This is a genomic window from Arsenophonus sp. aPb (genome assembly GCF_029873475.1).
Taxonomy (GTDB): Bacteria; Pseudomonadota; Gammaproteobacteria; order Enterobacterales; family Enterobacteriaceae; genus Arsenophonus.
Map to the genome: position 1 here is coordinate 1,095,757 of NZ_CP123499.1, position 115,343 is coordinate 1,211,099.

The 115,343-nt window shown below is 38.4% G+C and carries 96 protein-coding genes, 1 tRNA gene and 3 other RNA genes (1 of these 100 running past the window's edge); 64 read left to right on the top strand and 36 right to left on the bottom strand.

All coding sequences use genetic code 11. The annotated features are described in order from the left end of the window. Positions 1-190 precede the first annotated feature (190 nt). From cydA to aroG, 18 genes are all read left to right on the top strand, one after another. The gene (cydA, locus tag QE177_RS04840) at positions 191-1,756 is read left to right on the top strand and encodes a cytochrome ubiquinol oxidase subunit I (protein ID WP_280551607.1); all 1,566 of its coding nucleotides are present in this window, start codon (positions 191-193) and stop codon (positions 1,754-1,756) included. Between the two features lie 17 nt (positions 1,757-1,773). Further along, positions 1,774-2,913 (top strand): cytochrome d ubiquinol oxidase subunit II, encoded by a 1,140-nt coding sequence (cydB, locus tag QE177_RS04845; RefSeq protein WP_280551609.1) that lies wholly within the window; start codon positions 1,774-1,776, stop codon positions 2,911-2,913. 12 nt (positions 2,914-2,925) lie between these two features. Further along, complete coding sequence (gene cydX / locus QE177_RS04850) at positions 2,926-3,048, top strand: cytochrome bd-I oxidase subunit CydX (RefSeq protein WP_063657031.1); 123 nt, start codon at positions 2,926-2,928, stop codon at positions 3,046-3,048. 2 nt (positions 3,049-3,050) lie between these two features. Then, positions 3,051-3,350, top strand: coding sequence for a cyd operon protein YbgE (ybgE, locus tag QE177_RS04855; protein WP_280551612.1), 300 nt, complete (start codon positions 3,051-3,053; stop codon positions 3,348-3,350). Positions 3,351-3,462: 112 nt separating this feature from the next. Then, positions 3,463-3,867, top strand: coding sequence for a tol-pal system-associated acyl-CoA thioesterase (ybgC, locus tag QE177_RS04860; protein ID WP_280551614.1), 405 nt, complete (start codon positions 3,463-3,465; stop codon positions 3,865-3,867). Next, positions 3,855-4,538, top strand: a complete 684-nt coding sequence (tolQ, locus tag QE177_RS04865) for a Tol-Pal system protein TolQ (RefSeq protein WP_225505573.1) — start codon at positions 3,855-3,857, stop codon at positions 4,536-4,538. The genes ybgC and tolQ overlap by 13 nt, the downstream gene beginning before the upstream one ends. Before the next feature lie 17 nt (positions 4,539-4,555). Next, complete coding sequence (tolR, locus tag QE177_RS04870) at positions 4,556-4,978, top strand: colicin uptake protein TolR (RefSeq protein WP_280551615.1); 423 nt, start codon at positions 4,556-4,558, stop codon at positions 4,976-4,978. A 34-nt stretch (positions 4,979-5,012) separates the two neighbouring features. Then, positions 5,013-6,017, top strand: a complete 1,005-nt coding sequence (gene tolA / locus QE177_RS04875; RefSeq protein WP_280551616.1) for a cell envelope integrity protein TolA — start codon at positions 5,013-5,015, stop codon at positions 6,015-6,017. A gap of 133 nt (positions 6,018-6,150) precedes the next feature. Beyond that, complete coding sequence (gene tolB / locus QE177_RS04880) at positions 6,151-7,443, top strand: Tol-Pal system beta propeller repeat protein TolB (protein ID WP_280551617.1); 1,293 nt, start codon at positions 6,151-6,153, stop codon at positions 7,441-7,443. A 44-nt stretch (positions 7,444-7,487) separates the two neighbouring features. Then, a complete protein-coding gene (gene pal / locus QE177_RS04885) occupies positions 7,488-7,985 on the top strand; it encodes a peptidoglycan-associated lipoprotein Pal (protein WP_026822757.1) in 498 nt (165 codons plus the stop codon). 9 nt (positions 7,986-7,994) lie between these two features. Beyond that, entirely contained in the window at positions 7,995-8,756 is a 762-nt protein-coding gene (ybgF, locus tag QE177_RS04890; protein ID WP_280551618.1) for a tol-pal system protein YbgF, read from the top strand. Between the two features lie 145 nt (positions 8,757-8,901). Next, positions 8,902-8,977: transfer RNA gene (locus tag QE177_RS04895), tRNA-Lys, on the top strand. 41 nt (positions 8,978-9,018) lie between these two features. Continuing rightward, a non-coding RNA gene (locus tag QE177_RS04900) (RtT sRNA) lies at positions 9,019-9,146 on the top strand. 41 nt (positions 9,147-9,187) lie between these two features. Then, positions 9,188-9,314: non-coding RNA, RtT sRNA (locus QE177_RS04905), on the top strand. A gap of 41 nt (positions 9,315-9,355) precedes the next feature. Continuing rightward, positions 9,356-9,483, top strand: a non-coding RNA gene (locus QE177_RS04910) — RtT sRNA. Between the two features lie 254 nt (positions 9,484-9,737). Further along, positions 9,738-10,796, top strand: a complete 1,059-nt coding sequence (gene nadA / locus QE177_RS04915; RefSeq protein WP_280551633.1) for a quinolinate synthase NadA — start codon at positions 9,738-9,740, stop codon at positions 10,794-10,796. 13 nt (positions 10,797-10,809) lie between these two features. Beyond that, positions 10,810-11,529: a nicotinamide riboside transporter PnuC gene (gene pnuC, locus QE177_RS04920; protein WP_280551634.1), complete on the top strand. Its 720-nt coding sequence runs from the start codon at positions 10,810-10,812 to the stop codon at positions 11,527-11,529. A 205-nt stretch (positions 11,530-11,734) separates the two neighbouring features. Further along, complete coding sequence (gene aroG, locus QE177_RS04925; protein WP_280551635.1) at positions 11,735-12,796, top strand: 3-deoxy-7-phosphoheptulonate synthase AroG; 1,062 nt, start codon at positions 11,735-11,737, stop codon at positions 12,794-12,796. Positions 12,797-12,848: 52 nt separating this feature from the next. On the opposite strand, the gene gpmA is transcribed toward aroG, so the two are convergent. Further along, positions 12,849-13,601: a 2,3-diphosphoglycerate-dependent phosphoglycerate mutase gene (gene gpmA / locus QE177_RS04930; RefSeq protein ID WP_280551637.1), complete on the bottom strand. Its 753-nt coding sequence runs from the start codon at positions 13,599-13,601 to the stop codon at positions 12,849-12,851. 1,541 nt (positions 13,602-15,142) lie between these two features. On the opposite strand from gpmA, the gene QE177_RS04935 reads away from it, so the two are divergent. The 3 genes from QE177_RS04935 (at position 15,143) to QE177_RS04945 (ending at position 22,808) form a co-directional block, all read left to right on the top strand. Then, a complete protein-coding gene (locus QE177_RS04935) occupies positions 15,143-15,625 on the top strand; it encodes a hypothetical protein (RefSeq protein ID WP_280551639.1) in 483 nt (160 codons plus the stop codon). 79 nt (positions 15,626-15,704) lie between these two features. Beyond that, entirely contained in the window at positions 15,705-21,989 is a 6,285-nt protein-coding gene (locus QE177_RS04940; RefSeq protein WP_280551641.1) for an invasin domain 3-containing protein, read from the top strand. Positions 21,990-22,373: 384 nt separating this feature from the next. Continuing rightward, positions 22,374-22,808, top strand: coding sequence for a hypothetical protein (locus tag QE177_RS04945; RefSeq protein WP_280551643.1), 435 nt, complete (start codon positions 22,374-22,376; stop codon positions 22,806-22,808). 142 nt (positions 22,809-22,950) lie between these two features. Here QE177_RS04945 and QE177_RS04950 read toward each other — a convergent pair whose 3' ends face one another. Beyond that, positions 22,951-23,736: a TOBE domain-containing protein gene (locus QE177_RS04950; RefSeq protein ID WP_280551644.1), complete on the bottom strand. Its 786-nt coding sequence runs from the start codon at positions 23,734-23,736 to the stop codon at positions 22,951-22,953. A 309-nt stretch (positions 23,737-24,045) separates the two neighbouring features. On the opposite strand from QE177_RS04950, the gene QE177_RS04955 reads away from it, so the two are divergent. The 5 genes from QE177_RS04955 (at position 24,046) to QE177_RS04975 (ending at position 30,705) form a co-directional block, all read left to right on the top strand. Next, the gene (locus QE177_RS04955) at positions 24,046-24,186 is read left to right on the top strand and encodes an AcrZ family multidrug efflux pump-associated protein (protein ID WP_280551646.1); all 141 of its coding nucleotides are present in this window, start codon (positions 24,046-24,048) and stop codon (positions 24,184-24,186) included. A 403-nt stretch (positions 24,187-24,589) separates the two neighbouring features. Further along, a complete protein-coding gene (locus tag QE177_RS04960) occupies positions 24,590-25,726 on the top strand; it encodes an iron-containing alcohol dehydrogenase (RefSeq protein WP_280551648.1) in 1,137 nt (378 codons plus the stop codon). A gap of 108 nt (positions 25,727-25,834) precedes the next feature. Continuing rightward, positions 25,835-26,668, top strand: coding sequence for an SDR family oxidoreductase (locus QE177_RS04965; protein ID WP_280551650.1), 834 nt, complete (start codon positions 25,835-25,837; stop codon positions 26,666-26,668). 340 nt (positions 26,669-27,008) lie between these two features. Continuing rightward, on the top strand, positions 27,009-28,217 hold the full coding sequence (locus QE177_RS04970) for a serine hydrolase (RefSeq protein WP_280551652.1): 1,209 nt from the start codon (positions 27,009-27,011) through the stop codon (positions 28,215-28,217). Positions 28,218-28,578: 361 nt separating this feature from the next. Further along, the gene (locus QE177_RS04975) at positions 28,579-30,705 is read left to right on the top strand and encodes a hypothetical protein (RefSeq protein WP_280551653.1); all 2,127 of its coding nucleotides are present in this window, start codon (positions 28,579-28,581) and stop codon (positions 30,703-30,705) included. A 107-nt stretch (positions 30,706-30,812) separates the two neighbouring features. Here QE177_RS04975 and QE177_RS04980 read toward each other — a convergent pair whose 3' ends face one another. The 3 genes from QE177_RS04980 to ybjG all read right to left on the bottom strand — a co-directional run bounded on the left by QE177_RS04980 (position 30,813) and on the right by ybjG (position 35,188). Next, positions 30,813-32,180 carry an L-serine ammonia-lyase gene (locus QE177_RS04980; protein ID WP_280551655.1) on the bottom strand — a complete coding sequence of 456 codons (1,368 nt, stop codon included), beginning with the start codon at positions 32,178-32,180 and terminating at the stop codon, positions 30,813-30,815. 141 nt (positions 32,181-32,321) lie between these two features. Further along, on the bottom strand, positions 32,322-33,632 hold the full coding sequence (locus QE177_RS04985) for a serine/threonine transporter (RefSeq protein WP_280551657.1): 1,311 nt from the start codon (positions 33,630-33,632) through the stop codon (positions 32,322-32,324). 947 nt (positions 33,633-34,579) lie between these two features. Continuing rightward, positions 34,580-35,188 carry an undecaprenyl-diphosphate phosphatase gene (ybjG, locus tag QE177_RS04990; RefSeq protein ID WP_280551659.1) on the bottom strand — a complete coding sequence of 203 codons (609 nt, stop codon included), beginning with the start codon at positions 35,186-35,188 and terminating at the stop codon, positions 34,580-34,582. Between the two features lie 161 nt (positions 35,189-35,349). On the opposite strand from ybjG, the gene QE177_RS04995 reads away from it, so the two are divergent. Beyond that, positions 35,350-35,478: a hypothetical protein gene (locus tag QE177_RS04995; protein WP_280551661.1), complete on the top strand. Its 129-nt coding sequence runs from the start codon at positions 35,350-35,352 to the stop codon at positions 35,476-35,478. A 53-nt stretch (positions 35,479-35,531) separates the two neighbouring features. Here QE177_RS04995 and tnpA read toward each other — a convergent pair whose 3' ends face one another. Further along, a complete protein-coding gene (gene tnpA, locus QE177_RS05000; RefSeq protein ID WP_280551415.1) occupies positions 35,532-35,948 on the bottom strand; it encodes an IS200/IS605 family transposase in 417 nt (138 codons plus the stop codon). Between the two features lie 22 nt (positions 35,949-35,970). Here tnpA and QE177_RS05005 point away from each other — a divergent pair, with 22 nt between their 5' ends. Beyond that, a complete protein-coding gene (locus QE177_RS05005; protein ID WP_280551272.1) occupies positions 35,971-37,179 on the top strand; it encodes a transposase in 1,209 nt (402 codons plus the stop codon). 295 nt (positions 37,180-37,474) lie between these two features. On the opposite strand, the gene QE177_RS05010 is transcribed toward QE177_RS05005, so the two are convergent. Then, positions 37,475-37,732: a GrxA family glutaredoxin gene (locus QE177_RS05010; RefSeq protein ID WP_280551662.1), complete on the bottom strand. Its 258-nt coding sequence runs from the start codon at positions 37,730-37,732 to the stop codon at positions 37,475-37,477. Between the two features lie 162 nt (positions 37,733-37,894). Between QE177_RS05010 and QE177_RS05015 the strand changes: the two genes are divergently transcribed. From QE177_RS05015 to QE177_RS05025, 3 genes are all read left to right on the top strand, one after another. After that, positions 37,895-38,224, top strand: a complete 330-nt coding sequence (locus tag QE177_RS05015; RefSeq protein ID WP_280551664.1) for a DUF1418 family protein — start codon at positions 37,895-37,897, stop codon at positions 38,222-38,224. A gap of 130 nt (positions 38,225-38,354) precedes the next feature. Further along, on the top strand, positions 38,355-38,849 hold the full coding sequence (locus QE177_RS05020) for a YbjN domain-containing protein (protein ID WP_280551666.1): 495 nt from the start codon (positions 38,355-38,357) through the stop codon (positions 38,847-38,849). Positions 38,850-39,077: 228 nt separating this feature from the next. Further along, a complete protein-coding gene (locus tag QE177_RS05025; RefSeq protein ID WP_280551668.1) occupies positions 39,078-39,716 on the top strand; it encodes a hypothetical protein in 639 nt (212 codons plus the stop codon). Between the two features lie 315 nt (positions 39,717-40,031). On the opposite strand, the gene artM is transcribed toward QE177_RS05025, so the two are convergent. The 6 genes from artM to QE177_RS05055 form a co-directional block, all read right to left on the bottom strand. Continuing rightward, on the bottom strand, positions 40,032-40,697 hold the full coding sequence (artM, locus tag QE177_RS05030) for an arginine ABC transporter permease ArtM (RefSeq protein ID WP_280551670.1): 666 nt from the start codon (positions 40,695-40,697) through the stop codon (positions 40,032-40,034). Further along, complete coding sequence (artQ, locus tag QE177_RS05035; RefSeq protein WP_280551671.1) at positions 40,694-41,434, bottom strand: arginine ABC transporter permease ArtQ; 741 nt, start codon at positions 41,432-41,434, stop codon at positions 40,694-40,696. Before artQ ends, artM begins: the two co-directional genes overlap by 4 nt. Before the next feature lie 12 nt (positions 41,435-41,446). Next, positions 41,447-42,190 (bottom strand): arginine ABC transporter substrate-binding protein, encoded by a 744-nt coding sequence (gene artJ, locus QE177_RS05040; protein WP_280551674.1) that lies wholly within the window; start codon positions 42,188-42,190, stop codon positions 41,447-41,449. 10 nt (positions 42,191-42,200) lie between these two features. After that, positions 42,201-42,938, bottom strand: a complete 738-nt coding sequence (gene artP, locus QE177_RS05045) for an arginine ABC transporter ATP-binding protein ArtP (protein WP_280551676.1) — start codon at positions 42,936-42,938, stop codon at positions 42,201-42,203. A gap of 127 nt (positions 42,939-43,065) precedes the next feature. Further along, positions 43,066-44,502, bottom strand: coding sequence for a DUF2867 domain-containing protein (locus QE177_RS05050; protein WP_280551678.1), 1,437 nt, complete (start codon positions 44,500-44,502; stop codon positions 43,066-43,068). A 52-nt stretch (positions 44,503-44,554) separates the two neighbouring features. Continuing rightward, positions 44,555-45,454, bottom strand: coding sequence for a lysine exporter LysO family protein (locus QE177_RS05055; RefSeq protein ID WP_280551680.1), 900 nt, complete (start codon positions 45,452-45,454; stop codon positions 44,555-44,557). A 195-nt stretch (positions 45,455-45,649) separates the two neighbouring features. Between QE177_RS05055 and QE177_RS05060 the strand changes: the two genes are divergently transcribed. From QE177_RS05060 to macB, 3 genes are all read left to right on the top strand, one after another. Further along, positions 45,650-47,311 (top strand): ATP-dependent endonuclease, encoded by a 1,662-nt coding sequence (locus QE177_RS05060; protein WP_280551681.1) that lies wholly within the window; start codon positions 45,650-45,652, stop codon positions 47,309-47,311. Positions 47,312-47,425: 114 nt separating this feature from the next. Next, positions 47,426-48,544, top strand: coding sequence for a macrolide transporter subunit MacA (gene macA, locus QE177_RS05065; RefSeq protein WP_280551682.1), 1,119 nt, complete (start codon positions 47,426-47,428; stop codon positions 48,542-48,544). Between the two features lie 4 nt (positions 48,545-48,548). Further along, entirely contained in the window at positions 48,549-50,495 is a 1,947-nt protein-coding gene (gene macB, locus QE177_RS05070) for a macrolide ABC transporter ATP-binding protein/permease MacB (RefSeq protein WP_280551684.1), read from the top strand. An 81-nt stretch (positions 50,496-50,576) separates the two neighbouring features. Here the strand turns inward: macB and cspD are convergent, their stop codons facing one another. Continuing rightward, a complete protein-coding gene (gene cspD, locus QE177_RS05075) occupies positions 50,577-50,789 on the bottom strand; it encodes a cold shock domain-containing protein CspD (protein WP_280551686.1) in 213 nt (70 codons plus the stop codon). Between the two features lie 303 nt (positions 50,790-51,092). On the opposite strand from cspD, the gene clpS reads away from it, so the two are divergent. Continuing rightward, positions 51,093-51,413, top strand: a complete 321-nt coding sequence (clpS, locus tag QE177_RS05080; RefSeq protein ID WP_026822399.1) for an ATP-dependent Clp protease adapter ClpS — start codon at positions 51,093-51,095, stop codon at positions 51,411-51,413. A gap of 26 nt (positions 51,414-51,439) precedes the next feature. Next, entirely contained in the window at positions 51,440-53,725 is a 2,286-nt protein-coding gene (gene clpA, locus QE177_RS05085) for an ATP-dependent Clp protease ATP-binding subunit ClpA (RefSeq protein ID WP_280551689.1), read from the top strand. A gap of 68 nt (positions 53,726-53,793) precedes the next feature. Here clpA and infA read toward each other — a convergent pair whose 3' ends face one another. From infA to trxB, 5 genes are all read right to left on the bottom strand, one after another. Then, positions 53,794-54,012, bottom strand: coding sequence for a translation initiation factor IF-1 (infA, locus tag QE177_RS05090; RefSeq protein WP_280551691.1), 219 nt, complete (start codon positions 54,010-54,012; stop codon positions 53,794-53,796). A 331-nt stretch (positions 54,013-54,343) separates the two neighbouring features. Then, positions 54,344-55,060, bottom strand: coding sequence for a leucyl/phenylalanyl-tRNA--protein transferase (gene aat / locus QE177_RS05095; RefSeq protein WP_280551693.1), 717 nt, complete (start codon positions 55,058-55,060; stop codon positions 54,344-54,346). Between the two features lie 28 nt (positions 55,061-55,088). After that, the gene (gene cydC, locus QE177_RS05100; protein ID WP_280551695.1) at positions 55,089-56,822 is read right to left on the bottom strand and encodes a cysteine/glutathione ABC transporter ATP-binding protein/permease CydC; all 1,734 of its coding nucleotides are present in this window, start codon (positions 56,820-56,822) and stop codon (positions 55,089-55,091) included. 1 nt (position 56,823) lies between these two features. After that, the gene (gene cydD / locus QE177_RS05105; RefSeq protein ID WP_280551697.1) at positions 56,824-58,596 is read right to left on the bottom strand and encodes a cysteine/glutathione ABC transporter permease/ATP-binding protein CydD; all 1,773 of its coding nucleotides are present in this window, start codon (positions 58,594-58,596) and stop codon (positions 56,824-56,826) included. A gap of 157 nt (positions 58,597-58,753) precedes the next feature. Beyond that, the gene (gene trxB / locus QE177_RS05110; RefSeq protein ID WP_280551699.1) at positions 58,754-59,719 is read right to left on the bottom strand and encodes a thioredoxin-disulfide reductase; all 966 of its coding nucleotides are present in this window, start codon (positions 59,717-59,719) and stop codon (positions 58,754-58,756) included. 545 nt (positions 59,720-60,264) lie between these two features. Between trxB and lrp the strand changes: the two genes are divergently transcribed. The 5 genes from lrp to serS all read left to right on the top strand — a co-directional run bounded on the left by lrp (position 60,265) and on the right by serS (position 67,392). After that, entirely contained in the window at positions 60,265-60,759 is a 495-nt protein-coding gene (gene lrp, locus QE177_RS05115) for a leucine-responsive transcriptional regulator Lrp (protein ID WP_026822393.1), read from the top strand. Between the two features lie 234 nt (positions 60,760-60,993). Next, positions 60,994-63,972: a DNA translocase FtsK 4TM domain-containing protein gene (locus QE177_RS05120; RefSeq protein ID WP_280552216.1), complete on the top strand. Its 2,979-nt coding sequence runs from the start codon at positions 60,994-60,996 to the stop codon at positions 63,970-63,972. A gap of 55 nt (positions 63,973-64,027) precedes the next feature. Continuing rightward, entirely contained in the window at positions 64,028-64,645 is a 618-nt protein-coding gene (gene lolA / locus QE177_RS05125) for an outer membrane lipoprotein chaperone LolA (protein ID WP_280551700.1), read from the top strand. Between the two features lies 1 nt (position 64,646). Continuing rightward, positions 64,647-65,990, top strand: coding sequence for a replication-associated recombination protein A (locus QE177_RS05130; protein WP_280552217.1), 1,344 nt, complete (start codon positions 64,647-64,649; stop codon positions 65,988-65,990). A 109-nt stretch (positions 65,991-66,099) separates the two neighbouring features. Further along, positions 66,100-67,392: a serine--tRNA ligase gene (serS, locus tag QE177_RS05135; protein WP_280551702.1), complete on the top strand. Its 1,293-nt coding sequence runs from the start codon at positions 66,100-66,102 to the stop codon at positions 67,390-67,392. Between the two features lie 198 nt (positions 67,393-67,590). Here the strand turns inward: serS and QE177_RS05140 are convergent, their stop codons facing one another. The 4 genes from QE177_RS05140 to QE177_RS05155 form a co-directional block, all read right to left on the bottom strand. Further along, a complete protein-coding gene (locus tag QE177_RS05140; RefSeq protein WP_280551704.1) occupies positions 67,591-67,848 on the bottom strand; it encodes a Txe/YoeB family addiction module toxin in 258 nt (85 codons plus the stop codon). Then, positions 67,845-68,096 (bottom strand): YoeB-YefM toxin-antitoxin system antitoxin YefM, encoded by a 252-nt coding sequence (gene yefM, locus QE177_RS05145; RefSeq protein WP_280551706.1) that lies wholly within the window; start codon positions 68,094-68,096, stop codon positions 67,845-67,847. The genes QE177_RS05140 and yefM overlap by 4 nt, the downstream gene beginning before the upstream one ends. Before the next feature lie 555 nt (positions 68,097-68,651). Next, a complete protein-coding gene (locus QE177_RS05150) occupies positions 68,652-68,909 on the bottom strand; it encodes a bacteriocin immunity protein (protein ID WP_280551709.1) in 258 nt (85 codons plus the stop codon). 1 nt (position 68,910) lies between these two features. Then, entirely contained in the window at positions 68,911-69,459 is a 549-nt protein-coding gene (locus QE177_RS05155) for an HNH endonuclease signature motif containing protein (RefSeq protein ID WP_280551711.1), read from the bottom strand. Between QE177_RS05155 and QE177_RS05160 the strand changes: the two genes are divergently transcribed. Then, positions 69,443-69,655 (top strand): helix-turn-helix domain-containing protein, encoded by a 213-nt coding sequence (locus QE177_RS05160; protein ID WP_280551713.1) that lies wholly within the window; start codon positions 69,443-69,445, stop codon positions 69,653-69,655. The genes QE177_RS05155 and QE177_RS05160 overlap by 17 nt on opposite strands. Before the next feature lie 178 nt (positions 69,656-69,833). On the opposite strand, the gene QE177_RS05165 is transcribed toward QE177_RS05160, so the two are convergent. The 4 genes from QE177_RS05165 to QE177_RS05180 all read right to left on the bottom strand — a co-directional run bounded on the left by QE177_RS05165 (position 69,834) and on the right by QE177_RS05180 (position 73,381). Next, positions 69,834-70,094, bottom strand: a complete 261-nt coding sequence (locus QE177_RS05165) for a bacteriocin immunity protein (RefSeq protein ID WP_280551715.1) — start codon at positions 70,092-70,094, stop codon at positions 69,834-69,836. Between the two features lies 1 nt (position 70,095). Beyond that, positions 70,096-70,491: an HNH endonuclease signature motif containing protein gene (locus QE177_RS05170; RefSeq protein WP_280551716.1), complete on the bottom strand. Its 396-nt coding sequence runs from the start codon at positions 70,489-70,491 to the stop codon at positions 70,096-70,098. 68 nt (positions 70,492-70,559) lie between these two features. Next, the gene (locus tag QE177_RS05175) at positions 70,560-70,832 is read right to left on the bottom strand and encodes a colicin immunity domain-containing protein (protein WP_180560955.1); all 273 of its coding nucleotides are present in this window, start codon (positions 70,830-70,832) and stop codon (positions 70,560-70,562) included. After that, on the bottom strand, positions 70,829-73,381 hold the full coding sequence (locus QE177_RS05180; protein WP_280551718.1) for a colicin D domain-containing protein: 2,553 nt from the start codon (positions 73,379-73,381) through the stop codon (positions 70,829-70,831). Before QE177_RS05180 ends, QE177_RS05175 begins: the two co-directional genes overlap by 4 nt. 732 nt (positions 73,382-74,113) lie before the next feature. Between QE177_RS05180 and QE177_RS05185 the strand changes: the two genes are divergently transcribed. Both QE177_RS05185 and QE177_RS05190 read left to right on the top strand, forming a co-directional pair. Further along, positions 74,114-76,471, top strand: coding sequence for an RHS repeat protein (locus tag QE177_RS05185; protein WP_280551719.1), 2,358 nt, complete (start codon positions 74,114-74,116; stop codon positions 76,469-76,471). Next, on the top strand, positions 76,420-76,953 hold the full coding sequence (locus tag QE177_RS05190) for a hypothetical protein (protein WP_280551720.1): 534 nt from the start codon (positions 76,420-76,422) through the stop codon (positions 76,951-76,953). The genes QE177_RS05185 and QE177_RS05190 overlap by 52 nt, the downstream gene beginning before the upstream one ends. A 109-nt stretch (positions 76,954-77,062) precedes the next feature. Here the strand turns inward: QE177_RS05190 and pflA are convergent, their stop codons facing one another. The 4 genes from pflA to ycaO form a co-directional block, all read right to left on the bottom strand. Beyond that, positions 77,063-77,803 carry a pyruvate formate lyase 1-activating protein gene (pflA, locus tag QE177_RS05195; RefSeq protein WP_280551722.1) on the bottom strand — a complete coding sequence of 247 codons (741 nt, stop codon included), beginning with the start codon at positions 77,801-77,803 and terminating at the stop codon, positions 77,063-77,065. A gap of 85 nt (positions 77,804-77,888) precedes the next feature. Then, positions 77,889-80,171 (bottom strand): formate C-acetyltransferase, encoded by a 2,283-nt coding sequence (gene pflB, locus QE177_RS05200; RefSeq protein ID WP_280552218.1) that lies wholly within the window; start codon positions 80,169-80,171, stop codon positions 77,889-77,891. A gap of 57 nt (positions 80,172-80,228) precedes the next feature. After that, the gene (gene focA, locus QE177_RS05205; protein WP_280551723.1) at positions 80,229-81,086 is read right to left on the bottom strand and encodes a formate transporter FocA; all 858 of its coding nucleotides are present in this window, start codon (positions 81,084-81,086) and stop codon (positions 80,229-80,231) included. A gap of 283 nt (positions 81,087-81,369) precedes the next feature. Then, the gene (ycaO, locus tag QE177_RS05210; RefSeq protein WP_280551725.1) at positions 81,370-83,127 is read right to left on the bottom strand and encodes a 30S ribosomal protein S12 methylthiotransferase accessory factor YcaO; all 1,758 of its coding nucleotides are present in this window, start codon (positions 83,125-83,127) and stop codon (positions 81,370-81,372) included. 187 nt (positions 83,128-83,314) lie between these two features. Here ycaO and ansB point away from each other — a divergent pair, with 187 nt between their 5' ends. The 12 genes from ansB to kdsB all read left to right on the top strand — a co-directional run bounded on the left by ansB (position 83,315) and on the right by kdsB (position 97,133). Beyond that, positions 83,315-84,358, top strand: a complete 1,044-nt coding sequence (ansB, locus tag QE177_RS05215; protein WP_280551727.1) for an L-asparaginase 2 — start codon at positions 83,315-83,317, stop codon at positions 84,356-84,358. Between the two features lie 147 nt (positions 84,359-84,505). Further along, the gene (gene serC / locus QE177_RS05220) at positions 84,506-85,594 is read left to right on the top strand and encodes a 3-phosphoserine/phosphohydroxythreonine transaminase (protein WP_280551728.1); all 1,089 of its coding nucleotides are present in this window, start codon (positions 84,506-84,508) and stop codon (positions 85,592-85,594) included. Between the two features lie 113 nt (positions 85,595-85,707). Further along, complete coding sequence (gene aroA, locus QE177_RS05225; protein ID WP_280551729.1) at positions 85,708-86,991, top strand: 3-phosphoshikimate 1-carboxyvinyltransferase; 1,284 nt, start codon at positions 85,708-85,710, stop codon at positions 86,989-86,991. A 176-nt stretch (positions 86,992-87,167) separates the two neighbouring features. Next, the gene (gene cmk, locus QE177_RS05230) at positions 87,168-87,854 is read left to right on the top strand and encodes a (d)CMP kinase (RefSeq protein WP_280551730.1); all 687 of its coding nucleotides are present in this window, start codon (positions 87,168-87,170) and stop codon (positions 87,852-87,854) included. 168 nt (positions 87,855-88,022) lie between these two features. Continuing rightward, positions 88,023-89,696, top strand: coding sequence for a 30S ribosomal protein S1 (gene rpsA / locus QE177_RS05235; protein ID WP_280552219.1), 1,674 nt, complete (start codon positions 88,023-88,025; stop codon positions 89,694-89,696). 62 nt (positions 89,697-89,758) lie between these two features. Then, entirely contained in the window at positions 89,759-90,043 is a 285-nt protein-coding gene (ihfB, locus tag QE177_RS05240; protein WP_280551731.1) for an integration host factor subunit beta, read from the top strand. Between the two features lie 350 nt (positions 90,044-90,393). Further along, positions 90,394-92,694 (top strand): DNA internalization-related competence protein ComEC/Rec2, encoded by a 2,301-nt coding sequence (locus QE177_RS05245; RefSeq protein WP_280551733.1) that lies wholly within the window; start codon positions 90,394-90,396, stop codon positions 92,692-92,694. 55 nt (positions 92,695-92,749) lie between these two features. Then, positions 92,750-94,495, top strand: a complete 1,746-nt coding sequence (msbA, locus tag QE177_RS05250) for a lipid A ABC transporter ATP-binding protein/permease MsbA (protein ID WP_280552220.1) — start codon at positions 92,750-92,752, stop codon at positions 94,493-94,495. After that, positions 94,495-95,487 (top strand): tetraacyldisaccharide 4'-kinase, encoded by a 993-nt coding sequence (lpxK, locus tag QE177_RS05255; protein WP_280551734.1) that lies wholly within the window; start codon positions 94,495-94,497, stop codon positions 95,485-95,487. The genes msbA and lpxK overlap by 1 nt, the downstream gene beginning before the upstream one ends. 366 nt (positions 95,488-95,853) lie before the next feature. Further along, the gene (locus QE177_RS05260) at positions 95,854-96,075 is read left to right on the top strand and encodes a cold shock domain-containing protein (protein ID WP_280551736.1); all 222 of its coding nucleotides are present in this window, start codon (positions 95,854-95,856) and stop codon (positions 96,073-96,075) included. 127 nt (positions 96,076-96,202) lie between these two features. After that, positions 96,203-96,382, top strand: a complete 180-nt coding sequence (locus QE177_RS05265; protein ID WP_280551737.1) for a Trm112 family protein — start codon at positions 96,203-96,205, stop codon at positions 96,380-96,382. 1 nt (position 96,383) lies between these two features. After that, complete coding sequence (kdsB, locus tag QE177_RS05270; RefSeq protein ID WP_280551739.1) at positions 96,384-97,133, top strand: 3-deoxy-manno-octulosonate cytidylyltransferase; 750 nt, start codon at positions 96,384-96,386, stop codon at positions 97,131-97,133. Positions 97,134-97,165: 32 nt separating this feature from the next. On the opposite strand, the gene elyC is transcribed toward kdsB, so the two are convergent. Continuing rightward, positions 97,166-97,972, bottom strand: coding sequence for an envelope biogenesis factor ElyC (elyC, locus tag QE177_RS05275; protein WP_280551740.1), 807 nt, complete (start codon positions 97,970-97,972; stop codon positions 97,166-97,168). Positions 97,973-98,171: 199 nt separating this feature from the next. Between elyC and cmoM the strand changes: the two genes are divergently transcribed. The 7 genes from cmoM (at position 98,172) to QE177_RS05310 (ending at position 109,130) form a co-directional block, all read left to right on the top strand. Continuing rightward, entirely contained in the window at positions 98,172-98,948 is a 777-nt protein-coding gene (gene cmoM / locus QE177_RS05280) for a tRNA uridine 5-oxyacetic acid(34) methyltransferase CmoM (protein WP_280551742.1), read from the top strand. Positions 98,949-98,959: 11 nt separating this feature from the next. Next, on the top strand, positions 98,960-100,282 hold the full coding sequence (gene mukF, locus QE177_RS05285; RefSeq protein ID WP_280551743.1) for a chromosome partition protein MukF: 1,323 nt from the start codon (positions 98,960-98,962) through the stop codon (positions 100,280-100,282). Continuing rightward, complete coding sequence (mukE, locus tag QE177_RS05290) at positions 100,263-100,970, top strand: chromosome partition protein MukE (RefSeq protein WP_280551745.1); 708 nt, start codon at positions 100,263-100,265, stop codon at positions 100,968-100,970. The genes mukF and mukE overlap by 20 nt, the downstream gene beginning before the upstream one ends. A gap of 2 nt (positions 100,971-100,972) precedes the next feature. Then, positions 100,973-105,421: a chromosome partition protein MukB gene (gene mukB, locus QE177_RS05295; protein ID WP_280551747.1), complete on the top strand. Its 4,449-nt coding sequence runs from the start codon at positions 100,973-100,975 to the stop codon at positions 105,419-105,421. Positions 105,422-105,805: 384 nt separating this feature from the next. After that, the gene (ldtD, locus tag QE177_RS05300) at positions 105,806-107,500 is read left to right on the top strand and encodes a L,D-transpeptidase (RefSeq protein ID WP_280551749.1); all 1,695 of its coding nucleotides are present in this window, start codon (positions 105,806-105,808) and stop codon (positions 107,498-107,500) included. A gap of 398 nt (positions 107,501-107,898) precedes the next feature. Further along, a complete protein-coding gene (locus tag QE177_RS05305) occupies positions 107,899-108,447 on the top strand; it encodes a YcbK family protein (protein ID WP_280551750.1) in 549 nt (182 codons plus the stop codon). Positions 108,448-108,497: 50 nt separating this feature from the next. Next, a complete protein-coding gene (locus tag QE177_RS05310) occupies positions 108,498-109,130 on the top strand; it encodes an MBL fold metallo-hydrolase (RefSeq protein WP_280551752.1) in 633 nt (210 codons plus the stop codon). 99 nt (positions 109,131-109,229) lie between these two features. On the opposite strand, the gene QE177_RS05315 is transcribed toward QE177_RS05310, so the two are convergent. The 4 genes from QE177_RS05315 to pncB form a co-directional block, all read right to left on the bottom strand. After that, positions 109,230-110,420 carry an amino acid aminotransferase gene (locus QE177_RS05315; protein WP_280551754.1) on the bottom strand — a complete coding sequence of 397 codons (1,191 nt, stop codon included), beginning with the start codon at positions 110,418-110,420 and terminating at the stop codon, positions 109,230-109,232. 247 nt (positions 110,421-110,667) lie between these two features. Further along, a complete protein-coding gene (locus tag QE177_RS05320; RefSeq protein ID WP_280551756.1) occupies positions 110,668-111,798 on the bottom strand; it encodes a porin in 1,131 nt (376 codons plus the stop codon). A 306-nt stretch (positions 111,799-112,104) separates the two neighbouring features. After that, positions 112,105-113,505: an asparagine--tRNA ligase gene (gene asnS, locus QE177_RS05325; RefSeq protein ID WP_280551757.1), complete on the bottom strand. Its 1,401-nt coding sequence runs from the start codon at positions 113,503-113,505 to the stop codon at positions 112,105-112,107. Between the two features lie 196 nt (positions 113,506-113,701). Continuing rightward, a complete protein-coding gene (gene pncB, locus QE177_RS05330) occupies positions 113,702-114,931 on the bottom strand; it encodes a nicotinate phosphoribosyltransferase (protein ID WP_280551759.1) in 1,230 nt (409 codons plus the stop codon). A 337-nt stretch (positions 114,932-115,268) separates the two neighbouring features. On the opposite strand from pncB, the gene pepN reads away from it, so the two are divergent. After that, positions 115,269-115,343 carry the 5' portion of an aminopeptidase N gene (gene pepN / locus QE177_RS05335; protein WP_280551761.1) on the top strand. The gene runs 2,547 nt beyond the window's last position, so only the first 75 of its 2,622 coding nucleotides appear in the window; the start codon lies at positions 115,269-115,271; its stop codon lies off the right edge, out of view.

Consider the following 115,343-nt stretch of genomic DNA (forward strand, 5'->3'; position numbering starts at 1 on the left):
ATCGTATTAAATCTATTTATTATAAGTGTATATAAGTGTACTATTATTAAGATGTTTGTTGTATTTTGATAAATTTTTTATCGTTATTTTAAGATGTATAAAGCTGGTAGTTATGAGGCTTTCATCTTTAGCATTATGAAAGTCAGGTCGCCGCAAGTCGGTGTCTTCCTGCTAGGAGCAAGGAGTCAAGATGTTTGATATTGTCGAACTGTCCCGGTTACAGTTTGCCTTAACTGCAATGTATCATTTCCTGTTTGTGCCATTAACACTTGGTATGTCGTTTTTACTAGCCATAATGGAAACGGTATATGTTATTTCAGGTAAACAGATATATAAAGATATGACCAAATTCTGGGGTAAGTTATTTGCTATTAACTTTGCCTTAGGTGTTGCAACCGGTTTGACCATGGAATTCCAATTCGGGACTAACTGGTCATACTATTCCCATTATGTTGGTGATATTTTTGGTGCGCCACTGGCAATTGAAGGATTAATGGCGTTCTTCCTGGAGTCAACATTTGTTGGTTTATTTCTTTTTGGCTGGGATCGTTTAAGTAAAACCCAACATTTAGCTAGCACATGGCTGGTTGCGCTGGGTTCTAATTTTTCTGCGCTGTGGATCTTAGTTGCTAATGGTTGGATGCAAAACCCGATTGCTTCTGATTTTAACTTTGAAACCATGCGAATGGAAATGCTCAGTTTTTCAGAATTAGTTTTAAATCCAGTGGCACAAGTTAAATTTGTTCATACCGTTGCCGCAGGTTATTGTACGGGTGCCATGTTCGTCTTAGGCATCAGTGCTTATTACTTACTCAAAGGCCGTGATCGTCCCTTTGCTAAACGTTCTTTCGCGATAGCGGCAAGTTTTGGTATCGCCTCAGTACTATCTGTCATTGTCTTGGGTGATGAATCGGGTTATGAAATGGGTGATGTGCAGAAGACCAAGTTAGCCGCTATTGAAGCTGAATGGGAAACCCAACCACCGCCGGCCTCATTTAATCTTATTGCTATACCCAATAGCGAAAAAATGAAAAATGAATTCGCAGTGGAAATTCCATGGTTAATGGGAATTATTACCACTCGTTCTATCGATACACCGGTTTTGGGTTTAAAAGATTTAATGGCGCAACATGAAGTTCGTATCCGTAATGGTATAAAAGCCTATGACCTGTTAAAACGATTACAGGCTGGTGATAACGATCCTGCTACACGAAAAGCATTTGATATAAATAAAAAAGATCTTGGTTATGGATTATTGTTAAAACGCTATACGCCTAATGTTGTTGATGCCAGTGAAGAACATATTAAAGCGGCAGCCAAAGACAGTATTCCTAAAGTTGGACCTCTATTCTGGGCGTTTCGCATTATGGTCGCTTGTGGCTTCCTAATGTTACTTATTTTTGGTTTATCATTTTGGTCTGTTATTCGTAACCGTATTGGTGATAAAAAATGGCTTTTGCGTTTAGCTATGTTTGGTATTCCGTTACCATGGATTGCGGTTGAATCTGGTTGGTTTGTTGCTGAATATGGCCGCCAACCATGGGCAATTGGTGAAATTTTACCGACAGCAGTTGCGCATTCATCATTAAGCAGTGCAGATCTAATTTTCTCGATGGCGCTAATATGTGGTCTGTATACTTTGTTCTTGGTTATTGAATTGTTCTTAATGTTCAAATTTGCACGTAAAGGGCCGAGTAGCCTTAAAACAGGTCGTTATCATTATGAGCAACAAAATATTTCAGCCCAAGACGCTTAGTAAACAGGAGTCCATTCATGTTTGATTATGAAGTTCTAAGATTTATATGGTGGCTACTGATTGGTGTGTTGCTGATCGGTTTTGCCGTGACTGATGGTTTTGATATGGGTGTTGGTATCTTATTACCATTTATGGGAAAAACAGATACTGAGCGTCGCATCATGATCAATTCAATCGCACCGCATTGGGATGGCAATCAGGTTTGGCTAGTGACTGCGGGTGGTGCACTATTTGCGGCTTGGCCGATGGTTTATGCAGCGGCATTCTCAGGTTTTTATGTTGCCATGATATTAGTCTTGGCGTCACTATTTTTCAGACCAGTAGGGTTTGACTATCGTTCAAAGCTTGAGAATTCCAAATGGCGCAATATGTGGGATCGCGGCATATTTATTGGTAGCTTTGTACCTCCGCTGATCATTGGTGTTGCTTTTGGCAATTTGTTACAGGGCGTTCCTTTTGCAGTCAATGACCAATTGTATTTGAATTACACCGGCTCTTTCTTAGGGTTACTCAATCCTTATGGTTTATTAGCGGGCATTATTTCTGTAATGATGATAATTACCCAAGGTGCGACTTATCTTCAAATGCGTACGGTAGGTGAATTACATTTACGTTCACGTAATATCACTTATCTCACCGCCTTTTTCACCTTAATTACTTTTGCTGGCGCTGGCTTTTGGTTGGTATATGGGATTGATGGTTATGCAATTAAAAGTAGCATTGATACCTATGCTGTTTCTAATCCGCTACATAAAGAAGTAGCTAAAGAAGCAGGGGCATGGTTGGTTAATTTTAATAATAATCCAGGGCTATGGGCATTACCTGTGCTGGGCTTAATTTTTCCAATACTAACTATCTTAGGCACTAAGCTTGATAAAGCCGGGTGGGCATTTTTATTTTCATCACTGACAATTGCTTGTATTATTTTAACTTTCGGCATTAGTATGTTCCCATTCATTATGCCTTCAAGTATACAGCCTAATGCCAGTTTGACGATTTGGGATGCCACTTCAAGCTTATTTACATTACAAGTGATGACGGTTGTTGCCATCATTTTTGTGCCAATTATATTGGCGTATACAATTTGGTGTTATTACAAAATGTTTGGTCGGATTGACAAAACGCATATTGAAAATAACAAGCATTCATTATATTAAGGACCGAATAGCATGTGGTATTTTGCTTGGATTTTAGGAACGCTACTTGCTTGTAGTTTCGCTGTAATTGCAGCTCTGGCTATAGAGCAAGTAGAAGCTAATGCGGCTAACAAAGCTAAACATACTGGTGAATGATAATGGTAGATAAAATCTACACATTAATGAATAAGGGTCCGTTTCGGATCCTTATTCTCTTTATGGCATTTGCCATGGCTTTTTGTGTTCTCTGGGATCCAACATTATTTGCCGCAAATACCAGTTCTCTTGCTACATGGCAGGGGTTATTGCTAATTTGGGCAACTTGTAGTGGGATAATCATTGGTATTGGGTTTTTACCTAACAAAGCGTTTTGGCGTTATTTTTTTCATCCATTACCTGCTGTTTTGATCCTAGTTTGCGGACTATTTTATTTCTTGCGTATGAGTTTCATTTCTTAAAATAAGTTTATATTTCACTATTTTTTTGTAACTTTATTTATAAATCATTCCAATAGATGATTCACTTAAGTATAGTGACGGGTAATTAATTGATAGCGAGGGGAGTAAAAATATGCTGTTTTGCTGGCCTATCCGTGTTTATTACGAGGATACTGATGCGGGAGGTATAGTCTATTATGCACGTTATGCCCATTTTTTCGAGCGTGCTAGAACGGAAATGTTACGAGAAAAAGGATTTGAACAGCAGAAATTACGAGAAGAAAATTTAGCCTTTGTCGTACGTAAAATGACAATTGACTATTTATACCCTGCTAAATTGGATGATTTATTAACCGTTGAAACAAAAATTAACCATGTTCAACGTACCTCATTGACTTTTCTGCAACGATTAATTAATCAGCAAGGAAAAGAAATTTGCACAGCAGAAATAATTATTGTTTCTATTGATACCTCTAAAATGAAGCCAATCGGGCTTCCTGAGTCTATTGTCGCGGAGTTTAAGCAGTGGCTGACATGAATATCTTAGATTTATTCCTCAAAGCGAGTTTTTTGGTTCAACTTATCATGTTGATCCTCATAGGATTCTCTATTGCTTCTTGGGCTATTATTATTCAACGAAGCAAAATTTTAAATGCAGCAACTCGAGAAACGGAAGCTTTTGAGGATCGTTTTTGGTCCGGTATTGAGCTATCACGTCTCTATAAAGAATGTCAGGCTCGGCGTGATACATTAACCGGATCAGAACAGATTTTTTATTCTGGCTTTAAAGAATTTGCTCGTTTACGCCAAGCTAATCTTCATACCCCAGAAGCAGTAATGAATGGCGCATCTAGAGCTATGCGAATATCAATGAATCGTGAGTTAGAATCATTGGAGGCGCATATTCCCTTTTTAGGTACAGTAGGATCAATAAGTCCTTATATTGGATTATTTGGTACCGTATGGGGAATTATGCATGCTTTCATCGCTTTAGGTTCGGTTAAACAGGCAACATTACAAATGGTCGCTCCGGGTATTGCTGAAGCCTTAATTGCAACGGCAATCGGCTTGTTTGCCGCCATTCCAGCTGTAATGGCTTATAACCGACTGAATCAGCGAGTCAATAAATTGGAACAAAGTTATGACAATTTTATGGAAGAATTCTTAGCCATTTTGCATCGTCAAGCTTTTGCTTCTGAAAAGCAATAAATGCGGAGAACAGAGAGATGGCACGGACTCGACATAAACGTGAACTGAAATCTGAAATTAACATCGTTCCTTTATTGGATGTACTGTTAGTATTGTTATTGATCTTTATGGCAACGGCTCCGATTATTTCGCAAAGTGTGAAAGTAGAATTACCCGATGCGGCACAAGCAGAAATTGTGTCAGGCAGTGATAATCCACCCATTATTCTTGAAGTCTCTGGCGTAGGGCAATACAGTGTCATTATTGATGGTCATCGTGAAGAGCTTTTACCGCCAGAACAGATTGCGGCAATAACAAAAGCCGCATTGGTAAAAAATCCGCAGGCCATTTTTTTAATTGGCGGCGCTAAAGATGTACCTTATGAAGAAGTTATTAAAGCGCTAAATATACTTCATCAAGCTGGCATTAAATCGGTTGGCTTTATGACTCAGCCTATTTGATGTAATTGCATAATTACTTGTTTGGAATTCTGTTGTGGGAAAGACAAAAGAGCAAAAAAATAAACTGAGTCGCTCTGTCGTACTCTCTATAATACTTCACGTTTTACTATTTAGTTTTATTATTTTGGGTTCATTGAATGAAATTATTAAACTTGGTGGTGGCGGTCAAGGCGGTGAAGTAGTTGATGCTATTATGGTCGATCCAGGCGCTGTAATAGAACAGTATAATCAACTGCAACGGCAGCAAACTAGTGCCAAACAAGCCGATGCTGAGCGAAAGAAACGTCTGCAACAACAGGAAGAAGAGCTACAAAAACAGCAGGAAGAACAACAAAAACGCTTAAAAATGGTTGAAGAGGAGCGTATTAAAATAGAACGAGAAACCGAGCAACAACGCACGCAAGCAGAAGAAGCGGCCAAGAAAGCCAAAGAACAACAGAAAATCGCTGAAGAGGCTGCTGCTAAAGCTAAAGCAGAACAAGAGCGGCTAATAAAAGAGCAGGCAGAGGCAAAAGCGAAAGCAGAAGCGCAAGCTAAAAAAGAAGCTGAAATAGCCAAGGCTAAAGCACAAGCCGAGGCCAAAGAAAAAGCTGAAAAAGCCGCTAAGGCACTGGCAGCTAGGAAAAAAGCCGATGCAGCAAAACAGGCTGCTGCGGTTGAAGATCTGCTCGGCGGATTAACTGCTCAACAGCCAACTCAGCAAACAGGAGGTGCAGCAGCGGCGGGTCAAGGAGGAAATAGAAGAAGCGGGGCATCTAGTTCAGATGTGGCTAATTATGCGGGTAAGATCAAAGCCGCGATTCAGAGCAAATTTTATGATGCTGATATTTATAGCGGCAAAACATGCGAATTAAGTATAAAACTTGCTCCTGACGGCATGTTAATTAGTATTGCAGCTAAAAGTAGTGCAGCAAATGATCAATCACTCTGCGACGCAGCGATACGTGCAGCCAAGACAGCGATAATGCCTAAACCGCCTAGTCGTAGTATTTATGATGCATTTAATGAACAGGGAAGTACTTTAGTCTTCAAACCTTAGTAAATGAGAGTTATGAATAGCATAAGGCTAGGAAAATTAACAAAAGTTTTTCAGTTATCTGGTTTTGTGTATTCACCTTTGTTAATATTCAAGCTAATTATTACGGACGTGAATACGTGATAAGGGAGAAAAAATGAAGCAGGCATTTAAATTATTATTAGGTTTTCTAATACTATGGGCGGCATATGCTCAGGCAGAAATTCGTATTGAAATTACTCAAGGTATCAATACAGCACAGCCTATTGCTATTGTGCCTTTTAAATGGACGGGAACAGGCACTTTACCCGACAATGTAGGACAAATTGTTGCGGCTGATTTACGAAATAGCGGTAAATTTAATCCGATTGATCCCAGTCATATGCCTCAACAACCAACCACCGCATCGGAAGTCACCCCCACTGTTTGGACGGCATTAGGTATCAACGCGGTTGTTGTTGGCCAGGTACAACCTGCTGCTGATGGTCAATATATTATTAGCTATCAATTGGTTGATGTGGTGAACTCTCCTGGCACTGTATTAACGCAAAATCAATTGAAAGTGGCGGCAAAATGGTTACGCTATGCAGCACATACTATTAGTGACGAAGTGTTTGCCAAATTAACCGGTATTCGAGGTGCATTTCGCACTCGTATCGCTTATATAGTGAAAACCAATGGTGGAAAGTTTCCTTATGAATTAAGGGTTTCAGATTATGATGGTTATAATCAATTTACTGTCCACCGTTCGCCCGAACCCCTTATGTCTCCAGCCTGGTCAGCTGATGGTGAAAAATTAGCTTATGTAACCTTTGAAAGCGGCAGTTCTGCGTTGGTTATACAAACATTAGCAACGGGGGAAGTCCGCCAAATTGCCGCTTTCCCACGGCATAATGGTGCACCTACCTTCTCCCCTGATGGAACCAAGCTGGCTTTTGCTCTGTCAAAGAGCGGCAGTTTAAATCTGTATGTAATGGATTTGGCTAGTGGTCAAACTCGCCAAATAACCGATGGTCGCAGTAACAATACTGAACCAAATTGGATGCCAGATAGTCAGACACTTATTTATACTTCTGATCAAGCTGGGCGTCCACAGATATACAAACTGAATATTAATGGTGGTGTGCCAGAGCGTATTACTTGGGAAGGCAAGCAAAACCAGGATCCAAGCGTCAGCCCTGACGGTAAGTTTATGGTAATGGTCAACTCGAGTGATGGTAAACAGCACATTGCTAAACAGGATCTGGCAACGGGTAACGTTGAATATTTGACGGATACGTTTCTGGATGAAACGCCGAGTATTGCACCTAATGGTACTATGGTAATTTATAGCTCCTCACAAGGGTTAGGTACTGTATTACAATTGGTATCAACGGATGGGCGTTTCAAAGCGCGTCTGCCGGCGACAGATGGACAGGTTAAATTTCCTGCCTGGTCGCCGTATTTGTGATGCATAATAATAAGTATGTAATAACTATTAAAGGATCGAACAAGATGCAATTGAATAAAGTGCTTAAAGGGCTAATGTTAGCGTTACCTATGCTAGCCGTTGCAGCATGTAGCTCAAAAAAAGGCAATGACAAGACAGGTACTGAAAACAATGTAGCAGATAGTAATGCTAGCTTGTCTGCAGAGCAATTGGCTCATCAGCAGATGCAAGAATTGCAAAGCAACAACATTGTTTACTTTGGTTTCGATAAGTACGATGTCACCCCAGAATATGCACAACTGTTAGATCAACATGCAACTTTCCTGCGTGGTAACCCTTCAGTTAAAATTACTGTTGAAGGACATGCCGATGAAAAGGGCACACCAGAGTATAATATTGCACTTGGTGAGCGTCGTGCTAATGCGGTAAAAATGTATTTGCAGAGCAAAGGCGTAAACGGTGAGCAAATTGCTATCGTATCTTATGGTAAGGAAAAACCGGCTGTACTAGGTCACGACGAATCAGCATATGCTAAAAATCGTCGTGCGGTACTGGCATATTAAGAGTATTACATGAACAGTAACTTCAGACATCTTTATTTGACTCTGTCGTTATTGGTTGGCGTAGCGGCTCCAGCAGTCGCTACTGCCCAAGCGCCAATCATTAATGTCGGCTCAGGCTCTACCAATGATCGTCTTCTGCAAATTGAGACAGCGGTTAATTCTCAAGGGCAATTATTATATCAAATTCAGCAGCAGTTATCGGATGCTCAGCGCGACATTGATACCTTGCGTGGCCAAATTCAAGAAAACCAATATCAATTAAGTCAAGTTATTGAGCGACAAAAAGATCTTTATATGCAGTTGGATTCATTGTCCACTGGTACAAACAAAGTCAAGGCAAATACTGATAGTAATAATAGCAGCAATGTTGTTGCCACGGCTAAACCAGCGAATGAAAAGGCTGACTATGATTCGGCGGTTGCACTTGCTATCAAGAGCAAATCTAAACAGCAGATTGCGCAGGCAATTAGTTCTTTTCAGCATTTTATCAAGACTTATCCTAAATCTAATCTTCAGCCCAATGCTAATTATTGGCTTGGACAGTTGAATTATAATCAGGGAAATAAAGATGATGCGGCTTTTTATTTTGCTACCGTCGTTAAAAACTACCCTAATTCACCCAAAGGGGCAGAATCCCTTTATAAAGTAGGGTTATTGATGCAAGAAAAAGGGCAAAATGATAAAGCACGTGTTGTTTATCAACAAGTGATTAAAGCGTATCCTGGCAGTCCGAGTGCGCAATTGGCAGAGAAAAAATTAGCATCACTCTAATGAATAGCCCCGAAGTATATACTGCTGTTTATTTCGGGGATAATTGTGTGATTAATAAGCATTTAAATTCATTCGGTAAAAAAACAATTGCACCCTTAGTAAAAATAAGTAATATACTCGGCCATCACCTCAGGTAACTTCAGATGGGTCGTTAGCTCAGTCGGTAGAGCAGTTGACTTTTAATCAATTGGTCACAGGTTCGAATCCTGTACGACCCACCATCTAAAGATCTGTTATAACTTTCCAAAGAAACTAAAATAATATATTGCAATGCGAGTACAGGATGAGAAGCTGTGTAGGTTAGAGCCGAGCGTAGCGAGACAGCGTTGTGCTTTGCACAACGACCCGCAGGGCGAGGCCGTAGGCCGAGTGATCCTGTACGACCCACTATCTAAAGATATCTTCATGCTTTCCAACAAACCAAAAATAATATATCGCAATGCGAGTACAGGATGAGAAGCTGTGTAGGTTCGAGCCGAGCGCAGCGAGACAGCGTTGTGCTTTGCACAACGACCCGCAGGCGAGGCCATAGGCCGAGTGATCCTGTACGACCCACCATCTAAAGATATCTTCATGCTTTCCAACAAACCAAAAATAATATATCGCAATGCGAGTACAGAATGAGAAGCTGTGTAGGTTCAAGCCGAGCGCAGCGAGACAGCGTTGTGCTTTGCACAACGACCCACAGGGCGAGGCCATAGGCCGAGTGATCCTGTACGACCCACCATCTAAAGATATTGCTACTATTTCAGCCAAAAGCTAATTTCATATTATCTGAATACTGAATGCGGGTGAAAAAGAGTATTGATTTTTACCGATGGATAAATCGGTTATCTAGTGCAATTTTATAGTAAAAATTAAGCGACAAAATTTTAAATATTGATTATCTTGTTTAGTATATGAAACAAAATAAGCGAATAAATAGTTTTTTTTGCTAAAAAGGATTGCTTTGAATATAAATACTAAACAAGTGAGTGAAAAATGTCTAATTTTATTGATTTCAATTTAGCCAGTTATCCATTTCCTGTTAAGTCAGCACCGTTGACGGATAGTGAAAAAAAACATTGTAAACAATCTATTAAGCTATTGTTGGAAAAGAGAAATGCGGTTATAGTCGCGCATTATTATACCGATCCTGACGTTCAAGCTCTAGCCGAAGAAACCGGTGGTTGTGTAGCTGATTCACTGGAAATGGCACGTTTTGGCTCACTACATCCCGCATCGACTTTGGTTGTTGCTGGAGTTAGATTTATGGGAGAAACGGCCAAGATCTTAAATCCTGAAAAAACAATATTAATGCCAACATTGAAAGCGGAGTGCTCGTTAGACTTAGGATGTCCCGCTAAGCCGTTTGCGGAATTTTGTGAACAACACTCAGAGCGAACAGTGGTTGTTTATGCTAATACTTCTGCCGCGGTTAAGGCTAGAGCTGACTGGGTTGTAACTTCCAGAATTGCAGTTGAATTAATTGACTATTTAGATAGTCAAGGACAAAAAATTATCTGGGCGCCGGATCGTCATTTAGGTAATTATGTACAAAGAAAAACCGGGGCAGATATTCTTTGCTGGCAAGGTAGTTGTATTGTACATGATGAATTCAAAATTCAAGCCTTGAAGAAAATGAAAATGTTGTATCCTAATGCGGCAATATTAGCGCATCCAGAATCCCCAGCAGCTGTTGTCGATTTTGCGGATGCAGTTGGCTCAACCAGTCAATTGATTCAAGCTGCGCAAAATTTGTCTAATCAGCAAATAATTGTGGCAACGGAGAAAGGTATTTTTTATAAAATGCAGCAAGCATGTCCAGACAAATCATTTTATATTGCGCCAACGGCAGGTGAGAGTGCGTTCTGTCGTACTTGTGCACATTGTCCTTGGATGGCAATGAATAGCTTAAAAACTATTGAACAAGGATTAAAAAAAGAAGGTGAATTACATGAAATATTTATTAACGATGAATTAAGGGAGAGAGCATTTAAGCCTTTGGAGCGGATGTTGTCGTTTGCTGCTAACATTAAGTCGCTGAATTATAAGTGTTAATAGGATAATAGGAATGGAGTTTTTCAATACTAGTAATACTATGGTACATATTGCTCTTGGCAGCAATGGTTATAACTTATCTTATATTGAAGCTGTGGCAACGATAGCAGGATTTTTATGTATTTGGCTTGCAAGCCAAGAAAAAATTATCAATTATCTTTTTGGTCTAATAAACGTTACATTATTTGCTGTTATTTTTTTTCAAATTCAATTGTATGCTAGCCTGTTGTTACAAATTTTCTTTTTCGCAGCAAATACATATGGTTGGTACGCTTGGAGTCGAGTAGATGCTTATCATGAAGCAAGGCTTAAGATCCGCTGGATGAGTTTTTCGAAAGTCGTGATAACTTTATTTATCGCTATTATTTCAACGCTTCTATTAAGTTTTAACATTGATAAAGTGTTTATTTTTCTTACTCACATTACTTGGGATATCGCTCATTTATTAGGCTTTCATATTGAACCTGTACAAATAGAGCCCGATGCATTCCCTTTTTGGGATTCAACAATGATGGTGCTATCGATTATTGCTATGGTATTAATGACACGAAAATATGCTGAAAACTGGTTACTGTGGATTATTATTAATATTATTAGTGTTGTTATCTTTTACTTGCAAGGTGTTTTAGCGATGTCATTCGAATATTTGATGTTACTCGGTATTTCAATCAATGGTTTTCGACTTTGGCGTCGATCAGCTAAAGAAAATGGTTCGATATTTTTAGCCGGCTAATTGTTACTTATCTTAGTATAACCTTATAATATTTTTAAAATTTACGCTTAAAAATTTTATATCGTATTATATATTGTTATTAAATATTTATATTATAAATATGAGAACATATTTACTCTTTTATCCCTAAAGGTTAAATTGAGTTCATCTTTTATTTATTTTTAGAGAATATATTGGCTAACAAGCGATACATTGAGCAGAAAAGATGACTTATAAGAATGATGACATTAGAATTAAACAGATAAAAGAGTTATTACCTCCAGTTGCATTACTAGAAAAATTTCCGGCAACCGATAAAGCCGCTTTGACAGTTCAAACAGCGCGTGAATCAATACATCAAATTCTAACTGGTAAAGATGACAGGCTTTTGGTCGTTATTGGTCCATGTTCAATTCATGATCCAAAAGCCGCGATTGAATATGCACAACGACTAAAAAGAATTCACGATGAGTTGAAAGATGACCTAGAAATTGTTATGCGTGTTTATTTTGAAAAACCACGTACGACTGTTGGCTGGAAAGGTTTAATTAATGATCCTTTTATGGATAACAGTTTTGATATTAATGAAGGATTGCGTATAGCACGTAATTTATTGGTAACCATTAATGATTTAGGCTTACCGACAGCGGGTGAATTTCTTGATATGATTACGCCTCAATATGTGGCTGATCTTACCAGTTGGGGAGCAATTGGTGCACGGACTACGGAATCTCAAGTTCATCGTGAATTAGCATCCGGTCTCTCTTGTCCGGTAGGCTTTAAAAATGGTACCGATGGAACAATAAAAGTAGCTATCGATGCAATTAATGCTGCTAAAGCGTCTCACTGTTTTTTATCGGTTACTAAATGGGGCCACTCAGCAATTGTAAATACTAGCGGTAATCTCGATTGTCATATTATTTTGCGCGGTGGGAAAAAGCCTAACTATAGTGAATCAGATATACAGGCCGTTAAAGAGAGTTTGCAAAAATCAGGTTTATCAGCCCAAATTATGATTGATTTTAGTCATGCAAATAGCTGTAAACAATATAAAAAACAGCTTGCAGTGGCTGAAGATATTGCTAATCAAATACGTCATGGTGAAAAAGCAATCATTGGTGTAATGGTCGAAAGTCATCTTGTTGAAGGGAATCAAGATATAAGTATAAATAAACCGCTAGAGTATGGTAAAAGTGTGACAGACGCCTGTATTGGTTGGCAAGATAGTGAAAAATTATTAAATCGTTTAGCTGAAGCTATACGAATACGTCGTAAAAAGCGCATCTAATTCATGATTAATAAGGCCACAAAGTGGCCTTATACTTATAAATTCAATTTAATTATTTTGCTTTACCTTGATTAGCAACAGCGGCTGCTTTAGCAGCTATCTCAGCTTGATCACCAAGATAGTAGTGCCTAATAGGTTGCATATTTTCATCAAATTCATACACCAGTGGAACAGCGGTTGGAATATTAAGTTCAAGGATCTCATCTTCACTCATCTTATCCAGATGTTTGACTAATGCCCGCAATGAATTACCATGAGCAGCAATAATGACTTTTTCACCTTTTTTAACTCTAGGTTCAATCACCTCTTGCCAATAAGGTACAACACGTTCAATGGTGGTAGCGAGACTTTCAGTGACAGGGAGCTCTGAGGGTTGTAAATTTGCATAACGTGGATCATTGCCAGGGTAACGAGAGTCATCTTTGGTTAATTCTGGTGGTGTAATTTCAAAGCCACGACGCCATAGTTTAACTTGATCGTCACCATATTTTGCCGCTGTTTCTGCTTTATCTAAGCCTTGTAGCGCCCCATAATGACGTTCATTAAGCCGCCAATTTTTTTCAACTGGAAGCCACTGTTGATCTATTTGATCTAAAATGTTCCACAATGTATGAATGGCACGTTTTAAAACGGATGTATAAGCATAGTCAAAAACAAAACCTTCTTTTTTTAATAGCTGGCCTGCCTCTGTTGCTTCTTCGCGGCCCTTATCGGAAAGTTCAACATCAGTCCAACCCGTGAATCGGTTTTCTTTATTCCATTCGCTTTCGCCGTGTCTTACAAGAACCAGCTTAGTTACTGCCATAGTTTAAACTCCTATTGATACATTCATTAAAATCGATCTGAATTATTATATTATCCATGAAACTGAATACCAAATATAACTGTTGTCGTTTTGAAATAGTTGACTAAGATCTACCCTAATCTAACCAGCCTAGCATTAAAGTGGCTGCTTAAAAGCGCAAAATAGCCTATTTTTTTGTTTATATAAATAAGTATTATTTAAGTATAGTGATATTAAAATTGAGCTAGCCAGATAAATTTGTTACTTAAAAATAAAGTAGAACAGATGTGACAAATAATAGAAATGTTTTGATATTGAGTTTGCCTATTATTGAAATTGGTTTTATCTATGACAACAAAATATCAAGCGCTAAAGATAATGAATTATTTGCTAAAATAAACTTTTCAGTAAAATAAGTGAAATTTATGTTAATTATTTATGTGATAAATTAATAAAAATGAGATTGGAGAAATTAAATATTTAATCTGACAGGTAATAGATAAAATAGAGATGTAAATAAATTATTAATAATAGATTTTAGCGATATTATATAACTATTTTAAAATTATGTGTGTATATTTATATTTGTAACAACAGATTAAAAAAATGGAGCCTTATGGCTCCAATTTTCCTTTTATAAGAGAAACTTTTCCGTTAGTTTCAGGCACAAAATAGAATAAGACAATTAGTATAATAAAAAATACCAATCAGTATGTTATATTTCCATATATTAAGTATGTTTCCAAATCGATTAAATAAAATATTCGTTTAGTGATTATTAATGTATAGCGTGTAAATTACCATATTCAATACCTGGTAGTTATTGAGAATATTCAAAGTCAATTTGTTATTAAGTTGTTTTTATTTAGTTGTATTCATAATGATTTATTTTGCAATATCATTTAATTTTATTTTCTATATTAGTTTTAAAGCGAATAATATGTAATTTTGTAATCTCTGTATAGTTAAACTATAATTAAATATGTATCTAAATGTTTTCATTTTTTATATCTTATTGATTTTTATTAATTTAATCCATTGGGGAAAACGATCGTAAGTTAAAAATTGATAGTTGTTATCTATTAATATTTGACTTATGATCGATTAAAACGATTTGCCGTTTTAATATTTATATATATCATTTTACTCACCACAAGCTTAACTTATAGAATTTATTCTTGTTTTTTTGTTTTGGTTCATACTTTAATCTAATCATCTATTTGATGAGAATACGTGTTGTTGAAAATTTTAAATAATTTATATTTGAATATAATTTAACCACTACCAAATTATTTATAAATATAGTTTATCTATGACTAATATTTATTCGATATTTTACTTTATTAAAAGTGAGCATTTTTACTTAACTTTATTATTAATAAAATTTTAAGGATTCACTTTTATATGTCGAAACGATTATCTTTTTTTATTAAAAAACTAGTACTACTTTTTTCTATCATTTTTATGATGTTGTGTAGTACTGAATTATTAGTTTGGATCACTCGAAATGGCTCCTTAATGGAGCTTGTTAATTAGCTACGTAATTGAATAAAGGCTTTGTTATGAATGTTAATTTCCAAAAGTGCGCTTTAGTATTTGGTGCTATGTTTTTATTAAATGCTTGTTCTGTACCTGTGTCAAAAAAGATGAATAATAAAGTAAATGATAAAACAGCGAGTCAAACTAATAAAAATGGCGCGACTATTGTCAACAACCAAAGTAGTATCCCTGCGCGAAATTATATAGAAAAAAAAGGCATGTTATTTGACGGCATTACTATTGCTTCGTCAAATAATGAATGTGTTGACCGTTTTAATTTTTTAAAAGAAGCTAATGGTGGTAAATACCAACAATATTCTAATGATTATAATAAAATCAGCAGAGATTATACGTTTTTAAATGTTAATAAGAATATTATGGATAAAGATTCAAAAGAATTATTATCTATGACCTTGAGCACTAAATTAGACACGCTATGTTCAAAAGTTCAATTCTCTGGTTTTCAAAGCGTAAAAGAAAAAGTTAAAGCGTTATCAAGTATTTAAATATTATTGTTGTTCTACCACCTTTAATTAATTGAAGGTGGTTTCTTACTATAAATATACATATTAGAGTAAATTATTTATGCCACAGTTTTCATGGAAGGGAAAAAAAATAATAGCGTGGTGGTTACTTTTAATACAATTGTTTTCTCCTCTCTTTTTTTTTTCTACCTCAATAGCTAATGCAGTCGAAAATGCTGAGATGGCTGATACTATCTCAGGGATTCAATCCCTAATGACTGATGCTAAAGAGCGTGATAATATCATTGCTAAAGATAGCGCTGCATCTTCATCTCAGGGTGAAACCTCTCTATTTCCCTCTGAACGCTTAAGTTCAGGGCATTATCCGTTAGAAATGCCACCAAGTCTTGAAATTAAGGCTAATAGCGCCGAGACAATTAATCCTATTTTACCTAATTTAGGTGGAACTGAAGCACCCCCTGAAGACAATACAGATCAAGCTTTAGCTTCAATAGCCAGCCAGGTTGGTAATATTTTAGCCAATAGAAATGCAGTTGATGCTTCTATCGGTTATGCAAAAAATATTGCTGAAGGGTTAGTTAACCAGCGACTTAATGATTGGTTAAGTCAGTATGGTACAGCTCGTGTTTCTATCAGCAGTGATAGAACATTTACTGGTGATTTTTTATTACCTGTTATAGATAGTATAAATAGTCTGCTTTTTACCCAATTAGGTTTAAGAACAAATAAAGATAGAAATACTTTAAATTTGGGTTTAGGTTATCGCCATTATTGGGGCGATTGGATGTATGGCATTAATACCTTCTATGACTATGATTACACTGGAGGTAATGCCCGCTTAGGTCTGGGCGGTGAAGCTTGGACGGATTATCTAAAATTGGCGGCTAATGGCTATTTTGGCTTAACTGATTGGCACCAATCAAAGATATTTATAATGGATGATTATGATGAGCGTCCAGCAACCGGTTTTGATGTTCGCGCAGAAGCCTATTTACCGACTTACCCTAAACTGGGAGGTAGTATCAAATATGAAAAATATTTTGGCAAAGGTGTTCATCTTGGTACTGGTGTCGATCCCGATAAATTAAAAGACGATCCTTATGCATTGACATTAGGGATAAATTACACGCCCATACCATTAATAACCTTGAAAGGGGAGCATGCAGCCGGTGATCGTAATGACACTATGGTTGGCATGGATATTATTTATCGCTTTGGTGTGCCCTTAGCACAGCAATTAGATCCTGATGCGGTTGATGTCATGCGTAGTTTGGTTGGTAATAAGTATGATTTTGTCGATCGAAATTATGATATTGTTATGCAATATCGCAAACAGGAATTAATTAATATTTCGTTGCCCGCTGAAATGCGAGCGGAAGCAAAAGAAACGTTGATTATTCCTGCTACCATCAATAAAACCAAATATGGTTTGAAAAAAATCAACTGGACAGTCTCGCCTAATTTTATTGCCAATGGTGGTAGTTATCAGATTATTTCACCAACCCAATTGGAAATTATTTTGCCAGCTTATGTTTATAAGACACAAAGTAATGCTGCGCAAGAATATCAAATCAGTGCGGTGGGGATAGATAATAATGACAATGAATCGAACAGATCCACAACCATAATACGAGTAAAACCTTCCAAGAATGTGGTTAATGATTTGATTGTCGATCCTAATGCAACTTTACCTGCTAATAATCAGGATCGTTTTACCACTACCGCAGTCATCACTAATGAACATGGACAACCATTACCTCAACAAGTTATTACTTTCCACGTCGATGGTCTAAAACAACCCAATGGTCAATCGGGTGCAACATTGTTTAGTGGTACTCAAAGTGCTACCAATGGAAAGGGGATAACAGCAACTACCGATAACCAAGGAAAAGCGGTTATTTATATCACTAGCAAAGTTGCGGGGGAAGGCAAGATCACCGCAACGATGGAAAATGGTAATTATAAACATAGCGCGCTTAAATTTAGTGCTGATCGAAATTCAGCTGAGGTTGCCAAATTAACTGTTACCAGGGATAAAGCATTAGCCGATGGTAAAGAAAAAAATACGCTGTATGCATTAGTAACTGATAAACATGGTAATCCAGTCGAGAATATGCCAGTTGTTCTGACCGCAACCGATGGCGCAATAATTGACAATGGTGGAAGCGCGAATACTAATCAACGTGGAGAACTGATCATTGGCGTTACCAGTACTAAAGCGGGTAAAAGTGAAATTACCGCTGAAGTTAATGGTAGAGGAAAAACACAGTCAGTTGCCTTTGTCACTGGCCGTCCAAGTGCAGAAAAATCATTATTAACTGCTCAACCCGCAACAATTGTTGCTAATGGTAAAGCGATAGCTAACTTAACACTTGAACTGAAGGATGCGCAGGGCAATCCTATTAGTGGTGATAAAGTGACCTTTAGTACTAGTTTGGCTAATAGTCACATTAATAACATAAAGGAGACTGCTAAAGGTGTTTATAGCGCCGAATTAACCGGCACCACTGCTGGAGAAAGCACGATTGGCGTTAAAATTAATGGTTCAGTGTTGAAAAATAAGACCGCAAAAGTAGTTTTAATCGCAGATAGTGAAAACCCAAGCCCAGTTAAATCTAAACTGGAAGCCAAACCTGACAGAATTGTTGCTAATGGTAAGTCAGTTTCAACATTGAAACTGACGCTGCAAGATGTTAATGGTAATTTGATTGCTGGCCAAACAGTGAAATTTAATACCTCGTTAGCTAACAGTAGTGTAGGTCAGGTAACGGAAAGTAGTAGTGGTATATATACTGCACCACTAACCGGGACTAAAGCCGGCAAGACTGAAATCAATGTTGAAGTTGCAGGTAAGCGGTTAACTGTTAGTCCTGTAATAGTCGTTTTAGCCGCTGATAGTGGTAATGTAAGTGGTGAGAAATCCAAATTAACTGCTGTCCCTAGTACTATTGTTGCTAATGGCGTGGCTACTTCCACTGTTACTTTAGTACTAAAAGATACTAATGATAACTTAATTGGTGGTCAGCAAATTGATTTTACTAGTAGTTTAGCAAATAGTCAGATAACTACAGCAAAAGAAACCAGTGAAGGCGTTTATAGCGCAACACTTACAGGTACTCAGGCTGGCGAAACAACGATTGGTGTTAAAGTTAATGGTAGCGCACTAAATATGAAAGAGGCGACAAAAGTCACTTTAATTGCTGATAGTACAAAACCTGGCGCCGATAAATCGAAACTAGCAGCTAATCCTAACCACATTGTGGCTAATGGAACGGATTTTTCAACCGTAAAACTAACCTTAAAGGATGTTAATGGTAATCCGATTACTGGCCATAAAGCTAAAGTGCAATTTACTACCAGTTTGGCAAATAGCAAATTTGATGAAATCGTAGAGGAAAATAGTGGTGTTTATAGCGCGAAACTAACAGGAACAATGGCAGGAGAAACTACTATTGGTGTTACAGTCAATGATGTTGTGTTAAATGTAACTCCAGTTATTATTACATTGACTGCGGATAGCAGTAAACCTGGCGCTGATAAATCGAAACTAGAAGCTAATCCTACTCGCATTGTGGCTAATGGAAAGGCAGTTTCAACGGTAAAATTAACCTTAAAGGATATTAACGGTAATGCCATTCCTGGTCTGAAAGATAAAGTGAAATTTAACACCAGTTTAGTAAATAGCAAAATAGTAGGAGTAACAGAAGAGAGTAACGGCGTTTATACCGCAAAATTGACCGGAACGACAGCGGGAGAAACTACTGTTGGTGTTGAAGTCAATGGTAAATCATTAAATGTAAGTCAAGTGATAAAAGTCACGTTGATTGCCGATAGTACTCAACCGAGTGCTGAAAAATCAAATTTAGTTGCCAATCCTACGAGTATTGTTGCTGATGGTAAAATATCTTCAACAATAACGTTGGAATTGAAAGACGTTAACGGTAATCCAATTGCGGGGCAAGGTGTAACGTTTGAGCATAACTTGGCAGGTAGCCAGATTGGGAAGGTGACCGATAAAGGTAATGGAATTTATGAAGCACTTTTAGTTGGTATAAAAGCCGGCCACGCCACGGTTAGTGTTGGTGTTAATGGTGAACCACTGGTTGGTAAGACAGCTACTGTAACCTTAACCGCCGATAGTAGCCACCCTGGAGGCGACCATTCTAAGTTAGAAGTCGATCCTGCGACGATTGTTGCCAATGATGTAGACGCATCAACCTTGAAATTAACTCTGAAAGATGTAAATGGTAATCCGATCGCTGGTCAGAAAGTTGAGTTCAACAGTAACTTAAAGAATAGTCATGTGAAAGAAATCAAGGACGAAGGGAAGGGGATCTATACCGCTAAATTAACCGGTACTACCGCTGGTGAAGCCTCTATTGACGTTATAGTTAATGATGCAGTATTGCAGATTAAGAATACCGCTAAAGTAACATTAACCGCCGATAACAGCAAACCGGGTGGGAATAACTCTAAATTAGAAGCTGAGCCGACAACGATTGTTGCTGACGGTGAAACCTATTCGACATTAAGATTGACATTGTTAGATGTGAACGATAATCCGCTAGCAGGTCAAAAAGTCGAGTTCAACAGTAACCTGAACAATAGTCATGTAAAAGAAATCAAGGATGAAGGAAAGGGGATCTATACTGCTAAATTAATCGGTACAACTGCTGGTGAAGCCTCTATTGAAGTTAAAGTTAATGATGCAGTATTGCAGATTAAGAATAGCGCTAAAGTCACTTTAACCGCAGATAACAGTAAGCCAAGTTTAGAGAAATCTAAGCTAACTGCGACACCGCTTACGATTGTTGCTAATGGGAAAGATAGTGCGATCTTAAGGCTAAGCTTAGTCGATATTAACGCTAATCCAATCACCGGTTATAAGGAAAACGTGAAGTTTAATACCAGCCTAGAACACAGCAAAGTAAGCGAAATCGTCGAGGAAAGTAATGGTGTTTATACAGCAAAACTAACTGGAATCCAGGCGGGCAATAGTAACATTACGGTTAAATTCAATGAATTGGAGTTAAACTTTCCGGCAGCAGTAACAGTGACTTTAACGCCAGATAGCGATAATCCAAGCGTAGAGAAATCTAAGCTTGTCGCCGATCCTACCACTATTGTTGCTGATGGCGAAAAGACCTCGAACTTAACCCTGACATTGATGGATGCCAATAATAATCCGATTACTGGCCAAAAAGTTGAATTTACAACTAACCTGGCGAACAGTGAATTCGATAAAGTGAAAGAAAATGATAAAGGGATTTACACGGCTAAATTGAAAGGAAAAACTGCTGGTGTGACTACCATTAACGTGAAGGTTAATGACAAAGAGTTCGCTATCGAGACTAAAGTCACTTTGACAGCTGATAGTAAAACAGCGGTATTAAAACAGGTGACATTGGATGGCGATAATACCAGTAAAGTGGCTAATGGCAGTGATAACTTTACCTTTACGGCGTTGGTCAAGGATGCCAACGATAATCCAGTACCAAATATTACCCTAAAATGGTTACAGAATAAGGGTAATAACGTTACCTTATCGAATAATGGTGAGAGTGAAACTAATGCTGAGGGTAAAGCTAGCATCACCTTGACCAGTACTACTGTTACGGTAGCTGGCGTACAGGTTTCAGCCAAAAAAGGCGATGATGAAGCGATTGTCGCAGATAAAAAAGTCAATTTTTATCGCAAGTTTAATTTAAATGGAACAGTCGTTAATGCGGTAAATGGTAAAGGGATCGCTAATGCAGAAATTAAACTTTACACCTCAGATAGCAATTCTAAAGCTAAATACGAGGCACGAAGCAATAGCAAAGGAGAATTCACTATCCTAGATCTGATTGAGCAACCTTATACTCTTAAAACCAAAGCGCAAGGTTTTGTTGATTATGAGCTTGGAATTAATGATCCAGAAAAACAGTTGCAGAAAATTATTTTGTCACCGGAGCTAGGGGATGATTATGCCCGTATTATTTTATCATGGGGTCCTACTCCTAAAGATTTAGATTCCCATCTATGGGGTGATACGAATACTGGCAATCGATTCCATGTGAGTTTTGGTAATAAAAAGGCGCCAGATGGCAGTGCAATTCTTGACATAGATGCGAGAGAGGGTTTTGGGCCTGAAACGATCACCATTAAAAAGTTAAACCCAGGGCGTTATCGTTACGCAGTTCATAATTTTAGCAAAGACCCCGCAATTACTACTTCGCATGCCAAGGTGGTGGTTGCCCAAAAAGACAAAAATGGCGGTACCCAAGTCAGCCAATATGATATACCAACATCAGGTGAAGGCTTATGGTGGGAGGTATTTGAACTAGATGGTAATACTGGAGAGATCCGTATTATTGATCAGATAACTAATACTGAGCCAAAGTAACGATCATTAAGTAAATCAATTAGTAAAAACTGAATGCATAGGGATATGCATTCAGGATTGATAAATAATAGAATGGAGAAAATATTTAATTGTTAATAAGTAGCTTTAATTATTTTTAACTTGGTTTATCGATTGCTAAAAATGAAATTATTACTCTAATTAGCAAACAAAATTAAACCCATTTTGACTGAAATAAAAGATATTAGGAAGTAGTTAACCTGCCAGGGATGGCAACTTATATTTTAAATCCATGGTTATTGATCTGAGAGGTAGATCGCTTTATTAATTGTTAGATAAGAAAGTTGTTTACTTCTTTTATCAGTTAATTTACCATTCTTCATTTCGTGTAGATCAAAGAAAATAATATTTTTAGGATTCAATGACATGACGTACAATAAAAAAAATCTGTTTAGTGTATTATTAGCTATTATGTTGTTGACCGGATGCGCAGGTTTCGCTAAAAAAAATAGTAATATCGATAACCAAACAGCGGCAGTTGAATCGCCAGTCAACAAATCTGGAATATTATTTAATGGAATTATTATTTCCTCAACAAACAACGAATGTATTGATCACTTAAATCTACTTAAAAAAACAGAACCAGTTAAATATCAAAAATATATTAAAGATTACGTTATGATTATGGATGATATTAAATATTGGAATGTTAACAAAAATATTATGGATAGTGATTCAAAAAATCTGTTAGCGATGGCACTTAATACCAAACTTGATTTACTCTGTGCCAAGGTAAAGTATAATAATTTTGTTAGCACGAAAAAGAAAATACAGAAGTTAGTTGACTCCTATCAAAAATAGTTAATTTGCTGTTATAGGTGTATAATATTAATCTCAATGTTTTATATTTTTATTATAAAAGCTTAATTATTGACTGATTTTATTAAGCCTTTTATATCTTAAAATAAATTTTATAAAATTAATCTGATGTTAAGATGGGCAATTATTGTAATGTTGCGACGATAATCTGGTTAGCAGCAAAAACCGCCGTTACCATACTGCCAATTTTTATCTTTTGTTCTGCTATTGCTTGATTTGACATAATAGAACAAAGTAATAATCCATCCTTTAGTTTCACTTTCAACTCACTATCTCTATCATCTTTTTCAATATCAACTACCGCTCCTGTTACGCTATTATCGGCTGCTGCTGTTACTGTTTGTGGTGGCAGTAATTTTATTGCGGGTGCTTTAATTAGGATTAAAACTTCTTTGCCGGCTGTTAATTGTAATCGTTTGATACTTTGCTTAGTTAATGATGCATTTATAATGGTGTTACTATTGGTTAACTGAATTTTGACAGTTTGCTGAATTGAGTGGCTATCATATTCGATCAAAGTACCAAAGAATTGATTACGGGCACTAGTTTGCAATGAAAAACGTGAAATTGCCGCCAGCAAACTATCGAGCGGTAAATCTTCCTCATTTAATACATGAAAGGCTTTTTGCTGGATCTGTTTTAATAATCCATACAGTTGTAGTAAACGTTCGCCGTAGGGAGTTAAAGCGGTACCACCGCCACCTTTACCGCCGGTAGCACTAGCCAGTAGGGTTTTATCAGTTATTTGATTCATTTCGTTTATTGCATGCCAGGCGCTTTTATAACTCATACCCGCCAATTGTGCTGCTTGTTTGATCGAACCGGAAGATTTTATATAGTTGAGTAATTTTATCCGCCGTGCATCAGCAAATAGTCGATCATGAAGTTTTAAGGTTAAGAAAATATCCATTAAAAATAGCCTTATTAGCCTAAATACACTTATCAGGTGTATTGTTTTATTGTCCTTTGTTATAGCAAATAGTATGAATAGAATGAAGACTTATCTATTGTTTCGAATAAATATCAGCTACTAGAGATTAATATTTTAAAATTTAGTAATTTCTGTCACTAAACCTACCATCGGTGTAAAAAAATGAAAACTTTTAGTGTTAGTCTTCAAAATAGAAAATAAATAGAATAATCTTACTTATAAGGTTACTATTTAATTAGGTTTATATCTTACTAATTGAATGAATCATTATTTTGCTGAGGCTATCTAATGCTGGATATTTTAAAAAGTATGCTTTTTGCACTCTGTATGGTGCCGATTGTAATGGGTGGAATTATGTTATTAATTTATGGCATTGGCGAGCTTTTTAACATATTGTCGAAGGCACAATTCCATCACTCAAAGAAATAACATTAATTCATTTATCTTCTCTTGATAGTTAGCCAAAATTTTTTGGCATTGCCTGAAAAAGCGTTTTATGCTTTTTCAGGCGTTTTATTACTTATTTTTAATTTGAGTGACATATTTATTTATATATAAAAGAAGCCTCAATTACCTCGCAATTCTCTATTTTTAGTCCTTTATTATTTGTTTTGCAAAAGCTTGATACCCTATTTGATGGCTTACTAATGTCAAAATATTAAATAAAATCAGTCTGTTTAGTTTAAAAGTATAAATAAACTATAAAACTGTAAATTGACTTAGTGATTGATAAAGCGATTTTTATTTCTAACTGTGAAAAAATAGCTTGGTTGTTATTTGATAGCACGATAAGTTCATTTGTTTTATTTTATTTCGTTTAAGGATAATTATTATGCCGCCATCAACTTTTTGCATTCCTACTATCAATAAAATTGGCCGGGGATGTTTAGTCGATGTGGTAAATTTAATGAAGGATTATGGTTATCAGCATGTGCTTATAGTGACTGATCCTTTTTTAATGAACAGTGGTCTGGTTGAAAAAGTAACCAGAATTTTTTTACATAATAAGATTAAAAGTCATCTTTTTACTGATGCAAAATTGGTGTCATCATTAGAAATCGTAAAACAGTCGCTTGGTTGTTATGAACAGCAGCAAATTGATTGTATCGTTTCAATTGGAGAGGGAGCTGCCTATGATTATGCAAAAGCAATGATTTATTTACAATCTGATCAATCGATTTTTATTAGTGATAATAGTAAAAAACCATGGCCTTTAATTACCATTAATACAACTTCCGCCTCAAATATTGATAATTTTAATCCTCTGCTTGATCAAACTAAGAATGAATTAATCAATTTGGCTATAGCCGGATCACGCATTACCCCCTTACTGTCAGTAACTGAGCCGGAATTAATGCTGGGTTTATCAAGTGAATTTATTGCTGCATTAGGTATGAACTCTTTAACTTATGCCATTGAGGCTTATGTTTCTACAGCCGCTAATCCTGTTACCGATGCATGTGCTTTGAGTGCTGTCAAAATATTGAGTAATGCTCTACGCCGAGCGGTTAATTATTCATTAGATTTACAGGCCCATGAAAATATTGCTTATGCCCAGTTTCTTGCGGGTATGGCTTTCAACAATGCTTCGCAGGGATATGTACAGACCTTAGCCTGGCAAGTGAGCCATTTTTATAATCAACCACTCACAATTTGCAATGCCGTTTTGTTGCCCCAAGTACAAGCTTTTAATCTGAAGCTAGTGGCAAAAAAGTTAAAAAATATTGCTGGTGCAATGGGGATTCGAGTTGCTCATATGACCGATCAACGTGGTGCAGAAGCTTGTATTGCTGAAATAAGGCGGCTAAATTGTGATCTTGGACTACCTTCAGGACTAAGACGATTGAATGTTCAGGATAGTGATTTAGCTAAATTAGCTAAAGCAGCGTTAAAAAGTGCTTCCGGTATCACTAATCCTGTTCAGGCGAATTTAACTGATTTGATCGCTATTTACCAATCAGCAATGTAGTTTTAATGTTATAACTAATTATTGTTAGAGAATTGTGATCTTTGAATTATATTAATAAGTAGGGTAAGTATAATGTAACTACTGAGTTGATCGGAGGTGGTGGGATTTATGAAGAAGGTCGCTATCATTGGATTAGGCTGGTTAGGATTGCCCTTGGCGCTTGAGTTAATGCGCTCAGGAATCGAAGTGGTTGGTAGTAAAACTACGCCAGATGGTGTAAATGCAGCAAGAATGTCAGGTATTGATTGTTACCAGCTACTACTTACGCCAGATATTGAGTGTGAAGCCGAAGATCTGGTGCAGTTAATGAATGCTACGGATGTGCTGGTTATTATGTTACCGGCAAATAAAACGGCAGAAGGTGGTATCGGCTATTTGAAGGCGGTACAACTTTTAGTTGATACTGCGCTTTCCTACGCTATACCGCGTATTATTTTTACCAGTTCAACCTCAGTATATGGTGCGCAAAGTGGAACTTTGAATGAAGATGCGGAGCTATATCCTAATACCGAGGTAGGTAAAACGCTGGTCGAGGTAGAAAATTGGTTACACCAATTACCAAATATATCGGTAGATATTCTAAGGCTAGCGGGTTTAGTGGGAGAAGCTCGACATGCAGGACGGTTTTTAGCGGGCCAAACAGCATTAACTGGAGGAAATGAGCCGGTTAATCTTATTCACCAAGATGATATTATTACTGCAATAAAGTTATTAATATTGCGGCCAGAAGGTGGCAATATTTATAATTTATGCGCACCTGAACATCCTATTAGATCATCTTATTATACAACGGCATCGCAACAGGTAGCCTTGCAACCGCCGGAATTTATTTCTGAATCAACGCCTATTGCTGGAAAAATTATAGATGGCAGCCGTATTTGTAGGGAGCTTGGATTCGAATATAACTACCCTGATCCTGGTAATATGCCAATGAGTCTATAATTAGAGAATTGACTGTAAGATCTATTTTGCATCTTAACTGTCAATAAAAGTGCTGCTTAACACCCAAAATTAGTTAATAAAAAGTTTTGGGCTTATTTATTTATGCCATCTGCGAGCAGTTATTGTCCGAGATTGTAGGCTGTTCGGCTTATGACGGATATTTGATATTGCCTTAATTCTATCTATTGAAACAGTTAACAACCTATTTTTTCTACCTCAGTTTGTGTGGCAGATCAAATGTAGCAATATTGTTTATGCATTTCAGCTAACTTTAATCGTTATAAGCGCTTTATAGTAGCATACTTAATATATTTTAATCAGAAAGCGCGGGAGATCGATAATGAAACAGAGCTTGATGACAAAAATTAACCGTTTGACGAATGGATTAAGTCTATTATTTATTTTTGTTTTCCCGATGAATGTTTATGCCGATGGACCGCAGATTACACCACAACTTGATGTAAAAGCTTATGTGCTGATGGATTATCATAGTGGTAAAGTTTTAACAGCCAACAATCCAGATGAACGTTTAGATCCAGCTAGTTTAACAAAAATTATGACTAGTTATGTGGTGGGTCAAGCGATTAAAGCAGGTAAAATTAGCGTTAATGATCTTATCACTGTGGGAGAAGATGCTTGGGCAACTGGTAATCCTGTTTTACGCGGCTCTTCTTTAATGTTTTTAAAACCGAGCGATAGGGTTTCGGTGCTGGATTTAAATCGTGGTATTGTCATTCAATCTGGGAATGATGCTTGTATTGCATTGGCAGATTACGTCGCCGGTAGTCAAACTGTTTTTGTCGATCTCATGAACCAGTATGTTACCTCATTAGGATTAAAAAATACGCATTTTAAGACCGTACACGGCTTGGATTCAGAAGGCCAATTCAGTACTGCCCATGATATGGCGATATTAACTCAGGCTCTAATTAGAGATGTACCCGATGAGTATTTATTACACGGCGAAAAAGTGTTTACTTACAATAAAATTAAGCAATTTAATCGCAATCGTTTATTGTGGAGCAAAAACTTACAGGTGGATGGCGTTAAGACCGGTCATACTAGTGGAGCAGGGTATAATCTTATCACATCGGCAACGAATGGCCCGATGCGATTGATTGCTGTGGTGTTGGGCGCAGGGAGTGATCGCATTCGTTTTACTGAAAGTGAAAAGCTGCTAAATTGGGGATTTCGTTTTTTTACAACGGTTATTCCCATAACGGCAGATAAGCCCTTTACGACTGAAAAGGTATGGTATGGTAACCGGTCTACGGTTCTATTGGGAACTGAAAAAGATGCAGCGATAACCATCCCGAAAGGAAGAGAACAAGACTTAAAAGCGACCTATAGTCTTAACTCTGATTATCTCAAAGCTCCGTTAAGTAAAAATCAGGTGGTAGGGACAATTAATTTCTTTATAAACGATCAATTGATTGATAAACGTCCATTGGTAGTGAAACAAGCGATAGATCAAGGTGGATTTTTGAGTCGAGTATGGGACTATATTGTCGTAACAATTTCCAGCTGGTGGCAGGCATTATTTGGTTAGTTTAATTGTTAGTTTAATTTTTAAAAGATAAAAAAAGACCCAGGGGTCTTTTTTTATAATTATTTTTAATAAAAGTAAAGTAAATATAAATTAATTAAATTAGCTTTATATTTAATTAATTTTATAAATTATAAAAATATAATATTGTTTTTTTATATGAATTTACTTTTTTATTTACAGACAAACTTCATTGTGACATTAAATTAATTAACTCATAATTGCTTTAGACATAATTAAATAATAAATAATTATGCATTAATTAGCTTATTTTAATTTTGTCCACTAATTATTTCGGATTAATAGAAAGTTATTCCGCGTTCCCTATTTTTATTAAATAAAATCTTATGGTGGAGTTTGTATAATGGATACAAATAGATTCAAAGTCAGAAATTATAAATTAAAAGGAGAGATTAAAAATAAAAAAAAGCAAAAAATAAAATTCGACCCCTCTGTAACGCTAAATGATAATGTAAGTGCGGTAACAGTTATAGGTATTAACAATATCAATATAGTAGTAACGGATAGTGGTAAGTCACAGATAGGCAATGTCACTGCCGGTAAAGAGAATGATATTACGGTAACAGCAAAACTGTATGCTGATGCACAGATAGGCAATGTCGCAGCCGGTGAAAACAACACGATTAAACAGAATGCTATTGAGGTTGGTACTTCATCAATCGGCGATATTAAAGCAAATAAAGAAAACAATATTATAGCAACAGCAAAACAGCATGCTGATGCACAGATAGGCAATATTATCGGCTATGAGAACAACACGATTAAACAGACTGCGAAAGAGAGCGGTCGTTCAACCATTAAGGGTATTACAGCAGGTAAAGAGAATAATATTACCGTAACAGCAAAACAGCATGGTAATGCAGAGATAGACGACATTACTGCCTGTGAAAACAACACCATTAAACAGACTGCGAAAGAGAGCGGTCGTTCAACCATCAAGGATATTACAGCGGGCAAAGAAAACAAAATTACCGTAACAGCCGAACAGTATGGTAATGCAGAGATAGATGATGTCACAGCTAGTGAAAACAACACCATTAAACAAACTGCGAAAGAGGGCGGTCGTTCAACCATCAAGGATATTACAGCGGGCAAAGAAAACAAAATTACCGTAACAGCCGAACAGTATGGTAATGCAGAGATAGATGATGTCACAGCCGGCGAAAACAACACCATTAAACAAACCGCGAAAGAGGGCGGTCGTTCAACCATCAAGGATATTACAGCGGGCAAAGAAAACAAAATTACCGTAACAGCCGAACAGTATGGTAATGCAGAGATAGATGATGTCACAGCCGGTGAAAACAACACCATTAAACAAACCGCGAAAGAGGGCGGTCGTTCAACCATCAAGGATATTACAGCGGGCAAAGAAAACAAAATTACCGTAACAGCCGAACAGTATGCTAATACAGAGATAGATGATGTCACAGCTACTGAAAAGAACACGATTAAACAGACTGCGAAAGAGAGTGGTTATTCGACCATTAAGAATGTTACAGCGGGCAAAGAGAACGATATTAGGATAACAGCAGTACAGCATGGTAGTGCGGGGATCGGCGATGTCACCGCAGGTCACAATATTAATGTATTGGGAACGTTATTATGTGAAACACAGATAGAGAAAAATTGGACAGCAGAAATTCCAATGACACAGGAACCGTTTGTATCCTCAGAGAAAACTTTGACAGAGGAAAGTTGGACAGCGGAAATTCCAACGACAGAGGAGCCGTTTTTATCTCCAGGGGAAATTTTTACAGAAGAAACTCCAACGACAGAGGATCCGTGTGTGTGTTCAGAGGAAAGTTCAACAGATGAAGTCTCGATAGAGAAAAGCCCAACAGTAGAAATTCCAACGGTAGAGCAAGCTTGTGTATCTCCAGAGAAAACCTCGATAGAGGAGAGTCCAACAGATGAAGCCCTGATAGAGAAAAATCGGACAGCAGAAATTCCAACGACACAGGAACCGTTTGTATCTTCAGAGAAAACCTTGACAGAGGAAAGTCTGACAGCGCGAATTCCAACGACAGACGAACCGTTTTTATCTCCAGGGGAAATTTTTACAGAAGAAACTCCAACGACAGAGGAACCGTGTGTATGTTCAGAGGAAAGTCCAACAGATGAAGCCCCGAGAGAGAAAAGGCCGACAGAGGAAAGTCTGACAACGGAAACGACAACAACGCAATTATCGAAATGTCGAGCCCCAATTCTGGAAATACAAACTCTTACACCTGCTGTTGACAACAATCCAACAATTATAAATTATAATCAAATAAATATAATTAATTTAAACGGTTATAGTAGATTATCTATTCAAGGAAATACAATTAATATTGATAATATGCAAGCGGAAGGATTGGGACAAATGATGTCAGGATTTAAAAATAAAAAATCAACCGCTTATGATATCTGTGATCTAAAGCCTGAATTCAATCCAAGCCCACGCATATATATGCCGCAAATTGTTTAATTTGTATACTGAGGTAATGGATAATAAAATAATTTATTAATATATTTAAGTAAGCCAGTTGTTAAAACTGGCTTACTAGTTAATTGCTGTAATAGTTTTTTAATCATTCAATCGCAATAAGTAATTTTAATAGCTAATCCACCTTGTGAAGTTTCACGATATTTGGCATTCATGTCTTTGCCGGTTTCATACATGGTTTCAATCACTTTATCCAAGCAAACGCGCGGATCACTGACCCGACGTAAAGCCATTCGGGCCGCATTAACTGCCTGAACTGCTGCAATCGCATTACGCTCGATGCAGGGAACCTGGACTTGACCACCAACCGGATCACAAGTAAGGCCAAGATGATGCTCCATGCCAATTTCAGCTGCGATACAGACTTGAGCGGGACTACCTCCCATTAATTCAGTTAATGCGGCAGCTGCCATAGAACAAGCAACACCAACTTCACCTTGACAGCCGACCTCAGCACCAGAAATTGAAGCATTCATTTTATAAAGGCTGCCGATAACGCCGGCAACTAAAAAGAAGCGGGTATATGAATTTTCGTTAATAGGACGAATGAATTTATCATAATAAGAAAGTACGGCTGGAATGATGCCACAAGCGCCATTGGTCGGTGCGGTAACAACTCGTCCACCTGCTGCATTTTCTTCATTAACAGCTAAGGCAAACATATTAATCCAATCGACAACCGCCATGGGATCAGTTGTTGTATTATCTGAGGTGACTAACATTCTTCTCAATGCTGCTGCACGACGTGGTACCCGAAGTGGGCCTGGTAATAAACCTTCGGTATTGACACCACGTTCAATAGCTTGCTGCATAACCTGCCAGACGGCATCGAAATGAGTTTGGATTTCTTCTTTGCTACGCAATGCTAATTCATTTTGCATAACCAAGGCCGAAAGTGAAAGGCCGGTATCTTTGCAGTGCCGTTGTAGATCAGCGGCTGATTTGTATGGATAAGGTAGTTTAACAGGCGACCCACTTTCTTGACCAAAATGCTCTTCATCAACGATAAAACCACCGCCAATCGAGTAATAGGTTTTACTGTACAGTTTATCTTCATCTGCGAAAGCAGTAATTACCATACCATTTTCATGGAGTGGCAGATTAGTGGTATGAAAGTTCATCCCCCCTTGGGTAGGAAAATTCACCTCATGTTGTCCATTGGCAAGAGATAAGCGCTGAGTTTGTTCAACATTTTCAACGAAAGTAGAGATGGAATCGATAGCTACAGTATCAGGTAAATTACCAGCTAATCCCATGATAATGGCAATATCAGTGGCATGCCCTTTACCGGTTAATGATAATGAGCCATAAACATCAACGCTAATACGCTTTACCGTGGTTAGCATCTCTTTTTCGATTAGATCATCAACAAATTGTTTCCCGGCTTTCATTGGCCCGACAGTATGAGAACTGGATGGGCCAATGCCAATTTTAAAAATATCAAAAACACTACTCATATTTTATTCGCCTCCTTGTTAAAGGCGCTAATTTTTTAGTAATAGGCTGGCTGACGCGTTGAAGTTAATATTTCGGCCTTACGTTATTTGGGAAAGCTAATTCATTCCAGACAATGAAAGCCATCCCAAAATCGTTAAACGTTAAAGAAATAATTTATATACTGCAGCTGAAATAGCGATAATACCGACAATAACCACAAAAATATTACTAATGTGACCAGAATACTTCCGCATAGCGGGTATTTTGCTAATGGCATACATTGGCATCATGAACAATAGAATTGCAATAACCGGTCCACCTAAACTTTCAATAATGCTCAAAATGCTTGGATTTAAAGTAGCAACTAACCAGGTAGTGACTAACATAAAAATCGCAGTCGCTTTATTTAGCTTTTGAATATTGATTGTTTTACCTTTAGCTCGATAAGCACGTTCAACCAAACCATTAAAACCTTCACGAGCACCGAGATAATGCCCTAGGAACGATTTTATAATCGCAACAAAAGCAATCAGTGAAGCGGCATATTTAATAAAAGGTTTATCGAAATAACCAGATAAATAGTCGAGGATACTGATGTTTGCCGCTTTTGCTTTTACCAGATCAGCTGGAGATAAGGTAAATACACAGCTAAAAACGAAAAACATTACTGTTAATACCATTAAAATATGTGCTGAAGCTAAAATTCGCGAAGATTTTTGATCAGCATGCGAGCCATATTCTTTACGATTGGCAACAGCGAAAGCAGAAATAATGGGTGAATGGTTAAAGGCAAAAACCATAACAGGAATGGTTAACCAAATTGTAACCAACATACTTTGGTTATTTTCAGCACTATCCATATTAACATTTGACAATGAAAGCGTTTCTAATGCAGCACCATGCCAGTGCGGGATCATATAGAGAGAAAATATCACCAGCACCGCAATAAACGGAAATACTAGCATGCTCATTATTTTCACTATGTATTTTTCACCTAGGCTAACAATAGCCATAATACTACCGACAAGAATAAGTGCTAATAGCCAGCGTGGTGGAGCATTGAAACCGAGGAGTTCAACGATGAAATTCTCGACATTGTTGGTAATCGATACGCCATATACTAATAAGATAGGATAAATAGCAAAAAAATAGAGCAGCGTAATCCAATTACCCGCTGAACGGCCAAAATGTTCTTCTACAACCTCAGTAATATCGCCATTAGGTTTTGAACCGGATAATACAAAACGGGTTAAACCGCGATGGGAAAAAAAGGCCATTGGAAAAGCGAGCAACGTCATTAGAATGACGGGCAATAGGCCACTCATACCTGCATTAATAGGCAAAAAGAGAACTCCAGCACCGATTGCGGTACCGTATAAGCCTAACATCCAAACTGTATCACTTTTACGCCAAACTTTTACGTCCTGGTGTGCATATGAGGAAGTGATGGAATCAACTCGAGTTGTATCCATGGTAATCTCCAAAATATAAAACGAGAAACAAAAAATAGTAAATTTTTAATGTATGAAAACCGGTCAATATAATTATGATTGCAGGTATATTTATTCAACATGCTTTATCTACAGAAACAAAATATATAGTTAGAATTTATGTAAATAAAGTAACTGATTATTCTAGTAAAGGCTAATTGTGATACTATACCACATTATGGTTTAGTGTCATTATTACAATACTGTTTAGAATCAATTTTATTTGTTTTTTTATATATCGAAATTATATTTTAGTTTTTCAGACGCAAATCTTATTATTTGTTGGCATAAAATTCCGTGATCAGAGTCCCAAAAGTATAATCATCTATAGTTTCTTGTTAAATGATATAATTTTTTTTGTTTATATTTTGTTAAATTCAGGCGGTTCTTAGTTAATAGTGCTTTAAGTTGTTTTAATAAATATGATTAATCATTCAGTTAATAAGCTCAATTTTTGATAAAAAGATTCTTATTAATTTTTGTAATGTATATAAATAAAAGGACAATTTACTAATAATATTTAGCGATTTTACTTATTTATAATCATTAATTGATTTATTGCTTGCCATTTTTTGATTTCATTTTAAACATAATATTATTATTTTTTTACTTTTGTACGAAAAATAGTTTATTTCTATTAATTTGTTATTTTGATTTCATAAAGAAATAATTTCCTTTTAAGATATAACTATCATAAATTAGTGGCGTAAATTTAAATGATAAATGGTACAAATATTGAATCTAGTAATCTTTAATTCTATTTTAGTAAAATCTGATTATGTTATTTTATTTAGGTGATACTTATCATAAATAATTATCTGTTGATTTAGGCTATTTAAAATGTTGAGTCATAAAATAGCCTCTTTAAAATTGGCAAATTTTTAAATTAACAGAGGCTATTTATGGGTTTATTTAAATTATTTTTGTATTCAACCTCTGATCCAACCTTTTTTAATTAAAGGAGCAAATAGGATTTGATAAGCTTTTATAATATATGGTAGTAATTTATGACCACCTATTTCCCAAATTGTTTGACTAATTCCACAAGCCATAATAGCAACTAAAAATGCCCCTACCATATCTAAAGGCCAATGTACACCGAGAAAAATTCTAGCCCACGCAATGGTGAAAGCCGGTATAAATAACAACAGCCCAATCCAATTTCTTAACCAGAATAAAAAGCCAAAGGCGAAGATAAAAGCAATAGTAGCATGATTACTGGGAAAAGAGGGTGTAGGGGCATGTGCAAGAAAATGTTGACCTATCCCCAACATAAAAGGTCGCTCTTGTGGAAAAATTACGCCAATAAAACCGGAAATAGCTAAACCTACAATAAGTGCAAGAGCGGTTTTACAGACAAAAACTCTTTGGCAAACTAAATTTCTCGATCTACCCCAAAACCAGCAGGCAATAGTAATTAAAGGAAATATAAGAATGAGTCGTTTAGCCAAAAAAATTGCCAGCGTTAGTGTACTAATGGATGTAATTGGGGTGGCATTGATAAAACTAAACAAACTTAAGTTGATATCGTTTAGCAAGGTAGAGCCCTCATTGAATATGTATCATGATCATTTATATTAGATAGCCAAGGGTAAAATGTCTTTTGTATAGGGTAAAGTAAGTTTGGTGATATTTTTACAGGATTTATTCGTTTATTAAATAAAAGTAATGACATTGACTATTTTGCTAGGGAGATAGTATGTGGTATCAGAAGCAAATTAAATTGTGTTCTCGCCCTCGAGGATTTCATTTGATCACAGCCGAAATTATGCGACAACTACCTGACATTAGTCGAATAGAAGTGGGTATTGCCCATCTTTTTATCTGATACGCCGTAAAACCCCGTCCTTCAGGGCGGGGATATAAGGCGCGGTTTTCAAACTAACCAGGTGTTTGCTGTTGCTCAATGTACTGTCGGATAATAGATATCGGTGCGCCCCCACAACTCCCTGCAAAATAACTTGGTGCCCATAGAACTCCTTTGTAGTAATAACGTTGTGCTATATCAGAGCGATCCCGTCGAAGTAATCGACTCGACACCCCTTTGAGACTGTTAACCAGATTAGATATCGCCAATTTTGGGGGGTAATTAATCAGTAAGTGAACGTGATCATTCTCGCCATCCATCTCAACCAGTTCAACATCAAAATCGACGCATACACTGGCGAAATATCCTCTCAGTTTTTCTATAGCATCCTGATCAAATATTTTTCGCCTGTATTTTGTGACAAAGACCAAATGGACGTGCATCAGGAATACACAATGTCTGCCACGGCGAATATCGGTTTCTTTTTTCATAGACCAAAGTATAATAGATAAAATGAAACGCCTACAAGCCTTTAAATTCCAGTTAAGACCAAATGGTCAGCAGGAGCGTGAGATGAGACGCTTCGCTGGGGCTTATCGTTTTGTTTTCAATCGGGCGTTAAAGCTTCAAAACGAGAATCACGAAGCAGGAAACAAATACATTCCTTACACAAAGATGGCTTCCTGGCTCATTGAGTGGAAATCTGACATAGAGACACAATGGCTGAAAGAAGCGCCATCACAGCCGTTACAACAATCACTTAAAGATTTGGAACGGGCTTACAAGAATTTCTTCCAGAAGCGAGCCGCTTTTCCCCGTTTCAAAAAACGCGGTCAAAATGACGCTTTTCGCTACCCGCAGGGTGTGAAGCTCGAACAGAAGAACAGCCGTGTTTTTCTCCCTAAACTCGGTTGGATATGCTATCGCCATAGTCGTGAGGTTGTAGGAACGGTGAAGAATGTCACTATCAGCCAGTCATGTGGTAAATGGTACGCCAGTATCCAGACGGAATACGAAGTGGCTGCTCCTGTTCACAATGCAGAGTCGATGGTAGGACTGGATGCCGGAGTAACGAAACTCGCCACACTTTCAGATGGCACGGTATATCAGCCCGTCAATAGTTTTAAAGCAAGCCAGCGCAAGCTAGCAATGCTCCAACGACAATTAAGCCGCAAAGAAAAGTTCAGTGCAAACTGGCAGAAACAGAAACGAAAAATCCAGCGTCTTCACTCGCACATTGCTAATATCCGGCGCGATTACCTTCACAAAGTCACCAGTGAAATCAGCAAAAACCACGCGATGATCGTCATTGAGGAATTGAAGGTCTGTAATATGTCAAAATCGGCAAAAGGTACCGCAGAGCAGCAAGGGCGAAACGTCAAAGCTAAATCTGGCTTGAACCGTTCGATACTGGATCAGGGCTGGTACGAAATGCGCCGTCAGCTTGAATACAAGCAGCTTTGGCGCGGCGGTCAGGTGCTGGCAATACCGCCTACCTATACCAGTCAGCGGTGTGCGTGCTGTGGTCATACAGCAAAAGAAAATCGCCAGTCACAAAGTAAATTTGAATGCCTCGAATGCGGATATACCGAAAACGCAGATATCAATGGGGCGCGTAACATTTTAGCGGCAGGACATGCCGTGCTTGCCTGTGGAGGGAGGGTGCAGTCAAACCGCCCGTTGAAGCAGGAACCCACCGAGGCGAATCAGACTTCAGGCTGAACGCGGTAGGAATCCACGTCCTTTAGGGCGTCGAGGATGTCAATGTAACACTGCAAGGTCAATTAGATAGAGACAAATAAAAAACCGATAGTTTAAATAGGACATAATTTAAACTATCGGATTCCTCAATAATTTGGGGACATTCAAATAAAAGCAGTGGCATAAGTTATGACTATTTATTATTCATAAAGTTCTTATAAAAGAAAAAAAAGCATTTTTTGCCAAAAAATGCTTTTGTGATTTGTGCCTAAAACTTAATATATATGATAATAAATAATTTATTAAAATCAGTAGATTAAGAAAGTAAATGTTTTTCCGCGTAGTCTTCAAAGTCAGTACAACCACCAATATGTTGTTCATCAATAAAAATTTGAGGAACTGTATTGACAGGTTTACCTACTTTTTTCGCTAAATCAGCTTTAGTAATCCCCTCCGCTTCTATATCAACATAATTATAATCAAAATCATCACGTTCATGTTTTAATTTTTCTGCTAATGCTTGTGCCCGGACACAGTAGGGGCAACTAGAGCGACCGAAAATGACAGTAAACATCATATCTCCTTCAATTAAATTTTTATCTATTGTCTACAATATCAATTAATATGCCTATAGTTAGCATGAAAAAAAGCACAATTTATTCTTATTGTTATTTGAGATGTTAATAATGACCTAATATAACAGGATAGCGTTTTTTAAAAGGAAACATAGATTGTTATGAGCAAGAAAAAATTATCGGCTATGCGTTCTTTTGGTGATATGCCAAAAATTGTGATAATACTCGAAGTTATTGGCATACTATTATTGTTATTAGTCTATTTAGTGATAAATAACTATATTGAAATAGCTGCTTTATTTATGAAAAAAGGTGTTTTGCTTGCTATGATTATGCTAGCAATAGGTTGCATGATACCGGCTATTATTAATATTGCTTGGCGAGCACTGCCTAAGCTCAGTTTTTTTGGCATTGATCAATATAAAAATAGTTCGCACCATAACCAACCTAAGCTAAAAGCTAAGCAGTGTAATCATCGTAAGGTGAATTAAATTATGAGTTAGAATGGCTCGTTAAATATGTTTTAACATGATAAAATATGGTCTGTTTTTGGTTTGAGACAATAGATAGCGAATTTTTATAGGTGAAATTGTTGCTATTTTATGTAAATAAGGTTAATTAATGGATTCGATTTGTTTCCCTGACATAGCTAAATTGCGAGAGTGGCTTGTTCAACTCAAAACATCGTATTTTGAATGCGATAATTGTCAGGCATTGCATTTGCCTCATATGCAAAATATTGATGGTATTTTCGATGCTAAAGTTGATATTGTTGAAAACATATTAGTTTTCTCTGTTTTGGCTGAACTCAAACCGACATCGATTATTACCCTATTGGCAAATTTAAGCCAAATTAATGCTAGTTCATTAACAGCGAAAGCATTTATGGAAATTAATGATGAAAATTTGCCTAAATTAGTCGTTAGTCAATCTTTTCCGTTGTTGGCGGGAATGACATGTAACCAATTCTCCAGTTTCCTTCAGCAAGCAGAAGAACAGATGGCGGCTATTATTTTTGAAGTTTATAACAATGATCTGCTTTATAGTGGTCAAGAAGATGTTGACGACGAAGAGCTAGCTGAGCAAACTTTGCCTGCCCGCTTTCTACTACATTAAATTATAAAAATAGATCCAATAAGCATCTGCCATTCATGTGAATGGTGAATGAGTTATCTGCTTTATATATACAAATATTATAGGAATAAAAATAAATTTCAGCCTTTTTATTACTTTAAAAAGTATAATTATTTTGCTAGATTCTTTTTATTCTTACTACCGCTTCATTTGCACCTTATCTAGCCAATAATCTTCGACTAATAACTGCTTGCTAAAAGGGATTTGAATATGCTTAGTTCATTGGAATCTGCTAGTGTCAAAAATATTGAATCTTCCGTTGCATCCAATCATCACCTTGATCCGGTAAAAGTAGAAATTGATAAAAAAATTGAAAATAAATTTGTATTGGTTTTTAGTGGATTTTCTGCAATGGGATATGAGGATATAGAAAAATTACAAGAATATATAACAAAAGAGATAAAACAACATATTGATGAACAAGGGATCCATAATTTACTTATTGTTGCCGGTGCGACTCCTGATGGTATTGGCTGTGTCTATGATATTGCTAAAAATTTAGGCGTATGTAGCCTGGGGATTGTTTCACAGCAAGCGCCAACAAATAGCCTAGCAAAAAATTGTCAGAGTGTTATCCAAATAAAGGATCTGGATAACAGTTGGAAAGTTCTGGATGATTCAGGTAATTCTTATATGGTATATGCGGCAAGCAAGAATGGATGTTTTTTAGCTTTTGGTGGCGGTAGCGTTACCCTAAGTGAATTAGAAGAAGCAGAAAAGAAAGGAATTGAAACAAAAGTTTTTCCTAATTTTTTACCCGATCCAAATAAATTAAACGGTAAATTAGCCCAAGGAAAAACAAAGGCTGAAATATGTCCAATACAAACGAAATATACAAAAGAGGTATAGTAAAAATAATCTCTTCACCTGACTTAAAAGACGAACAAAGCGATAAATTTTGCCATAATTTTTTCTTTACAGCTCAGGCATGCTGCTCTCTTGCAGATGGAATCATCTTGATTGTCAAAACTCACCGTCATTCAATGGTTAACCGCATTAAATAGAACAATGTTTATCAAGTGGCATTTAATGTTATTGATATCTATAAATCATAAATTTTAGACGTCAAAGATTAGTGCCCTTTGAATGCAATAAAGCATTAGCTTTATTAGTTAACGTCATAATAAATCTCATTTTCTTTAGTAGAAAGCGAGATTTATTTGGTTAGACTTTTTCAAAAGATAACGCGTATTTTTCTAGGTAACGCATCAATAAGGTTAAGATGCCATTTACGCTTAGATATATAATTCCCGCCGCAATAAAAACATCAACATCATAAGTTTGGCCAAAAATTTGTTGGCTATATCCCATAATTTCTAATAGCGTTATGGTACTAGCTAGTGATGTGCTTTTAAATATAAGAATTACCTCATTGGAATAGGAGGAAAGCGCACGTTTAAGCGCATAAGGTAAAATAATTCTCAGAGTTTGATAATTTGACATACCTAGCGCCTGACATGCTTGCCAGCTAGTTTTAGGAATTGCTTTTACTGCACCATGAAATAATAGAGTGGAATAGGCGGCACTATTTAGTGCTAATGCCAGCAAGGCACAAATCCATGGAGTAGAAATCAATGCCCATAAAGCAGGGTAATCTCTTAGAGCAGGAAATTGACCAGGTCCATAGTAAATCAGAAAAAATTGAACCAGCAAAGGGGTACCAGTAAATAGCGTAATGTAGCCTTTAATTATGGATGAAAAAATCGCTGTTTTTAACGATAAAATGATAGTCAAAAATAGCGCTAACAAAAAGGCAATAAGTAATGCACATACTGTTAGTGATAAACTGGTTGGCAGGCCTGGCAGTAATGAAATGATTAAATCGATCATTTTGCTACTCCCCGTTCAAACTGGGTTGTGCGTAATTCAATCCGCCGTAAAATAAATTGACTTACCAGGGTGATAGCTAGGTAGATCAATGCCACAGTTAAGTACCAAGTGAAAGGTTCCTGAGTACGATTAACAATACTTTTGGTTTGCAACATCAAATCGTTTACGCTGATCAGGGAAACCAAGGCAGTATCTTTTAGCAATACCAACCATTGATTACCTAAGCCAGGTAAAGCGTGACGCCACATTTGAGGCATGATCAGCCGCAAAAAAATAACATTCCGATTGAGACCCAAGGCTTGGCCTGATTGCCATTGGCCGGATGGTATCGCTTTTAGGGCGCCTCTTAAGGTTTGGGATGCATAGGCGGCATAGAGTAGAGCAAGGGCAAAGACACCACAAAAAAAAGGAATAATATCGAATTCGCTATTTTGCGGGAAGAACCACTCAGGATCAATTTGCCAAGTTGTTTGCCAGAAAATGATATTAATATCAATGCCATCACCTAACAACATAATTAATTGTAATGTGCCATAGTAAACGAACAGGACAACTAACAATTCAGGTAATCCGCGAATTAAAGTCACCCAGCAAGAACCAAGTAAGGCCACGGGCCGCCAGCGAATAGATTCCCAAGCAGTAAATAACATGGCTAATAGCAGCCCTAGAATCAAAGCGGCACCGGCGAGAGTAAGTGTCAAGCCGGCAGCATTTATTAGAAATAACAGATTATTCATCGCGATAATCGACTATTTTTGTAACCATTTTTGGTAAATAACATCATAACTGCCATCTTGTTTTACTTGTGCCAACGCTTTATTTAATTTATCTAGCAGCGCTTTGTTTCCTTTACGTACTGCAATACCGAGACCTACACCAAAATAATTAGCATCTGTTACTTTTTCACCTACAGCAGCAAGGTTTTCATTACCTTTGGTTTTTAGCCATTCCGTTGTGACAGCAGTATCACCAAACACCGCATCTATCCGGCCATTTTGTAAATCTAGAATAGCCGTTTGGTAATTATCATACGGGACAGCTTGCATCTCTTTATGCTGTTGAATGATATATTTTTGATGGGTGGTGCCATTTTGCACGCCAATTTTTTTACCTTTTAAAAATGTTATTTTATTAATCTTATTTTTTACTGCGATAAATGTTGCTGAGTTGTTGTAATAAGTATCAGTAAAATCAACCTGTTTTTGCCGCTCTGGCGTAATATCAATTCCAGCTATCAACGCATCAAAGCGACGCATTTTTAAACTGGGGATTAAGCTATCAAAAGATTGGTGAGTAAATGTACAGTTAGCATTAAGTTTTTTACATATTGCATTCGCCAGGTCAATATCAAACCCGACAATGTTATTATTAGCATCGATGGATTCAAATGGGGCATAAGTTGCTTCAGTTGCAAAGCGTATCGTCTCTTTTGCAGCGGCTAGTATTGGTAAAGATAGGCTGCATAAGATAATAGCTAATAGTGATTTTTTCATTCAGGTATTCTCAATTAGATGAATGGGATAGATAATTTGCCAAGCCTTGAGTTTGTGGTTTAGTTAAACGATCAATATCGCCTTGTTCCACAATTGCCCCTTTTTCCATATACACGATTTTGCTTGCTGTTTTACGGGCAAAATCAATTTCATGAGTCACAATCAGTTGGGTGATGCCTGTTTTTGATAATTCTTGTATAATATTAATCACTTGCGTTGTAATTTCAGGATCGAGAGCCGCAGTTGGCTCATCAAATAATAATATTTCAGGCTCCATCATTAATGCTCGAGCAATAGCCACTCGTTGTTGTTGACCACCAGAAAGGTGCAACGGGAAGCGATTAGCAAATTCAGTTAGCCGCAAGCGATCCAATAAGTTTTCCGCTTTTTGTTTAGCTATTGCTTTAGTTAAACCTAAAACTAAGCAAGGAGCCTCAATCAGGTTTTCCATTACGGTTAAATGAGGCCACAAGTTATATTGTTGAAATACCATACCGACTTTTTGTCTTAGGGCTCGGATTTCATGGCTTTTAGGTTGGCGTAAGAAATCAAAATGATAGCCTGCAATGTCCAGTTGGCCAGAGCGGGGCATCTGCAGTAAATTGAACACCCGTAATAATGAACTTTTGCCAGCACCACTTGGACCAAGTAGTACCATCGTTTCACCCGTTTCACATGTCAAATTGATATCGTGTAGTGCTTGCTCTTCACCATAAAAGCAATTAATTTGATTTAATTGAATAGTCATGCTAAAAATCTGAATAAATAAACAAGTGAGTCAATAATAATCTTCCTGGAATAATTATGCAATATATTGTTTTTAAAAAGTCTAATATTGCTATTTTCTAGAGTCATTTTTCCTTTATAAAATAACTTTAATCATTTTTATTCATTTTTAATGCAAGTTTATTAATTTTTTGCGCCATTCCTTTGAAAATAAAACGGTGAATTGGGGTCATAATTAGCCAATAGATTAGACCGAAAAAACCAGCTGGGTGCCACCATGCTCTGACATCTAGCATTCGATGTTTGCCAAAATCCTGAATAGTAAAGGTTAAACGGCCTAGTCCCGGCGCTTTCATACCAAATAAGAGTGTTAATTGATACTTGGGTTTAATACTAATAACTTTCCAGCTATCTATCATGTCGCCTAAATATAATATTTCACGTTTAGGACGGCCATATTTTACTTTGTTGAGCATTAAATCATCAATGAAGGCGCGTAATTGCCATAAAATATTGGCGTAAAAATATCCTCTTTTGCCACCAATTTGTTGCACGATTTGCCAAATAGTATGGCTAGTGGCAGTGGTTGTTAACGTAAAACCGGCATCTTTCGGATAATAGCTATATTTGGCACACCAATGTGTTTTTAGCGTTGGATCTGGCCCCCAATCTGCTTTATTAATGGCATTATGCGAGCGAATAAACGCTTGTTTGACTGCCTTATCAACACTAAGTAATTTTTGTGGAATAAGTTGTTTTAACGCTTGATCATTAGCGGGCAGATTGTACTGTAGCCCCTGAATTAAACTTTTGCTAATCAAGGGAGATACTGAAGTTATTAAGCTAATAAAATGAATAGAAATTAATCGAATTGGAATAGGTAGGGGGATAATTCGTCGATATTTACCGCTGATGCGCATAAAGCGCTTGAATAATGTTTGATAATCAATATATTCAGGCCCCCCCGCATCAAGGATACGGTGCTGATTCGTTGGGTGGGCTATCAACTGTGTCAGATAGTACAGCATATTTTCTAAAGCAATAGGACAAGATTTTGACCTTACCCAACGTGGCGGAGTAAGAATTAATAAGTTGTAAGTCATATCCCGAATTATTTCATAAGGCACTGAGCCCGCTCCAATAATAATGGGCGCTCGAATTTCTGTCACCGGAATTTTACTTTCACGTAAGATTTCTCCTGTCAGCTTACGGGCAATCAGATGTTGTGAATGACAGGAAGAGTGCTGTAGGGCACTTAAATAGATAACTTGTTTTACTTCAGATTGCTCAAGTACATGTTTAACATTCTGAGCAGCGAGGCATTCTTGTTCAATAAGATTATTATTAGCCGCCATACTGTGAACCAGAAAGTAAACGATATCAATATCAGTCATAATATTTTTTAAAGTTTTCGGTGCGAGTAGATCAACATAACAACACTGAGTATTTGGCCAATTTTGTGCTTCAACCCAATCAAGTCGACGCGTTGCTGCGGTGATTATATGCCCTTGTTTGATTAACTCTGGGATCAGATTTTGACCAATATAACCGTTAGCACCGAGTACTAAAATCCGTATTTTACCCATATATGGTTACCTATTTGAGCCAGAGTGTTTGGCCAGAAAATTGAACTATCTATTAGGTGAAGAAGGCTATCAGTAATGGCGTCAATAGACTTAGTACAAAACCGTGGACAATGGCAGCAGGTACGATAGATACCCCTCCGCAACGTTGTAATATGGGTAGCGTAAAGTCCATTGATGTTGAGCCACAAATCCCCAGTGCCGTAGAACGAAATTGATTGATAATAATGGGAATAAGCATAATTGCTGCTAATTCACGCATTAGGTCGTTAAAGAAAGCGGTACTACCAATGACCGGTCCGTAAGCATCGGTAAGTAGTATACCGGTTAGAGAATACCAACCGTAACCGGCTGCAATCGCTAATCCCACTTTAGTCGGTAGACCTAATAAAAATGCAGCCAAAATACCACCAAGCAGCGCGCTGATAGCAACAATCACCGCAATCGCCGCTCCTCTGAAATTAATTAAAATTTGTCGCAGATACATCCCACTATTACGCAGATGGCAACCCACCAATAATAATAAACAGATAAGTGTAACTTCAGTACCATATTTGGCATAGGATAAAAATGGCCACTTTGTTAATCCTAGTAAGAAACCGAGTATTAATACGCCACACAGTGGTAATGAGCTTAAAATCATTTTTAATCGAGAGAGAGGCTTATTGGTTTCACGTTTAGCGATTTTCCACGGCAAGAATTTATCCAATAGTAGTAAAGCAATCAGGTTAGAGGCAAAGGTGCAACAAAAGAAAACCATTGTATAGATAAAAATTGACGTAAGATGAGTACTAATATTATCTAACAACGACAGTGTGATGCCCATTAAAAATAGGATAATGTAAACCATAGCGCCTAACAGGCGATGTGTAAGCGCTAAAATTTTCTTATTTTTAAAGCGAAATAGATAGCCTATTGTTAATGGTAAAAGAATGATAAGCAGTCCTGAATACATAGTCCATCCTTATTACAATTAACGCTTTTATGGGGATGATTTTATGGAAATAATGTGAAAAAGATAGGCATAATAATGATAAATATTTTATAACAGACTCAAAAGAGGTGCAATATTACAGAATAATATTTAAACGTAATTCATTGCTCACAGCATAATCCAGGGGCTATTGCTAATATATAAAAGAGGATAATCATGTATTTGCAACAAGTGGAAATTTCTGGTTTTCGTGGGATAAATCGGCTTTCATTAACACTGGATCATAATACCGTGCTAATTGGTGAAAATACTTGGGGTAAGTCAAGTTTGTTAGATGCGTTGACTATTCTTTTATCACCGAGGCAGCCCTTATATCAATTTAATCAGCATGATTTTCATCACTTGGTTGCTACAGATGAACAAATCAATAATCTACAAATAATTTTAGTTTTTTGTGAAAACCAGCTAAATAGTCATAAAGCAAGTCGTTTTAAGCTTTTATCACCGTTATGGATTAAAGGAGATGATGAATACAAACGTATTTATTATCGGGTGAGTGCAGAACAACAGAATAATATTGTGGCGACCGAACGATGTTTTTTAGATAAGCAGGGTAATAAGTTGGTTTTAAATGATAATAATAAATATATCCAGCAGATTATTCGATTATATCCAGTACTGCGTCTAAGAGATGCCCGCTTTTTACATCCTACAGCCACTAAATTTTATGCTACTGGCTATAAAAAACTATCGGTTAAATTTGCCAACCAGTTACAGCAATTGGCTCAAGCGTTAATGCAAGCATCACGAAAATTGTCTCATGAAGAGGCAGAGGAAGGTTTTGTGGTACTGCATCAGTTGCTGGGTTATTACTTTGCCGAACAAAGTACCCACTTATCTCATCGACAAGATCAGTCAAATATTGCCTATAGCTTACCTAATAGAAGAGGCTGGCGAGTGCTAGAGGATATCAATCGTATCGTGGCTAAACCTGAACAGCAGCATATTAAATTAATCATTTGGCAAATTTTTTCCTCTTTTTTGCAATTACAAGGTGATCTGCAACTAGCTCGCTATGCCAGACCTATCCTGATTATTGAAGATCCAGAAACGCGTTTACATCCTATTATGCTTTCGATTGCTTGGCATCTGTTAAATCTTTTTCCATTACAGCGTATTAGTACAACTAATTCAGGCGAATTACTTTCACAAGTTCCATTGGAAAATGTATGCCGCTTAGTGCGTAACTCAAATCGAGTGGCTGCTTATCGATTAAAAACCAGTAAGTTATCACTTGAAGATATGAGACGTCTCTCATTTCATATCCGCTTTAATCGCCCTTCAGCGCTATTTGCACGCTGTTGGTTATTAGTTGAAGGTGAGACCGAAATTTGGTTGATGAATGAATTGGCACGCCAGTGTAATTATCATTTTGAGTCAGAAGGTGTTAAAGTGATTGAGTTTGCCCAATGCGGTATTAAGCCATTATTGAAGTTTGCTAATAGTATGGGGATCGAGTGGCATACGTTAGTTGATGGTGATAATGCTGGCAGACAATATGCAGGTTCAGCAATCGCTTATGCTGAGAAGAACAAGGATACGGCACGAGATAGGCTAACCATGTTACCTGCGTTGGATATGGAGCATTTTCTTTATCATGAAGGTTTCAGGGATATCTATCATCAAATTGCAGGTATCCCAGATGATGGCAAGGTATTACCGCGTCGTGTCATTGTTAAAGCAATTCATCGAATTTCTAAACCTGACTTAGCAATTGAAGTCGCCAATAGAGCGGCAGAAAAGGGCATTAATTCAATACCTTCGTTACTACGCAATATGTTTTCACGTGTTGCTTGGTTAGCACGAGGGAAATCTTAGTAAACAGGTAAGCAATAAATATATTGTGGCGTTTATCTGCTGGTTTTGTAAAGGCAGATAATAGATTGCTATACAGTTTTTAACCTATTCCATATTAAAAAAGGTATTTTTAGTATGAAATTTCTTCGCACTCAAAAAAAGCGTTTATTAATTTCTCTCGTGTTGTTATTAATCATTATCATTACTGTTGTGATGTTTTATGTAATTAATTTACCTAAAAAGATAACTTATCAAACTGTACCCGTAACGAGAGGAAATATCGAAAAATATGTACTGGCAACTGGCAAGTTGGACGCGGTTAGTAAGGTAGATGTTGGTGCTCAGGTTAGTGGCCAGTTACAGACCCTTTATGTAAAAGAGGGGGATATGGTAAAAAAAGGGGATTTATTAGCGGTAATCGATCCCCAAAACGCGCAAAATGTGGTGAAAGAATCAGAGGAAACTCTGCGTGAACGTCAAGCTAATTTAGCCTTAGCGCGTGCTGAATTGAAGTTAGCAGAAATGACTTATCAACGCCATGTTGATTTGGCAAAGCATCAGGCTATTTCACGGCAGGAGTTTGATCGAGTTAAAACCGATGTTGCTGTTAAAAAAGCGCGGGTAAAAATTTATATTGCCCAAATTAATCGTAATCAGGCCTCATTAAATACCGCTAAAACCAATTTGAAGTATACCCATCTTACTGCGCCATTAAGTGGGATTGTTACTAACATTAAAACATTGCAGGGACAAACCGTCATTGCTGCCCAAGAAGCGCCAACCATTATGACATTAGCAGACTTGGATACCATGTTAGTAAAAGCGCAAGTTTCCGAAGCTGATATTATTAATCTTAAACCGGGGCAAAAAGCTTCTTTTACTATTCTCGGTGCACCGGATACAACTTTTGAGGGAATTTTGAAAGATATTTTACCTACGCCGGAAGAAGTGAATGATGCAATTTTTTATTATGCGCGCTTTGAAGTTCCCAATCCGCAGCATATTTTAAAACTACAAATGACTGCGCAAATTAAAATCCAACTTGAATTACATAAAAATGTATTGCTTTTGCCATTATCTGCTTTGAAAGAAAACATTGCTGGTAATCAATATACTGTTGCGGTACTACAAAATGGCCAACAGGTGGAAAAAAAAGTCGAAGTAGCCACACGAAATTATATCGATGCTGAAATTGTTTCCGGCCTTGCTGAAGGTGACTTGGTCATTACCAACCCTGAGACATCAAAAGGATAAAGGAATGAGTGCATTACTTGAATTGTATGATATAGGTCGTAATTATCGATCAGGCGAACAGCAAGTAGCGGTACTAAAAAATATTTCTTTGACCATAAATGCTGGGGAAATGGTTGCAATTGTTGGCGCTTCAGGCTCTGGGAAATCAACTTTAATGAATATTCTCGGTTGTTTAGATAAACCAAGTTACGGCCAATATTTTCTGGCTGGACAAAATATTGCTGAACTGGATAGCGAGCAACTTTCAGTTTTACGCCGCGAGTATTTTGGTTTTATTTTTCAACGTTATCATTTGTTACCCTATTTAACTGCCGAACAGAATGTTGAAATTCCAGCTATTTATGCCGGCGCATGCCAACAAGAACGTCGTAAACGGGCAATTGCATTATTAACGCGTCTTGGTTTGAATGACCGTATTAAATATTATCCGACGCAATTGTCTGGCGGCCAACAGCAGAGAGTAAGTATTGCTCGCGCATTGATCAATGGTGGGAAAATTATTTTAGCTGATGAGCCAACGGGCGCCTTGGATAGCTATTCAGGTGCTGAAGTTATTACTATTCTTAAGCAGCTTTGCCAACAGGGATATACTGTTATTCTGGTTACCCATAATATGCAAATAGCAAAACAGGCAGAGCGAGTAATTGAAATTAAAAATGGCGAAATTATCCGTAATTCTGTGCAACGCGAGTCTACAAAAATATTACCGCCAATTTTTTCTACCAAAAAATCGCAAATTTCAATGACCCAATGGCTTAATCTGTTTAGAGAAGCGCTACTGATGGCATGGCGAGCGATATTAATTAATAAAATGCGTACATTACTCACTATGCTTGGCATTATTATTGGTATTGCCTCGGTCGTTAGTATACTTGTTATTGGCAATGCGGCTAAAGGACTGGTATTGGCCGATATTCAGTCAATTGCAACCAATACTATCACTGTTTTTCCTGGTAGAGGTTTCGGTGACATGAGTCCACAAGATAGACGAGCACTGCAAGTAAGCGATGTGGAGGCGATACAGAAGCAGCCATCTGTTTTAGCTATATCGGGTAAAATGAGTACTGATGTTCGATTACGTTATGGCAATCAAAATTCCGCTGTAAGAGCGTCTGGCATTGGAGAGTCATATTTCGATGTTTATGCTATGCCAATGAGCGAAGGGATAATACTGACAAGCGATATGGTTAAGCATCATGCCCAGGTTATTGTTATTGATCAAAATACCAAGAATATATTTTTTCCTCAGCAAAAACAGGTGGTTGGTGAAATAATGTTAGTTGGGAATATACCTGTTACTATTGTTGGTGTGGCAGCTGAGCAAAAGTCAATTTATGGTAATAGCAATATGCTACAGATTTGGATGCCTTATACCACTATGAGTAGCCGCCTGATGAATCGCTCTTATTTTGATAATCTCGATATTAGGATCAAACAGGGTTATAGCTCGTTAGAAGCAGAACAACAATTGACGCGTTTGTTGACGGTATTGCATGGGAAAAAGGATATTTTTACCTACAATTTCGATACATTGATTAAAACGATAGAAAAAACGACTAATACGCTACAGTTATTTTTAACATTAGTTGCTGTTATTTCCCTGCTAGTCGGTGGTATAGGTGTTATGAATATCATGTTGGTTTCAGTAACCGAACGCACGAAAGAAATTGGTATTCGCATTGCAATCGGCGCTCGAAATAGCGATATTATGCAACAATTTTTGATAGAGGCGATTTTTATTTGTTTGTTTGGTGGGTTTCTAGGGATCTTACTCTCTTATTTGGTCGCACTTATTGCTCGTTTAGTATTACCAGATTGGCAATTTACTTTTAGTTTGATGCCACTACTTGGTGCTTTGCTTTGTTCAACTATTATTGGCCTTGTTTTTGGTTTTTTACCTGCCCGCAATGCGGCAAAATTAAATCCAGTTGATGCCTTGGCAAGAGAATAAAAATAAGGATTTATATGCTCCCAAAAGAAGATTGGGAGCAATGATTAAAATAGCAAATGATTAAAGGCAATGAAAACCTACCTATCCATTTTCTACAGGAATAATAAGGCAGGCATGGTTACCTTTAGGCCCCTTAGTTGAATTAAAATTAACCTTCTGTCCAGCTTTTAATGTACGGTACCCTTCCATCTGGATACTGGAATAGTGTGCGAAGATATCTTCGCCACCATTTTCGGGGCAGATGAAGCCAAAACCTTTAGCATTATTAAACCACTTAACTGTACCTGTCTCCATACATCATCCTTTATAATAGGGTTTTATCAAACAAGTGCCTGTGAACAGCTCATTTTATATTGCAGCGAACTAAAAATTGCTTGTTCATAAAATATACTGTATTAAAAAGATATATGGCGTCAAGTGTACTATATTCCTAGAAAGTGGTTCAGTTGCTAAAATTTGATTTAGATAACGCTATAGGTCACTGTTTTTTATTATTTACTTTTTTAAGGATGATTGGTCACAAAGGGCATCAAAGTGATAAACTAAGAATAATTAAGAAAAATGTATAATTAAAATATTTAACTGGATTTTTACATAATGAGTGAGTGCCAATCAGATTATCAGACGGATGTCAGGCTCAAGGAACAAGTGGAACATGCTTTACAACCACCTTCTATGTATAAGGTGATTTTAAATAATGATGATTTCACACCAATGGATTTTGTAGTACAAGTGTTAAAGAAATACTTTTCTTTTGATGAAGAGCAAGCCACACAAATTATGTTGGATGTTCATTTTCACGGGAAAGGGATCTGTGGGGTTTATACTGCTGAAGTTGCAGAAACAAAGGCCGCGCAAGTTAATATTTATGCAAGAGAACATGAATATCCATTACTTTGCACGATAGAAGAAGTCTGATTAGACTAATTTATAGGGAGGTGATTATGCTTAACCAAGAACTTGAACTTAGTCTTAATGTAGCTTTTGCCAAGGCAAGAGATAGCAGGCATGAATTTATGACGGTTGAGCATCTATTGCTGGCGTTGCTCAGTAATACATCCGCCCGGGAAGCTTTAGAAGCTTGCAAAGTTGACCTTGTGATATTGCGACAGGAATTGGAGCATTTTATTTCACAAACAACGCCATTATTGCCTGAGGATGATAGTCGGGACACTCAACCCACGTTAAGTTTTCAGCGAGTATTACAGCGTGCTGTGTTTCATGTTCAGTCATCAGGGCGTAATGAAGTTACTGGTGCCAATGTGTTGGTTGCTATATTTAGTGAACAAGAGTCTCAAGCTGCCTACTTATTGCGTAAACATGATGTTAGTCGGCTTGATGTTGTTAATTTTATTTCTCATGGCATGGTCAAAGGTAGTGAGGCAGACAATCGTCAGTCAGATTCCATTAATGCCGCTTATCAGAATGAAGATACAGTTGGCGTTGAAGAACGGATGGATAGCTTTACCACTAACCTTAACCAATTATCAAAAGCCGGTAAAGTTGATCCTTTAGTTGGGCGTCAGTTGGAGCTGGAGAGAACAATCCAGGTTCTTTGTCGTCGACGAAAGAATAATCCGCTATTAGTGGGTGAATCTGGAGTGGGTAAAACAGCAATTGCCGAAGGGTTAGCATGGCGTATCATACAAAATGATATCCCGGAAGTGATGAAAGATTGTACTATTTATGCTCTGGATATCGGTTCATTACTGGCCGGTACTAAGTATCGTGGTGATTTCGAAAAGCGCTTTAAAGCATTATTAAATGTGTTAGAAAAAGATGAAAAAAGTATTCTATTTATTGATGAAATCCATACGATTATTGGTGCTGGTGCGGCATCTGGTGGACAAGTTGATGCGGCTAATTTGATTAAGCCATTACTATCGAGCGGTCGGATCCGGGTGATGGGGTCAACTACCTACCAAGAATTTAGTCATATTTTTGAGAAAGATCGTGCGCTGGCAAGACGATTCCAAAAAATTGATATCGTCGAACCTTCTGCTGACGAAACGGTACAAATTATTAACGGATTACGGGCTAAGTATGAAGCTCATCATAATGTTCGTTATAGTCCAAAAGCAATTAAAGCTGCGGTTGATTTATCAGTAAAATATATTACAGATCGCCATTTACCGGATAAAGCGATTGATGTTATTGATGAGGCGGGTGCAAGAACGCGTTTGATGCCACAAAACCGACGTAAGAAAACAATTGGGGTACAGGAGATAGAATCGGTTGTTTCCTTAATTGCCCGCATTCCTGAAAAAACAATTTCTTCTAGCGATAAAGAGCGATTGAAAAATTTAGATAATAGATTGAAATTGCTAGTATTTGGTCAAGAGCAAGCTATTGAAACCCTTAGTGAAGCGATAAAAATGAATCGGGCGGGATTAGGTAGTAGTCATAGACCTATAGGTGCATTTTTATTTGCTGGACCAACAGGTGTCGGTAAGACAGAAGTCACTTTGCAACTAGCAAAAGCATTAGATATCAAATTATTGCGTTTTGATATGTCTGAATATATGGAACGCCATACAGTTAGCCGGCTAATTGGTGCCCCACCAGGATATGTCGGCTTTGATCAAGGTGGTTTATTGACAGATGCGGTTATAAAACATCCTTATTCAGTCGTTTTATTAGATGAAATAGAAAAGGCACATTCTGATGTATTCAATCTTTTATTACAAGTGATGGATAATGGGACATTAACCGATAATAATGGCCGTAAGGCTGATTTTCGTAATGTTGTCTTGGTGATGACTACCAATGCGGGTGTGCAAGAAACACAACGTAAATCAATTGGTTTTACTGAGCAGGATAATAGTACTGATGCATTATCAGAAATAAAACGAATTTTCGCGCCTGAATTTCGTAATCGGTTGGATAGTATTATTTGGTTTAATGCTTTAACCACTGAAGTCATTGCCCAAGTTGTTGATAAGTTTATTGTTGAGTTACAAGCTCAACTTGATGAAAAAGGAGTGTCAATTGAAATCAGCAATGCGGCACGTCAATGGCTTTGCACTAAAGGTTATGATAAGGCGATGGGAGCTAGGCCGATGGCAAGGGTTATCCAGGATAATCTGAAAAAACCTTTAGCTAATGAACTTTTATTTGGCCAGTTGAGTCGCGGTGGTGCTGTTAAGATCGATCTAAATAAGAAGACGCAAAAATTAACCTATCATTTCGAAGGTATGCACAAAACTAAACCAGAGGATGCAGTAATTTAATTACAGATAGTTTATAACCATAGACGATATTCCAATCGTCTATGGCAAGAGCTTGAGATAAGAAGCGATCAACGGCTACGAAAGATGATGCGGCCTTTACTCAGATCATAAGGTGTTAACTCGACAGTCACTTTGTCGCCCGTCAGAATCCGGATATAATGTTTACGCATTTTGCCAGAAATATGCGCAGTAACTACGTGTCCATTTTCTAGTTCAACATGGAACATGGTATTGGGCAGAGTATCTAGTACTGTACCTTGCATTTCAATATTGTCTTCTTTGGCCATCTAATCCTCTAAGTTAATCACCAAGTTTTTTACTACGGGCAAGATAATGCCGAAAAACCCTCCTTATGTAAAGGAGTGTAGAGTTTAAAGTCACTTTTACTTTTTATCAAGAGATGAAAATTACGCCATTAAAGCTTAATAGTACAAAAATATACAACAAGTATACGATTTGAACAACGCGAACGATAAAAAAATAAAATGCAACAATGTAATAGCAAACTATCTAACTTAGTTTGCAATAGCATGAATTATTCTGCTACCTATATCTTCAAATTAGTATTTAATCAGCTATCTGTTATCTCTCTTTAGGCAAAAAGTACTTTTCAGTTAATCATCCGAAATGATTAGTTTCTTCTGTATTAGGTAAAGTTATTGTTTGCTTTAGCCAACATGCTTTATCAAGAGGTTGGTCGCGATATTGATAGAGATAATTTAAAAATTGTACCCGAGGGATCTCTCTCACACCTAAAGAGGCGGTATATGCATTAATTATTTGGCAATCAAACAGTTTACCACCGAAACGCAGGAAATGGTGATAAAAAGCAATAAGTGCATATTTAGAACCATCACTAACACGGCTAAACATCGATTCACCACAAAAAATTTTACCAACATTAACACCATATAGTCCACCAATTAATTTTGTGTTGTGCCAAACTTCGACGGAATGCGCAACACCTAGTTGATGCAAAGCAGTATATGCTTCTATTATTTGATGGGTGATCCAGGTTCCTTCTTGCCGTTGTGCGCAGCCGGCGATAACTTGTTCAAAGTCATGATTTAGCGTAATGACATACGGCGTTTTTCGCATTCTTTTTTTGGTTGTTCGGCTAATGTGTATTTCTGCTGGCAAGAGCACTGCACGTGGATCTGGCGACCACCACAATGGAATTTCCGTTGGATTAAACCAAGGGAAAATCCCTTCATAATAGGCAGCTTGTAATCTACCGACCGCCAGATCACCGCCAATGGCGAGTAAACCATTGGGGTCAGATAGAGCATATTCTGGCGCTGGAAAGAGATAAGATCCCTTATCAAGCTGAAACATATAACCATCCTATTAACGAATTTTGTGATTATGTTAGTACTATTCTGGCTTGGTAATATTGAAAATAGCGCCCTTGCAATTGTAATAATTCTTCATGGGTAGCTTGCTCAATAATTTTCCCATCATCCATCACATATATTTGATCCATTTTTTCCAGTCCTTGTAAGCGATGGGTAATAACTAATAAAGTTTTGTCGCAACAGTGCTGCTGCAACTGAATTAGGATCTGTTTTTCAGTTTTTGCATCTAATCCTTCGGTCGGCTCATCTAATAAAATGACTGGCGCATCATAAAGTAGGGCTCTTGCGATACCTAATCGCCGTTGTTCACCGCCTGAAAGCTGTCGACCACCTTCACCGATCCAACTATCCAGCCCTTGATTTTTAATTAGGCTATCTAAACCGACTTGTTCTAATACTTTTGTCAGTAAAGTATCACTTGCATCATCTTTCGCTATTAACAGATTATTACGTAAGGTATCACTAAAAATATGGGTTCGCTGTGGTACTACCGCCATTAATTTACGTAATGTTTTCTCATTATAGTGATTAATTGGCTGGCCATTTATCAAGATCTGGCCTGAACTAACATCCCATGCACGCGTTAATAATTGTAACAGCGTGGATTTACCACAACCGGTTTTACCTAGTAGCGCAATATGTTCACCTGCATTGAGTGTCAAACAGATATTTTGTAGTGTCGGTTGCGGTTGTTGAGGATAACTGAAATGCACATTTTGCAATTTGATCTCAACTTTATTACTCGCCGTTATGCCTGAAGTCGGAAATGTCACTGCCGGTTGTTGATTAATTAACTCCATTAAGCGATTTGCAGAAGTGACGACTTGTCCTAAATATTGAAATGCAACAGCTACTGGTCCAAGAACTTCAAATGCTGCTAAGGTACAAAAAACGAACAGGGCAATAAGTGCACCAGGTTTATGCTGCTCACCCACACCGGTTGCTGCCAGCCACATTAGTAGGGTTGCAGTAAGGCCGGAGATTAAAATCACAATAGATTGTGATAGCGCGGTTAAGTTAGATTGTTGCTGCTGGCGTTTTAGCCAGCTGAATTCTAGATTTGTTAATACTTGCCGAAAGCGAGGTAATGCGCCAAAAACAGTTAGCTCTGCTTGTGCCTGGATAATATTAATTAAATGAGCACGATATTGACTGCGAAATATAGTGAGATCGTGTCCAATAGATTTTCCCGCCTGATAAAAGAAAAAGGGTAAAGTAATCAGCAAACAGAGCATAATAGTGCCCAAAGTAAGGGCAAGAAGTAAGTCTAATGTACTTAATGACAAGGTGAGCAAAATAGTAATAACTAAAGCAGCAAATATTGGAGAAAGCACTCGTAGATACAAATGATCAAGGCTTTCGACATCAGCGACCAGACAATTAAGAATATCTCCTTGGCGATAGTGCGCGATAGCGCCGGGAGATAGTGGAAATAGTTTTTGAAATGTAAATACTCTTAAATGGGCTAAGACACGAAAAGTCGCATCATGGTTAACTAATCGTTCAGCGTAACGGCTGGCCGTGCGAATAATGGCTGAACCACGAACCCCTGCTGCTGGTAGCATATAATTAAAAGTATAAAGCCCGGCAGTGCCAGCGAGTGCCGTTCCGGCTAAAAACCAACCTGATAAAGTCAGTAGGCTAATACTCGCCAGTACCGCGATAATGGTTAATAAAATACCAAGATTAAGCAGCAACCAATGACGTCGATATAGCGCAAGAAAAGGGAGTAGTACACGCATATTATATCTCCTCTGCGCGATAAGTTAGCAGGCGGCTAAAAGCCCCTTTAGTTTGTCTTAGCTCATTATAAGTGCCTTGTTCAATAATTAAACCATTTGCCATGACCCATATTTGGTCGTAAGTAGCAGCTTCTTCTAGCAAATGGGTAACCAGCAAAGTGGTTTGTTTAGTAGAAGCTGTATTGAGCGCTGTCATCACACGTTGCTCACTTTGCATATCAAGGCTTGCTGCAGGCTCATCCAGTAAAAGTAAATGACAAGGGTTTAATAACGCGCGCGCGACAGCAATTCGTTGCGCTTGTCCAACGGACAAGCGAGTGGCATTTTCGCCAATTTGGGTATTAACACCTGCGGGTAAATAGTTGGTAAACTCAGTTACATAAGCATTTTCCATCGCAGTATTAATGGCTGCTGCGGAAGCTTTAGTTGAATAGAGGCATATATTGTCAATAATAGTTTGTGCAGGTAAATGGGGGTTTTGACCAACCCAGCTAAGTTGTTTGCGCCAATCAGTCATATCGAGATCCCTAAGTTCAATTCCATTAACCATTAGCGAGCCACGATAAGGTAAAAAACCGAGTAGCACATTTAACAATGAACTTTTACCAGCCCCGCTTTGGCCGACTACAGCGATCCGCTGGTTTGGCGATAGGGTGAAATTTAACGGGCCAGCTAAGCGTACATTGTCATGAGAAAAAATTTCTAGCTGTTGTGCAGTAATAGTGAATGGTTGACCCGGCGCAATTAGCTGATTATTTTGTGGTTGTATTGATGGTTGTTCTATGCTGGCTAATAATGTAAATAAAGATTCTGCTGCACCTACTGCTTGTGCTTTAGCATGATAATAAGTGCCTAAATCACGTAGTGGCTGAAAAAATTCCGGCGCGAGTATCAAGGCCAAAAAGCCGGCAAAAAGGGTAACTGGTATGCCATAATTACCAAAATGTAATTCCCCTAAATAAGAAAAACCAAAATAAACTGCGACAATGGCAATGGAAATTGATGCGAAGAATTCTAACACTGCCGAAGAGAGAAAGGCCATACGTAAGACTTCCATCGTTCTTTGGCGAAATTCTTCAGTCGCTTGTTCAATATCTTTTACTTCTTTGCTGGCACGGAAAAAAAGTCGTAAGGTATCAAGTCCACGTAAACGATCGAGGAATCTGCCGCTTAATCTGGCTAACGCCACAAAATTTCGCCGATTAACATCAGCGGCACCCATTCCCACCAATATCATAAATAAAGGGATTAAAGGTGCGGTGATAAATAAAATTATGCCAGCAGCCCAGTTAATCGGGAAAATCGCAATCAGAATGATAATCGGGATCATAGCGGCTAAATAGATTTGCGGTAAATAGCGAGCATAATAATCCTGTATGTCCTCAATTTGTTCTAAAATGATCGTTGCCCAACTTCCAGCGGGTTTATTTTTAACCCAAACCGGCCCTAATTGGTCAAGTTTATTTAGTACTCTGCTACGGATCTGCTGGCGAACAATTTTGCCACAAACAAATCCAACACTTTCCCGTATAAAATTAATTATCGCTCTTAAAGTAAATACACAAACGAGTAATACAAATTGAACTAGCAACTGTTCTCGAGGAAGATTATCGATAATCAATGCTTGTAAAATGGTAGCTAAAAGCCAGGCTTGCGTAACGATAAGTAGGCCACTAATAACTCCCAGTAACATGGATAAGCGTAGCCAGTGTTTTGCTGGTGCTGATTGTTGCTTCAACCATTTAACCAACTCAGTTTGTTTTTGTTTATCCATAATGATAATTTTATATACCGGTGATAAGTTAATTAGGACAACGGATTGATTTTAATTTTATCTAATATCAACTTTTATAGGTATATTACAGATAAAAAGGCGCTATTTCGACAGCGCCTGTTATAGAAATTCATAAGATTATTATAATTTGTAACATTTATTTACGGTATAGCGCATCTAAATAACGTTCGGCGTCAAGGGCTGCCATACAACCTGTACCTGCGGAGGTAATGGCTTGACGGTAGACATAATCCATGACATCACCAGCAGCGAAAACCCCTTCAACTGAGGTTTGAGTTGCATTGCCTTTAGTGCCAGATTGCACTTGAATGTAGCCATTTTCTAACGCTAATTGATCGGTAAAGATACTTGTATTCGGCGTATGGCCAATAGCGATAAACACGCCAGTCACGGCAAGCATCTCGACATTGTCATTTTGGGTTGAACGTAAATTGATGCCAGTAACACCACTATTGTCACCTAAGACTTCATCAAGGGTAAAATTGGTATGTAACACAATATGGCCAGTTTTTACTTTTTCCATCATCCGTTGGATGAGAATTTTTTCGGCACGAAACGTGTCACGTCGATGAATTACATGCACTTCTGCGGCGATATTGGATAGGTAAAGTGCTTCTTCAATAGCAGTATTTCCACCACCTACTACTGCCACTTTTTGCTTGCGATAGAAAAAACCATCGCAGGTGGCGCAGGCTGAAACGCCACGACCTTTAAAGGCTTCTTCAGAAGGTAAACCCAGATAGCGAGCTGAGGCGCCGGTAGCGATAATAAGCGCATCACAGCTATAGATTCCGTCATCACCCGTGAGTTGGAACGGCCGTTGCTGCAGATCAACCGCATAAATGTGATCATTAATAATATTTTCTTCTGCAGTAAATTTTTTAGTATGTTGCAGCATCCGTTCCATCAATACCGGCCCCATTAACTCGGTATGATCGCCTGGCCAATTTTCAACTACGGTGGTGGTGGTTAACTGCCCTCCTGGTTGCATGCCGGTAATTAAAACCGGATTTAAGTTTGCTCGGGCGGCATAAATAGCTGCCGTATAGCCAGCTGGGCCAGATCCCAGAATAATAACCTTACTATGCTTGTTGGTGTTCATGGCGGCTCCATTTGTAAGAATATCTATTTAATGTGGCGATTGTAGGAGATTAGGAAAATTAAAAAAAGTAAATTGAATGAAAAGATGATAAGGAATAATCATTCTTTGTTGACTTGTTTTAACATTTTATTTATTAAGGCGAGTTATGAAAAAAGATTATTTTTGGTGAAATAACGTTTTAAAGTGAGAATTTTTCTGATGTCTTATTGACAATTAGTTAATAATAAATTCATTTCCTTATGATGTTCTGATTTTTATTCATAATCTTTGACAATCGGTTGTGTATTTGAGAAAACATCTTATAGGATTAATTACCTCATTTGATTAATTGAAATTGAACATCATTTAAACAAATAGATAAATATCCTACTTTTCATTATCAAATTGAAAACTAACCAGATGATTTATCTACAAGATGAATTATACTACAAATACTAATGGTCAGGCGGAGTTTAACCTTATTGCATCTTTTCCAATTCAATAATAAGAAAAGAAAATAGGGAATGTAATGGGTATAAAAAAATAGATAAAAGAGAGATAACGAAATGATTGATAACAAAAAGCGTCCAGGAAAAGATCTTGATCGTATCGACAGGAACATACTTAATGAATTGCAAAAGGATGGTCGTATTTCTAATGTAGAGCTTTCTAAGAGAGTAGGGTTATCGCCGACCCCTTGTTTGGAACGTGTGCGTCGTTTGGAACGTCAAGGTTTTATTTCTGGTTATACTGCTTTATTAAATCCACACTATCTCGATGCATCTTTATTGGTTTTTGTTGAGATCACCTTGAACCGTGGTGCTGCAGATGTTTTTGAACAGTTTAATGCCGTTGTGCAAAAACTGGAGGGAATTCAGGAATGTCATTTAGTCTCTGGAGATTTTGATTATTTACTTAAAACACGGGTTCCTGATATGTCTGCCTATCGCAAATTGTTAGGCGAAACTTTGCTTCGCCTTCCTGGTGTCAATGACACGCGGACTTATGTAGTAATGGAAGAGGTGAAACAGAGTAATCGTTTGGTCATTAAGACACGTTAATCAAATAGATGCAAAACCGGAAAAAGTTAGGTACACTCCTGTTTATGCATACAGTTTCAACGCTGAGCATTACTCAGCGTTGTTCCTTTCAATCAACAGGAAAAACCTGGAGTGTTAGTTTTGGGCCAGGAATATACAGAAGACAAAAACATTAAGTTAAAAAAGATCAGTAATGGCAAGATACTGACAGAGGTTATTTTACTGATAATTACTATCTGGGCGATTTTTTTGCTGGTGGCTCTGATAAGTTTTCATCCTTCCGATCCTAGCTGGTCACAGACAACTTGGAATGAACCGATTAAAAATTTAGCTGGCGGCATTGGTGCATGGTCAGCAGATATTCTTTTCTCTGTTTTCGGCATCTTAGCCTACGCTATACCATTAGTCATGTTGTTAGGATGTTGGAATGTATTTAAAGATATCGATAACCAGGATTGTCTGGATTTTTTTGTTCTTTCTTTACGCCTGATCGGTGGGTTAGCGTTAATAATTACCTCGTGTGCCCTGGCAGCACTTAATATTGATGATTTACCTAATTTTTCCTCCGGTGGCATTATTGGTAGTGTTTTTAGTAATGCCATTCTACCTTGGTTTAATATTTTAGGAACCACGTTAACGCTACTTTGTATTTGGGCGATTAGTTTCACCTTATTTACGGGTTGGTCATGGTTAACGATTGCGGAAAAGATTGGTGCACTAGTTTTAGCGGCAATAACGCTTATTACTAATCGTAATCGTAGTAACAACAAGCATCAAGCAACAGAATCTTATGTCTCACCTCATCCGGCTAAATTATACGATGGTACATCAGACACAGCAGATTATATTGATCCTGATGATGTGCTTTTTTCAACTGCGCCAATTAAACAGTTAGCGAAAGAAGGATTGAGTAATAATAAAAACGATCAATTGTATCCAGATAAAGTACAGTTTTTGACGCCAGATGAAGCCAAAGTTGCCCTTGATATTCAGGCAGAAACATTGGACAAATATGACGAAGATATTTTTAGCAAACCGTCAAATATCTCCGTTCCAATGGATGATGAAGTTGATCTCAATCAACGGATAGATCCTAATCACGTTTCTAAAGTTGGCTTGCAAAAAGAAGTGGCTGATCTGGCTGAACCCTTAATTTCCCCAGTAACCAAAATAGATGCGGAAACTGACGCCAGTACTGCCTTCACGCCGGTAAAATCACAAATTAAAAAAGGTATTGGCCCCGAATTTCCGCGCCCTAATCCTGTTCGTTTACCAACAAGGCGCGAGCTTTATGGTAATCGTCTAACGACACAAAAAGAGCAGGAATTGGATGCAGAGCAAAAAGCTTTTCAAAATCACGCGACCCAGCCTGATGGCGCTGAGTTTAGTATTGATAATTGGAATGAAGAAAAATTACGTGATCAGTTTTTGCAGCAGCAAAACGAGCGTTATAACACCAATATAACTAATAATCTTAATCAGCTAACAGATAACATTGATGTGGACGACAAACCTATTACATCAGATGAAATAGAATTAAACGCGTTAGTTGAAAACCAACCGCACATTGAGCATAAATGGCCTTTGGCAGAAGACGAAGCGATATCGCAAGAGCAAGTAGCAAAAGATTTCAGTGAAACATCATTAGCGCCTGAAGATAAAAAGCAACAGCTAGCGCAGACATTGCCTGAGCAGGGAAGTCTTTTTCATCCTTTTCTGGTACGTAATGATCAACCATTACCAAAACCCACGACGCCAATGCCTTCATTAGATCTGCTTGCCAGCCCACCAAACCACAACGAACCGGTTGATATGTTTGCGTTGGAACAGACATCCCGTTTAATTGAAGCGCGTTTAAGCGATTATCGGGTAAAAGCGGAAGTGGTTGGCTTTTCACCTGGGCCTGTTATTACGCGCTTTGAGTTGGACTTAGCCCCTGGCGTGAAGGCCGCACGTATTTCTAACTTATCAAGAGATTTAGCCCGTTCTTTATCGGCAACTGCGGTACGTATTGTAGAGGTGATACCGGGTAAACCTTATGTCGGTTTAGAACTACCCAATAAAAAGCGCCAGACAGTGTATCTACGTGAAGTACTTGATTGTGATAAATTTCGCCGTAACTCATCACCATTAACCATTGTATTAGGTAAAGATATTGAAGGTGAACCCGTTATTGCTGATTTAGAAAAAATGCCGCATTTGTTAGTTGCCGGTACCACCGGTTCGGGTAAATCAGTTGGGGTTAATGCCATGATCCTCAGTATCTTGTATAAAGCAAAACCTGAGGATGTCCGTTTTATCATGATCGATCCTAAGATGTTGGAACTTTCTATTTATGAAGGAATTCCGCATTTGCTGACCGAAGTTGTCACCGATATGAAAGATGCGGCGAATGCACTGCGTTGGTGTGTTAATGAAATGGAACGTCGCTACAAACTTATGTCTAGGTTAGGCGTAAGAAATCTGGCGGGCTATAACGATAAAATTAATGCCGCTGAACGCATGGGACGCCCAATACCTGATCCATTTTGGAAACCAGGCGATAGTATGGATAGTAGCCATCCAGTATTGAAGAAAGAGCCTTATATTGTTGTTATGGTCGATGAATTTGCTGATCTGATGATGACCGCTGGCAAAAAAGTCGAAGAGTTAATTGCGCGTTTGGCGCAAAAGGCGCGAGCGGCCGGTATTCATCTAGTCTTGGCGACTCAGCGGCCATCCGTTGATATTATTACCGGTTTAATTAAGGCTAACGTACCGACTCGGATTGCGTTTACTGTATCAAGTAAGATAGATTCTCGCACCATCCTTGATCAAGGTGGCGCCGAATCTTTGTTAGGCATGGGCGATATGCTTTACTTACCGCCTAACTCCTCTATTCCAATTCGTGTTCATGGTGCTTTTGTTCGCGATCAGGAAGTGCATGATGTGGTTAAAGATTGGCAAGCAAGAGGTAAGCCTGAATATATTGATAATATTACTAAGGGCGGTGAAGAGGGTGAAGGTGGTAATGGTTATGATGGTGATGAAGAGCTAGATCCCCTGTTTGATCAAGCGGTTGAGTTTGTGACGGAAAAGCAGCGAGTCTCTATATCGGGCGTGCAGCGACAATTTCGTATTGGTTATAATCGAGCGGCTAGAATTGTTGAGCAGATGGAGGCTCGGGGGGTTGTTAGTGAGCCAGGTCACAATGGTAATCGCGAAGTTTTAACACCACCACCAGCAGAATATTAATGGAAAATATTCGCTCAAAACAAATAAATATGATGAATGTAAAGGTCATGACTTGATGAAAAAACTGATAATGTTAGGGTTGTTAGCAATAAGTTTTCATATTAGCCAGGTATGGGCGGATGCGGCTGCAGAACTGCAAATGCGCCTAAATAAAATAAATAGTTTTCATGCTAATTTTGCACAAAAGGTAACCAGCATTGACGGTGATTTAATACAGCAAGGTGAAGGTCAGCTCTGGATCAAGCGGCCAAATTTATTTAACTGGCATATGGTATCACCGGATGAAAGTTGGTTAGTTTCTGATGGTACTAATCTTTGGTTCTATAATCCTTTCGTTGAGCAAGTTACGGTAACTTTATTGAGTGAGGCAACGACCGATACGCCGTTTATGTTGATCACCCGTAACGATCCACAGGATTGGAAACGTTATCACATTAGCCAAAATGGTGATGATTTCCTGCTAACTGCGACAAAAAATAAGGGAAATCTGAAACATTTTTCCATTACTGTCCAGCCTGATGGTACTATTCAACAGTTTACTGCGGTAGAGCAAGATGGCCAGATGAGTTCATATCAACTCAAGGGTCAGCAAAATAGTCATGTTGATGACGATAAATTTAAATTTGTGCCGCCACAAGGTGTAACCCTTGATGATCAGAGATCTAGGGGGTGAGGTGAGTAATTTGCCACTTGATTTTTCATCGAATGAATTTCAACCATTGGCCGCAAAAATGCGGCCAATCAACTTAGAGCAATATATTGGTCAGCAACATTTATTAGCTAACAACAAGCCACTCGCGCGTGCTATTCGTGCCGGTCAACTGCATTCCATGATTTTGTGGGGGCCACCCGGTACTGGGAAAACGACCCTGGCTGAAATTATTGGTCACTATGCGGATGCAGCGATTGAAAAGATCTCCGCAGTAACATCAGGTATCAAAGAGATCCGTGAGTCGATTGAAATCGCTCGCCAAAATCGGCAATTAGGGCGCAGAACGATTTTATTTGTTGATGAAGTTCATCGTTTCAATAAAAGTCAACAAGATGCTTTTTTACCTCATATAGAAGATGGTACGGTAACTTTTATTGGTGCCACGACCGAAAACCCTTCTTTTGAACTCAACTCAGCCTTACTTTCACGTGCGCGTGTTTATCTACTGAAATCATTAGCTAATGAAGAAATTGCCATGGTTTTACAGCAGGCAATGGCGGATAGTCAACGTGGTTATGGTGGTCAGAAAATTATTTTACCCGATGATACCCGTGACATGATCGCTCAGTTAGTCAATGGTGATGCCAGACGAGCATTAAATTTACTGGAAATGATGGTCGATATGGCTGAAATCGATGATAAAGATCAGCGAATATTAGCCGTAAACTTACTAAAAGATGTAAGTGGTGAAAGAAGCGCGCGTTTTGATAACAAAGGTGATCGTTATTATGATCTAATTTCAGCCTTACATAAATCGGTCCGTGGCTCTGCCCCAGATGCAGCGCTTTATTGGTATGCCCGCATTATCACTGCGGGTGGCGATCCGTTATATGTTGCTCGTCGCCTGCTGGCCATCGCCTCTGAAGATATCGGTAATGCCGACCCAAGAGCGATGCAAGTTGCGATAGCAGCGTGGGATTGTTTTACGCGTGTTGGCCCAGCAGAAGGCGAGCGTGCCATTGCCCAAGCGATTGTCTATTTAGCTTGTGCCGCTAAAAGTAATGCGGTTTATAATGCTTTTCAGGCCGCCATAACTGATGCACAACAGAAGCCAGATTATGATGTTCCCAGCCATTTACGCAATGCACCGACTAAATTAATGAAAGAGATGGGCTTAGGGCAAGAATATCGCTATGCTCACGATGAACCTAATGCTTATGCGGCTGGTGAAAATTACTTTCCAGCACAGATGCAAGGAACACGTTATTATTCTCCATCAAATCGTGGGTTAGAAGGCAAAATTGGCGAAAAATTATCCTGGCTGGCAGAATTGGATCAAAATAGCTCAATAAAACGCTATCGTTAAAAATCTCAATGGGGTAAGGTAGCCAAATCAGACTAAGAAACTATTAACCATCAGAGAATACTGACAGGTAGTTTTTATTTTTAAACAATAATAATTTTACAGGTTAAGCATGCTCGATCCAAATTTACTGCGTAATGAGCTAGACGTAGTTGCTGAAAAACTGGCTCGTAGGGGATTTATTCTTGATGTAGATAAGTTGCGTAAACTAGAGCAAGAACGCAAAGATTTACAAATTAAAACGGAAACCTTGCAGGCAGAACGAAACTCCCGCTCGAAAACTATCGGTGCAGCAAAAGCACGTGGTGAAGATGTTGACGCTTTACGTAAGGAAGTTAACCAGTTGGCTGAAGAGCTGGATAACACTAAAAATAAGCTAACGCAAATCCAAGATGAGATCCGCAATATTGCCTTAACGTTACCCAATTTATCCGATGAAAGTGTACCAGACGGTAAAGATGAAACCGATAATGTTGAAATAAGCCGTTGGGGTGAACCGCGCCAGTATGATTTTGCCATCAAAGATCATGTGGCATTAGGTGAATTAACTGATGGACTGGATTTTCCCGCTGCGGTAAAAATTACCGGTTCCCGTTTTGTGGTTATGAAAGGCCAGATTGCGCGTTTACATCGGGCATTGGCACAATTCATGTTGGATTTACATACCGAACAACATGGTTATACAGAAACTTATGTTCCCTATTTAGTTAATCATGCCACCCTTTATGGTACTGGTCAGTTACCAAAATTTAGCGAAGATCTTTTTCATACTAAACCGCTGGCAGAGCAAGCATCAAATCAACAATATGCGTTGATCCCAACCGCTGAAGTGCCAGTAACTAATTTAGTCCGCGATGAGATTATAGCGGCGGAGAGGTTGCCGATCCGCCTGACGGCGCATACTCCCTGTTTTCGTTCTGAAGCGGGCTCTTATGGCCGCGATACCCGTGGTCTGATCCGGATGCACCAATTTGATAAAGTTGAGTTAGTACAGATAGTAGAGCCAGACAAATCGATGGCTGCACTGGAAGAATTAACCGGCCATGCAGAAAAAGTCTTGCAACTATTAAAATTACCATACCGTAAAATTATTTTATGCACGGGCGATATGGGATTTGCCGCTTGTAAAACCTACGATCTGGAAGTATGGCTGCCGGCACAAAATACTTATCGCGAAATCTCTTCTTGCTCAAATACCTGGGATTTTCAGGCGCGGCGCATGCAAGCACGTTTCCGTCATAAAGAGGATAAAAAACCGCAGTTGCTGCATACCTTAAATGGCTCAGGTTTGGCGGTTGGTCGTACCTTGGTCGCTGTTATGGAAAATTATCAGCAAGCTGATGGACGAATCGAAGTGCCTGAAGTTTTGCGGCCATATATGAAGGGGTTAGCCTATATTGGTTAATGCAATGGTAAGATATTTTTGCAATAGCACCGACAATGAGGCACTGTTGCAACAGTGCCCTAAAACGTCACCTATATCGATGGCTGGAGCAAACGGATTAATTTAGGCATTAGATAATCCGCCCAAAGCAAATAATAAATTGCTTAAAGCGGCTCAAGGTTACATGCTAAATAACACTTAACACTTCCCTCAATTGTATTAATTATAGTAATAACGACATGAAGCTATCTCTAAGCCCTTATCTGTTAACCGGTAAATTAAACGATGTTCCTCAGTTATTCTGCGCGACCAAAAAGCGGTTAAATTGTGTTTTAAAGGCTCTGGCTTACCTATACCAGAAAAAGGTTCTCTTTTAATATCTTTAATTAATTCATTAATACGTTTAATTATCTTTTTATCTATCTGCTGCCAATAAAGGTAATCGTTCCATGATTGTTCGGTAAATATTAATTTCATTCCTGAATATCTCTTTCAATTCCTTTACCGGCATTGAGTTCATCAATTGAATCCAATAGATGACGAGCATTAGCTGGCGAGCGCAGCAAGTAGGCCGTCTCTTCTAAAGATTGGTATTCATCAAGGGATAACAAAACGCAAGGAATCCCTTTTTGTCTAGTGATTAAAATTGGGATCCGATCATCTATTGCTTCATTCATGATAGAGGTTAAGTTTTGTCTTGCATCGGTATAATTGACTGTTTTCATTATGACTGCTTGATTGCTAGGTCAGAACAAATCATTGAATAATGATTAACCAACAGTCAACATAAGTACAGATATATGTACTTTATTTGCAATGCCAATTTTCTAAAGCATAGGCTGCAAATTGCAACTCATAATTCATTGATATCTCTTAACAAGCTTTGCAACAGTGTCACAATTTATTGCTTTTAGGACTCAAGTAAATGTCCCAGACCATCGGACTCGGGCTTTAAAAGCTGTTCAATCTGGACGTATGTGCAGTTTTGATCGGGGGAAAATTAGGCAACTGCGTTCTCAGGGAATGGGAGCAACGGCGATTGCCCGTCAATTAAAAAGTGCATGGATAAGGGTTATAAGATGATGATTAATTAACCTGTAAGATTGAAGTAACCTGTAACCTGTAATATAAATTTTGGTAATATTTTTATATTTAAAATAATAAATTTTATTATGGTCTGGACTAAGCCGGAAATTTCACCAGTTCCGGCTTAGACTGCTAATTAAGTATTGCTGTTACTGGAGTTTTGTGATTTTCAGTAACAGCAATGCAGATTGTCTTCATTCAGGCTTAAATCCTGGTTTTCCGTTTTTTTCTCGCCACTCCTTAACTTCCTTAACAACTCCTTCCGGGCTATCTTCCCTGTTTGTTTTAGGATAGTAGATAAGATCAGAACCATCTGGATGTTGACTTAGCCTTTTAAATTCAAGAAGATTTTTTATATCCTCTGATTCTGACGTGTTGTCCACATTAAATAATTTCCTGACTAATTCTAGAAACTCTTTCTCTGTGTAGTCAGAAATGGTTTTTTTTTCCATCTCATTTACCTTCTTTATGGATATCAATATGACGCTTAGGAGTTACTATACTTAAATTATCGATATTATATACTTCGCCCCCATTTTTGATATAGTTTATATGATGTAATTCGTATTTAACTCTTCCACCTATTTGGTCAATTTCTCTTGGTGATGGCGCTTTTCCGTTTATTATATTCCCTAAATTAGCGGCTCCAAATTGTCTACTCAACTCATTATCTTTAGCCACTTCTTGCCAAAAAGCCTGCCGGAATTGATCGAAACTGGCAAATTTTTTCCCTCTTAACTTATCAGCAATCTGACGGGGTATTGGAGCACCAAGTTCTGCTCCTGCTTGATTTAACCAATTACCCGTTACCTCCTGCCCATTGCCTGTTACCACTCCAGGCAGGTGACGAGGATTATTAAACATCACATAAAGGGGTTGATAACCGTTTTCAAGGGGAGGCACGGTTACCGGTGTTTCGATATCAGGCGGAATGAGGTTAGGATAAACCCTGACAATAGGGGTTTTGATAGGTTGGTTGTTACCGGTGTTAAGTATCACCACCTGTTGTTTTTCAGGGTGCAGTAAATGCCCCAGGCCATCGGCACCCGGTGCTTTAAAAGCTGTTCGATTTGGACTTATACGCAGTTTTGATCGAGGGAAAATTAGTCAACTGCGTTCTCAGGAAATGGGAGCAACGGCGATTGCCCGTCAATTAAAAATTGTGCCATCAACAGTTTATAAAGTGCTTGATAATTAACATGTAAGGTTAAAACAAGCTGTAATATAATTTTTAGTGCGATTTTTATATTTAAATAATAAATTTTATCATGGTCTGGACTAAGCCGGAAATTTCAGCAGTTCCGGCTTAAAATGCCAATGAAGTATTACTGTTACTGGAGTTTTGTGATTTTCAGTAACAGAAATGCAGATTGTCTTTATTCTGGCTTAAAACCCGGTTTACCGTTTTTAGCTCGCCAATCTTTTATTGTTTTTAAAACACCCTGAGGACTATCTTCTATACCATCTTCCGGATAATAAATGATATCCGTTCCTTTAGGATGCTCAGAAGTACTAATAATATTATTTACTATGGCATCATGTTCTTCTTCTGATGAGTATTTCCCATCAAAAATGGCAATTAACAAGGTTAAGAACTCATGTTCTGTATATTCTTCAAGCTTGTTCTTAAGTTCCATGTTATTTATCCCCTTTTTTGGAATGGATTTCTATATGCCGTTTTGGTGTTAAAACTCGCAGATTATCTATATCATAAATAGCACCGTTTTGACTAATTGGTTTTACGTGATGAATTTCATATTTCTTTCTGCCTCCAACTTGTTCTGTTACTGGAGGATAAGCAGATAATCCGTTACTAATATCTCTTAAGTTAGCTTTATTAAACTGCCTACTCAACTCATTATCTTTAGCCACTTCTTGCCAAAAAGCCTGCCGGAATTGATCGAAACTGGCAAATTTTTTCCCTCTTAACTTATCAGCAATCTGACGGGGTATTGGAGCACCAAGTTCTGCTCCTGCTTGATTTAACCAATTACCGCTTACCTCCTGCCTATTGCCTGCTATAAATACCTTCAAGATCTAACACTACTTACTTTACTCTGCTTTGTGAAATGCCTCTTCAGCCTTAGTTGTATATAAATTATTTAAATGAAATTAAATTTCTCCAATGTTTCCTTAACCTCTCTCTTTAATCCATCGGAATCTAACTCACTTTCTCTTCTATCAGGATCGGGATCATAACAATCAGCTAAAATAAAAACACTAGAGCAACATTCCGATAATTTATCTGGGTCTTTTTTTGAAATGCCAGAATCTCTTTCTTTTTTCCATTGTTCCATATATTTATCAACAAAATCATCTTCGCTAATTTTAGATTCAATAAAATGTATAGCTAAAGAGATTAGTTTCATACTCATTGCAAAACCCCTTTTTCAATATAATTATTAAATTGTGGCTCACCAACTGAAAGTTTCCATCCAGACACAAATAACCCATCTTTGTCAAGGATTACAACATTATGAGTTCTTTGATTAAAAAATACTTTTGAATCTTTCTCTCTTGGATAAGTGCCTTTTTCTATTGTATCTTTGTCATTTAAATGGGCTGCAATTGCGTCACGATATTTAGTTAAGGTTTCGCTATTCTTTTGGGTGTCATTAATACCAAAATCACTTGCATGCTTAAATTTTTTATCTAATTGTTTTCGTGTAAATGGGAAGATATCTAATGGAGAATTAAACATCACATAAAGCGGTTGGTAGTTTGTTTCCAGCGGTGGAACCGCTATCTGAGCATCAATATCAGGTTGGATAGGGTTGGGGTAGACCCGGACAATAGGTGTTTTAATCGGTTCGTTATTGCCAGTATTAAGGATAATAATTTGCTGTTTTTCAGGGTGCAGTAAATGCCCCAGACCATCGGCACCCGGTGCTTTTAGCGGACTGATTAAAACTGTTCTGCCTTGTTTACCGTCTTTATCTGGTAGGGTAATGCCATAAAGTCCGGTGGCAGGGTTAATAACGCTTTCTACTACCCAGACACGCGCCTCCTTGCCTCCCTTACCTAGTTCTGTCTCCCAATGACCAGGCTTATAAGTTTCCAGGCTGCCATTAAGAGAGTTCCACTCATAAATTGTTTCCCCCGTTGCGTCTGTCCAGCGGGGTTTTTGACTCACGCCATCATCAAGTGGGGTTTTAGCAGGGCTTGCCTGTAAACCTAAATAATCTGCCAGTAATTTAGTTGCAGGTGCGGGATAATAACGATTATTGACGTTTTTAAGGTTTTGCTCAGAGACAAAAAGACGTTTGATTTCCGCTTCAACTTTACCTGCTGCGGCTTTTTTATTTTCTTCCGCCGTTTTGCGGCTCGCCATTAGAGGCTGCAATTTTTTCTGCTGTTGGGCTATTTTTTTATCTGCATCAAGTAAACGATGACCTAATGTTTCATAAAGCGCCGCGACTAATATAGGTGCCAAACCCGGGATTGTTTTTTGCTGAGATTCTTTTTTTAGTGCTTCAAGGATATAAGCTTTTATTCCTTGTTGTTGTAAAACCTTAATCAATGACATATCCCTGACAGCAATTTCTCTATCTGTCATTTTTCGTTGTTCAGCCGTTTGCTGATATATCAATGGATATTTTGCTGGATCAGAGAGTGTTAACCCTTCTGGCGTTGTCTGTAATCTATTTAAAACTGATAATTCAGCTTGATATTGCTTATCAATCGCCGCAAAGGATTTGTTGGCGATATCTAATTGTTGTGCTGCTTGGTCAACCATGCTCTGAGTTTTTGAGCCATAGGTTATATAAACCGGCTCCATTTTTGCCGCTTCAGGATAAACCAAAATAACATCCTGGAATTCAGTTGTTACGGATAGCGGGATTGGCGCATACTGCGACGAGGTTGGGTTATTACGGACGGTGACTGGCACAGCAGGCAGCGTGGGTATTAAGGGGGGCTGCCCTGTTAGCAACGACTCTTTTGCGGGGGCCGTGACAACATTAATAGTAGAGGTTTGATGACTATTTTTAGGTAGTGAGTGGATATATAATCCGGTTTTTGCATCCTGTATGGCATTAATGACTGTAACTGGTTTTATTTCATCAGTCTTAATCACCATGACGTTAATTTTATCATCTGTTACCACAAGTTTGCCTCTTATTGGCATGGCAATTTGACCTGATGTATTCGCCGCTTGTTGCAACGCTTGCTTGTTGGTTAGTCCCATGGTTTTTGCCGGCACTGACAATGAAAGAAATTGCTCCAGGGTTCGACCTTGCGCTAAATCACTACCTTCGCCGGCTTTGGGTGAATAAAAAATTGAGGCAATGACAAAACCTTTAGAAATGGCCTTTAAGGCAACCTCTGAAGCCATGGTTGTTAATGCATTCACAGCCTGGTTAAGTTGAGTAATTAAAGAAACTCCGGTGCTGTTGTTAAATACCAAGCTCCCGGCGCCAGATGAAGAGAACACTGGCGCCATTTGTCCTGCTGGCGTTATTGCTCCGCCGATAATAGCGAGTGAATTAGCTTTTTTTAGTAGGCTGCGTGCATGCTGCTCATTGGTTAATATTTTAACCAAATCGTCATTTATGGCGGCTGATGTTGATCTTTCAGCTTGTATTTTGCTAGCAACAATTGCTCGCTGGAGCGAATCAGATGCATAACTACTTTCTCTGTTAGAAAGCCATTCAGGTTGTTTGTTTGCTATTACCGTTATTATATTGGGGTCATTGCTGTTACGTTTGTTTCTTATCTTTGGCTTGTCTTGTTGTTTCAACAGCGCTCTGGCTCTATCCCTATCCTTATTTATTAAATAATCAAGGCTACTACGGTTATCTATTTTTTCATCGTCAGGGGGTTTATCATTATTGTCAGTTTTTTCATCAGCAACGGTTTTGCCATCACTTTTTTCATCTTTTGCAACATAATAATGATGGTTGAAATTATTATTCGATATCTTCATTTATTTATCCCAATAGTTCATGTAACTTATTAATTTATATAAATAAAAAAGATACTTTATAACGCAATTTTATAAAATCAAACGACTTTATGTCACCGATGGCGATGAAAAAAAGAAGATGAACGGCTTGGCTGATGTTAACGATATGTTGGAAAAACTCTTAAAAAATTTACGGTTAAATAGGGTAAAATTTTTTTGTTAAATTCTGATGTGATAACCACTATCACAAAAACTTATTTTAAAAATTTGCCAAATCAAAATATTCTTAATAATAATTGGCTAAGTTTATAACAGGCGAATTAACAGCATTAAACGCTCGTCTATAAGTCGATGTTCTAAGTTGTAATACATTGGTTATTTTTTTGATTTTGTCGTTTTTATTTAAATTATCTGCCAACGAAATTGATCTAATTTCTGGTGATTTTCCTCTAGAGTGCTAGCAATTGATTAATTTATTATGTTGAAAAACAGGTAAAGCATGTTTTTTCATAATTGAATAAACAGATGTTTGCAAAAAGGGTTAAGTGCTAATTAAGTCTATTGTTAAGTTGATCGTTAATTTGCTCTTTATTTGTGATGATAGCGAAAATAACTTTCCGTTAGTTGGCTAGAATGAGTTATCTGTCTAATCATGCTTTTGTAAATAAAAAAATATCGATTGAATATATTTAACAAATACGTTTTCCTACTTACTGAGTAAAAAAATAATACTCAACAACCAAAGGAGGCAGTATGCAAACAGCATTATTTAACAATACTCCCACTATCTTAGTGCAAGATAATCGCGGTCAGCCGGTCAGACAAATTCAATACCTTCGCCATCCAAACACGCCAGATACCACCGAACAACTTATCACTCGAAATCAATATAATGCGCTGGGTTTTTTGGCGCACAGTATTGATCCACGGTTATATCAACAACAGCAAACCGATGAGACCATCAAAGACAACTTTAGCTACTTAACCTCCCTTAGTGGTGAAGTATTGTCGGTAGAGAGTGTGGATGCGGGTAGGACGATAACAATGAACGATATCGCTCAGCGCCCTTATTTCGCCGTTAATGCGACTGCGAACAGATGTCACTGGCAATATGAGGATAATCGCTCACTGGGTCGGCTATTATCGATTACTGAGCAGAAAACCACAGAGGAGCATATTACCGAACGCTTTGTTTGGGCGGGTAATAGTCCAACGGAGCAAGATTGGAATTTAGTCGGTGCCTGTGTTCGTCACTATGATACCGCAGGGCTTGAGCAAACGAATAGCATCGCGCTAACTGGCGCCATGCTATCAACTTCACGCCGTTTATTATCCGATGATTTTGCGGCTAACTGGCAGGGAGAAGATGAGTCCGCCTGGGATGCGTTATTATCGCCGGCTGTTTATGCTAATCACTATACCGTTGATGCCAGCGGTGCGATATTGACAAGTACCGATGCGATGGGCAATATGCAGCGGCAGGCTTATGATGTTGCCGGTATGTTGATGGCTAGCTGGTTGACGCTAAAAAACAGCAGTGAACAGGTAATTGTTAAGTCGTTGACTTATGCCGCCAATGGGCAGAAATTACGCGAAGAGCACGGCAATGGAATAGTGACTTCATATATTTATGAACCCCAGACGCAGCGGTTAATCAATATAAAAACCGAACGTCCAGCTGGCCACCCGGCGGGGGCTAAAATATTACAAGATTTACGTTATGAATATGATCCGGTCGGCAATGTGCTACGCATTAGCAATGATGCTGAGGCAACGCGCTTCTGGCGTAATCAGAAAATTGTGCCTGAAAATCACTATTACTATGATAGCCTCTACCGCCTAGTTGAAGCGACCGGACGAGAAATGGCCAATATTGGTCAGCAAACGCCACAATTACCGCCAGCATCCCCTCTTGATAGTCATACCTATAGCAATTATACCCGCAGCTACACCTATGACTTAGGCGGTAATTTATCGCAGATACGCCATAGTGCGCCGGCGAGTAACAATAATTACACGGTTAATATTACCGTATCCGATCGCACTAATCGGGCGGTATTAAGTACCTTAACCGAAGATCCCACCCAGGTAGACGATTTGTTCACCGCCGGTGGGCAGCAGCAGCAATTGTTATCCGGGCAAGGGCTGAGCTGGACGCCGCGGGGGGAATTATTAACAGTCACATTAGCAGGCCATAGTGGACAATCAACGGACATTGAATGGTACCGTTATGATGGCAATAGCCAACGAGTAATAAAAACCACCGATAGGCAAAATGGTAGTAGTCAGTCTCAGCAAGTGATTTATCTACCCGGTGCTGAACTGCGCACCACCAGCAATAATAATATAGTGAAAGAATTGCTGGAGATCACGCTTATTGGTGAGGCCGGGCGAGCTCAGGTACGGGTGCTGCATTGGCAAATGGGCAAGCCGGCGGAGATCAATAATGATCAGCTGCGCTACAGCTATGATGACCAGTTGGGTAGTAGTCGGTTAGAGGTCGATGCCAATGGTCTGTTAATTAGTCAGGAAGAGTATTATGCCTATGGTGGTACCTCGGTATTGCTGGCTATCAGTCAATTAGAAGTCAATTATAAAACCATTCGTTATTCAGGCAAAGAGCTGGATGTCAGTGGGCTCTACTATTATGGTTATCGCTATTATCAACCCTGGGTGGGACGTTGGCTAAGTGCTGATCCGGCTGGAACGGTGGATGGCTTAAATCTCTATCGCATGTGTAGAAATAACCCGGTCACCTTAGTGGATGAACAGGGGATGGCACCGTCTTTGAAAAAAGATGTAGCTAAAAGTATTAATAATGCCATAAAAACGATTGGTAAAGCACAAAAAATCTTACAACAGAATCAAGAAGCCGTTGACCAGGTGATGACCACATTCTTTGGTAATACTTCAGGTGAACTTAAAAAGAAATGGAGTAAAGATTTAGCAGACATGCAGGAGTTTATGAAAGCATTTAATATAGATAAAAATTTTATTATCATGCCTGATGGAGAAGAAGCGTCGATAGCTTCAGTAGTTCGTTTGAAGCGTGAGACATATTGGCGATATTGGGGGGCGATAAAAAAGTTCAGCGCGATGCCGAGTTTTTAGATAACAAGCAAGTCAAGAAGTTATTTGCTGAAAAAGAGATATCCTATAAGGAAGAGAAGGAAACGCCATATTTGGAATCAAATGTTAAAGAATGGTATTCGACACAAAAAAGAGTCGGTGATGATTTTATGGCTCAGACTATGATTCACGAATTCTCCCATGCAGCACTTTTTACCGAGGATTATGTTTATGGTTTCAATACTCCTGAAGTTAATCCAGTGCCACTTTATACTTTACCAGTTGGGAACGTGCCAAAGAAATATCAACTTATAACCTATGCAAGCCGAGGTGGAAATACGGGAGAGGCTGCTAATTTTCAAATGTTAGCTTATGGAAACGCAGACTCCTTTGCTTATGCCACCACACTTTTGGCCTATTCAGCCTCTAAGCAAAGTAAACGTAAAGAGCAATTTGAACGTTTTGTTATCAATCGGGCAGCGTTAATGGAGCAATATAAATACAATTTTTATGGAGCAATATAAATACAATTTTTAATATTTTAAGGGCTTTTTTCACGGAGGTATAAAGAGAAAAAAGCCCGCTTGATGAAAATGGATAAATCATAAAAATATTTATAACTTAACGAATAAGTTAATAAACCACTTTATGGCCATAACCTTGCAAAATATGTTTTACCCGCTCCATGGTTTCGGTGGTTGGTGGTCTGATATCGGCTAGCTGGTACTTTTCACCCATCGCTAGCCATTTATGCTTGCCTAACTCATGGTAGGGTAGCAACTCTATCTTTTCGATATTAGGCATATCACGGGTAAATTGGCCTAGCAGATGGGCGGATTGGTTATCATCCGACCAACTGGGTACTACCACATAACGGATCCAGGTTTTCTGCCCACGTTTAGCCAGATAACGGGCAAATTCAAGGGTTCGGTGATTAGAAACGCCAACCAGATTTTTATGAATACTATCGTCCAGTTGTTTTAAATCTAGCATCACTAAATCGGTGACATCTAATAATTCATCAATCACTTTATCATAACGGCGGACAAAACCATTAGTATCAAGGCAAGTATGAATGCCTTGTTGCTGACAGGCACTAAACCAATCACGGACAAATTCAGCCTGCAAAATGGCTTCACCGCCTGAAGCTGTCACGCCACCGCCGGAAGCATTCATAAAATGGCGATAACTGACCACTTCTTTCATCAATTCTTCGACGGTAATTTCCTTACCACCATGGGTGTCCCAGGTATCTCGGTTGTGGCAATACAGACAACGCATTAGGCATCCCTGAAAAAAAACGATAAAGCGAATACCAGGCCCATCTACCGTACCACAAGATTCAAAAGAGTGAATTCGCCCAACTAGCGACATAACATCTCCAAAATTAATGGCAGTTAAAAAGCCCCATCTTAAGCGGGGCTTTTATCTACTTCTATTTTAGTTCAACAACAAATTGTTACATAGTTGCCGTAAATGTACGGGTAATAACATCTTGCTGCTGTTCTTTGGTCAAAGAGTTAAAACGTACCGCATAACCGGAAACACGAATGGTCAGCTGAGGATATTTCTCTGGATTTTCCATCGCATCTAAGAGCATTTCACGATTCATAACATTAACGTTTAGATGTTGACCACCTTCAATATTGGCTTCATGGTGGAAATAACCATCCATCAATCCTGCCAGATTGGTTTTACGTACCTCATCATCTTTACCCAGTGCATTAGGCACAATTGAGAAAGTATAAGAGATACCGTCTTTGGCATAAGCGAACGGCAATTTGGCTACCGAAGTCAGCGAGGCTACGGCTCCTTTCTGATCACGACCGTGCATTGGGTTAGCGCCTGGGCCAAAAGGTGCACCAGCACGGCGACCATCAGGGGTATTACCAGTTTTCTTACCATAAACTACATTGGAGGTAATGGTTAGAATTGACTGAGTTGGCACCGCATTGCGGTAAGTGCGCAATTGTTGGATCTTCTTCATGAAGCGCTCAACTAAATCGCAAGCGATATCGTCGACGCGGTTATCATTATTACCAAATTGTGGATATTCACCTTCAATTTTGAAATCAATGGCAATACCATCTTCATCACGAACCGGCGAAACTTTGGCATATTTAATTGCTGATAGTGAGTCAGCAGCAACGGAAAGTCCGGCAATACCACACGCCATAGTACGATAAACATCACGATCATGCAGTGCCATCAAGGCAGCTTCATAGCTATATTTATCATGCATATAGTGAATGATATTCAAAGCGGTGACATATTGGGTAGCTAACCAATCCATGAAGTGATCCATTCTGTCCATCACGACATCAAAATTGAGCACATCATCGCTAATCGCTGGCATTTTAGGGCCAACTTGCAGTTTAGATTTTTCATCGATACCGCCGTTGATGGTATACAGCAACGTTTTGGCTAAGTTTGCCCGCGCGCCAAAAAATTGCATCTGCTTACCGACAATCATCGGGCTGACACAGCAGGCAATAGCATAGTCATCATTATCAAAATCGGGCCGCATCAAATCGTCGTTTTCATACTGAATCGAAGAAGTATCAATAGAAACTTTGGCGGCAAATTTTTTGAAATTCAGTGGTAGTTTTTCTGACCAAAGAATTGTCATATTGGGTTCAGGCGAGGGGCCCATAGTATATAGCGTATTGAGGAAACGATAAGTATTTTTTGTCACTAGGGTACGTCCATCGACGCCCATACCGGCCAATGACTCAGTTGCCCAAATAGGATCACCTGAGAATAACTCATCATATTCAGGGGTACGTAGGAAACGCACCATACGCAATTTCATGACTAAATGGTCGATCAGTTCTTGTGCTTGCTGCTCAGTTAAGTGACCGGCTTTTAGATCACGTTCGATATATATATCAAGGAAAGTAGAAACACGGCCAAAAGACATAGCGGCGCCGTTTTGTGATTTAACCGCGGCTAAATAGGCAAAATAGGTCCATTGAACCGCTTCTTTCGCATTGGTAGCCGGGCCTGAAATATCATAGCCATATTTTGCCGCCATCTCTTTCATTTGACCCAACGCGCGGTGTTGTTCAGCAATCTCTTCGCGTAATTGAATGGTCATTTCCAGCTCTTCACCTTGCTCTAGCTTACTTTGCAGAGAATTGAATTGAGCTAGCTTGTCATCACGTAAGAAATCAATACCGTAAAGCGCTACGCGACGATAATCACCAATTATCCGACCACGGCCGTAGGCATCTGGCAAACCGGTCAAAATACCTGATTTGCGGCATTTCATAATGTCTGGGGTATAAACATCAAATACCCCTTGATTATGGGTCTTACGGTATTCGGTAAAGATTTTTTTTAGTGCCGGATCCAATTCACGATTGTAGGCTTTACATGAGCCTTCAACCATTTTAATGCCGCCAAAGGGGATCAGCGCGCGCTTAAGTGGCGCGTCAGTTTGTAGACCGACAATCTGCTCTAACTCTTTTTCAATATAACCGGCATCATGGGAAGTAATGGTAGCGGCAACATCAGTATCAAAGTCGACAGGCGCATGGGTACGATTTTCGATCTTGATCCCTTGCATCACTTTTTCCCACAAGCTATCAGTCGCTTTGGTTGCGCCGGCTAAAAATGATTCATCACCTTCATAAGGTGTATAGTTGGTTTGGATGAAATCACGTACATCAACGTCTTTTTGCCAGTTCCCCTGAGTAAATCCTTGCCATGCAGCAGAGAATTTTTCATTTAACTTGGACATCATATTTTTACCTTTATTTTTTAAATAATAAAATGCTGACAATCTGTACGCGTTGGATCAATGTTGATAGCCATCGCGTAAATATATTAACCAATATGTCATACCGACTAACAAAGCGCCGCCGATGATATTACCAATAGTGACAGGTATAAGATTATCTGTAATAAAATTGGCCACAGTTAAATGAGAAAACTGGTTTTCATTTACTCCGATCATCTGCCAGAAATCCGGCGATGCAAAATTTTTGATCACGATGCCTAACGGGATCATAAACATGTTGGCAATGCTATGTTCAAAACCACTGGCAACAAACATGCCTATTGGTAAAATTAATACAAAAATTTTATCTAGCAAGCTACGGCCTGAATAACTCATCCAAACACCCAAGCAAACCATCAAGTTGGCTAAAATACCTAAGCAAATGGCTTCGAGAAAAGTGTGATCAAGTTTATGATTTGCCGTTTGTAGAACATTAAGCCCCCATTGGCCATTGGCCACCATGTATTGTCCGGAAAACCAGATTAATGCAACGAAGAACAGCGCACCAATAAGGTTGCCAATATAAACATTAAACCAATTAACAAACATCTGTTTCCAGGAGACTTTGCCAGTTGCTTTTGCCACAATGGTTAACACGGTAGAAGTAAAAAGATCAGCGCCACAGACAATCACCAGCATAAGTCCTAATGAAAAACATAAACCGCCAGCAAGTTTAGCCAGTCCGAAAGGAACACTAGCGATACCCGTGGTGACAGTAATATAAAAAACAAAAGCAATTGAAATAAAAATACCCGCCGTAATAGCAGATAAATAAGTAATTCGAGGATGCTTGTTAACTTTATATGCCCCGGTATTATCTGCAAATTGCGCCATTGCAGCCGGTGATAATAAATTGGACAGGTTGTTAGCTTTCATAACCAACATGCTCTTATGAAGTTAAGGAATTATAACGCCAACAATATTAACAAAGGGAACATCAAATAAATTTGATATAGATCATTATTATTTGGTTAACAAGTAGCTATAAAACTGACAAATCAAGATAATTATTTGATTTATATTGAAAAAAAATTTTTAATTTTTATAAAAAAATTTTATAAAAACAATCAAGAAATAAATAATCAGGTTAAATTATCGTTGAAATAGGATTTTTGTCTAATAAAGTTTAACCTGATGTTTATTTTTTAGTTTTGGGTCATTAGCTAAAGTGATCCTGTTTAGCGGTTTGCAGTTTATGATAAACGTTGAGTAATGCTTGATGAGTCGGTAGCGTTTGTAACTCAGGATCAATTGACCATAAACCATAAAAACAATTTTCACCAGCAATGGCAGTTGATGCGGCAGTAACCGCTTGTTGGCCATACATTTTAGTGAAAGCCTCATAGTATTGATCAGGCTGACGCTCACTTTGTTGCGTTAATTGTAGTAATGTTTGTAGACAGCGATAATAATTGGCTCGCTCAGCAGTAAATAGTGAAGAATTAAACTCTAGCGTCCATTCAACCCACAGCAGTGCTTGGGCAAAATCACCACCGGCCAGCGCTAGCATCGATTTTAATTCACCGATCCGCAGGTGACTCCAGCCATTGCCGCCACCGACTGCTATGCCTAATAATTCACGGATGCGAGTAAAATCATCAAAACCCTCATCATCGAGCCGCACTAACAACTGCAGATAGTCCTCTTTTGGCCATTGACTATCCGCTAGCGACATAATGGTATCGCGCAAATCTATCGCCATGGCGTTATTGGCTATAAGCAGATCGTCAACGGGATAAATATCCGAGATGCCCGGCACAATAATACGGCAGACATAGACACCTAAATGCTGATAATCGGCAATATAAACTTCCGCCTTCATCTGATTGAAAATCGCCATCAACGTAGCAAATTCTGCGCTAGTCGTGCCTTTGAAGTTCCAATCGACAAAAGGATAATCGGCATCCTGTTTAAAGAGATCCCAACTAATTAAACCGCTTGAATCAATAAAATGGGTCTCCAGATTGGTATGCTCTGCAACTTCATCATCATAAAATGTTGGCATATTGAACACATCCAAATCTTTTAAACTGCGGCCTTGTAGTAATTCGGTAACTGTTCGTTCGAGGGCGATACCAAAATCAGGATGGGCACCAAAAGAAGCAAAACAAGTGCCATTATTGGGATTGAAAAGTACCACACAGATAACTGGGTATTTGCCACCGAGAGAAGCATCAAAACAGAAAATTGGAAAACCTTCTTCTGCTAATTTAGCGACCGCTTCACCAACGCCAGGGTAGCGCTGCATAACAGGTTCAGGAATAACAGGTAAACTGATTCGCTCGGCAATAATACGATTTTTAATATGACGCTCAAAGATCTCTGATAATGCCTGAACTCGCGCTTCATGTTGCGTATTACCGGCTGACATGCCATTCGATACATACAAATTACCAATAATATTCATCGGAATATAAACAGTTTGTTGATCGGATTGGCGGATAAAAGGTAATGCACAAATCCCGCGTTGTTTATTACTTGATTGTAAATCAATTAGCATGCTAGCAGACAGATTATTATCAGGATCGTAGAAAGCACGTAATTTTGCGTCCAAAATCCCATCAGGTAAATGATCGTCAGGCGTTAATGCAAACCACTTTTCATTGGGATAGTGGACAAACTTGCCACTCGCAATTTTAGCGCCCAGATAAAAATCAGCGAAAAAGTAATTGGTGGCTAAACGTTCAAAATATTCGCCCAATGCAGAGGCTAAGGCCGCTTTTTTACTGGCGCCTTTGCCGTTAGTAAAACATAAAGGGCAGTCTCGATCACGGATATGAACTGACCAGACATTCGGCACAGGGTTTAACCAAGAGGCTTCTTCAATATGAAAACCGAGTTTTTTAAGCTGCTGTTGAAAAGTGGTAATAGAATCTTCTAAGGCGGCATCTTTGCCAGGAATAAAAGTTTGGCTCATAAATTAGGTTACTTATTCGTGTTTGATAACTAAAAGGTGATAATACGGCATTTTTGTTAGCTTCTCTATTCACTAGCAAATAGGAGGAAAACGTAATATTGAAATTAATCGCTGTTTTGGCTGCTAATCACAGAAATATATTTTGCAATTTATATAATTTTACCAAATTTTAAAATGGGATTTTATTATGAAGAAGTTAAATATTTCTTTATTAGTTGGCGCTATGATGTTAACTAACAGTGCTGTTTCTGCCTTACCAACTATTACGGTACTCGCTACTGGCGGTACGATTGCTGGTGGCGGTGATTCAGCGACTCAATCCCAATATACAGCCGGTAAAGTTAGTATTGATGCATTAATTAATGCGGTACCTGAAATAGAGAAAATTGCCCATCTTAATGGCGAACAAATTGTTAATATGGGTTCACAAGATATGAATGATCAGGTATGGCTAACTCTAGCAAAGAAAATTAATGCTGATTGTGATAAAACAGCAGGTTTTATTATTACCCATGGTACTGATACGCTGGAGGAGACCGCTTATTTTTTACATTTAACCACCCATTGTTATAAACCGATTGTAATGGTTGGTGCGATGAAGCCGGCTACAGCATTAGGGACTGATGGGCCATTAAATCTCTATAACGCCGTTATTGTTGCCACTGACCAAGAGGCGGGCAAACGGGGAGTTTTATTAGCCATGGACGACAAAGTGATTAGCGGTCGTAATGTGGTTAAAATGAATACCAATTTTGTTGAAGCATTTGAAGCGGTTAATGCAGGCCCAGAAGGTTTTATCTACAATGGCAAGGTGCACTATTTAAGTGCGGCCGAACCCAGAGCAGATAAGGCTATTTTTGATATTAGTCAGTTAGATCAATTACCTAAAGTTGGCATTGTTTATAATTATTCAAATGCATCGGCACTGCCAGCCAAGTCATTTATCTATCATGGCTATCAAGGCATTGTGAGTGCTGGAGTGGGTAACGGTAACATGTATAATAAAATTTTTACGGTACTGGCTGATGCGGTAAAACAGGGAATAGGGGTGGTTCGCGCTAGTCGTGTTCCGACCGGTTTTATAACGCGAAATGCAGAAGTTGATGATAGTAAATATGGATTTGTTGCTGCTGAACGTTTGAATCCACAAAAGGCTCGGGTTTTACTCCAATTAGCCTTGACCCAAACCCATGATCCAATAAAAATTCAAGCGATGTTTGATAAGTATTAATTCGTTATCTAAATATGCTGTTTGCCAGCCAAATATTTTATTTATGCAATTAAAAATTAAATGATTGCAGCTGTTTTACGGTAATGTTAAAACCTAACCAGAGATTAAATAAAAGTAAAAGTTTAATTAGGTCAATAAGGGTGGGTGATGAGTCAGATATATAATTTTAGTGCTGGTCCGGCCATGTTACCAGTAGACGTTTTGCGCTGTGCGCAGCAAGATCTTTGTAATTGGAACAGTATGGGTGTTTCGGTGATGGAAATAAGCCATCGCAGTGAAGCATTTATGGAGATTGTTAGACAAGCTGAATACAATCTACGTGAACTACTCAAAATACCTGATAATTATAAAATTCTTTTTTGTCATGGTGGTGCCAGAGGCCAATTTGCTGCCTTGCCATTAAATTTATTTCAGGCTGATGAAACTGTTGACTACATTGTTGGTGGTTATTGGGCAAAATCTGCTGCGCAAGAGGCAGCAAAATATTGTACCGTTAATGAGATTGATATTCGGCTTGAAAAATCAGCTTATTTGAGCATGCAACCGATGGAAGAATGGTCATTAACGACCAATGCCAAATATCTGCATTATTGCCCCAATGAGACAATTGACGGTATTGCTATCCACACACTACCTGATTTTGCCGCCGATAAAATCGTGATTGCTGATTACTCCTCAGCGATCTTATCGCAACCACTCGATGTGAGCCGATTTGGGGTTATTTATGCTGGGGCGCAAAAAAATATTGGTCCAGCCGGTATCACATTGGTTATCATACGGGAAGATTTATTAGGCCAAGCGAGAAAAACAACGCCTTCTATCCTTGATTACACAATCTTGGCTAAAAATGACTCAATGTACAATACACCACCAACTTTTGCCTGGTATCTATCGGGTATGGTGTTTAAATGGTTAAAACAGCAGGGTGGGTTACAAGAAATAGCAAGACGTAATCAAGAAAAGGCCCGCTTACTGTATGATGTTATAGATAACAGCCAGTTTTATATTAATCGAGTCGATCCAGTTAATCGTTCGCTAATGAATGTTCCATTCCAAATGATAAAACCTAACTTAGATAGTAAATTTATCCAAGCGGCAGAGCAGCAAGGACTGCTTTTTCTGAAAGGGCATAAAGCAGCGGGCGGAATGCGTGCTTCAATTTATAATGCGATGCCCTTGGCTGGAGTGCAGAAACTAGTTGATTTTATGATTGATTTTGAACAGCGGAATAAATAAATTAAATAATCCTTTATGGTTAGATTGGTAACGATACCGTCTAACCCTATCAAATGAATATAAATGTGATGTAAATAATATATCCAACTTTGTTATTGGAGAGTCTACTGTTAATGCAAACCCTAACCATACCACCCATTTCTTACATTGAAGGTACTATCAATCTCCCTGGCTCGAAAAGTATTTCTAACCGGGTACTATTGTTAGCTGCATTAGCACAAGGCCAAACTGTAATAACTAATCTTCTTGCTAGTGATGATATTCGTTATATGCTTAATGCTCTGACAGCATTGGGGATTGAATATCAATTATCTCAAGATCTTACTACCTGTATTGTAAAAGGCAGTGGACATTATTTTAGCCATCAACAAGGTTTAGAAATTTTTCTCGGTAATGCAGGTACCGCTATGCGCCCTCTAAGTGCGGTTTTAGCGTTGGCGGACAATGATATTGTCTTAACCGGCGAGCCTAGAATGAAAGAGCGACCTATTGGTCATCTGATTGATGCACTACAGCAAGGCGGAGCAATTATTGACTATCTTGAACAGCCTGGTTATCCGCCGATAAGAATAAAAGGTGGTTTTCAAGGTGGGAGTATCACGGTAGAGGGACATGTCTCTAGCCAATTTTTAACCGCACTTTTAATGGCCGCACCATTGGCGCCTAATGATACGACGATTCAGATCAAAGGCGAGCTTGTTTCTAAGCCTTATATTGACATTACTCTTGCACTGATGCGTAGTTTTGGCGTTGAGGTGGACAATCAGCACTATTGTCAATTTCATATTAAAGCCGGACAACAATATATTTCACCAGGCAATTATCTCGTTGAGGGCGATGCCTCCTCGGCCTCCTATTTTTTAGCTGCCGCAGCCATCAAAGGTGGTACCGTTAGGGTAACGGGTATCGGCAAAGATAGCTTGCAAGGCGATACCCAATTTGCTGCGGTACTTGAAAAAATGGGCGCCAAAATACGTTGGAGAAAAGATTTTATTGAATGTCAACGGGGTGAGTTAATTGGTATTGATATGGATATGAATGCGATCCCAGATGCTGCGATGACGGTTGCTACTTTAGCACTGTTTGCGCAAGGTGAAACGATTATTCGTAATATTTATAACTGGCGGGTGAAAGAAACTGACAGATTAACAGCGATGGCAACCGAATTAGCAAAAGTTGGTGCTAAAGTAGAAGAAGGACGTGACTATATACGTATTTTACCGCCTCAATTATTGCAGCATGCTGAAATAGAAACTTACAATGATCATCGTATGGCGATGTGTTTTTCACTGGTCGCTTTGTCAGATAGCCCGGTTACTATTTTGGATCCCAATTGTACCGCTAAGACTTTTCCAGACTATTTTAATCAGCTAGAAAAATTAAGTTATCGCGACTAGCATGTATCAGCAACATAGCATAATACTGAACGACGAGTATTATGCTTATTAGGCTAAATCTGGTCTAAACATCTCTTTGTTTTCCTTAATAGAATGAATTGAGTATAATAGGGTACTTATTAGCCTGATAGAGCGTATTTGCTGAAAATGCAATTCTATCAAAAAGGAGGAGTATAATGGTGGTTTTACCTCCCGTTATCACAGTTGATGGTCCAAGTGGCGCAGGTAAAGGTACATTATGTCAGGCATTGGCAAATAAGCTGGGTTGGCAGTTACTTGATTCTGGCGCTATTTACCGTGTTCTGGCTTTAGCAGCATTACATCATCATGTTGATATTCATTCTGAAGAAGCATTAGTTCCATTAGCTGCGAATCTTGATGTCCGTTTCGAACCAAGAGAAAAAGAATTAGCAGTTATGCTTGAGGGGGAGGATGTTAGTAATGAAATTCGTAGTGAAGTTGTTGGTAATACGGCATCTCTTACCGCAACTTTTCCTCGAGTGAGAGAAGCATTATTACGTCGGCAAAGGGCATTCCGCACTAAACCGGGTCTGATTGCTGATGGTCGTGACATGGGTACGGTGGTTTTTCCAGACGCACCGGTAAAGATTTTTCTCGATGCCACACCGGAAGAGCGTGCTCGTAGGCGGCTGCAACAGTTGCAGGACAAAGGCTTTGATGTTAAATTAAGCGATCTTTTAGTTGATATTAAAGAGCGTGATTATCGTGATCGTAATAGGCTGATTGCGCCTTTGGTGCCTGCAAAAGATGCGTTGATTCTGGATTCAACAAAGTTATCTATTGAAGGAGTCATCAAGCAGGCACTTGCTTATGTGAAAAAAAAGCAAATATTATCTATATAATATGCTCAATATTGACATATAATAAGTGAATACACCTTTTTGGTGTAGCTGAATTTTTGTTCAGTTAAGTAAAGCTTTGTAACAAGGAGTGTTGCGAGGTATGTAAAATAACCCCATTTGGCAGGATGTTGAATGGAAGTTAAAATTAAAATTTTTGAAGATCTTACTATGACAGAATCTTTTGCTCAACTCTTTGAAGAATCTTTACAGAGTATCGAAACCCGTCCAGGGGCTATTGTTCGTGGTGTTGTTGTTGCTATCGACAAAGATGTCGTGTTAGTTGATGCCGGTCTGAAATCAGAATCAGCGATCCCAGTAGAACAATTTAAAAATGTGCAAGGTGAGCTAGAAATTCAGGTTGGTGACGAAATTGATGTTGCTTTAGACGCAGTAGAAGATGGTTTCGGTGAAACTATTCTGTCTCGCGAAAAAGCGAAACGCCATGAAGCTTGGTTGATGCTAGAAAAAGCCTATGAAGATGCCGAAACAGTTATGGGTATTATCAATGGCAAAGTGAAAGGTGGTTTCACAGTAGAATTAAAAGGTATTCGTGCATTTTTACCCGGTTCCCTGGTTGATGTTCGCCCAGTTCGTGACACAACTCACCTGGAAGGTAAAGAGCTTGAGTTCAAAGTTATCAAACTGGATCAGAAACGCAATAATGTTGTTGTTTCCCGTCGTGCTGTTATTGAGTCTGAAAGCAGTGCAGAACGTGATCACTTACTGGAAAACCTGCAGGAAGGCATGGAAGTTAAGGGGATTGTTAAGAACTTAACTGACTATGGTGCATTCGTTGATCTGGGCGGTGTTGATGGCTTACTACACATTACTGACATGGCTTGGAAACGTGTTAAACACCCAAGTGAAATTGTTAATGTTGGTGATGAAATCAATGTTAAAGTATTGAAGTTTGATCGTGATCGTACACGTGTCTCTTTAGGCCTGAAACAGCTTGGCGAAGATCCTTGGGTAGCTATTGCTAAGCGTTATCCAGAAGGTACTAAACTGACAGGAAAAGTCACTAATCTTACTGATTATGGTTGCTTTGTTGAAATTGAGGAAGGTGTTGAAGGTTTAGTACACGTTTCCGAAATGGATTGGACTAATAAAAATATCCATCCATCTAAAGTTGTTAATGTGGGTGATGTTGTTGAAGTTATGGTGCTGGATATTGACGAAGAGCGTCGTCGTATCTCCTTAGGTTTGAAACAGTGTAAACCAAATCCATGGCAGCAATTTGCAGAAACGCACAATAAGAATGATCGTGTAGAAGGTAAAATAAAATCGATTACTGATTTTGGTATCTTCATCGGTTTAGAAGGTGGTATTGATGGCTTAGTTCATCTGTCTGATATTTCTTGGAATGTTGCAGGTGAAGAAGCGGTTCGTGAATACAAAAAAGGCGATGAAATTGCTGCTGTTGTATTACAAGTTGACGCTGAACGCGAACGTATTTCTTTGGGTATTAAACAGTTAGCGGAAGATCCATTTAATAACTATCTGTCTGCTCATAAGAAAGGTGTAATCGTTACCGGTAAAGTAGTTGCTGTTGATGCCAAAGGTGCAACGATTGAGTTGGCTGCGGGTGTTGAAGGCCACTTACGTGCATCAGAAGCTTCACGTGATCGTGTGGAAGATACGACTCAAGTATTGAACGTTGGTGATACAGTTGAAGCCAAATATACTGGCGTTGATCGTAAAAACCGTATCATTACCTTGTCTGTTCGTGCAAAAGATGAAGCAGATGAAAAAGATGCTATTGCTTCTGTAAACAAACAGGAAGATAGCAATTTTGCAAATAATGCTATGGCTGAAGCGTTCAAAGCAGCGAAAGGCGAATAAATTAAGTTAATCATAGGGCAACATTTTGTTGCCTCGTAACGGTAGTTTAGGGGGGAGGTACTATGACCAGGTCTGAATTAATTGAAAGACTTATTAACCAATTAGCTCATATACCAGCAAAACTTATTGAAGAAGCTGTGAAAGAAATGCTTGATCATATGGTAATAACACTTGCTAAGGGAGAGCGTATTGAGATCCGCGGATTCGGCAGTTTTTCTCTTCATTACCGTGCACCGCGCATCGGTCGTAATCCGAAAACGGGTGACAAAGTTGATTTGAAAGGAAAACATGTTCCTCACTTCAAGCCTGGTAAAGAATTACGTGATCGCGTTAATATTTATGCATAAAAATTAACAGATTTAATTTGTTTATTCTATTAAAATGGCGTCTTAATTAAGACGCCATTTTTATTGTCATAGTCGATTTTTCCCATACAAAATTTTCCATTATTAAAGCCCTCTCTTGATTGTTTCAAAGGCTTATTTTTTAATTTATTAAAAATAATAATAAAATTTTATAATCAAAAAATAAATTTTCTTCACAAAAACTAGTTGGGAATCATCTCGCAAAAAAATGAAAATAGTAAAAAAGAAATAAATATTTTTTCGGCTTTTCATGGGCAATGTCATTTATCTTTTTGAATTATATTAATAATATGACTAATTTCCTGATATTGATTTAGTCAGGAAAGCGCTACATGAAAAAAATGTTAGCTAATATAAATAGGGTTCAGATAAATATTAATTCAGCATCAGTAGCGGTTATATTAGGATTATTACCTTTACTCTTTTTAGCACAATTACCCAATAAATCACTCCAATTGTGCTTGTCTGTTATATTCTGTTTATTTTGGTTTATTCCATTCTATTTGACTAAATTTGTTGCTATTTTAGGTATAAGCTTTTTGTGGGGATGCTGGCAGGGATATTATTTATTAGAAAAAATGAAATTATTTAGCCAACAACAACAACGCTATGTAGCCGTTATTGAAGATAGTTTAGTGAATAAAGACAATCATAACCGCATAAAAGTAAGGTTGCTAATCAATAATAATAAACAATCATTTCCTATATTGTATGCTTATATTCAGTTTAAGCCTAACGCTCTGTCAAAAAATAATTTTTTTTGTGCCGGGCAAACACTCATTTTTTCTGGGCAATTAAAACCTGTTCATAGCTTATTAAATGAAGGTGGATTTGATTTTCAACGATATGCAATAAATCAACGTTTACTAGGTACGTTTAAAGTTCAAAACTTTACTATATTGAATAAACATTGTTCCTTAAGACAACAGATAATTGCAATGTCGGCTAATGTGATCAGTAAATATCATAATCAAGCAGTAATTTATGCCTTAATGTTTGGTGAACGCGGATTATTAGACTCGGTACTTAGGCAGCAATTACAACAAACAGGTATCGCGCATTTAATGGCTATCTCTGGTTTACATATTGGCATGGCTTACTTTTTTGGTTTTTGGCTATCTCGTTTAGTACAGTTTTTATTACCTACTTATTTTATAGAGCCTCGTATTCCAATGTTAGTGGGATGGTGCTTTGCTTTAGGTTATGCCTGGTTATCTGGTTGGGCGATACCTGCAATGCGAGCTATATTTGCCTTGTCGTTATGGCTTTATATTCGTCAACAAAATTTTGTCTGTTTTCCCTGGCAGTGGGCATTATGGAGTATCACTTTAATTTTAGTCGTTGAGCCTTTAGCAATACTGGCTGATAGTTTTTGGCTCTCAAGTTTTGCGGTTGCGGCATTAATATTTTGGTTTTCATTTGTTAAATTGAGTGTCCAGTTTAAACATAGGTGGCTTGATTGGTTAGCTAAATTGGTTCATTTACAACTTGGCATGCTGATCTTGTTAATTCCTATTCAATTGATTTTATTTCAAGGTGTTAATATTGCTAGTTTTTGGGCTAATTTATGGGCAGTACCAATTATTTCATTTATAACCATACCGCTAATTATGCTTTCATATATTTGTATTTTTTGGCACACAGTTCAAAATTTATTATTCGATATAATTGATAAAAGCATTAGTTTAGTACTATGGCTCCTACCTCATATTGAACGTTATTGGCTTGATACGGGCCATCTGCCAATTATCATAACCGGGGTTAGTTGGCTTATTATCTTATGTTGGCAATTTGGTTGGTTTGTCCAGTATAAGTTGCTGATAACATTATTAATCTATTGGTCAATAGCAACCCTAAAACGAAATGATTTAGTGCTTTGGCGATTAATTATGTTAGATGTAGGGCATGGATTAGCGATTGTTATTGAGCAACAGGGAAAAGTGTTAATTTATGACACGGGTATGTCATGGAAGAAAAACAGTATCGCTAATAGTACTATTTTGCCTTATTTACGATATCATCGTTTAACACCAGAAGGCGTTATACTTAGTCATAATCATATTGATCACACTGGTGGGATAGCTAGTTTATTAGTAACCTATCCTGGATTAATGATCAGAAGTCATTTTGATAAAGAAAATCACTTTCCTTGCCATCGAGGTATTTATTGGCAATGGCAGAAATTACATTTTGAAGTATTATGGCCACTAGTCGATCAAAAAGAATCACATAATAATGAATCGTGTGTAGTAAAAATTAGTGATGGCTATCATTCGGTTATTTTATCTGGCGATATTGAAAAAGCAGCGGAAAAGGAACTGGTGCGTTTAGCAATAGCAAATTTGCCGGCTAATTTATTACAAGTTCCTCATCATGGTAGCAATACTTCGTCAACGATGGCGTTTATTCAAGCAATTAAACCGCAATATGCACTGACTTCTGTTGCTCATTATAGCCGTTGGCGTTTACCTTCTGATAAAGTACGACAACGATATGTGAATCTGGGTGTAAATTGGTTAAATACGGCGGAATCAGGGCAAATTATAGCGCAGTTTTATTCTGATAAAATTGAAATAATGCGTTATAGGCAGGAGCTTTATCCTCGTTGGTATCATCAGCAATTTGGTATTTAGACATTTCCCGAGTAGAATAAAAGGCTTATTTTTATAGGTATTTAATAAGACAATGATAATGAATGATAAAGATCTTTCCACATGGCAAACATTTCGCCGACTATGGCCAATGATTTTGCCATTTAAACTGGGATTAAGTGTAGCTGCTGTTGCGTTAATCATTAACGCTGCAGGCGATGCATTCATGATCTCCTTATTAAAACCGTTGCTTGATGAAGGTTTCGGCAAAGCGGATAACACCACACTAAAATGGTTACCCATTGCTATATTGGGGCTAATGCTGATAAGAGGGATATCGAGTTTTATCTCCAATTATTGTATTGCGTGGGTTTCTGGTAAAGTTGTCATGAATATGCGTAGGCGTTTGTTTGGCCATATGATGGGGATGCCGGTTGCTTTTTTTGATCAACAGTCGACAGGAACCTTACTTTCTCGTATCACTTATGATTCTGAACAAGTTGCCTCATCTTCTTCTAGCGCTTTAATCACTATTGTTCGAGAAAGTGCCTATATTATCGGTCTATTTGGGCTGATGTTTTATTATAGTTGGCAACTTTCACTAATATTAATTGTAATTGCTCCTATTGTCGCATTAACCATCCGCTCGGTTTCAAAACACTTTAGGAATATTAGTAAAAGTATGCAAACCGGCATGGGGCAAGTAACAGCTAGCGCAGAACAGATGTTAAAAGGTCATAAGGAAGTTTTGATTTTTGGTGGACAAAAAGTTGAAACTGAGCGTTTTAGCAAAGTGAGTAATCATATGCGTCGGCAAACGATGAAAATGGTAACTGCATCTTCGATTTCTGATCCTATCATCCAACTAATTGCCTCTCTAGCTTTAGCATTCACGCTTTATGTTGCGAGCTTTCCTGAAGTAATGCAAACATTGACCGCAGGAACTATCGGTGTTGTTTTTTCATCCATGTTTGCATTAATGCGCCCATTAAAGTCATTAACAAATGTTAATGCACAATTTCAACGAGGTATGGCTGCTTGCCAAACATTGTTTAGCATTTTAGATATGGAGCAGGAAAAAGACGAGGGTAAATTAACCTTAAAAAAAGCTAAAGGTAAAATAGAATTTAAACATGTTACCTTTAAGTATCCCACAAAAGATCATCCTGCATTACAAGATATCTGTTTTAAAATTCCGGCTGGAAAATCTATTGCTTTAGTCGGACGATCCGGTTCAGGAAAATCGACTATTGCCAATCTAATTACCCGTTTTTATGAGGTTAACGAAGGTCAAATACTGCTTGATGATCGTGATTTACGTGAATATACCTTAACCTCTTTACGTAACCAAGTCGCACTCGTATCGCAGCATGTCTATCTTTTTAACGATACCATTGCAAATAATATTGCTTATGCAACCGATGGTCGTTTTAGTCGAAAGGCGATCGAAAAAGCTGCTAAAGCTGCTTATGCAATGGACTTTATTGAAAAACTGGATAATGGACTAGATACGGTTATTGGCGAAAATGGTGTAATGCTTTCTGGCGGGCAGCGACAGAGAATTGCCATTGCGCGTGCTTTATTACATAACTCATCTATATTAATTCTTGATGAAGCTACATCTGCACTTGATACTGAGTCAGAGAGAGCCATTCAAGCAGCATTGGATGAATTACAGAAAAATCGGACTTCTATTATTATTGCCCATCGTCTTTCAACGATAGAAAATGCAGATGAAATTTTGGTCATTCAGGAAGGCCAAATTATTGAACGAGGCAACCATCAAACTTTACTTAAGTGTGATGGTGCATATGCTCAACTTTATAATATGCAATTTAAATAATGATTGAAAAAATCTGGTCAGGTCGCTCGTGGCTATCTCTTTTGCTACTGCCGCTGTCGATATTATATGGCATGATTATTGGTTTAAGACGCCTTTGCTATTATTTGGCAATTTTGCCTCGTTGGAAAGCACCGATACCTATTATTGTTGTGGGTAATTTGACGGTTGGCGGTAATGGTAAAACACCCGTTGTCATTTGGTTAGTTGAGCAGCTTTTATCACGAGGCTATCGTGTTGGCGTTGTATCCCGTGGATATGGGGGTAAAGCAACTTCTTATCCGTTATTAGTTAATAAAAATATATCAATAAAGGAAAGTGGCGATGAACCCGCTTTAATTTATCGGCGAACTGGTGTGCCAGTGGCGGTTGCCCCTAAACGAGTAGCAGCAGTTAAAATGCTACTCAGGCAACAAGACCTGGATGTTATTATTACTGATGACGGTCTTCAACATTATGCACTGCAAAGGGATTTTGAGATTGTTGTTATTGATGGTATCCGTCGTTTCGGTAATGGTTGCTTGCTGCCGGCAGGTCCATTACGTGAGTGTCAACATCGTTTGAATAGTGTTAATGCTGTTATTATTAATGGTGGCATCGCTAAGCAGGGAGAGATTGCTATGCAGTTAACAGGCGATATTGCTATCAATATGTTGACCGGTAAAAAAAGATCAGTCTGTGAATTGGGGCAACTTGTTGCAATTGCAGGAATTGGTCACCCAGCACGTTTTTTTTCAAGCCTTGAGCAAAAAGGGGTGCCATTAATTGCCACACATGCTTTTTCTGATCACCAGTGCTATGAATTTTCTACACTTTCATCATTAGTGACTGATCATCAAACATTATTAATGACAGAAAAGGACGCAGTGAAATGTTTTCATTTTGCTCAATTAAATTGGTGGTATCTGCCGGTAAATGCTAAGCTTTCACAACCTGGCGCAGGAAAAATTCTTTCGGCCATCAATGAATTAGCAGAGCTTAGTAAAATTGCTTGAAATGATAACATTATCATGTTATTTATAAGTCAAATCTAGTTAGGAATGTAGTGACATCATTTCAAGAATACCACGCCAGCTATTATTTCATTAAGACAAAATCCTTTGCTTTTATTCAGTATCAAGTTTGATTGATAAATTTTAGTAATGAATAATTTGGTTTATTGTAATGTTGTTTGCCATTTAAATGAATCCTAGATAACAATAGACACTAATGCGTTAGTGTTTTTTTAGTATAATAATACTACTCTGACATTAAGGGTATTTGGTAAAAAAATGGGGTTTCTATCGAAAGCTTAATAAAAGAGTAGGGAGCATTAGGGGAAAATAAAATTTTGTCTCCTAGTGAACAAAAGGAGTTTTATTATGACATTTCAATTACAAATGGGTCGCGTAAAATGGTTTGATGTAAAAGAGGGATATGGATTTATCTCTCCTGTCAATGGCGGTCAAGATATCTATGTTAATCGTCGAGCTATTGCGAACACCAAAAATAAGTGGCTTAAAGAAGGCCAGTGTGTTGAGTTTTCAGTTACGCGTAACGCTTATGGTATTGCGGCCGCCGATGTTATCGCTTATGAATTTTAAACCACGATCCGCTGCCAATTTGTCAAAAAATTGACAAATACTTATTAGGGCAGAGATTAAAGTTAACGGTGATGCATGCTTGTGCTATCCTGGTTTCATCTAAAATTATGTTTTTGATGGGGAATGTATGGATCACCGCCTACTTGATATTATTGCTTGTCCTATTTGTCATGGCAAACTAATCTATGATAAACAAAATCTAGAGCTTATCTGTAAATTTGATCATCTTGCTTATCCTGTGCGCAATAACATACCTGTTCTATTAAGAGATGAAGCTCGTGAGCTGCCTTTAGATGAAGAAAAGTAACATGTTCACAGTCATTATTCCGGCGCGTTTTGCTTCTAAGCGCTTACCGGGCAAGCCGTTAACTGATATTCATGGAAAACCTATGATTATTAGGGTAATGGAAAGAGCGCTAATGTCAGATGCGACGCGTGTTATTGTGGCGACTGATCATCAGGCTGTATTTGATGTGGTTAAAGCAGCCAATGGTGAAGTCTGTATGACTGATCCAGCCCATCAATCAGGTACTGAACGATTGGCGGAAGTTATTGAAAAATATAAATTTTCTGATGAAGAAATTATTATTAATGTCCAAGGTGATGAACCTTTAATCCCACCAGAAATAATTAATCAGTTAGCTAACAATCTAATGCTAAATAACGTCGGTATGGCAACCTTAGCCACGGCCATCAACAACCCAGATGACGTATTTGATCCGGCTATAGTAAAAGTAGTGACGGATAAACAGAGTAATGCCTTATATTTTTCCAGAGCAGCTATTCCGTGGGAACGTGATCGCTTTGCAGTTAGCAAAATGGAGATTGGGCAGCACTTTTTACGTCATATCGGTATTTATGCTTATCGGGCTGGTTTTATTCGTCGTTATATTCAATGGCCGATTAGTCCGTTAGAGATGATTGAAATGCTTGAGCAGTTGCGTGTACTGTGGTACGGCGAAAAAATTCATGTTGCCCTAGCAGTTAAAACACCAGGGCCTGGAGTAGATAATCAGCAGGATCTTGATGCTGTTCGGAAAGCTTTTATTTCTGTTTAAAATTATACGGCTGTTAGCAATTATGCTACGGTTTATCCCGCTACCTTAGAACTATGTATTAGAGGTTGAGTCTTGTTAATTTTTATTGCTTGCCATTGTGAACCAATAAATTCATACCAAGCGCGTTCTGAATGGGAAAAATAGTAAGCAGAAGGAAAAATTCTTTCCCAGGGCTGTAATGGTGAGGTAATGGCAAGTTGATTGGCTGGTGCGGTGATGGGGTGCATATTTCTAGCAAGAAAGAAACGTTCAGCGCGAGCCATATGATTAGCTGAAGTTACCAATAGAAAAGGTTGTTTGCCAACGATTTTTTCCACTTCCACGGCTTCTTCTTCTGTATCTCTAGGTTCAGTTAAGGTAATTAAATCTTTGTCAGGTACACCTAATGATAATGCGACTTTTGCTGCCACTTCAGCATTACTGATCATATTATTACCGCGACCGCCTGTAAAAATTAATTTAGCACCGGAATGTTGAAGATAGAGGCGAATTCCTTCCGTCACTCTTGCTAGGCTATTATTAATAAGGTTAGCGCTGGGTGGCCAATCAGGGTTATAAGTAAATCCGCCTCCAAGTACTACGATATATTGGATTGTTTGTTTAGGGTGTAATAGTTCATAGCGTTTATTAAAGGGACCTTCCGTTGATAGTAGCAATTTGTCGGCAATAGGCTGTATGCCAAGTAATAACAGTGCCAACCAACTAAAAGAGATTAAACATTTGCCGCTTTTTTGCCAGTGAGTAAACCAAAGTAGTAATAATCCGATAAAACTTATTAAAATGATGAGAGGTAATGGCATTAGAAGCGCACCAAGATATTTTTTCAATATATACAACATATTTCAACCCTAGTTAATGAATTTATAGAGCGTATGGTATATTCAATCATATAGATACTAGTTTAATGAATTGTTAATATAAAAATTATTTTCAACAAAGATTGCTATTATTTTTTATTATCTAACTGTTGGTTAATAGGTATTTTTTATCAGCAATGGCGATTAAGTTTTATAATAGTTGTTATCGAGGTATTTTTTCATGGTAGATCGCAATTTTGATGACATTGCAGATAAGTTTACACAGAATATTTATGGCACAACTAAGGGAAAAATACGCGAAGCGGTTATGTGGCAGGATCTAAACACTCTGCTTAATTTATTACCCAGTAAGCCGTTAAAAATATTGGACGCCGGTGGAGGAGAAGGCCTTTTTGCTTGCAAATTGGCTGCGATGGGACATCAAGTTATTGTTTGTGACATTTCGGCAGCCATGCTTGAACGCGCCAGATTGTTGGCTGATGAAAAAAAAGTAAGCCAGAACATGCAATTTATTCACGCTTCTTTTCAGGATATTGCCCAATCTTTAACAGCAACGGGAGCCATTGATTTAGTATTGTTTCATGCAGTGATTGAATGGATCCATGAACAAAAATCGGCAATAAAAACCCTAGCGGATATAATTAACCCAGGTGGCGCATTTTCTATCATGTTTTATAATGCGAATGGGTTGGTGATGAGAAATGCTGTATTGGGTAACTTTCATTTAGCGACACCTAATATTCAGCGTCGCCGCAAACGTTCACTTACCCCCCTAAATCCGTTATTACCAGAAACAGTATATCAATGGTTAGAAGAATTTGACTTTAAAATAGTTGGTAAAACAGGTGTACGGGTTTTTCATGATTATCTACAAAACCGTCAGTTACAAAATAAAGATTTTCCGGCGTTGCTTGCTTTGGAGCAGCGCTATTGTCGACAACAACCCTATATTAATCTGGGGCGCTATATTCATGTTATGGCATGCAAGTCTATGTGAAAGGATGAATTATGAGTGAATTTTCCCAGACTGTGCCGGAATTGGTATCCTGGGCGCGGAAAAATGATTTTTCTATATCATTACCTGCTGAGCGTTTGGCTTTTTTATTGGCTGTTGCTGTCCTTAATAGCGAGCGGCTTGATGGCGAAATGAGTGAAGGTGAATTAATTGATGCTTTTCGTGAAGTTAGTAAAGGATTCGAGCAGACCGCTGAGACCGTTACTGCCAGAGCAAATAATGCAATTAACGATATGGTACGACAGAAATTATTTAATCGTTTTTCTAGTGAAATCATTGAAGGTAATGCGATTTATCGTTTAACGCCACTCGGTATAGGGATCAGTGATTATTATATTCGCCAGCGGGAATTTTCTTCCCTACGTTTATCGATGCAACTTTCGATTGTAGCGGGTGAATTAAGTCGAGCGGCAGATGCGGCAGAAGAAGGGGGAGATGAATTTCATTGGCATCGCCATGTCTTTGCGCCATTAAAATATTCAGTAGCAGAAATTTTTGACAGTATTGATATGTCGCAGCGTGTGATGGATGAACAGCAAAATAGTGTAAAGGAAGATATCTCCGCATTACTTAGTCAGGATTGGCAAGCAGCGATTGCCAATTGTGAACAACTATTAACAGAAACTTCAGGCACATTACGTGAATTACAAGACACGCTGGAAGCAGCGGGTGATAAATTGCAGACCAATTTGTTACGTATCCAAGAGGCTAATATGAATGGAGGTGGTTCAGAATTGGTTGATAAGCTAGTATTTGATCTACAAAGTAAGCTTGATCGAATTATTAGTTGGGGTCAGCAATCAATTGATCTCTGGATTGGTTATGATCGCCATGTGCATAAATTTATTCGTACTGCCATTGATATGGATAAAAACAGAATATTCTCGCAGCGCTTACGTCTATCGGTGCAAAATTATTTTGCCGATCCTTGGGCATTAACGGTAGCTAATGCTGAACGATTATTTGATGTGCGTGATGAAGATCTGGTATTGAGTAATGAAGAAGTGACGGGTGAGTTACCAGCTGAACTGGAATATGAAGAATTTAATGAGATTAATGAACAACTGATTGAAATGATGGAGCAGGCATTAGCGGGTTATAAGAAAGATCAGCATCCACTTGATATTGGTTTAATTTTGCGTGATTACTTGACTAAATATCCACAGAAACGGCATTTTGATGTGGCGCGTATTATTGTCGATCAGGCAGTTAAATTAGGTATAGCAGAAGCAGATTTCTCAGGTATCCATCCTGAATGGTTAGCGATTAATGATTACGGAGCCAAGGTACAGGCACATGTCATCGACAAATATTGAACAATTTATGCCAGTAAAATTGGCACAAGCTTTAGTCAGCTCTCTTTTCCCTGAATTGGATAGCCAGCTTCGAGCCGGGCGTCATATTGGCATTGATGATCTGGATAATCACGCCTTTTTGATGGATTTTGAACAGGAATTAACCGCTTTTTATGCTCGCTATAATGTTGAGTTGATCCGCGCGCCAGAAGGTTTTTTCTATTTACGGCCACGTTCGACCACATTGATTCCTCGCTCAGTTTTATCTGAATTAGATATGATGGTTGGCAAAATTCTTTGTTATCTTTATTTAAGTCCGGAAAGACTCTCTAATCAGGGCATTTTTACAGCGCAGGAACTGTTTGAAGAGCTATTATCCCTAGCGGATGAAAGCAAACTACTTAAGTTTGTTAATCAGCGCTCGACAGGTACCGATTTGGATAAACAAAAATTACAAGAAAAGCTGCGCACTTCGCTTAATCGTCTACGCCGATTAGGAATGGTTCATTTTTTACAAAATGACAGTCAGCGTTTTATGATCACCGAATCTGTTTTTCGTTTCGGTGCTGATGTCCGTAGTGGCGATGATCCACGACAAGCCCAATTACGCATGATCCGTGATGGCGAAGCGATGTCGTTAAAAGATAACTTAGCGTTAACCGATAACGAAAGTAATGATAGTGAAGAAGATGAAGCGGAGGATGAATAGCTATGTTAGAACGAGGCAAGTTTCGCTCACTCACGCTCATCAATTGGAACGGCTTTTTTGCCAGAACGTTTGATTTGGATGAGTTAGTAACGACGCTATCTGGTGGTAATGGTGCCGGCAAATCGACCACTATGGCGGCATTTATTACCGCCATGATCCCTGATTTAACCTTATTGCATTTTCGTAATACCACCGAAGCGGGTGCCACTTCAGCATCGCGGGATAAAGGGTTGCATGGAAAATTACGTCCAGGGGTTTGTTATTCAATTTTGGACGTAATCAATTCTCGCCATCAACGTATTTTAGTCGGTGTTCGCTTACAACAAATTGCTGGTCGTGATAAAAAAGTTGATATAAAACCTTTCATAATTCACGGATTACCTACTGCAATGTTACCAACGCATATCTTGACTGAGCAAGTTGAAGAGCGTCAAGCGCGCGTGATTGGTTTAAGTGATTTAAAAGATCAAGTGGATGCAATTGAAGGTGTGCAGTTTAAACAATTTAATTCAATCACTGATTATCATGCCCAATTATTTGATCTGGGTATTATTCCTAAACGATTGAGATCATCGAGTGACAGGAGCAAATTTTATCGCTTAATTGAAGCTTCTTTATACGGTGGAATTTCTAGCGCCATTACGCGTTCATTACGTGATTATCTTTTGCCGGAGAATAGTGGTGTTCGAAAAGCCTTTCAGGATATGGAAGCAGCTTTGCGGGAAAATAGATTAACCCTTGAAGCGATCCGAGTCACTCAGTCTGATCGTGATTTGTTTAGACGGTTAATTAATGAAGCAACAGATTACGTTTCTGCTGATTATATGCGTCATGCTAATGAACGCCGAGTGCATCTAGATAGTGCACTTGCTGTTCGGACTGAATTATTTGATGGCCGTAAACAACTGATTGCTGCCCAGACCCGTCATGTTGAAATGGTACGTGAGCTGGATGAACAAAATGGTTCTTCGTTAGATTTAGAGGCTGATTTTCAGGCAGCTAGCGATCATTTGGGGCTTGTACAAGCAGCAGTACGCCAGCAGGAAAAAATTGATCGCTATCAGGCCGATATTGAAGAGATTACTTATCGTCTAGAAGAACAAACTGAAGTTGTTGCGCAAGCAGTTGAGCAGCAAACCGAGCTTGAAGCCAACGTTGAGGCGGCTGAATTAGAAGTTGATGAGATAAAAAGTCAACTGGCTGATTACCAGCAAGCGTTAGATGTTCAGCAGACGCGTGCCATCCAATATCAAAAAGCCCAGCAAGCGCTGGAACGAGCCAAGAAAATTTGCCAATTGGCTAAACTAACGCCAAATAATGTCGAGCAATTTTTAACAAATTTTGAGCAAAAAGAGCAACAGCATACCGAAAAATTGCTAGCACTGGCACAGAAAATTAGTGTGATTGATGCGGCCACTAACCAATTTGACCAAGCTTATAGCATAGTTAAAAATATCGTCGGTGAGGTAAAACGAGATAAGGCTTATCAAAAAGCGCGTGAACTATTGCGCGACTGGGCTTCCCAGCAACATCTTGCCCAGCGCATTGGGCCGCTACAATTGCAATTAGCTGAACTGGAGCAAAAACTGAATAGTCGGCAGGATGCTGAACGTATTTTAGCTGAATTTTGTCAATATTCTGAACAACAATATCAACCAGATGAACTGATAACATTACTGGAAGAATTAGAAGCACAGCAAGAAGAACTTAGTGTTTCTGTTAACGAAAGTAGTGAGCATCGCATGTTAATGCGGCAAGAGCTTGGGCAGATCAAACAGCAAATTCAGACGTTAACCCAAAAAGCACCTATTTGGCTGGCGGCACAAGATGCGCTTAATCAATTAACCGCACAGGCTAATGATAGTTTTAGCCATAGTCATGAAATTACCGAGCATCTACAGCAATTATTAGAACAAGAACGTGAAATTACCGTTGAACGTGATGAAGTTGCCAGTCAAAAGCGTGAATTAGAGCAACAGATAACCCACCTTAGTCAACCGAGCGGCGCTGATGATAATCGCTTACTTGGCGTGGCTGAACGGCTTGGAGGGGTTTTGTTATCAGAAATTTATGATGATATTACTATCGATGATGCGCCCTATTTTTCAGCGCTCTATGGTCCAGCCAGACATGGCATTGTGGTTCCTGAACTAGCAAAAATTCACCCACAATTGAGTGAATTGATAGCCGAATGTCCAGATGATGTCTATTTTATTGAAGGCGATCCGCAATCTTTTGATGATAGTGTATTTAATGCGGAAGAATTTGACCAGGCAGTATTAGTTCGATCTACAGAGCGTCAATGGCGTTTTTCTCGTTATCCTGAAGTCCCCTTATTTGGTCGGGCAGCGCGTGAAAATCAACTGGAAATGTTGAACCAACAGAGAGATAGCTTAGCTGAGCGCTATGCAACTCTCTCTTTTGATATGCAGAAATTACAACGAGCTCATCATGCATTTAGTGGTTTTATTGGCAAACATCTGGCGGTGGTTTTTGACGCCGATCCAGAAGCTGAGATTCGTTCCTTAAACCAACGTAAAAATGAACTAGAGCGCCAGTTAGCACAATTTGAAGATCAGACACAACAACAAAAAAAGCAACATACTGCTATCAAAGCGCGATTATCCAGTTTGAACCGCTTGTTGCCACAAGTTAATTTGCTAATGGATGAAACGCTAGTGGATCGTATTGAAGAGATCCGTGCAGCGCTTGCAGAGGCCGAAGAAGCGGGGCACTTTTTGCATAAATATGCAAAATCTTTGGCAAAGCTAGAACCGATAGCTAATGTCTTGCAAAGCGATCCTGAACAACATGAGCAATTGCGTAATGAATATGAACAAGTCAAACAGTTACAGCAACAATCGAAACAGCAAACGTTCGCTTTAATTGAAGTTTTACAACGTCGAGCACATTTTAGTTATAGCGACTCGACCGAAATGCTGACAGAAGATACTGATTTAAATAATAAACTCCGACAGCGTTTAGAACAGGCTGAAAAAGAGCGTAGTCAGACACGAGAACAACTAAGGCAGCAACAAAGTAAAACCGCGCAATTTAATCAACTATTAGCTTCATTGCGTAGCTCTTTTGAAACTAAGCAGGATATGCTAAGAGAATTAGAGGCTGAAATAAAAGCGATTGGCGTTCAAGCAGATAGTAATGCAGAAAAACGGGCGCGTGAACGCCGAGACCAACTTTATGCAGCAGTAAATGCTAATCGCTCGCGCATCAATCAATTGGAAAAACAGATCGCATTTTGTGAAGCTGAAATGGACAATTGGCAGAAAAAATTACGTAAATTAGAGCGGGACTATTACCAACTGCGCGAGCAGGTCGTATCAGGTAAATCCGGTTGGTGTGCTGTTATGCAAATGGTCAGGGACAACGGTGTTGAACGTCGTTTACATCGGCGTGAATTAGCTTATATGGATGGCGATAGTTTACGTTCAATGTCAGATAAAGCGCTAGGCGCGCTGAGACAAGCGGTCGCTGATAATGAACATTTACGGGATGCATTGCGTGCCTCTGAAGATCTTAAACGGCCTGAACGCAAAATAGCGTTTTTTATTGCGGTTTATCAACACTTACGTGAACGTATTCGACAAGATATTATTCGCACTGATGATCCAGTTGATGCTATTGAACAGATGGAAATTGAATTAGCGCGTTTAACAGAAGAACTGACCGCCCGTGAACAAAAATTAGCCATCAGTGCTAAGAGTGTGGCAAATATTATCCGTAAAACAATTCATCGTGAGCAAAACCGGATTCGCATGCTTAACCAAGGGCTACAGTCCGTTGCTTTTGGACAGGTAAATGGGGTTCGACTTAATGTTAATATTCGACAAAGCCATGAATCATTACTTGATGTTTTGTCAGAAGAGCACGAACATCACCAGGATCTGTTTAAAAATAAAAGTCTGACCTTTTCTGAAGCGATGGCAAAACTTTATCAACGTTTAAACCCTCAGCTAGATATTGGGCAACGCCTGCCACAAACTATTGGCGAAGAGTTACTCGATTATCGTAATTATCTGGAATTGGATGTTGAAGTTAATCGTGGTTCGGAAGGTTGGCTTAAAGCAGAAAGCGGAGCGCTATCGACGGGCGAAGCAATTGGTACAGGCATGTCAATTTTGGTGATGGTGGTACAAAGTTGGGAAGAAGAATCACAACGATTAAGAGGTAAAGATATTTTACCATGTAGGTTCTTATTCCTAGATGAAGCGGCTCGATTGGATGCTAAATCGATTGCAACCCTGTTTGAACTCTGTGAACGATTAAAAATGCAATTAATTATTGCTGCGCCTGAAAATATCAGTCCAGAAAAAGGGACGACTTATAAGCTGGTACGGAAGGTATTTGGCCAACAAGAGCATGTGCATGTTGTTGGTTTAAAAGGTTTTGGCCAAGAGGATGAGCAGTTAAAAATATCATCTGCTGTCACTTAAATTCAAGTCGGAAAAAATTATTTTTATATTTTAATAACCGCTATTTCATGATAGCGGTTTTTTTATAAAAGGTTTGTTTTAAAAGTAAATTAAGTATTGCAATTGAAAATAAAGTGATCGAAGATTATATTTTAAATATAGCGGATTGGTAATTTAATTTTTTAATAAGTATTAAATCTAAAATTTATGGGATTTTATTTTAAATGAAAATTTACTTCGTCAATACAAGTTTAAATTAATTTATAAACATGATTATTTTTTAAATATAAAAATTATTTATTTTTGTATCAAATAAAAGACAACAAATTAGTTAATTTTAACCTGCTAAAGATAAATTTTTTACTCTGCTATTAGAACAATAAAAATGAAATAAAAGGTGATATTATGGCGAATAAAAGAGTGAACACTTTGCGTGCTTCACTAATATGCTGTGTAATATTAGCAATAACACCAGCATATGCTGAGTTGGCGCAAATAGACACGATCACAAATACCCAAGTCCCTTTAACAAATTTGGTTTCTGAGCAGAAAAATATAACTGCGCCAGAGATACTAAAAAGCCGTCAGCAACTACAAGGCTGGTTATCACCTGGTACTAATTTAGTCTATATGGACAGGTTAGCGAAGCTCTATGCTGAAAATAATATGCAACCTTTATGGGATGATGAACCTGCGGTATTAGAATTTAAACAGCAATTAGCAGAATTAGCCCTGGCTGGTTTTCAGCCTCAGTTTGGTAAATGGCTATCGTTATTAGTAAAAAATAAACAACTCAATCAGATGGAACGAGATGTTATTTTGTCAGATGCGATGTTAGGTTATTTATATTTTATATGTAATGTAAAATATAATGGCAAAGATTGGTTATATCAAAAAACACCTTTTCAACTCCGCGAGCCAACGATTGGCGGTGTTTCTCAGTGGCAAACTGCAATTAATTCTAAACAATTAGCCAGTTGGATCAAAACATTAGCGCCACAACACGCCTCATATTTACCAATGAGAACGAAAATGTTGGCTTATTTAGCAGATCAACAAATATGGCCAAAAATAAATACGGTGAGTCTATTAAAGCCAGGGCAAACAAGCAATGATCTTGTTTCTTTAAGTGAAATTTTAACGCGCAATGGGTTATTAACGCAGGATGCCGATACGGATGAAAATAGTCGTAATTATGGTGGGTTATTAGTTGATGCGGTTAAACAATTTCAGCGAATGTATGGATTAGAGCCGGATGGTATTATTGGTAACGCAACATTAAAATGGCTAAATACTTCACCTACCGATCGTGCTGGTTTACTGGCGATTAATATTCAGCGTTTAAGAATTATTCCTAATGAAGGTGGATCTGGCATCTTAGTTAATATTCCAGCTTATACTTTACATTTTTACTTAAATAATCAACTGATTATAGATTCTAAAGTCATTGTGGGTCGCCCTGATCGTAAAACCCCGATAATGAGCAGTGAACTTAATAGTGTTGTTATTAATCCACCTTGGAATGTCCCTACCAGCATGGTTCGTAAAGATATTTTGCCTCAAGCCAGAAGGGATCCGGGCTATTTTGCTCGCCGAGGTTTTACGGTTTTATCCGGATGGGAGCGTAATGCCTATCCTATTGATCCTTACTCGATTAATTGGAATGCCATCTCATCTTCCTCCTTTCCCTATCGTGTACGCCAGGCACCAGGTCCAGCCAATGCCCTAGGCCGCTATAAATTCAACATGCCCAGTTCTGACGCAATTTACTTACATGATACCCCTAACCATAGTTTATTTAATCGGCAAAATCGTTCAATTAGCTCTGGTTGTGTGAGAGTGAATAAGGCATCAGTTTTAGCATCAATTTTACTTGCGCGTGCCAGTTGGGATCAAAAGCGTATTGATGGTGCACTTCAACTAGGTGAGACACGTTATATTAATATTCCGGGTAGAATACCTATTTATCTTTATTATCAAACTGCCTGGGTTGATAACAAGAATATCGCTAATTTTCGCGATGACATCTATGGCTATGACAATGTTATTTATGGTGCGATGAATTATTTAAATGAAATAAAAACCACACTTAACGAATAAATAAAAATAGTATAAAAGAGGCAAAAACCTCTTTTATATTAAATTTCAATCACAGATTATTTTTTACCTATTTAGTATAAATGCATAAATATCGCTCTTAATGGTAAAATATGCTTTTTTCAAGATAACTGACGAAACGTTGCTTTCTAACAAAATTGATTGATTATTAGCCTAATTTAAGCATGATTTGTATAAATATTGAACAATTTGATGTGTTTATTGCAATAATAGATTATAATAATGTTATTTGTATTTATAATTAATATGTATTAGTTGTGATATTCTATAGCGTTATATGGATATTTTTTACATAATTATACAAAAGTAGTGAAATAAATTCGGTATAATTATCGTACATATTGATTATTATTTTTTCTTTTTATTTGAGTTAAGTGGCTATGGACAATATTGATCAGAATCGACGAAAATGGCTAGGTTATGGCGCGATAACACTGGGTTTTAGCTTATTACCTAGCCATGCCTTTGCGGCATTAACCACCCCGCGACCCAAAATTTTGCGCTTTGAAAATCTGCATACTGGTGAATTTCTCAAGACTGAGTTTTTTGATGGTCGCCGTTATAATAACGCTGAATTGAGCAGATTGAATCACTTATTCCGTGATCATCGTAATAATAAAATTAAAACTATTGATCCGAAATTATTTGATCAGATTTATTTGTTACAAATGTTAATGGGAACCAATAAACCTGTTCAACTCGTTTCTGGTTATCGTTCTGTCGAAACCAATAATGCACTGCGACGTAAAAGTAGTGGGGTGGCTAAAAATAGCTATCATACCCATGGTCGAGCAATGGATTTCCATATTAAAGGAATCGAACTTAGCCATATCCGTAAAGCAGCATTAAAGATGCGAGCGGGTGGAGTAGGCTATTATCCTAATAGTAATTTTGTACATATTGATACAGGACCGGTCAGAAAATGGTAATCTATTAGATATTAAATAAATTTTTATTTAAATAATGGATTTACAACTATATGAAATTCAAAATTATTCCTGTAACCGATTTTATGCAGAATTGTACGCTAATTTGGGATGAAAAGAGCTTAGATGCCGTTATTGTTGATCCTGGTGGTGAAGCAGCAAAATTAATTGCTGAAATTGAAAAGCGTTCATTAAATTTACACTATATCTTGTTAACTCATGGTCATTTTGATCACATAGGTGCCTGTGCTGAGATAGCAGCACATTTTTCGGTGCCCATTTATGGCCCGCAAAAAGAAGATGAATTTTTGATCAAAGGATTGGCAGTGCAAAGCCAAATGTTTGGTGTCGCACAATGTCCAGACTTTACGCCTGATCGCTACTTGCAAGAAGGAGATGAAATTCGTTTTGCTGATATAAAACTGTCTGTTTTACATTGCCCAGGGCATACTCCTGGACATATTATCTTTGTTAATCATGCCGATAAGCTAATTTCGATGGGAGATGTACTTTTCCAGGGCAGCGTTGGGCGCACTGATTTTCCGCAAGGTGATCATGCAACATTAATCGATTCAATTAAAACAAAAATTTTGCCCCTCGGTGATGATTATCAATTTATTCCTGGTCATGGAGCAATGTCTAATTTGGCTGCTGAGCGACAATTTAATCCCTTCTTACAAGACTAGTTTTATCCAGATACGATAAATTTGATGTTAGCTGTGATAATAAAAAACCGATTAGGGCATTGGCCTAATCGGTGTCTATCTGAATTAAAAGGTGTTTTTTTACAATACGTCAATGATAGCTTTACATAAAGGAACCATATTCTCTAACGTTAAGCCAGCCACATTAATTCGACCTGAACTAATTGCATAAATTGCATGCTTTTCACGTAGCTGAGTTACCTGTTCTTCATTAAGCCCACTAAAAGAGAACATGCCGTTTTGTTTGCTAATAAAACTAAAATCTTGCTTAGCGCCTTTTTCTTGTAAGGTATTTACAAATAATTGTCGCATCCGTTGGATGCGTTGCCTCATAGTTGTTAGCTCTTCGATCCACTCTTTCTTTAGTAATTCATCAGATAAAATGGTAGTAACAATAGCTGCACCGTGGGCGGGGGGATTAGAGTAGTTTGCGCGAATAATCGATTTTATTTGACTAAACGCTCGCTCGGCTTGCTCGCTATTATTGGCAATAATTGTACAGGCACCAACCCGCTCATTATATAAACCAAAATTTTTCGAGTAGGAGCTGGCAATGATAATTTCTGGATTTTTGTTGGTAAAAATACGTAAACCTTGTGCATCTTCATCCAGGCCTTTTGCAAAGCCCTGATAGGCAAAATCAAAAACCGGTAGTAAGTTTTTCTCTGCTGCCAGCGTAGAGAGTATTTCCCACTGTTCTGGCGTTGGATCGATACCGGTAGGATTATGACAGCAACCATGTAGTAATAGGACATCACCCGGCTTCGCATCTTCTAAGCTAGTTAACATGCCAGCAAAGTCTAGATTATGCTGATTAGCATCATAGTAATGGTAATAACAGCTTGTCAGGCCGGCCGCTTTAAATATATTTTCGTGATTTGGCCAAGTTGGCTGGCTTATCCAGACGCGTTGGGCAGAGGTCTGTTTAGCAATAAATTCAGCCGCAATACGCAATGCACCGGTTCCGCCTGGTGCCTGTGACGTGCGGGCGCGGTTTTCGGCGATAATCGGATGGTTGTTGCCGAAAAGTAATGCTTGAGTAACGGTGGCAAATTCTGCTATCCCACTAATAGCAAGATAATTTTTAGTCACTTCCTGCTCTAACAGATATTTTTCTGCTTTTTTGACGGAAGTAAGAATGGGGGTTTTCCCTGACTCATCCTTGTAAACACCAATACCTAAATTGATTTTTTGTTTACGCGGATCAGCATTAAAACTCTCTGCTAAACCTAAAATAGGATCCGCAGGAGCCGCAATAATATTTTCCAACATATTTATAATTCCAATAACTCAATTGTGATTTGGTAATCGAGGGATCTCAGGTTAACGCGATGAAAATGATTTGCCAACACTCTGCGCTAAAAATAAGGCAAACTTGTGATATTAGTTTAGGTTGGTATTGTCTAGTTAGTAACAATATTTTAACAGTTAACTTAGGTTGCTAAAAAAAGCAGCGCTAAAGCGCTGCTTTTTAGATTTACGTTTTCACTTTTACCGTTAAATCACCGCTAAGCGATAATTAGAACTGGTAAACTAAGCCTAAACCAACCAGGTTGTCTCTGCCAATACCATATTTATCAGCAAAGCCATTGCTGCCATTGATTAGGTTAATTTTGTAATCAACAACTGCGGTCAGGTTTTTGTTGAAATAGTAGAAAGCACCTAAAGAAACGTATTTCACTAAGTCTTGCTTCTGCGAGTAGGCAGCATCAGTTAAATCTTTGCCTTTAGACTGCACATAAGCGATAGATGGTTTCAAACCAATTTCGTCAAACAGATACTGACCAACCAATTCAAAGTTTTCAGTTTTGTTAGCGATTTGTGTCATGTCGATACCATCAACTGTTCTACCAAATCTGGTCATATTACGGGTTTCGCCGTACATGGCTGCTAGATACAGGTTGTTGGCATCATATTTGATACCGGCGTTCCAGCCTTCAGCACTATTACCACCAGCACCGCTTAAATCTTTATTAGCATCAGTCATGCCACGATTGGATTTAGCGTAACCAGCGCCCAGCGCCACGCCCCAGCCGATATCATAGTTAGCAGCCAGACCGAAGCCATCACCATTATTTTTCAGGTAATCTTTGCTACCTGATTTGTTGCTTTCCGTATTTTTGCCTTGGTACTGTAGGGCGAAGTTCAAGCCATCAACCAAACCAAAGAAATCAGTGCTACGGTAAGTTAACAGGTTACGGTTACGGCCAGTCAGGTAGCTGTCAGCTTGAGACATAGAGTCTGCACCATAAAGAGGCAGAACGTCAGTCCATGCGTTGACATCATACAGAACACCGTAGTTGCGACCATAATCTATTGAACCAAAGTCAGCAATTTTCAAACCGGCATAAGCTAGACGGTTTGTGTTTTCGTTCTCAGCTTCACTTTTGTTGGTTTTAGTTTCCCACTCGAAACGACCAAAACCAGTCAGTTGATCAGAGATTTGAGTATCACCTTTAATACCAAGACGAACACGCGAATCATCGCCTTCATCGCCACCACTGCTTTTGCCAAAGAAGTGACGAACGTCAACTTTACCGTATAGATCCAGTTTGTTGCCGTCTTTGTTATAGATTTCAGCTGCGTTTGCTGTACCAGCTCCAGCTATCAACGCCGGGATAACTATTGCAAGAATATTGCGCTTCATCATTATTATTACCCTCATTGGTGTTATTCGGACACCTGCCACTGCCAAAAATAAATTCCCAACCATTGGGAACTATCTCTAAGAGTTTAGTGTCGTCTCGTTTCTGCGTCCAGTGTTCCATTGGTAAAAATTTTTATCTACCCTGAAAATGATACAAAAATACAATATTTGTAACAAAAAGAAATAATGTGTTTCAAAATGTAAATAAAGGGGAACTTTTTGATATTTATCATAAATAGAAATAAAAAGGCCAGTGGTATACTGGCCAGTTATGATTAAAATATTTATTCGTTTTATAAGATTAAATATTTAAAAGCTCGCGTTACGTGGAGTACGCGGGAAGGGGATGGTTTCACGAATATTTTGTACCCCAGTGACATAAGCAACTAGGCGTTCAAAACCAAGCCCAAATCCGGCGTGGGGCACAGTACCATAGCGACGCAGATCGCGATACCAACTATAATCTTGTTGGTTAAGCCCCATTTCGTCCATCCGCGCATCCAGTTTATTCAATCGCTCTTCACGCTGAGAGCCACCAATAATTTCGCCAATACCAGGCGCTAATACATCCATGGCAGCAACGGTTTTATTATCATCATTCAGACGCATATAAAAAGCTTTGATATCTTTTGGATAATTCTTAACCACTACGGGGGCTTTGAAGTGTTGCTCAGCTAAATAACGTTCATGTTCCGAAGAGAGATCGATACCCCAAGCCACTGGGTTTTCAAAGGTTTGCCCCGATTGCTCCAGCACTTTGATGGCATCGGTATAGTCGATTTGGGCAAAATCTGAGGCAATAAATTTTTCCAACCGGCTGATCACTTCTTTATCGATCCGGTCAGCAAAAAAGGTTAAATCATCATAGCGTTCTTGCAAAACCGATTTGAAGACATACTTTAACATTTTCTCAGCTAGCGAGGCGATATCGTTCAAATCGGCAAAAGCAACTTCCGGTTCAACCATCCAGAATTCAGCTAAATGGCGGCTAGTATTCGAGTTTTCTGCCCGAAATGTTGGGCCAAAGGTATAAATTTTGCTTAAGGCACAAGCATAAGCTTCACCATTTAGCTGACCGGATACGGTAAGAAATGCTTCTCGGCCAAAAAAGTCTTTATCAAAATTAATATCACCTTTCTCAGTGCGAGGAATATTTTGCAAATCTAATGTTGAGACACGAAACATCTCACCGGCTCCCTCGGTATCGGAGGCGGTGATAATGGGTGTTGAGACCCAAAGGTAGCCTTCTTCGTGAAAGAAACGGTGAATTGATTGGGCTAGCGTATTGCGAACACGGGCAACGGCGCCGATGAGATTGGTGCGCGGACGTAAATGTGCTACTTCGCGTAAATATTCAACGCTATGACGCTTGGCAGCCATGGGATAACTATCCGGGTTTTCTACCATACCGACGACGACAACTTGAGTGGCAGATAATTCAAATTGTTGTCCTTGACCTTCCGATGGCTTCACAATGCCGGTTACTTCAACCGAACAGCCGGTGGTCAGGTGTAAAACGTCATTTTCATAATTATCTAGTTCATTATTTACAATAGCCTGTAATGGATTAAAGCAGGAACCGTCATAGATGGCGAGGAATGAGAAACCGGCTTTTGAATCTCTCCTTGTACGTATCCAGCCACGAACGGTGACTTCTTCGCCTACCGCTACACGGCCTTGTAGTACTTCGACTACAGGCGCTATGTTCATAAAATACTCTCTTTTGCTATTTAGTTGTTTAAAGTTGTTTGATCCCGCTTGGGAAAGGCCTTATGTTACTTGTCCACGCGTAGGAAACAAGTAAAAAGAGCAAGTTTAAAATGGGAATAACCAGATGAAAAGACCTTTGTAATAAGAATTTAATTTACCTGGATGCGACAATCAACAAAATAGCTTGCCATAATAATCAGTTAGGTTTGTCATCAACCCGCTTGGTTATATTGGGAATATCAAAGGCTTTTTTCAAGCGATCAATAAATTCATCGTCATCACAGATAGTTTTTCCTGGACTATCAGACAACTTAGCAACTGGCTTACCATTACATTCCACTAATTTAATCACAATATTAAGTGGTTTTACCTGAGGAATATTACAGGTTAAACGGGTTCCAATACCAAAAATAAGGTTAATACGTTTATAAAAATGTTTATAAAGGATTAACGCTTTTTGCAGGTCAAGGTTATCTGAAAAAACCAGGGTTTTACTCATCGGATCGATGGCTAGTTTTTTATAATGACGAATTGCTTTTTCACCCCATTCTAACGGATCTCCCGAGTCATGCCTTAATCCTTGATAACGATTAGCAAAGGTAGCATCGAAGTCACGCAGGAAAGCATCCATCGTAATACAATCCGTTAGGGCAATGCCTAATTGATCGGGATATTCATCCAGCCAACTTTGCAGCGCAACGCGTTGGCTATTAGCCAAATCCTCACTAATTTGTTGATGAGCTTGAAACCACTCATGAGCTTGAGTACCCACCGGTCTAAGTTGTAGTTGTTCGGCCAACTTATAATTACTTGTACCAGTAAAATAAGGAAAATGGTTTTTGAGCTCATTAACAATAGCGGATTGCACTGTACGAGAAAAACGTCGACGAGTGCCAAAATCCATTAATTTGAAGTTTGCTAAATCGATATTTTGCATTTTTGCGTCTTGATAGAAATGCTTAATCAATTTATGTAACTGTTCAATGGCATCGTCGGCAGTTACATTGGGAGAACGGTCACGGTGAACCAGTTCGCTGATTAAGGCTAATAGAGGGACTTCCCAAAGAATGACTTCACGCCATGGGCCACTAATTCTGAGTGCTAATTGATTTTCTGGCGTGGTATAAACGTTAACTTGCGTTGGATTAAAGCGAAACGCCTTTAACCAATCAAGATAATCAGTTTTAAAAAAAGGTAGACCGCGCAGATAGTGGTATTCAGTTGCTGTTAATGCGATGTGTGCCATTAAATCTATTTGTTGGCGTACAGCTTGGGCATAGTTACCAAGTCGTTCATCACTACGGCAACGAAATTCTGCCACTACCGATACATGGTTATAGTGATGAAAAACGGCTTGTTGCATATGCAGTTTATAAGCATCAGTATCTAGTAGTGATGTAATGATAGGTGGTGCATCTAAATTCATAATGCGTTAGCTATCCTCGCGGAAGCATTACTCTCGACTTAAAGATAAAATATGCCAGAGTATACCTGTTGATGCTAGTAAGAGTGAAGGCTGTTGTATATATATTTCTGGCCTAGTTATAAAAAATTCTAATCATCTATTTGATATTATCAACTTATTTTTATATTGACAGCGCTTTTGCCGCAATCAATAACCTATTAATCAGGACTAGCAAGAGTGAATAATAATCACAGGTACATGATTTATGATCAAAAGAAACAAGTTTTAAGATATCATTATTGCCAAATAATTAACCACATTGACACATAACAATAATTGATACAGGTAAAAATTTATTATGACGCAACAGCGACAAGAGAAATATCGTCAGGATTATCAGGCGCCTGATTACACTATTACAGATATTGAATTA

What these genes read in the sequence shown, in the direction of transcription:
- ybgC (WP_280551614.1), top strand. Translation starts at nt 3,463, where the DNA reads ATGCTGTTTTGCTGGCCTATCCGTGTTTATTACGAGGATACTGATGCG.
- rpsA (WP_280552219.1), top strand. Translation starts at nt 88,023, where the DNA reads ATGACAGAATCTTTTGCTCAACTCTTTGAAGAATCTTTACAGAGTATC.
- QE177_RS05010 (WP_280551662.1), bottom strand. Translation starts at nt 37,732, where the DNA reads ATGTTTACTGTCATTTTCGGTCGCTCTAGTTGCCCCTACTGTGTCCGG.
- QE177_RS04960 (WP_280551648.1), top strand. Translation starts at nt 24,590, where the DNA reads ATGCCGCCATCAACTTTTTGCATTCCTACTATCAATAAAATTGGCCGG.
- ycaO (WP_280551725.1), bottom strand. Translation starts at nt 83,127, where the DNA reads ATGAGCCAAACTTTTATTCCTGGCAAAGATGCCGCCTTAGAAGATTCT.
- QE177_RS05060 (WP_280551681.1), top strand. Translation starts at nt 45,650, where the DNA reads ATGTATTTGCAACAAGTGGAAATTTCTGGTTTTCGTGGGATAAATCGG.
- tnpA (WP_280551415.1), bottom strand. Translation starts at nt 35,948, where the DNA reads ATGAAAAAAGAAACCGATATTCGCCGTGGCAGACATTGTGTATTCCTG.
- pncB (WP_280551759.1), bottom strand. Translation starts at nt 114,931, where the DNA reads ATGAATTTAGATGCACCACCTATCATTACATCACTACTAGATACTGAT.
- tolR (WP_280551615.1), top strand. Translation starts at nt 4,556, where the DNA reads ATGGCACGGACTCGACATAAACGTGAACTGAAATCTGAAATTAACATC.
- QE177_RS04940 (WP_280551641.1), top strand. Translation starts at nt 15,705, where the DNA reads ATGCCACAGTTTTCATGGAAGGGAAAAAAAATAATAGCGTGGTGGTTA.
- QE177_RS05245 (WP_280551733.1), top strand. Translation starts at nt 90,394, where the DNA reads ATGAAAAAAATGTTAGCTAATATAAATAGGGTTCAGATAAATATTAAT.
- QE177_RS05150 (WP_280551709.1), bottom strand. Translation starts at nt 68,909, where the DNA reads ATGGAAAAAAAAACCATTTCTGACTACACAGAGAAAGAGTTTCTAGAA.
- ansB (WP_280551727.1), top strand. Translation starts at nt 83,315, where the DNA reads ATGAAGAAGTTAAATATTTCTTTATTAGTTGGCGCTATGATGTTAACT.
- QE177_RS05185 (WP_280551719.1), top strand. Translation starts at nt 74,114, where the DNA reads ATGCAAACAGCATTATTTAACAATACTCCCACTATCTTAGTGCAAGAT.
- QE177_RS05165 (WP_280551715.1), bottom strand. Translation starts at nt 70,094, where the DNA reads ATGGAACTTAAGAACAAGCTTGAAGAATATACAGAACATGAGTTCTTA.
- QE177_RS04985 (WP_280551657.1), bottom strand. Translation starts at nt 33,632, where the DNA reads ATGGATACAACTCGAGTTGATTCCATCACTTCCTCATATGCACACCAG.
- lpxK (WP_280551734.1), top strand. Translation starts at nt 94,495, where the DNA reads ATGATTGAAAAAATCTGGTCAGGTCGCTCGTGGCTATCTCTTTTGCTA.
- lrp (WP_026822393.1), top strand. Translation starts at nt 60,265, where the DNA reads ATGATTGATAACAAAAAGCGTCCAGGAAAAGATCTTGATCGTATCGAC.
- aat (WP_280551693.1), bottom strand. Translation starts at nt 55,060, where the DNA reads ATGTTTCAGCTTGATAAGGGATCTTATCTCTTTCCAGCGCCAGAATAT.
- cydC (WP_280551695.1), bottom strand. Translation starts at nt 56,822, where the DNA reads ATGCGTGTACTACTCCCTTTTCTTGCGCTATATCGACGTCATTGGTTG.
- QE177_RS04955 (WP_280551646.1), top strand. Translation starts at nt 24,046, where the DNA reads ATGCTGGATATTTTAAAAAGTATGCTTTTTGCACTCTGTATGGTGCCG.
- artM (WP_280551670.1), bottom strand. Translation starts at nt 40,697, where the DNA reads ATGATCGATTTAATCATTTCATTACTGCCAGGCCTGCCAACCAGTTTA.
- cmk (WP_280551730.1), top strand. Translation starts at nt 87,168, where the DNA reads ATGGTGGTTTTACCTCCCGTTATCACAGTTGATGGTCCAAGTGGCGCA.
- cydD (WP_280551697.1), bottom strand. Translation starts at nt 58,596, where the DNA reads ATGGATAAACAAAAACAAACTGAGTTGGTTAAATGGTTGAAGCAACAA.
- pflB (WP_280552218.1), bottom strand. Translation starts at nt 80,171, where the DNA reads ATGTCCAAGTTAAATGAAAAATTCTCTGCTGCATGGCAAGGATTTACT.
- QE177_RS05055 (WP_280551680.1), bottom strand. Translation starts at nt 45,454, where the DNA reads ATGTATTCAGGACTGCTTATCATTCTTTTACCATTAACAATAGGCTAT.
- QE177_RS05180 (WP_280551718.1), bottom strand. Translation starts at nt 73,381, where the DNA reads ATGAAGATATCGAATAATAATTTCAACCATCATTATTATGTTGCAAAA.
- aroA (WP_280551729.1), top strand. Translation starts at nt 85,708, where the DNA reads ATGCAAACCCTAACCATACCACCCATTTCTTACATTGAAGGTACTATC.
- artP (WP_280551676.1), bottom strand. Translation starts at nt 42,938, where the DNA reads ATGACTATTCAATTAAATCAAATTAATTGCTTTTATGGTGAAGAGCAA.
- QE177_RS05265 (WP_280551737.1), top strand. Translation starts at nt 96,203, where the DNA reads ATGGATCACCGCCTACTTGATATTATTGCTTGTCCTATTTGTCATGGC.
- clpA (WP_280551689.1), top strand. Translation starts at nt 51,440, where the DNA reads ATGCTTAACCAAGAACTTGAACTTAGTCTTAATGTAGCTTTTGCCAAG.
- QE177_RS05005 (WP_280551272.1), top strand. Translation starts at nt 35,971, where the DNA reads ATGAAACGCCTACAAGCCTTTAAATTCCAGTTAAGACCAAATGGTCAG.
- pal (WP_026822757.1), top strand. Translation starts at nt 7,488, where the DNA reads ATGCAATTGAATAAAGTGCTTAAAGGGCTAATGTTAGCGTTACCTATG.
- cydA (WP_280551607.1), top strand. Translation starts at nt 191, where the DNA reads ATGTTTGATATTGTCGAACTGTCCCGGTTACAGTTTGCCTTAACTGCA.
- QE177_RS05310 (WP_280551752.1), top strand. Translation starts at nt 108,498, where the DNA reads ATGAAATTCAAAATTATTCCTGTAACCGATTTTATGCAGAATTGTACG.
- QE177_RS05305 (WP_280551750.1), top strand. Translation starts at nt 107,899, where the DNA reads ATGGACAATATTGATCAGAATCGACGAAAATGGCTAGGTTATGGCGCG.
- serC (WP_280551728.1), top strand. Translation starts at nt 84,506, where the DNA reads ATGAGTCAGATATATAATTTTAGTGCTGGTCCGGCCATGTTACCAGTA.
- ybgE (WP_280551612.1), top strand. Translation starts at nt 3,051, where the DNA reads ATGGTAGATAAAATCTACACATTAATGAATAAGGGTCCGTTTCGGATC.
- QE177_RS04945 (WP_280551643.1), top strand. Translation starts at nt 22,374, where the DNA reads ATGACGTACAATAAAAAAAATCTGTTTAGTGTATTATTAGCTATTATG.
- lolA (WP_280551700.1), top strand. Translation starts at nt 64,028, where the DNA reads ATGAAAAAACTGATAATGTTAGGGTTGTTAGCAATAAGTTTTCATATT.
- QE177_RS05320 (WP_280551756.1), bottom strand. Translation starts at nt 111,798, where the DNA reads ATGATGAAGCGCAATATTCTTGCAATAGTTATCCCGGCGTTGATAGCT.
- ldtD (WP_280551749.1), top strand. Translation starts at nt 105,806, where the DNA reads ATGGCGAATAAAAGAGTGAACACTTTGCGTGCTTCACTAATATGCTGT.
- QE177_RS05140 (WP_280551704.1), bottom strand. Translation starts at nt 67,848, where the DNA reads ATGAAATTAATATTTACCGAACAATCATGGAACGATTACCTTTATTGG.
- QE177_RS05020 (WP_280551666.1), top strand. Translation starts at nt 38,355, where the DNA reads ATGGATTCGATTTGTTTCCCTGACATAGCTAAATTGCGAGAGTGGCTT.
- QE177_RS04950 (WP_280551644.1), bottom strand. Translation starts at nt 23,736, where the DNA reads ATGGATATTTTCTTAACCTTAAAACTTCATGATCGACTATTTGCTGAT.
- gpmA (WP_280551637.1), bottom strand. Translation starts at nt 13,601, where the DNA reads ATGGCAGTAACTAAGCTGGTTCTTGTAAGACACGGCGAAAGCGAATGG.
- macB (WP_280551684.1), top strand. Translation starts at nt 48,549, where the DNA reads ATGAGTGCATTACTTGAATTGTATGATATAGGTCGTAATTATCGATCA.
- QE177_RS05025 (WP_280551668.1), top strand. Translation starts at nt 39,078, where the DNA reads ATGCTTAGTTCATTGGAATCTGCTAGTGTCAAAAATATTGAATCTTCC.
- ihfB (WP_280551731.1), top strand. Translation starts at nt 89,759, where the DNA reads ATGACCAGGTCTGAATTAATTGAAAGACTTATTAACCAATTAGCTCAT.
- QE177_RS04970 (WP_280551652.1), top strand. Translation starts at nt 27,009, where the DNA reads ATGAAACAGAGCTTGATGACAAAAATTAACCGTTTGACGAATGGATTA.
- tolB (WP_280551617.1), top strand. Translation starts at nt 6,151, where the DNA reads ATGAAGCAGGCATTTAAATTATTATTAGGTTTTCTAATACTATGGGCG.
- cspD (WP_280551686.1), bottom strand. Translation starts at nt 50,789, where the DNA reads ATGGAGACAGGTACAGTTAAGTGGTTTAATAATGCTAAAGGTTTTGGC.
- asnS (WP_280551757.1), bottom strand. Translation starts at nt 113,505, where the DNA reads ATGAACATAGCGCCTGTAGTCGAAGTACTACAAGGCCGTGTAGCGGTA.
- QE177_RS04995 (WP_280551661.1), top strand. Translation starts at nt 35,350, where the DNA reads ATGTGGTATCAGAAGCAAATTAAATTGTGTTCTCGCCCTCGAGGATTT.
- pflA (WP_280551722.1), bottom strand. Translation starts at nt 77,803, where the DNA reads ATGTCGCTAGTTGGGCGAATTCACTCTTTTGAATCTTGTGGTACGGTA.
- mukE (WP_280551745.1), top strand. Translation starts at nt 100,263, where the DNA reads ATGTCATCGACAAATATTGAACAATTTATGCCAGTAAAATTGGCACAA.
- mukF (WP_280551743.1), top strand. Translation starts at nt 98,960, where the DNA reads ATGAGTGAATTTTCCCAGACTGTGCCGGAATTGGTATCCTGGGCGCGG.
- macA (WP_280551682.1), top strand. Translation starts at nt 47,426, where the DNA reads ATGAAATTTCTTCGCACTCAAAAAAAGCGTTTATTAATTTCTCTCGTG.
- pnuC (WP_280551634.1), top strand. Translation starts at nt 10,810, where the DNA reads ATGGAGTTTTTCAATACTAGTAATACTATGGTACATATTGCTCTTGGC.
- serS (WP_280551702.1), top strand. Translation starts at nt 66,100, where the DNA reads ATGCTCGATCCAAATTTACTGCGTAATGAGCTAGACGTAGTTGCTGAA.
- QE177_RS05175 (WP_180560955.1), bottom strand. Translation starts at nt 70,832, where the DNA reads ATGAGTATGAAACTAATCTCTTTAGCTATACATTTTATTGAATCTAAA.
- infA (WP_280551691.1), bottom strand. Translation starts at nt 54,012, where the DNA reads ATGGCCAAAGAAGACAATATTGAAATGCAAGGTACAGTACTAGATACT.
- cydB (WP_280551609.1), top strand. Translation starts at nt 1,774, where the DNA reads ATGTTTGATTATGAAGTTCTAAGATTTATATGGTGGCTACTGATTGGT.
- QE177_RS04975 (WP_280551653.1), top strand. Translation starts at nt 28,579, where the DNA reads ATGGATACAAATAGATTCAAAGTCAGAAATTATAAATTAAAAGGAGAG.
- cmoM (WP_280551742.1), top strand. Translation starts at nt 98,172, where the DNA reads ATGGTAGATCGCAATTTTGATGACATTGCAGATAAGTTTACACAGAAT.
- artQ (WP_280551671.1), bottom strand. Translation starts at nt 41,434, where the DNA reads ATGAATAATCTGTTATTTCTAATAAATGCTGCCGGCTTGACACTTACT.
- mukB (WP_280551747.1), top strand. Translation starts at nt 100,973, where the DNA reads ATGTTAGAACGAGGCAAGTTTCGCTCACTCACGCTCATCAATTGGAAC.
- QE177_RS04980 (WP_280551655.1), bottom strand. Translation starts at nt 32,180, where the DNA reads ATGAGTAGTGTTTTTGATATTTTTAAAATTGGCATTGGCCCATCCAGT.
- QE177_RS04965 (WP_280551650.1), top strand. Translation starts at nt 25,835, where the DNA reads ATGAAGAAGGTCGCTATCATTGGATTAGGCTGGTTAGGATTGCCCTTG.
- trxB (WP_280551699.1), bottom strand. Translation starts at nt 59,719, where the DNA reads ATGAACACCAACAAGCATAGTAAGGTTATTATTCTGGGATCTGGCCCA.
- QE177_RS05050 (WP_280551678.1), bottom strand. Translation starts at nt 44,502, where the DNA reads ATGGGTAAAATACGGATTTTAGTACTCGGTGCTAACGGTTATATTGGT.
- nadA (WP_280551633.1), top strand. Translation starts at nt 9,738, where the DNA reads ATGTCTAATTTTATTGATTTCAATTTAGCCAGTTATCCATTTCCTGTT.
- aroG (WP_280551635.1), top strand. Translation starts at nt 11,735, where the DNA reads ATGACTTATAAGAATGATGACATTAGAATTAAACAGATAAAAGAGTTA.
- kdsB (WP_280551739.1), top strand. Translation starts at nt 96,384, where the DNA reads ATGTTCACAGTCATTATTCCGGCGCGTTTTGCTTCTAAGCGCTTACCG.
- QE177_RS04935 (WP_280551639.1), top strand. Translation starts at nt 15,143, where the DNA reads ATGAATGTTAATTTCCAAAAGTGCGCTTTAGTATTTGGTGCTATGTTT.
- QE177_RS05315 (WP_280551754.1), bottom strand. Translation starts at nt 110,420, where the DNA reads ATGTTGGAAAATATTATTGCGGCTCCTGCGGATCCTATTTTAGGTTTA.
- QE177_RS05260 (WP_280551736.1), top strand. Translation starts at nt 95,854, where the DNA reads ATGACATTTCAATTACAAATGGGTCGCGTAAAATGGTTTGATGTAAAA.
- yefM (WP_280551706.1), bottom strand. Translation starts at nt 68,096, where the DNA reads ATGAAAACAGTCAATTATACCGATGCAAGACAAAACTTAACCTCTATC.
- elyC (WP_280551740.1), bottom strand. Translation starts at nt 97,972, where the DNA reads ATGTTGTATATATTGAAAAAATATCTTGGTGCGCTTCTAATGCCATTA.
- ybgF (WP_280551618.1), top strand. Translation starts at nt 7,995, where the DNA reads ATGAACAGTAACTTCAGACATCTTTATTTGACTCTGTCGTTATTGGTT.
- focA (WP_280551723.1), bottom strand. Translation starts at nt 81,086, where the DNA reads ATGAAAGCTAACAACCTGTCCAATTTATTATCACCGGCTGCAATGGCG.
- QE177_RS05015 (WP_280551664.1), top strand. Translation starts at nt 37,895, where the DNA reads ATGAGCAAGAAAAAATTATCGGCTATGCGTTCTTTTGGTGATATGCCA.
- artJ (WP_280551674.1), bottom strand. Translation starts at nt 42,190, where the DNA reads ATGAAAAAATCACTATTAGCTATTATCTTATGCAGCCTATCTTTACCA.
- clpS (WP_026822399.1), top strand. Translation starts at nt 51,093, where the DNA reads ATGAGTGAGTGCCAATCAGATTATCAGACGGATGTCAGGCTCAAGGAA.
- cydX (WP_063657031.1), top strand. Translation starts at nt 2,926, where the DNA reads ATGTGGTATTTTGCTTGGATTTTAGGAACGCTACTTGCTTGTAGTTTC.